The organism is Bradyrhizobium sp. SZCCHNPS1003 (assembly GCF_032381555.1).
Taxonomy (GTDB): domain Bacteria; phylum Pseudomonadota; class Alphaproteobacteria; order Rhizobiales; family Xanthobacteraceae; genus Bradyrhizobium.
Genome location: NZ_JAUHIU010000004.1, coordinates 1 through 112336 on the forward strand (window position 1 = coordinate 1; position 112336 = coordinate 112336).

Genomic DNA, 112336 nt, shown 5'->3' on the forward strand with positions numbered 1-112336 from the left:
GCGCCTATAACCCGTTCAAACCGTCGCGCAGGGAAGGCCGGATATTGGGCTGAACCTGTGGTTCTGCCGCGTGCTTTCTGCTGCACGCGGACCGCGGGTATCAGCCGATACCCGGTCTTCCCTGCGCCTCTTCTTCGAGGAGAAGAGGACCAAAGGACGCAAAGCCCGGGTGCCATCCGCCGCGGGAGCGCGACGTCATGGCCTCGCTGTTCGACCTGTTCGGAACATGCGCGTTTGCCGGCAAGCCCGTCATCACGACGCCGCGCGGGAGCAAGGAGGTTGCAGCCATTCCGCTTGGGTGTTCGGACGGCGTCGTCTCACCCCATCGTGGCCAGCCGAACCGCCAGCGCACACGCCCGGTCGTATTCGTCCAGGTTGATCCATTCGTCGATCGTGTGCGGCTCGTTCTGGCCGGTGCCGAAGGTCACGGTGGGGATGCCGTGGCGGACCATCCAGTTGGCGTCGAGGCCGCCATTGCCGGCGCGCAGGGTCGGCGCGGCGCCGATGTCGGAAACGGCAGCCATGGCGCGCTTGACGACGGGAAGGGTCTCCTTCATCCGGAACGGATGATAGTCGGTCTCGGCCTTGAACTTGACGCGGCCGGACTTGCCCTCGCTGTTGGTGACCTGCTTGGCCGCCTTCTCGAAAGCGGCCTTGTAGGCCTTGGTGATCTCGCGGATGAATTTGGCATCGTGGCTGCGACATTCGCCGCGGACGTGGACGTAGTCGGTGACGACGTTGGTGGCGTCGCCCGCGGGGCGGCCTTCGCCGCCGGTGACCGGGCCGACATTGCTGGTGCCAAGCCTCGCGTCCTTGCCCTTGCCCTTCACCACCTTGCCGAACCAGCCGCCGGCTTTGACCTCGGCGAGCGCGAGCGCCAGGATCATGGTGGCGCTGATGCCGCGTTCCGGCGCGACGCCGGCATGCGAGGCACGGCCGAAGATCTCGACCTCCCAGCGGTCGGCGCCGACGGCACCGATGGTGACGCTGGAGGCCGAGCTGCCGTCGAAATTGAAGGCCATCTCGGGCGCGCCGAGGTCATCCGTGTTGACGTGGCGCGCGCCATGGAGCCCGCTCTCCTCGCGCACGCAGAACAGCAGGGTGATCGGCGGATGATCGAGCTTTTGCCTGACAAGCTCGGCGGCGAGCGTGACGAGGATGCCGCAGCCGCAGCGATTGTCGCCGCCGAGCGCGGTCTTGGCCTGGTTGACGATCTTGCGACCAGCGATCTTCGGCTGCGCGCCGGCGCACAGCGGCACCGTGTCCATATGGGTCATGAACATGATCCGCGGCTGATTGTGCTGGCTGCCGCGGCCGGGCAGCTCGACGATCAGGTTGCCGGTCTCGGTCGGCAGCGGAATGCGCGTATTGGCATCGTCGAGCCGCATCGCCTTGGCAGGCACGCCGGCCTGCTTCAGCGCCGCCATGATCTCGCGTCCGATCGCCTTCTCCTGTCCGGTCACGCCCTGGACGGCCAGAAAACGCATCAGACGATCGGTGGCGGCGGCGGTGTCGACGGACATGAAGCGATTCCCATGATGAACGATGTGCCCGGAGCATCCAGCCCAGCGCTCCGTTGCGCAAGGGGGGCACCGGTGGTTTCGCCGCCTGACTCTTTTCCGATGCCTCGATCGTCTTCATGTCATCTCGACATTGGAGCATCATCATGAGCCTGAAAGACAAGACGATCGTCGTGACCGGCGGAAGCCGCGGCCTTGGCCTGGGAGTCGTGGAGGCCCTCGTCGATCGCGGCGCCAAGGTGACCGTCGTCGCGCGCGGAACCGAGGCGCTGAACGCGATTGCTGCGCGCCTGGGTGTGGCCACGATCGCGGCCGACGTCACCGACGAGGCCGCTGCGCATCGCATCGTCGGCGATATCAGCCCCGACATCCTGATCTTGAACGCCGGCACAACGCCGCTCATGGGCCGGCTGGATCGGCTGACCTGGAGGGATTTCTCGGCTGCCTGGGAAACGGACGTCAAGGCGGGCTTGTACTGGATCCAGGCGGCGCTCAAGCTCCCGCTCAAGCCAGGAAGCCGCGTGCTGGTCGGATCGAGCGGCGCGGCGGTGGGTGGTTCACAGATGTCAGGCGGCTACGGCGGCGCCAAGCGCATGCTCTGGTTCATGGCGAAATATGCCAACGGCGTGTCGCAGGACGACAGACTCGGCATCCGCTTCCAGGCGATCGTGCCGCGCATGATGATCCTCGGCACGGGAGTGGGGGATACGGCCGCGGGCGCTTATGCCGGGTCCATGGGCATCACGCCGGAAGCGTTCGTCGCCCGTTTCGGCGCGCCGATGCCGCCGCGCGCGTTCGGCGATCGCGTCGCCTCCGTGCTGGAGGACCCGCGATTCGCCGATGGTGTCGTGTTCGGTCTGAATGGCGACGACGGTGTGACGGTGATGGAAGGAGCGGCAGCTTGAGTGACGGACCACAGGATCAGCAAGACGCGCGCAGGGCCGAGCTCATGGCCCTGGCAGAGAAGTTGCGGCCCGAGCTGCATCGCTATTGCGCACGGCTGATGGGGTCGGTGATCGACGGCGAGGACGTCGTGCAGGACACCCTGACGAAGGCGCTCGTCGCCGTGGGCGAGATGCGGGACCTCGCGATGCTGCGCGCCTGGCTGTTCCGGGTCGCGCATAACCGGGCGCTGGACCTGCTGCGCAGCCGTGCGATCCGGGCGGTCGAACCGATCGAGGCCGCTGACGACGTCGCCGATGACGCCGCACCGGATGCCGTGGAGGTGATGATGCGCGACGAGGCGATCAGGACGGCGGTGTCACGCTTCACGGAGCTTCCGATCCCTCAGCGGAGCGTGCTCATCCTCAAGGACGTGCTCGACGAGCCGCTCGCCGACATCGCGGCGTTGCTCGGCCTGACGTTGGACTCGGTGAAGGCGCATCTCGCCCGCGCCCGCGCGCGGCTCTCCGAGATCAACGCCGTGGCCGAGGCCCGGCCGGCGGCGAGACCGGCGTCCGATGCGGTGGCGCGCTATGCGAGCCTGTTCAACCGGCGTGATTGGGACGGCCTGCGCGCGCTGCTGGCGCACGACGTCAAGCTGCACCAGTCCACTCATCCCGTCCGTGTCGGCTCGGCCGATGTCGGGATGTTCTTCAGCATCTACGCCGGGATGGACGGCGTCTGGCTGGCGCCCGCCTGGCTCGAGGGCCGGGAAGTGATCGCCGTGTTCGAACGCCATGGCGATCCGCAGCCCAGCTACTTCATGTGGCTGAGCTGGCGCGACGGCAAGATCAGCTTCATCCGCGACTACCGCTACGTCCGCTATGTCATCGCCGATGCAGAGCTGGCACTCGTCCCGCTAGTCTGAGCACCCAGGCCGGCAAGGGCTTGATCCACGTCAACGAGGGACGGTCGCGTCAGGACCATATTCTGAAGAGAGAGGTCCGAGATGCAGCTCTTCAACTCGACGCGAAGCTACGGCGCAATTCCACAGACGTTGCATTGGTTGACGGTCGTGCTCGTGGCCGTCGCCTGGGCGCTTGGTGTCTTCGGTGACGTGCTGCCCAAGGGCGCACCGCGCGAATCCGGCCTGTTCATCCACGTGACGGCTGGGATCGCGATCCTCGCGCTTCTGGCCGTGCGCCTGGCTTGGCGGCTGGCCGATCCATCTCCGCCGCCCGAGACGACCGAATTCGCCACATGGATGGGAAAGTGGCAGGATCCGGCCGCGCGTTTCGCGCACTACGCCCTCTATGCGCTGCTCCTTGCCGTCCCTGTCGTTGGAATCGTGTTGCAGTTTGCACGCGGTGATGCCTTGCCGCTGTTTGGCATCGCCGAGATCGCGTCGCCCTGGCCCAAGGACCGCGCGTTTGCTCACAACGTCAAGGAAGTGCACGAAATTCTCGCCCACGCCCTCGTCATCGTGGCCGCAATGCATGCGGCCGCCGCGCTGATCCATCACTGGATCTTCCGGGATCGGACGCTCCTGCGCATGCTGCCTCATTCGGACGACTAGGGGAGGCGACAGGCCTGTCGGGAATGACGGATTGCGTCGTCGCTTCAGGCGCCGTGACCGAACGGTCGCGATCCGATCGATCACTCCGCTCATGGTTCGGATTGCCAATCCCCCAGGAAACACGGCCGGGAGACTCGCCAATGCTGGAGTATCGCGTCAACGCCCGACGGATCGATGCGCATGAAAGCGTCGCAGACTGCAAGGATGCGACCGTGGTGCTCGATACCGACGTCAAGGGACGGCGGGATGCATTCAACCCGGCCGAGCTTCTTCTCGCCGCGGTTGCCGCCTGCATGATCAAGGGAATCGAACGCGTGACGCCGATGCTCAAGTTCCATGTTCGTGGCGTCGAGGTGCGACTGATCGGCGTCCGTCAGGACAGCCCGCCGATGATGGCGTCGATCGATTACGAGCTGATCGTCGACACCGATGAAGATGACCGCCGGCTCGAGCTGCTTCATCAGAATGTCAGGAAGTATGGAACGATTTCCAACACCGTGGCCGCCGCGACGAGGTTGCAAGGCGTGATCAGGAGAAAGACATGAGCCGTCTTCACGTCCACCCTGAAAGCCACCTGGTGGCGCGGATCGGATGGCTCAGGGCGGCCGTTCTGGGAGCCAATGACGGCATCATTTCGACTGCAAGTCTGATCGTCGGTGTTGCTGCGGCAGCAGCGACACGAAACGACGTCCTGATCGCGGGTGTCGCGGGATTGGTCGCGGGAGCGATGTCGATGGCCGCCGGTGAATATGTCTCCGTCAGTTCGCAGTCGGATACGGAGCAGGCCGACCTTGCACGGGAGCGCAAGGAGCTGAGCGACAACCCCGCATTTGAACGCGACGAGCTTGCCGATATCTACGTCAAGCGAGGTGTGGATCAATCCCTTGCGCGGCAGGTGGCCGAGCAGTTGATGGCGAAAGACGCGTTGACGGCTCATGCGCGCGACGAATTGGGAATCTCGGAGATCACCGCAGCGCGGCCCATCCAGGCCGCCGTGACCTCGGCCATGATGTTTTCGGTGGGAGCCGCCATGCCCTTGCTGATGGTCGTCGTGTCGCCCGCCAATTTGCTGGTCCCGATCGTCTCCGCGGCTTCTCTCGCCTTTCTCGCGGTGCTGGGAGCGATCGGCGCAAAGGCAGGCGGGGCCAACATTCCGCGCGCCACCTTTCGCGTGACGTTCTGGGGGGCCTTCGCCCTGGGTCTCACCGCAGGCATCGGAAAGTTGTTTGGGGCCGTCGTTTGAAGCGCGGGCAAAGCTTGCGTGACGATCAACGGCGTTACCGCCGTCTCGTGTCGAGGTTGCGGCGGTGTCGCGGTGTCGTCGACGCCGGCATTGTTTCGAGAAATTGAAGACCCAATTCGGTCCAGGCGCCATTATCAACCGGCCCGCGAGCCGCCACATCGGCGTCACGAGCATTCGATGGGCGCGACCTTCACGTCACGAGGACGCCGCCGAGGCGGCAATGCGCCCGATGCCGTGGTCGTGAGGAGCGAGCGGTGGACGGACAGCAAGCGCCGGGCGGATCCCGGCTGACGATTCTGCATGAGGAGCGTCCCCCGGCGGACCCGCGCGCCACATCCAGGGCGTCCGTGGGACGTGCGCTGTGGTCGCTCGTCGGGCTCGGCCTGATGATCGGAATGCTCGTCGCGCTGCCATGGATGGTCGAGTATGTGACCGTCGGCCAATATCTCGTCCACACCGATGATGCCTATGTCAGGATGAACGAAGTCCCGGTCAGGTCGGCGGTGTCCGGCCTGGTCAGGGACCTGCTCGTGACCGACAATCAGGAGATTGTTGCGGGACAGGTTCTGGCGCGGATCGAGCACCGGGACGAGCGCGCCGCGACGGTCGCGCTGAACGACGTCATCGCTCCCGTCGCCGGCGTCGTGGCCGCAAGCGGTCTCCATGTCGGGGACGCCGTGACGGCAGATCGGTCGTTGATGGCGGTGGTCACGCCGGGCGAGTCCCACGTCATCGCTGCCCTCGCGGTCTCCGAGATCACCTATGTCGCGATCGGACAGGCGGTCACGATCGACGTGCCCGGTCTGCCCTCCGTCCGGCTCTATGGGCATGTCGCGGATGCCGAATTGATCGGCGCGGCGTCCGGCTCGCCAGACGGCGAAAGCCGGATTGCGCTGAAGATCAGCCTGCTGAAGGCGGCCATGCCCGCCGGATTGCGATCCGGCATGGCTGTCGGCGCGACGATCCTGACCGGCCTGACCGGGACGGAGCGGATGGTCTCGCAGATCCTGCAGAAGAGGGCGCAGAGGACCTGCCGCTGCGAGCAGGATCTCCAACCCGCGTCGGTGCAGCGGCGCATCTGACCACGGCATCCCCACGCGACGCGCGGCGCCCGCGATCAGCCGCGGCTGAGCTCCTGCACGCCGTCGTGAACCTGGTAGACGACCTTGCCCTCGCGCCAGGCGAACGCGCCGCCGGGCTCGCGGCAGACGATGCCGGCTTCCGGAATCAGCTTGTCGCAGAGCATGACGATGACGTCCTCCAGCGGTGCGCTGGTGTCGTTCTCCTCGGTCATCCGGTCGATCGAGATCTCGCCGCCCTCGACGCCGTCGTCGATGTGGACGATGAAGATCTCCTCATGGCCATGGATGCCATGCGCCGTCACCCGAAACACTTCCCCCTTGTACTCGAATTCCCGAACCATCGCGTCCGCCCATATGAGTTTGTTGATTGCCGTTTCAAGCGGGGACGGAAACTAAGAGCGTGCCGCGCGAGGGTCAAGAAAAGTCGGTGTCGGGAATCCGACAAAATACAACGGGTGCGAACGCATGCTACGGGTGTGCGCGCATGTTCGCTGCACGACGGCAATCCGTGCATGCCGCTCATGCGCGAACTGCCCGTGGAGCCGATTTGTCGTAAACTAATCAATTGCACTCGGCAAATCACCGTCACATTTCCGCGCATCCGGCTCGCCGAAGAGGGACGTTTCGCGATCGTCACGAGCGTCCGGCCGGGATCGCGAGCCCATGTGTGAGGCCATGTGTGCCGTCTGATAGTCGAGCGAAGGAGTCGCGGTGCTGCGGGACGATGCGGGCTCAGGCGCCCGCATCATGCGCTTTGATGACCGCCACGAATGCCTCGCCGTAGCGCGCGAGCTTGACCGTACCGGCGCCGGGGATGCTCGCAAGCTCCGCGACGGAGCGCGGATGGCGGGCCGCCATTTCGGCCAGCGTCTTGTCGTGGAAGATGACGTAGGGCGGCACGTTCTGGGCCTTGGCGAGCTCCATCCGCCGGACGCGCAGCTTCTCGAACAAGTCGCGGTCGAGGTCAGGAAATGTCGTCGTGGTCTGCCGCTCCCGAGCCTTGCGGTCGCGCCTGGTCTTCTTCAGCACGCGCAGGCTGAGTTGCGGCTTGTCGCGTAGGAACTGGCGGCCCTCGGGCGAGATCGACAGGCCGCCATGGCCGGCGATGTCGACGCTGACCAGCCCATGCGCGACGAGCTGGCGGACGATGGAGCGCCAGGCGTTGCGGTCGTGCTCCTTGCCGATGCCGAAGGTGGAGAGCTTGTCATGGCCGAGCCGTTCGATGCGCTCGTCCGTCTCGCCGAGCAGCACCGCGACGACGTGGGCCTGGCCGAAGCGCTCGCCGGTGCGGTGGATGCAGGACAGCAGCTTCTGCGCGGCGATGGTGCCGTCGAAGGTCTCGGGCGGGTCGAGGCAGATGTCGCAATTGCCGCACGGCGCGCAATCGTCGCCGAAATAGCGCAGCAGCACCTGGCGCCGGCATTGGCAGGTCTCGGCGAAGCCGAGCAGCGCATCGAGCTTGCGGCGCTCGGTGCGCTTGCGCGCATCGGGCGCGTCCGACTCATCGATGAAGCGGCGGCGCAGCGCGATGTCCTCGGCGCCGTACAGCATCAGGGTTTCCGATGGCAGGCCGTCGCGGCCGGCGCGGCCGGTCTCCTGATAGTAGGCCTCGATGCTGGACGGCAGATCGGCATGCAGCACGAAGCGCACGTCGGGCTTGTCGATGCCCATGCCGAAAGCGATGGTGGCGACCATGATCAGCCCCTGCTCGAGCTGGAAGCGACGCTGGTTCTTCTCCCGCGCCTTCATCTCCATGCCGGCATGATAGGGCAGCGCCGGAAAGCCGTGGTCGCTGAGCGAGGCGGCGACCTCCTCGGTCTTGCGCTTGGACAGGCAATAGACGATGCCGCTCTCGCCCTCGCGGGATTTCAGGAAGGCGAGCATCTGCTGCATCGTGCTGGTCTTCTCCGCCGCGCCGTAGCGGATGTTCGGCCGGTCGAAGCCGGCGATGAAGCTGTTGCCGTCGCCGATCGAGAGATGCTCGACGATCTCGGCCCGCGTCGGCGCATCGGCGGTGGCGGTGAGCGCGATGCGCGGGATCGTCGGGAACAGCCCGGCGAGACAGTCGAGGGCGCGGTATTCGGGCCGGAAATCATGGCCCCATTGCGAGACGCAGTGCGCCTCGTCGATGGCGATCAGCGACAGTTGCGCGGCCTTGAGACGCTCCAGGTTCTCCGGCCTGAGCAGCGTCTCGGGCGCCATGTAGAGCAGGTCGAGCTCGCCGCGTTCGATGTCCTGCCACAGCAGGTCCTTCTCGGCGCCCCAGAGCCGCGAGTTCAGCGCCGCGGCCTTCACGCCGGCCTGCCGGAGCGCGGTGACCTGGTCCTCCATCAGCGCGATCAGCGGCGAGATGATCAGCCCGAGGCCGGGACGCGCCAGCGCCGGGATCTGGTAGCACAGCGATTTGCCGCCGCCGGTCGGCATCAGCACGAAGGCATTGTGTCCGGCGATCACGTGCTCGACGATGTCGCGCTGCCGCCCGCGAAAGCTGTCATAGCCGAACACGGCCTTGAGGATCGAGAGCGGATCGGCGGTCATGGGAACGCACTTCTTCGGCAGACGGAGGGACTGGATAAGTCCCGTTGCGGGACGCCGCCGTCAAGCGAAAGCTGCCCGGTGACGCGCATTTCAGCGGCGCGGAGAAGCATGGCGGGGACAGTGGCAGGGGCGCGTTGGACAAGCCGACGAGTTATGGCAGAATCGACTTGCATCGCATTATGTTCCGATCCTGATACGAGCATGGGCTGCCGGGGCGAGCTGGGTGCCTTGGCACCTCGCCGGGCGCAAGGTGGTGCTGGTCGATGCCGATCCGCAGTGGTCGGTGGTGCGGCTCGCCGAGCGGCAGCGTGCGCTCGCCATGCAAAGCTCGGGCGCGTGGCGCCGCGAGATCGCGAAACATGTTGAACCGTTGGAATTCGCTTCGACGTCGCCGTGTCGTATACGGTGGCGGTCGGTCGAGGCCGGTCCGCAAAGAGACGCGCGCGCAGAGTTGGTGACGAGGGTGCTTGCAGATCTGTTTGAAGGCCCGGTCGTGGTCGTGGCCTCCAGCCTCTCGCTGGCGGACGACGAGCTGTTTGCCGAGGAGCGCGCTCATATTCAAGCCGCGGTCGCCAAGCGGCGGGCCGAGTTCGCGACCGCGCGGGTCCTGGCGCGCAGGGCGCTGGCCGCGCTCGGAGCTCCGCCGGTGGCGCTCGTCCCGGCGCCGGATCGCGCGCCGGTGTGGCCGCCGGGCTATGTGGGAAGCATCTCACATTGTGCCGATCATTGCGCCGTGGCCGTAGCCCGAAGCAGGGATGTCTCGTCGCTCGGACTGGATGTCGAGGACCTGCGCGAGCTCGATCCGTCGATGCGCGACCTGGTGCTTACGCCGGCCGAGCGGCGATGGCTTCGCGCGCAGCCGGACGCCTTGCAGCCGATGCTGCCGATCGTGATCTTCAGCGCGAAGGAAGCCTACTACAAATGCCAATATCCGATCACGCACGGCTTCCTGGATTTCCAGGACGTCGAGCTCACGATCGCATGGGCGGCAGGCACGTTCGAGGCGCGCGTCGTGAGAGAGGGATGGCCGGCTGCCATTGCTCGCCTCGCCGGACGCTTCCTCATCGCTGACGGCCGGGTCAGTTGCGGCGTGACGTTGGCGAAGGGCTGATCGCGCGGATGCAGCCTGGAGTTGGGCCGAGCCTGCGTCCTGGCGGCTGCGCCGGAGAGCCGCGCCATCGCCATCCCGGCAAACCTCCGGACGACGAGCAGCTTACCGCAGTCGCTAAACATGATGCGCTGCAAACGTCGCGAAAACGCGCTTGACATGTTTAGTCATTCACAATCTACTAAACAAAATACTTAACTCGGACGGATGATCCGGGGCCATGGGGAAACGCTTGCGGCTCGCGCTGTCGTTGTGACGGCGCCGCTCGCCGCAGGCCATGCATCGCCGTCACCCACGCGAAGCGGGGACGGCGCCAACAGGGAGGGAGTGCCAGATGAAGTTGCTGCAGACATTTGCACTGACGGCGACGGTCGCCGCTGCGACCGTGCTCGGCGCATCCGCGCCGGCACGCGCCGAAGGAAAGACCATCACCTTGTGCTGGGCCGCCTGGGACCCGGCCAATGCGCTGGTCGAGCTGTCCAAGGACTTCACCGCCAAGACCGGCGTCAGCATGAAGTTCGAGTTCGTGCCGTGGCCGAACTTCGCCGACCGCATGCTCAACGAGCTGAACTCCAAGGGCAAGCTGTGCGACCTGATGATCGGCGACTCCCAGTGGATCGGCGGCGCCGCCGAGAACGGTCAATATGTCAAGCTCAACGAGTTCTTCGATAAGGAAGGCATCAAGATCTCCGACTTCATGCCCGCCACCGTGGCCGGCTACGCCGAATGGCCGAAGGGCACGCCGAACTACTGGGCGCTGCCGGCGATGGGCGACGCCAACGGCTGGACCTATCGCAAGGACTGGTTCTCACGGTCCGAAATCCGCGAGGAGTTCAAGAAGAAGTTCGGCCGCGAGCTCGACGTGCCCAAGACGCAAGCCGAGCTGAAGGACATCGCCGAGTTCTTCCAGAAGCGGGTGATCGACGGCAAGACCGTCTACGGCGCGGCGATCTTCACCGAGCGCGGCTCGGAAGGCATCACCATGGGCGTCACCAACGCGCTCTATCCGTTCGGCTTCAAGTATCAGAACCCGAAGAAGCCGTATGACATGCAGGGCTTTGTCAATTCCGACGACGCCGTGAAGGGCCTCGAATTCTACAAGGCGCTGTACAAGTGCTGCACGCCGCCCGGCTATTCGAATGGCTACATGCAGGAAGGGCTCGACGCCTTCAAGTCCGGCCAGGTCGCGCTGCAGATGAACTGGTTCGCCTTTTTCCCGGGCCTCTACAAGGACCCCAATGTCGGCGGCGACAAGATCGGCTTCTTCGTCAACCCGGCGCAGAAGGAGAAGGGCTCGCAGCTCGGCGGGCAGGGCATCTCGGTGGTGGCCTATTCGCCGAACCGTGCCGAGGCGCTGGCCTACATCAAATGGTTTGCCTCGCTCGACACCCAGAAGAAATGGTGGGCGCTCGGCGGCTATAGCTGCCACAAGGGCGTGCTCAACGACCCCAACTTCAAAAACACCGCGCCGTTCGCCGCCGACTTTCTGGTGGCGATGGACCAGGTGGTCGATTTCTGGGCCGAGCCGTCCTACGCGCAGCTCCTGCTCGCCATGCAGAAGCGCGTCCACGACTATGTCGTCGCCGACCAGGGCACCGCCAAGGGCGCGCTCGACGGGCTGATCGCCGACTGGACCAAGGTCTTCAAGGAGGACGGCAAGCTCTGATGGCCGCGGCACCTCGCGCACACGCGGGATTCGCCACGACAATCCCTCCGGCGAGCTTCGGCTTGCCGGGCGGACCAACCAGTCTCACCGCCAGCCAGAAGCAGCCAGTGAAGCAGTCCCTCGCATGACCGACCAAACCGGACTGAGCAGCCTCGTCGACCGCGCCGCCCTCGTGACGCCGCCGGTCGTGGCGGGGCGCGTGCGCGGCCTGTCCGAGCGCGCCATCGCCTGGCTGTTCATCACGCCGACCATGCTGCTGCTGCTCGCGATCAACATCTTCCCGTTGATCTGGACCATCCGGCTGTCCTTCACCAATTATCGCGCGAACCGTCCGAACGCCACCGTGCTCGATGTCGGGCTCGCCAACTACCAGTCGATCCTGACCGATCCGGACGTCTGGGCGGCGATGACGGTGACCGCGCGCTTCGTGTTCTGGACCATCCTGATCCAGACCGTGCTGGGCTTCACCCTGGCCTGGCTGATCGACAAGAAATTCCGTGGCCACGGCCTTTGGACCACGTTGATCCTGCTGCCGATGATGCTGTCGCCGGCCGTGGTCGGCAATTTCTGGACCTTCCTGTACCAGCCGCAGATCGGCCTGTTCAATTACGTCATCGCCGCCGTGACCGGCATGCCGGCGTCGTCGTTCCAGATGCTGGCGCAGGTGCCGCTGGCGCCTTGGGCCATCGTCGTCGTCGACACCTGGATGTGGACGCCCTATGTGATGCTGATCTGCCTCGCAGGCCTGCGCTCGATTCCCGACTACATCTATGAGGCGGCCGAGGTCGACCGCGCCTCGCCGTGGCGGCAGTTCTGGTCGATCACGCTGCCGATGGCGCTGCCCTTCATCATGCTCGCGGTGTTGTTCCGCGGCATCGAGAACTTCAAGATGTTCGACATGGTCAACCTGCTGACCGGCGGCGGTCCAGGCTCGACGACCGAGGTCGCCTCGATCACCTTGAAGCGCGAGGCGTTCGAAAAGTGGCGCACCGGCTATTCCTCGGCGTTCGCCATCATCCTGTTCGTCACCGTGTTCGGTCTCGCCAACATCTACGTCAAGGCGCTCAACCGGGTGAAAAGCCGATGACCGGTCTCGCAACCGCCCATTCCGTCGTTGATCCGTCGCCGCTGACCAAGCGGATCGCGGCAACCGTGGTGATCGCCTATGCCCTGATCACTTTGGTGCCGCTGCTGTGGATCTTCATGACCGGATTCAAGTCGCCATCGGACGCGATCGCCTATCCGCCGAAGCTGGTCGCCGAGCCGAGCCTGGAGGGTTACTGCAACCTGTTCACGACCCGGACCCGGCAGGCCCCGGAGTACATGGCCAAGCTGCCGCCGGCCGCCAGCCTCTGCGACAGCATTTCGCGCGGCCGCAACATGGTGGTCGCGGGTCCATCGAACTACATCCCACGCTACGTCAATTCACTGGTGATCGCGTTCGGCTCGACCGCGCTGTCGGTCGTGCTCGGCACGCTTGCGGCCTACGCCTTCTCGCGCTTCAAGGTGCCGCTGAAGGATGACCTCTTGTTCTTCATCCTGTCGACCCGGATGATGCCGCCGATTGCGGTCGCGATCCCGATCTACCTGATGTATCGCGAGCTCGGCCTGTCCGACACGCGGCTCGGCATGATCCTGCTCTATACGTCCGTCAACATCTCGCTCGCGGTCTGGCTGCTCAAGGGCTTCATGGACGAAATCCCGCGCGAATACGAGGAGGCGGCGATGGTCGACGGCTACACCCGGCTGCAAGCCTTCTTCAAGGTCGTGTTGCCGCAGGCCACCACCGGCATCGTCGCCACCGCGATCTTCTGCCTGATTTTCGCCTGGAACGAATATGCCTTTGCGGTGCTTCTGACCTCGGGCACGGCGCAGACCGCGCCGCCCTTCATTCCGATTATCATCGGCGAGGGCGGCCAGGACTGGCCGGCGGTTGCGGCGGGCACCACGCTGTTCCTGATCCCGATCGTCGTGTTCACGGTGCTGCTGAGGAAACACCTGTTGCGCGGCATCACCTTCGGAGCGGTGCGCAAATGAGCGAGTCGATCCGGAACATGCCTGCCGATGTGGCCACCACGCGCTGGCCACGGGCGCTGCGGCGCGGCCCGATGGAGACGCTGGCGACGATCCTCATTGCGGCGGGCGTGCTGATGCTGCTGCAGCCGTTCGCGCTGGTGCTCTACACCTATTCCTTCATCACCACGCTCGCTGGTGTCGTGATGTTCACCATCGTCTCCAAGTTCCCGGACTGACGCCATGGCCGAGATCCGGATCGAGAACCTGTTCAAGGAGTTCGGCGGCTTTGCCGCCGTGCGCGGCACCAGCTTCACGATCGCCGACGGCGAGTTCTTCTGCCTGCTCGGTCCTTCCGGCTGCGGCAAGACCACCACGTTGCGCATGATTGCAGGCCTGGAGCTGCCGACGTCGGGGACCATCAACCTCGGCGGCGAGGACGTCACCTTCCGGCGCGCGCGTGAGCGCGACATCGCCATGGTGTTCCAGCTGTTCGCGCTCTACCCGCACATGAACGTACGCAGGAACATCGCCTTTCCCCTGGTCTCGATGGGGGTGCCCAAGGCGGAGATCAGGCGGCGGGTCGAGGAAGCGGCGCGCATCCTGCGCATCGACCATCTGGTGGACCGTCCGGTGAGCGGGTTGTCGAGCGGCGATCGCCAGCGCGTCGCACTCGGCCGCGCCATTGTCCGCGAGCCCAAAGCGTTCTTGATGGACGAGCCGCTGGGCGCGCTCGATGCCGAGTTCCGTCACATCATGTGCGGCGAGCTGCGCGCGCTGCACGACCGGCTCAAGGCGACCACTGTGTTCGTGACTCACGACCAGCTCGAGGCGATGTCGATGGCCGACACGATCGCGGTGATGAATCGCGGTGTCGTGGAGCAGCTCGGAACGCCCCAGGAGATCTACGACCGTCCCGCCACCATGTTCGTCGCAGACTTCATCGGCTCGCCGGCGATGAACTTCATCCGCTTCGCGGGCAGGCTTGGTGCCGGCACGAACTGCGTGCGCATCGACGGCGCCGAGATCGGCGTGCCCGAGCTGCGCGAGGATGCCGAGAGCGACGAGCTGGTTCTCGGCGTGCGGCCGGAGCAGGTGGCGCTCAGCGCGGAAGGCGGGCTGCGCGGCGAGGTGTTTGGCACCGAATATCTCGGCACCACCCAGATCATCACCGTCACGACGGCTCGCGGCACCGTCAAGGCGCGCGCGCCCGCGGCGGTCCGGATTGAGCGCGCCGAGCCGGTCGGACTCAGCTTCCGCGCCGACCGGCTTTCGCTGTTCAACGCCGCCACGGGCCGTGCAATCCGCACGGCGCTGTATGAGCAGCCGGTGAGAGGAGGGCGCCATCATGGCTGAGACGCGTCTCAACGCCGTCAGCAAGTCGTTCGGATCCAAGCCGGCGGTTCGGGATTTGTCGCTGATCATCCGCGATGGCGAGCTCGTGGTGCTGCTCGGGCCGACCGGCGCCGGCAAGACCACGACCTTGCGCCTGGTGGCAGGCCTCGACATGCCGGATGGCGGCAGCATCACCATCGGCGGCGTCGATCAGACGAAAGCGACGCCGGCCGCGCGCGACGTCACGTTCGTGTTTCAGCAATATTCGCTCTATCCGCATCTGTCGGTGTACGACAATCTCGCCTTTCCGCTGCGCTCGCCGGTGCGCAAGATTCCGGAGGCTGAGATCAAGCGCATCGTCGGTGACGTCGCGGGGATGCTGCGGATCGAGGACAAGCTCGGCAACCGCGCTACTCAGCTCTCGGGCGGTCAGATGCAGCGCGTGGCGATCGGCCGTGCGCTCGTGCGCAGACCTGCGATCGCGTTGCTCGACGAGCCGCTGTCCTCGCTCGACGCCAAGCTGCGTTCCGAGCTGCGCATCGAGCTCAAGCGCATCCAGCAGGATCTCGGCGCCACCATGCTCTATGTCACCCACGACCAGATCGAGGCGATGACACTTGCCAACCGCATCGGTGTGATCGAGCAGGGCCGGCTGGTGCAGGTCGGCAGCCCGCGGGAGGTCTATGAGGATCCGGCCAATGCCTATGTGGCGACCCGGCTCGGCAGTCCCGGCATCAATCTGCTGCCGCGTGGGCTGTTCCCGGATCTCGCGGTGCCGGGCGACGTCGCGACGATCGGCGCGCGCACCGAGCACATGACGGTCCGGCGCGCCGAGACCCGTGCGGACGCACGGGTGAAATGGATCGAGCATCTCGGCGATCAGAATCATCTGCATATCACGCTGCAGGACCAGACCATCGTCAGCCTGGTCGAGCCGGATACGGAATTGAAAGTCGGCGACGCCGTCGCTATCGAGTTCACCCGGCCGCTGCTGTTCGACCGGGCGGGCCAGCGGGTGAGATAGACAATGGACCATGCGTTCAAGCGCAGGCTGATCATGGCGATGGCCGATGCCATCATCGCGCATGCCGAGGAACTGACCGCGCTCGATTCGGCGATCGGCGACGGCGATCACGGACTCAACATGAAGCGCGGCTTCGAGGCCGTTCTCGCCGACGTAGAGAACATTTCAGCCAAGCCTCTTCCCGAGGCGCTGAAGGCGGTCGGCATGGCGCTGGTGATGAAGGTCGGCGGTGCGTCCGGTCCGCTCTACGGCACGCTGGCGATGGGACTTGGCAAGGTGCTGCCATCAGAGCCATCTGCCGCTGAAGCGGCGGCGGCGCTCGGGCGTGCCATTGCGGACGTGAAAGCCCGCGGCAAGTCGGAAGCAGGCCAGAAGACCATGCTCGACGTCTTGATCCCGGTGCAGGCAGCTTTTGCGGCCGGCGGCGACGATCTCGCCGCCCGGCTGCCCGCGATCGCTGCCGAAGCTGCCGACGCGACCGTGCCGATGCTGGCGATCCGCGGCCGTGCTTCGTTTCTCGGCGAGCGTTCGATCGGACACATGGATCCCGGCGCGCGCTCCTCCAGCCTGCTCGTGCAGGCGATCTGCAGCGTATTCAATGAGGCCTGATCATGAGTGAGCAGAAGAATGTCGGCATCGTCATCGTGTCGCATTCCGCCAAGGTGGCGGAAGGCGCGGCCGACATGGTCAGGCAGATGGTCGGCGACAGCGTGCCGCTCGCGGCGGTCGGCGGCAATGCCGATGGCGGACTCGGCACCGACGTTGGCGCCATCATGGGCGCGATCGACAAGGCGTGGTCGGAGTCAGGTGTTGCGATTCTGGTCGATCTCGGCGGCGCTGAGACCAACAGCGAGATGGCGGTGGAGATGATGCCGGAGGAGCGGCGCGAGCGCATCGTGATCTGTAACGCGCCGCTGGTCGAAGGCGCGGTGATGGCGGCGACGGAAGCCTCCGGCGGCTCGCCGCTCGATGCGGTGCGCGCAACCGCCGAAGAGCTGATGGGCGGATGAGCAGGAACGAGAATGGCTGACGGTGGAGAGATCGGCATGCAGGAAGCGAAGGCGCATGCGCTGCTGACCAACGAGGTCGGGCTGCATGCGCGGCCCTCGGTCAAGCTGACCCAGCTCGCCAAGCGCTTTGCGTCGACCATCGAAGTCGCGATCGCGGTCGACGGGCCCTGGACCGATGCCAAGAGCCCGGTGAAGATCATGCGCGTCAAGGCCGCCAAGGGCGAGACGCTGTTCATGCGCGCCAATGGAACCGATGCCGAGGCCGCCATCGCCTCGCTGGTCGATCTGGTGAACCGCAAGTTCGACGAGGAGTGACGATGGAGCGGCGCATCTTCGGGCGGGCGGCGTCGGACGGGCTGGCCATCGGGCCCGCGGCGATCCTGCATGCGCTGGAGGGCGCCAGCCGGACGAAAGGGGCGATCGCCGAGGAGCATGAAGCGCTCGCCGTAGCGGTCGCGCATGCGCGCGAGGCCGTGGCCGAGCTGATCGACAGGCTCGAGGGAGACGCCGCCGAGCTGATCGGCTTTCAGCTCGCGCTGCTCGAAGACGATGCGCTGACCGAGGCGGCTTACGTCCAGATCGAGGGCGGCGTCGCTGCGGATGCGGCCTGGCGCGCGGCGATGGCGGAGGAGATGGCGGGGTATGAGTCCGCCGAGGACGAATATTTCCGCGCCCGCGCCGGCGACCTCGCCGACATCCGGGATCGCGTGCTGCGACACTTGTTCGGCTTGCAGCAGAACGGCAAGTTGCCGAAGGGGGCGATCGTCGTTGCGCGTGATCTGGCGCCATCCGCTTTCCTCGCCATCGAGTGGACGAATGGAGGGGGCATCGCGCTCGGCGAGGGCAGCCCGACCAGCCATGTCGCGATGTTGGCGCGCAGCCGCGGCGTGCCGATGGTGGTTGGGCTCGGTCACGATTGGGACAAGCTGACAGGGGATTTGCTGGTCGATGGCGGTCGCGGTGTCGTCATCGCCGATCCCAGCGCGCACTCTGTCGCCGCCGCGCGGGCGGAGGACGAGACGGTCTCGCGCCGCAGGGCGGAGGCAAGGGCGCGGCAGCACGAACCGGCACTGACGCGCGACGGCACCTTCGTTTCCGTGCTCGTCAACATCTCCGGTCCTGGTGATATGACGGCGCTGCCAGCCGCAGCGTGCGATGGCGTCGGTCTGGCGCGCACGGAGTTTCTCACCGGCAACCTGCTTCACGATGAGGAGGCGCAATATCACGCCTATGCCGAGCTCGTGCGCTGGGCCGAAGGCCGGCCGGTCACGATCCGCACGCTCGATGCGGGCGGCGACAAGCCGATTCCGGGCTACACGATCGATGGTGAGAGCAACCCGTTTCTTGGCCTGCGTGGCCTCCGTCTGTCGTTGCGTCATCCCGAGATCTTCCGTGTTCAACTGCGCGCGCTGGCTCGCGCCGCTGCGCTCGGACCGCTCAAGGTGATGCTGCCGATGGTGACCAATGCAGCGGAGCTGGACGTCGCGCGCCGCCATCTCCGCGCCGTGCTCGCCGAATTGGCCGCCGGCAACGTCGCGTTCGCCGCGCCGGCCTTCGGAATGATGGTCGAGGTGCCGGCTGCTGCGTTGGCAGCGCATGACTTCGCTGCGGACTTCTTCTCGATCGGCACCAATGACCTGACCCAATACGCGACCGCTGCTTCGCGTGACGGCGCCGAGGTCGCCGACTATGCCGACGTGCTGCATCCCGGGGTGTTGGCGATGATTGCCCATGTGGTGCGCGCTGGTCGCGCGCGGGGCGTGGAAGTCTCGATCTGCGGCGACGCCGCCGGGGATGTCAGAGCCATTCCGGCGCTGCTTGGGGTCGGCGTGCGCGCGCTGTCGGTCGCGCCGGGCCTGCTGCCGCTGGTGAAGTCGGTGATCCGCGAGCTTGACCTCGCCAAGGGCGCGGAAAAGGCCGCGGGAGAGGGCGCATGAGTGACCAGGATGCATCGGGGGGCGCAAGCCCGCTCGCCGAATACAAGGCGATCCTGCGCGCGGTGATCGACAGCCGTCCCTCCGGCACACGGCAGCGGTTGGCGGAGGCGATCGGCAAGAATCGCAGCTTCATCTCGCAGATCGTCAATCCGGCCTATGCGACGCCGATCCCGCTGCAGCATCTCGAGACCATCTTCCACATCTGTCACTTCTCGCCGCATGAGCAGCAGGCGTTTCTGACCGCCTACCGCGCCGCGCATCCGGGCCGGCTGGACGAGGCCGAGGCGCAGCGGCCGATGCGGCGACTCGTGGTCGAGTTGCCGGACTTCGGCGACTCCGCGCTCAACGCCCATGCCGACCGCATCATCACTGGCGTCGCGCGCGGCATCACCGCGCTGATCTCAGCCAATGAAAACAACGACGACGCCGAACCGGGAGGGAAGCCATGAAGAAGCTGATCAACGCCGTTTCCGACGTGCTGACCGAGAGCCTGCAGGGTTTTGCCGCCGTGCATGGCGACATCGTCACGCTGGGCGAGGACAACAAGTTCGTTCGCCGCACGAGCCTCAAACCGGGGAAGATCGCGCTGATCTCCGGCGGCGGCTCCGGCCATGAGCCGCTCCATGCCGGCTTCGTCGGGCCGGGCATGCTCGATGCCGCCTGTCCGGGCCAGGTGTTTACATCGCCAACGCCGGACCAGATGCTCGCGGCCGCGCAGGCCGTGGACACAGGCGCGGGCGCGCTGCTCATCGTCAAGAACTACGAAGGCGACGTGATGAATTTTGCGATGGCCGCGGAGATGATGGAGGGCAAGGTCGCGACCGTCATCACCGACGACGACGTCGCCGTCGAGACCTCGACCTATTCGACCGGCCGCCGCGGCGTTGCCGGCACGCTGGTCGTGGAGAAGATGCTTGGCGCCGCGGCGGAGCAGGGGCGCGATCTCGATGCGCTCAAGGCGCTCGGCGACAACGTCAACAGGCGCACGCGGTCGATGGGCGTGGCGCTGACCTCTTGCACCGTGCCGGCCGCCGGCAAGCCGACCTTCACGCTCGGCGAGGACGAGATGGAGATGGGCGTCGGCATCCATGGCGAGCCCGGCCGCCGCCGGGTCAAGCTGGCCTCCGCGGACGCCATCGCCGAGGAGATGATGGGCGCGATCCTGGCCGATCTTGCAGCGAAGCCCGGAACTCCATGCCTGCTGCTGGTCAACGGCTTCGGGGCCACGCCAGCGATGGAGTTGTACGTGATGGCCAATGCGGCGCGGCGCATCCTGGAAGGGCGCGGGCTCGCCATCGCGCGCGGGCTGGTCGGCTCCTACGTCACCTCGCTCGACATGGCCGGCTGCTCGCTCACGGTCACCGCGCTCGATGAGTCGACGATGGCGCTGTGGGACGCGCCGGTGCACACGGCCGCCCTGCGCTGGGGCTGCTGAACCGAGGTCCGCTCAGCGGATCTCGTTGGAGTAGTAGTGCTGCGCCGTCGTGGCGCGGTGCTGGCTGAGGATCGCCAGCGCGCCGGTCTGGTCATAGGCTTCCTCGTCGATGACGAGCACGGCGGCCGGCGCGGAGAGGCCGAGCAGCTTGCGGTCCTCCTTGGTGGCGACCTCGGCCGTCACCTTCTCGCGCACCGCGGCGATCCGGATGCCATAGGCCTCGAGCAGATGGCGGTAGATCAGGGCAGGGACCTTCTTCGGCTCGCGCGGAAATCCCGCCACGCGGCTCGCGACCATCGAGATCCGCGAATGCAGCACCGGCGCGCCGGCGACGCGGCGGATGCGATGAAGATGCAGCAGCGGCTCGCCGTCGGCCACGCCGAACAGCGCTGCTTCGGCCGGCTCGGCGGTGCGGGTCGTCACCGACAGCACCTCGGCTTGCGACTGCAGCAGGCTGCCGTCCGCGCCGAGCAGGCGGAAGTACTGGAAGAAGAAGCTGAGCCCATGCTGCGACGCGCGGCCCGTCACCACCGTGCCGGTCTTGCGCCGCCGCATCAGCATGCCGCCAGCTGTGAGGTCGGCCAGCGCCCGGCGGATGGTGCCGACGGCGACGCCATATTGGTTGGCGAGCGCGACCTCGCCGGGCAGCACCGTGCCCGGCGGCATGTCGCCGATCAGGATCGCCTCGGCGATCTGCCGCTTGACATGCTCGTAGAGCGGCACCGGCAGCGCGCCCGGACCCGCACCGACTCCGTCTGCCGCTTTGCTGGCCACAGCTGCCTTTTTCATGGAATTGACAAATGCCGCGTCGTGAATTCTATTTCTATATAGAATATAGGATTGAGCAGACGGCAAATGATTTCTCAGGGCATTCCAGTAGATCGGAGCCAGCCCGGCCTGGCCGGCGCCTTCGCTGCGATCGACGGCATGGCCGAGACTGCCGTCGTGGACCTGCGGAAGCTGGTGGCGGTCGATACCAGCTTTCCGCCGGGCGCCGGCTACGATGCCTTTGCCGACGTGATGGAGCAGCTCGCTAGGCCGCTGGCGCTGGATTGCGAGCGCGTGATTGTCCCGGAGGATCTATGGCGCGCACCGGGCGCGCGCGGACCGCGTACGAATCTGATCGCACGGCGCCGCTCCGGCAGACCGGTGCTCGGGCTCTATTTCCATGTGGACACAGTACCGGCGGCGCCCGGCTGGGCGACCGATCCGCTGCAACTGAGCCGCGACGGTGACCGTCTGACCGGACTCGGCGCAGCCGACATGAAGGGATCCGTCGCGGCAGCGCTGCTCGCGCTCCGCGCCGCGCAGCAGACTGGATTGTCGCTGGCCTATGATCCGATGCTGCTGCTGTGCACGGACGAGGAGGCGGGGCTTTATCCCGGAGTGCGCTACCTTGCCGAACAGGGGCGCCTCGAAGGGCATATTCTGAATTTCAACGGCAGCGCCATGCCGCGGATCTGGGCCGGCTGCTTCGGCCTGTTCACGCTCACGGTGCGCGTTCACGGCACGGCGGCCCATGCCGGCGAGCAGCGCCGTGCCGGCGCCAACGCGATCGAGGCGGCCCTGCCGATCCTCAATGCGCTCGCCGCTTTGAAGCCGCTCGTCGCGCAGCGGACATCGACGTTGCCGCCACCTCCGCAGACGGCTGGACCGCTCACCGCGAGCCTCGACATCTCGGCTATTCATGGCGGCCAATGCGGCGGACAGATCCCCTCGCTGGTCGAGATTCTCCTGTGCCGCCGCTATGCGCCCGAGGAGGACTTCGCCGCCGCGCGCCGCGAGATCGAAACGGCGATCCGGCAGGCGGCCGGCATGCTCGACGTCGAGATCATCCTCACCGGTCATCTGATGCCGACATCCGATCCCGGCGGGCCGCATTGGCCGCGCTGGCAGCAGGCGCTGTCGGCCGGTTTCGGCTACGCGGCCGAGGACTTCGCCCGATGGGGGGCGTCCGGCTGCTCCGATTTCGGCTGGGTGCAGCAGGCCACGGGCCTGCAGGAGGTGCTGCTCACGGGTCTCGGCAGGCCCGATAGCCGCATCCATGCGCCGGGCGAATCGACGACGTTCACCGACATCGTCGCATTGGCGAAGTCGGTGCTCGCCTATCTTGCGGCCGAGTTCTGTCCCGAGCTCTCTCCCGAAGCCATCACGCCCGAAAAGGACTTCGCCCGATGCCGTCCGTGACTCGTCGTCATTTCCTTGCCGGCTCCGCGCTCGCGCTTGGTGCCCTGCCGCAAGTCTCTCTCTCCGCCGAGGCGCCCAAGCGCGGCGGCGTGTTGCGGATCTCGGTCGATCAGGGTGCGGCCGTCATTCACCCGCTGCTCGCGCGCGTCAATCCGGAATACCTTATTACCGAGCTGCTCTATTCCAACTTGACCCGGTTGAAGCCGGACATGTCGGTCGAGCCGGACCTCGCGTTGTCGTGGCAGGCCGGCGCGGGGCTCACCGAGTGGACGTTCAAGCTGCGGCCCAATCTCAGCTTCCACGACGGCTCGCCGCTGACGGCGGAGGATGTCGTCGCGACCTTCAAGGCGATCCTCGATCCGAAGACCGCGTCACCGGCGCGTACCAATGTCGGCCCGATCAAGGATGTCGCCGCCGTAGATGCGTCGACCGTGCGGTTCACGTTATCGGTTGCCTTCGCCGATTTTCCGGTCGCGCTCGCCTACAACAATGCGCGCATCGTGCCTGCGAAAGTCGTTGCCGCCGATCTCGCCAGCCTCGCCACAAAGGCGAATGGTTCAGGGCCGTTCAAGCTCGTGTCCTATGAGCCGGACCGCAAGATCGTCGTCGAGCGCAACCCGGTCTATTACGATCCCGCGCGGCCTTCACTCGATCGCGTCGAGATCCTCGTCTATCCCGACCGCACCGCCGAGGCATCGGCTCTGATTTCGGGCGACATCGATCTCATGTTGTCGACCACGCCCGGCGAATATGAGCGGCTCGGCAAGGCCAGCGGCGTCAAGGCGGTGCGGATCCCCTCGGGGCAGTTTCTGAACGTCAACATGGGCTGCGACCAGAAGCCGTTCAACGACGTTCGCGTGCGCCAGGCGCTGGCGCTGACCATCGATCGCGAGGCCATGGCCGGCTTCGTGGCCGGCGGCTATGGCACGCCCGGCAGCGACACGCCGCTGAGCCCCGCCTACCGCTTCTATCAGGACAGCAAACTGAAGAAGCCCGACATGGCCAGAGCCAGGCAATTGCTTGCCGATGCCGGCTATCCCTCCGGCATCGACCTGACGATGGTGGCATCCGACAAGCCGGACACGCGCACGCAGCTTGGCGTTGCGATCCGTGAGATGGCGGCGCCCGCCGGCTTCCGCATCAACGTTCAGACGATGCCGCACGCAACCTATCTCGATCAGGTCTGGAAGAAAGGCAATTTCTACGTCGGCTTCTACAACATGCAGTCGACCGCCGACGCGATCTTCAAGCTGCTCTATACCTCGGATGCGGCCTGGAACGAGACGCGCTGGAACAATGCGCGCTTCGACGAGATCGTCAATGCGGCGCGTAGCGAGACCGACGATGCCAATCGTGCCGCGCTCTATGCGCGGGCCCAGACGATGATGAGCGAGGAGGTGCCGTCGGTCATTCCGGTCTTCTTCGACATCCTGGCGGCGCAGCGCGCGTATGTGGAAGGCTACCAGCTGCATCCGCGTGGGTCGGTGTTCCGGCTCGATCTCGTCTCGCTCGGCGCCGGCGCGCCCAAGCGCAGCTGAGGCAGGATCCGAGCGGTGTCATTCGCTTGGCTGCTACGGCGGCTGCTCCTGATGGTCTACACGGTCGTCATCGTCAGCGTGCTGGTGTTCGCCATCACGCAGGCGCTGCCGGCTGATGCCGCGCAGACGCTGCTTGGCGAGAACGCCTCGCCAGAGGCGCTGGCAGCCGTTCGCAGCCGGCTCGGGCTCGACGATCCGGTCTGGCAGCAATTCGCGCATTGGGTCGCGCACGCGGCCACGGGCAATTTCGGCGTCTCCATGCGCACCGGCCTGTCGGTCGCGCCGGAGATGCTGACGGCGCTGTCGCGCTCTCTGCTGCTGGCAGCTGGCGCGCTCGTCGTCACTCTTCTGATCGCAGTCCCGCTCGGAATCTTCGCGGCGCTCCGCAAGGGCCGGCCGACGGATACGACGACCAGCGTGATCGCCTATCTCGGGGTCTCGCTGCCGGAATTCGTCACCGCAACCGTGCTGGCGCTGCTGCTGACCGACATCCTGCCATGGCTGCCGGCGACCGGCTACGTGTCGCCGCTGGAGGATGCCGGGCTGGCGCTACGCCATCTGATCCTTCCGGTCCTGACGGTCTCGGTGATTCTCGTCGCGCATGTCATGCGCATGATGCGCTCGGAGACGCTGGACGTGCTGCAGTCCGACTACGTTCGCGCGGCGCGGCTGAAGGGCCTGCCTGAGCGGACGGTGCTGGTGCGGCACGTGATGCGCAACGCGCTGCTGCCGGTTATCACCATCGTCGCGCTCGACGTCGGCTATCTCTTGGGCGGCATCATCGTCATCGAGGAGATTTTCGCCATCCCCGGCATCGGCCGCGCATTGATGATCGCCATCACCACCCGCGATCTGCCGTCGATCCAGGCCGGCGCGATGATCATGGCGGTCACCTACGCGATCACCAACACGCTGGCGGATGTCGTCTACGCGCTGCTCGACAAACGGATCAGCTATGACTGAGCTGTTCGGCAGGATGATCCGCAAGCCGCAGGGGGCGATCAGCGTGATGCTGCTCGTTGCCCTCGCCATCGTCTGCATCCTCGGCCCGTGGCTCGCGCCCTATGGGCCGGAGAAGATGGATTTTCTCGGCCGTTTCCGCCCGCCGGGATGGCAGAACTGGCTGGGCGCCGACCAGTTCGGCCGCGACGTGCTGAGCCGCCTGCTGTCCGGCGCGCGCGCCACCGTTCCGATGGCGCTCGCGGCGACGCTCGCCGGCAGCGCGATGGGCGCCGTGATAGGCGTCGCATCGGCCTATCTCGGCGGCAAGGCCGACGAATTCATCATGCGCACCAACGATGCTGTGATGGCCATTCCCGGTCTCCTCACGGCGCTGCTGCTGGTCAGCACGCTCGGCAATGGGGCTGTCAACGCGGTGATCGCGATTGGCTTTGCGTTTGCGCCTGGCATGGCGCGGGTCACGCGCTCCGTAGCCCTTGCGGTGCGCAATCAGGACTACGTCAAGGCCGCCATCGCGCGCGGCGAGGCGGCATCGCAGATCATCTTTCGCGAAATGCTTCCCAACGTGATGGGCCCGATCATCATCGAGGCCACGATCCGGGTGTCGTTTGCGGTGATGCTGTTCGCTACGCTGAGCTTCCTTGGCCTGGGAGCGCAGCCGCCAGCATCCGAATGGGGGCTGATGGTGGCCGATGCGCGGCAATACATGCACCAGGCGCCGTGGATCCTGATCGCGCCCTCGGCGGCGATCGCGCTGTCGGCGATCGCCTTCAATCTCGTCGGCGATGCGCTGCGCGACGCGCTGCATCCGCGGGACGATCGATGAAGCCGGCGCTCGCCATCACCAATTACGGGCTGGACTACGTCACATCGGCGGGCGCCGTCGAGGTGCTGCGCGACGTGTCACTCGAGATCGCGCCGGGCGAGGTGCTCGGCCTCGTCGGCGAATCCGGCTCCGGCAAGAGTTCGCTGGCCTGGGCGCTGATGCGGCATCTGCCGGCCAATGCCCGCGAGATCTCGGGATCGCTGCGCCTCGGCGATATCGACCTGCGGTCTCTGAGCCCGAAGCAACTCACCGAGGTGCGGGGGCGCCGGATCGGCATGGTGTTCCAGGACCCGTCGACCGCGTTGAATCCGACACTGACCATCGGCCATCAGATCACCGAGACGCTGATGCGTCATCGCGGTCTGAACGCGCGGGCCGCCAGGGATCTCGCGGTCGAGCTGCTCGGCCATGTCGAGCTGCGTGACCCCGCGGCGGTGCTGCGGCGCTATCCGCACGAGATCTCCGGCGGCGAGAAGCAGCGGGTGATCATCGCGACGGCCTTCGGCTGCCGGCCCGATGTCATCCTGTTCGATGAGCCCACGACAGCGCTCGATGTCATCACCGGTGCCCGTATCATCGAGCTGTTCGCGCGCCTGCGCGCGGAAACGGGCGTCGCTGCGCTCTACATCTCGCACGATCTCGCGATGATGACCCGCGTCGCCGATCGCGTCGCGGTGATCCGGCACGGCCGCGTCGTCGAGCAGGCGGGGGCATCTGATATATTTCGGACGCCGGAGCACGACTATACCAAGGCACTCATCGCCGCGGTGCCGCGTCCGGAGCGGCGGCTCGTGAATGATCAGCCGGGCGCTGCCGTGGTGCTTGAGGCGCGTGGCATCGAGGTGCATTACGGCCGGGCCAGCCTGTTCCGCGCGTCGCCACCACCGGCAACCAAGGCCGTCGATGTCGACATCCGCGCAGGCGAAATCGTCGGCCTCGTCGGCGAATCCGGCTCGGGGAAATCGTCCATGGCGCGCGCCCTGACCGGGCTCGCCCGCTTCGACGGTACCATCAGTTTCGACGGCCGGATGCTGCGCGGGGCCCGCGACATGAATTCCGCCTATCGTCGCGATGTTCAGATCGTGTTCCAGCACCCGGATTCCTCGCTCAATCCGCGTCACCGCATCGGCGAGATCCTGTCGCGTCCCTTGAGGCTCTACGGCGGTGATGTCGCCTCAGTGCCGCGCCTTCTCGATCAGGTCCGGCTGCCAGCGTCCTATGCGATGCGCTGGCCGCACCAGCTATCCGGCGGCGAGAAGCAGCGCGTCGCAATCGCGCGGGCCTTTGCCGCGCGGCCGCGACTGGTGATCTGCGACGAGATCACGGCGCCTCTCGATGTCTCCGTCCAGGCCCAGATCATCGAGCTGCTGCTGGCTTTGCGCGCCGAGACCGGCGCGGCCTATCTCTTCATCACCCACGATCTCAACCTGATCAGGCAGATCGCGCACCGCATCGTCGTGATGCGCCACGGCCGGCTGGTCGACAGCCGTGCCGTCGATGCCTTCGGCGCAGACGACGTTCACCCTTACACCCGCGAGCTGATGGCGGCCTCGCCAGCGCCCGTTGGCTGACCGCAAGGATTGCCCCCATGGATCGCAACGACCTGCTCGCCCGTATCTCCGTCCCGGAGTCGCTCGCGCTGCTGTCGCGCATGGTACAGCACAAGAGCTATTCGAAGACCGAGGGCGAGAAGCAGCTCGCGACGTTCATGGCCGAGCAGATGAGCGCGATCGGCCTGGATGCGCTCGTCGCGCCGTTCGGTGCCGAAGGCCGCGTCAACGCCGTCGGCCGCTGGAACGGCACCGGCGGCGGCAAGAGCCTGCTCTTCAACGGCCATGTCGATACCAATCCGGTGACGGAAGGCTGGACCGTCGACCCCTGGGCAGGGAAGGTGGACGACGATTTCGTCTACGGAATCGGCGTGTCAAACATGAAGGCCGGCGACGCCGCCTATTTCTGCGCGGTCAAGACGCTGATCGAGGCCGGCGTCAAGCTGAGGGGCGACGTCATCCTGACCTATGTGGTCGGCGAGCTGCAGGGCGGGGTCGGCACCTACTCGTTGCTGGAGCAGGGGCTGCGCGCGGACTATTTCATCAATTCTGAGCCAACCGACCTCAAGGCGATGACGATGCATGCCGCGGCATTCATGTTCATCATCGAGCTCGTCGGCAACACGCGGCATCTGTCGAAGCGGGAGGAGGCGGTTGACGCCATCACTGCCGCCTGTGATCTCATTCCGCGTCTCAATGCGATGCGATTCTCCGGCGCGCGTTCGCCGGCACATGAGGCCATCAACCGCGTTCATGTCGGCGTCGTGCACGGCGCGCTCGGTCGCGAGCTGCACGAGTGGCGGACGCCGCAGGTCGCGGATTTCGTCCGTATCAAGGGCTCCGGCCGCTACGCGCCGGGCCAGACCGAGCAGGGCGCATTGGCGGACATGCGGCGCGAGCTCGATGCGCTGGAGGCGCGTTTTCCCGGCCTGAAGGCTCATCTGATGTCGGAGGATCGCGCCGGCGTACCGACCATGCCGCCGTTCGAGGTCGCGCCCGAGAGCGCGATCGTCCGTGCCGTCAACAATGCCTATCGCGTCGTGCGCGGCGCCGCCCAGCCGACGGGCCCGGTGGCGCCCAGCTGCTTCTATGGCACCGATGCCGGCCATCTTTATACCTATGGCGGCATGGAGGGCATCGTCTGCGGACCGGGCGGCCGCTACAACACGATGCCTGACGAGCGCGTCGACATTCCCGACTATCTCGACATGATCCGCATCTACATGCTGGCGATTCTCGACATCTGTGGCTGATGCCGCGTCAGGCGGCGGCTGTCGCGTGTTCCTGGAACTGTTCGAAGGCCGCGATCGCATCGGCGGCATACATGAGCGACGGTCCGCCGCCCATGTAGATGGCCATGCCGAGCGTTTCCTCGACCTCCTGGCGGGTCGCGCCGAGACGCACAAGCGCGTCGGCATGGAAGCCGATGCAGCCGTCGCAGCGGACGGCAACGCCGATCGCCAGCGCGATCAGCTCCTTGGTCTTCTTGTCGAGGGCGCCGTCGCGACTCGCGGCCTGAGCCAGTGCAGAGAAGCCCTGCATGACCTCAGGGATGTCCTTGCGCAGCGTTCGCAGATTGCCGGAAATGTCCTTGCAGAGCTCGGGGTAGTTCTTGTCCATCATCATCTCCTAGGACATCTTCGTGGTGGGTTTGCCGGGCTCGCGCAGCGCGATGTAGATCGCGGGGATCACGAGCACGGTGAGCAGGGTGGATGAGGCCAGGCCGAACAGCAGCGAGATCGCCAGCCCCTGGAAGATCGGGTCGAGCAGGATCGTCGCCGCACCGATCATCGCCGCGAGCGCCGTCAGCAGGATCGGCTTGAAGCGCACGGCGCCGGCCTCCAGCACGACGTCGCGCAACGTCTTGCCCTCGTTGCCGCTGTGGCGGATGAAGTCGACCAGCAGGATCGAGTTGCGGACGATGATGCCGGCCAGCGCGATGAAGCCGATCATCGACGTCGCCGTGAACGGCGCGCCCAGCAACCAGTGGCCGAGCAGGATGCCGATCAGGGTCAGCGGGATCGGCGTGAGGATCACGAGCGGCAGCCGGAAGCTCTTGAACTGCGCCACGACCAGAACGTAGATGCCGAGGATGGCGGCGCCGAATGCGGCGCCCATGTCGCGGAAGGTCACGTAGGTGATCTCCCATTCGCCATCCCACAGCAGCGTCGGACGGGACTCGTCCTTGGGCTGGCCGTGGAAGCCGATCACGGGCTTCGGCAGCTTGCCCCAGTCATGGGCGTCGATCCGGTCGGCGACCGCGAGCATGCCGTAGAGCGGAGCCTCGAAGCGGCCGGCGAGTTCGGCCATCACCATGTCGGCAAAGCGGCCGTCACGGCGGAAGATCGTCGGCGACCCCTCTTCCATGGTGGCCTTCACGACCTGGCCGAGTTCGACGACGGTCTTGCTGCCAGGCACCGTGTTGGCGGGCACCGGCGTCGATGCCAGGGCCTGGCTCCAGCTCTTGTCGTGCTTCGGCAGACGCACGGCGATCTCGATCGGATTGCGGTCTTCGCCGCGATGCGAGTAGCCGACCGAGACGCCGCCGAACAGCGTCTGGATCGTGTCGTAGACGTCGCGCTGCTCGACACCGAAGAATTCGAGACTGTCCTGATCGATCGACAGTCGCAGCCGCGGCCGTCGCTGACCGATGGAATCGTCGATATCGACGATGAAGGGAACGTCGGCGAAGACCTTCTTGAGTTCGGTGGTGACGGCGCGCCGAGTCGCCGCGTCCGGACCGTAGATTTCCGCCAGCAGGGTGGCGAGCACCGGAGGCCCGGGCGGCACTTCGACCACCTTGATGCTGGTGCCGGCCGGCACAGGGATGCTCTTCAGCCGCTGGCGCAGCTCGAGCGCGATGTCGTGGCTCGCGCGCTTGCGGTCGCCGCGCGCGGCGAGATTGACCTGGAGCTCGCCGAGCTCGGGCCGCTCCCGCAGATAGTAGTGCCTCACGAGACCGTTGAAGTTGAACGGCGCCGCCGTGCCGGCATAGCTCTGCACGGTCGTGATCTCCGGCAGCCCATGCGCGATGTCGGCGGCCGCGAACAGCGTGCGCTCGGTATCCTCAAGGCTCGCGCCTTCGGGCAGATCGACCATCACGGCGATCTCCGACTTGTTGTCGAACGGCAGCAGCTTGACGGTGACGGACTTGGTGGCGAACAGCGTCATCGACAGCAAGGTGGCGATACCGACGCCGAGCAGGAAGATCCAGGCGGAGCGCTTGCTGGCGACGATCGGGCGCGCGACGCTTCGGTAGATGCGTCCGAGACGGCCTTCGCCATGCGCGTCATGAGAGCCTGCCGAGGCGCTGGTCGACCTCGGCGCCAGCCGCAGCATCAGCCACGGCGCCACCACCATGGCGACGAAGAACGAGAACAGCATCGCCGCCGAGGCGTTGGCCGGGATCGGCGCCATGTAGGGGCCCATCAGTCCCGACACGAACAGCATCGGCAGCAGGGCGGCGACCACGGTCAAGGTCGCGACAACGGTGGGGTTGCCGACTTCGGCGACCGCCTCGATGGTGGCCTGCAGGCGCGGCCGGCCGTCATGCATGCCCCAATGGCGCGCGATATTCTCGACCACGACGATGGCGTCATCGACCAGAATGCCGATCGAGAAGATCAGGGCAAACAGGCTGACCCGGTTGATCGTGTAGCCCATCAGATTGGCGGCGAACATCGTCAGCAGGATCGTGGTCGGAATCACCACGAAGGTGACGAGGGCTTCGCGCCAGCCAATGGCGACCGCAATCAGCACGACGATCGAGATCGTGGCGAGGCCGAGATGGAACAGCAGCTCGTTGGCCTTCTCGTTGGCGGTCTCGCCGTAGTCGCGCGTCACCGTGACCGCGACGTCGCTCGGAATGAGACTGGCCTTCAGCCCTTCGAGGCGCTGCGCGATGTCGTGAGACACCACCACGGCATTGGCGCCGGCGCGCTTGGCGAGCGCGAGGCTCACCGCCGGCACCCGGTGCCAATCGCCCTTGTCGTTGCGGGCGTCATCCCAGACGCGATGCTCTGCGAGGTTGGGGCCGATGACGACGGTGGCGACGTCGCGCACATAGACGGGACGGCCGTCGCGCGTCGAGATCAGCAGCAGGCCGATGTCCGGGATACCGGTGAGCGTCTGGCCCGCGGCGACATTGCGCACGATGCCGCCGTCGCGAACGTCTCCGGCCATGAACGATCGGTTCGCGTCCTTTACCTTGGCGACGAGCTGCTGCAGGGTCACGCCGAACAGCGACAGTTTTTCCGGATCGGGCTCGACCCGGATCTGCTGGGCGCCGCCGCCGGAGATATAGGTCAGACCGATATTGTCGACCTTGGTCAGCTCCGCCCGCAGCTTGTCGGCGAGCTCGTAGAGGTCCTTGTCGGACCAGCGCCCGGCGGCTTCAGGCTTCGGCGACAGCGTCAGCACGGTGACGGCGACGTCATTGATGCCGCGGCCGACGATCAGCGGCTCGGGAATGCCGACGGGGATGCGGTCGAGGTTGGCGCGTAGCTTCTCGTGGACGCGCAGGATCGCGTCCTCGAACTTGGTCCCCACCAGGAACCGCGCGGTGACCATGACACGGTCGTCCTCGGTCTGGCTGTAGACGTGCTCGACGCCATCGATCGCCTTGACGATGGTCTCCAGCGGCTTGGTTACGAGCTCGACGCCGTCGGGCGCACGCAGGCCGTCGGCGTTGACCCGGATGTCGACCATCGGCACGCTGATCTGCGGCTCTTCCTCGCGCGGGATCACGACGACGGCGATGAGGCCGACCACGAGCGCCGCGAGCAGAAACAGCGGCGTCAGCGGCGAGGCGATGGTCGCCTGGGTAAGCTTGCCTGAGAGTCCGAGTTTCACGGCTGCACCAACTGGTCGCCGGCGCGCAGGCCGGACAGGATTTCGAGTCCATCGGGGAGATCGGCGCTCGGCAGAGCGCGGCCGCGCTGCACCGGAACGCTCACCTTCTGCGCCCCTTGCTGCAACTGGACATAGTCGATGCCGAACCGTGTTGTGACGTAGCGCTGCGGGATCACGTAGGCATCGCGTTGGCCGCCGGAGATCCAGACCCGGAGCCGGTCGCCGACGAAATACTGGCCGAGACCGGAGACGATCGCGTCGGCCACGACACGGCCTTCCTCGATCTGCGGATAGACCAGGTCGATCACCCCCCATTTGTTGGCGCTGTCACCGAACTCGGCGCCGTCGACCCGCACCCTGTCGCCCGCCTTGAGAAAGAGAGCGTGCCGCTCGGGCACGCGCAGTCGCAGCTTGAAGTTCTGCTGCGCCACGGTCACCACGGGATCGCCCGGCAGAACGACCGATCCGACGGCAACGAGCTTTTTCAGCACGCGGCCGTCGTCGGGCGCCAGCACTTGGCCTTCGCTCATCTGCTGGTTGACCACGGCACGCTCGGCGGTCTTGGCCCGCAGCCCGTTCTCGGCGACGTTGAGCGCCGTGCGCGTCTCGTCGAGCTTGATGCGGGGCAGGGTGCCGCGCTCGACGAGGCCCTCGGTACGCGTGAAGTCGATCTGCGCCTGGTTCGCTTGCGCCTGCAGCGCTTCGATCTGGGCGTCGAGCGATTTGATCTGCAGGGCCAGCTTTTCATCGCCGATCAAGGCGATGGGCTGGCCGCGCTTGACCGGGTCGCCTTCGCGCACCGAAAGCTGCACGATGGTGCCGCCGATGCGGCCGCGGGCAGGGACCACGCTGATGCTCTCCACCGTCGCGAACACCGCCTTCTCGTCGGCGACCTGCCGTGGCGCCACCGTCAGCGTCTCCGCAAGGGCCGGCGCCGCCTGCCACGCCATCGCGGCGACCAAGCTCAGGACCGATAATCTGCGCATCAGCCTATTCCTGTCTCTTCTATTGACCTAAATCGGGTAAAGCGAAACATCCGTGGGCGGTACAGACATCCCACCGGGATGCGGGTTCCCACTTGATGCTAGTCAAGTCGGCGGGATCGCGCCGTCATAGTCTCGGCGCAGGTTTCGGCGGCCGCGTTGCGCAATAGACCTGATAGAGGGTCTTCAGGACCTCGCGAGCCGGCTCGCTGGTGATCGAATAGTAGATCGTCTGCCCCTCGCGCCGCGCGGTGACCAGGCCGTCCTTGCGCAGCAGTGCGAGGTGCTGCGAGACGGTCGAGTCACGCAGGCCGAGGAATGCAGCAAGCTCGCCGACAGACCGTTCGTTGTCGACCAGCTGGCAGATGATCAGGAGCCGGTGCCGGTTCGACAGCGCCTTCAAGAGGTCACTGGCCTGGTCGGCCGCCGCTTCCATGATGTCAGCATTAAATTTCATAGTTGCGTATATACAGATATTCGAATATATAGTCAAGGCCAGCTCGTAAGGTCGCGGCTGGGCGAAACAATAACGAAGCAAGGCGATGGAGGACCCAATGGCGGATGTTGTCGTGATCGGAGCGGGGCTGAGCGGCTCCCTGATGGCTTATGAATTGTTGCCCCAGCTGAGAAAGGAGGATCGCGTGACCGTCATCTCGCAGGGGTCCTCCTATCATTTCGTGCCGTCCAACCCGTGGGTCGCCGTCGGTTGGCGCAAGCGCGACGAGATCGAGATCGATCTGGTCGACGTCATGCAGCGCAAGGGCATCCGGCTGTTGACGCAGGGCGCCAAGAGGGTGCACGCCGCCGAGAACCAGGTCGAGCTCACGGACGGCGCCATGGTGGCTTACGACTATCTCGTCGTCGCGACCGGTCCCGAACTCGCCTTCGATGAGATTCCAGGGCTCGGACCGGATGGACATACGCAGTCCGTGTGCCATGTTGACCACGCCGCCCATGCCAAGGCGGCATTCGACAGGCTGGCCGAGAAGCCTGGCCCGGTGATCGTCGGCGCGGTGCAGGGCGCGTCCTGCTTCGGACCGGCCTACGAATTCCTGTTCATCCTGGAGACCGAGCTGCGCCGCCGCAAGCTGCGCGACCAGGTGCCGATGACCTTCGTGACATCCGAACCCTATATCGGTCATCTCGGCCTCGACGGTGTCGGTGACACCAAAGGCTTGCTGGAGAGCGAGATGCGCGAGAAGCACATCAAGTGGATCACCAGCGCGCGCGTCACCAAGGTCGAGGACGGCCGCATGTTCGTGGAGGAGATCGCCGACGACGGCTCCGTCCGCAAGACGCATGAGCTGCCGTTCGCCTATTCGATGATGCTGCCGGCATTCCGCGGCGTCGGCGCCGTCAGAGGCATCGACAAGCTGACCAATCCGCGCGGCTTCATCGTCGTCGACAAGCATCAGCGCAATCCGACCTTCCCCAACGTGTTTGCCATCGGCGTCTGCGTTGCGATCCCGCCGATCGGGCCGACGCCGGTGCCGGTCGGGGTGCCCAAGACGGGTTTCATGATCGAATCGATGGTGACGGCGACGGCCTTGAACATCGGGGCGCTGCTGCGCGGCGAGGAGCCAAAAGCCGAGCCGACCTGGAACGCGATCTGTCTTGCCGATTTCGGCGATTCCGGCGTCGCCTTCCTGGCTCAGCCGCAGATCCCGCCGCGCAACGTCAACTGGTCGTCGAAGGGGGAGTGGGTGCACTACGCCAAGGTCGCCTTCGAGAAGTACTTCCTGCGCAAGATGAGGCGCGGGACGCCCGAGCCGTTCTACGAGAAGTTCCTGCTCGACCGGCTCAACATCGCCAAGATCAAGGAAGTCAGGACCGGGACATGAGCAACGGCTTGCAGATCGTGTGCGGCCATTGCGGGCAGATCAACCGTCTGCCCGCGGACCGGGCGCCGGCGCAGGGGAAATGCGGCAAATGTCATACGCCGCTGTTCAGCGGCCATCCGATCGAGGTCGACCAGCCCGCGTTCGAGCGTCATGTCGCGCATAGCAGTTTGCCGCTGCTCGTCGACGTCTGGGCGCCGTGGTGCGGCCCATGCCGTGCGATGGCGCCAATGTTCGCACGTGCGGCCCAGGAGCTGGAGCCGCGTGTGCAACTCCTTAAGCTGAACTCGGACGAGGCGCCGGAAGTTTCGGCACGGCTCGGCATCTCCGGAATTCCGACCATGCTGCTGCTGCAGCAGGGTCGGGAGCTGGCGCGGATTTCGGGTGCGATGGACTCGCAACGAATCGTCGCCTGGACACTGTCCGGCCTGCGGCAATAGCCGTACGGCCGGACCGGCACTTGCTTGATTACGCTCAAATGCAACCATGAGGGAGTATGTCATGAACGTCGACAAAGCAGTTCTCACCTTCGCAGGGATCGTCGTCCTGCTCAGTCTGGCCCTGGGCTGGTACGTCAGTCCCTACTGGTTCTTGCTGGCGGCCTTTGCTGGCGTGAACATGATCCAGGCCTCGTTCACGGGCTTCTGTCCGGCAGCGATCGTCTTCAAGAAGCTGGGGCTCAAGAGCGGCAACGCGTTCTCCTGAATCGGTCGGAAGGACGGCAAGATGAAGCGAGGATATCATGGCTGACTCGGACGAAACCTATATCGTCGGGCCGCTCTACAAGGCGCGCGAAAAGGTCTATCCGGCGGCCGTGCACGGCCGCTTCCGGCGCATCAAGTGGACGATCCTGTGCATCACGCTCGGCATCTACTACCTGCTGCCCTTCGTCCGCTGGGATCGCGGTCCCGGCATGCCGAACCAGGCGGTGCTGGTCGACTTCCCGCATCGCCGGTTCTACTTCTTCTTCATCGAGTTGTGGCCGCAGGAGGTCTACTACTTCACGGGGCTGTTGATCATCGCGGCGGTCGCCCTGTTCCTGATGAATGCAGTGGCCGGCCGTCTGTGGTGCGGCTACCTCTGTCCGCAGACGGTGTGGACCGACCTGTTCTACGCCGTCGAGCGCTGGGCCGAGGGCGACCGCCGTGAGCGCATGCTCAGCGACAAGCGCGGCTGGACCTTCACCCATATTCGCCAGGCCGCGCTCAAGCACTTCCTCTGGATCATGATCGGCTGGTGGACCGGCGGCGCCTGGGTGCTGTATTTCGACGATGCGCCTACGCTGGTGAAGGATCTGGCCACCTTCCAGGCGCCGTTCATCGCCTATCTCTGGATCGGCATCCTGACGGCGACGACCTACGTGTTCGCTGGCCACGCCCGCGAGCAGGTCTGCATCTACATGTGCCCGTGGCCGCGCATTCAGGCCGCGCTGACCGACGAATGGGCGCTCAACGTCACCTACAAGGGCGACCGCGGCGAGCCGCGCATGTCGGTCAAGAAGGCGGAAGCCGCACGGCTGCAGGGCGCTCCCGCCGGCGACTGCATCGACTGCCACCAATGCGTCAACGTCTGCCCGACCGGCGTCGACATCCGCCACGGCATCCAGCTCGGCTGCATCCAGTGCAGCCTATGCATCGACGCCTGCGACAGCGTGATGACCCAGATCGGCCGTCCGACCGGCCTGATCGGGTACGACACCGACATCAACGTGCAGCGCCGCAAGGAAGGTAAGCCCGAGATCTACCGGATCATCCGGCCGCGCACGGTCATCTATGCGAGCTTCATCGCGATCGTCGGCGGGATCATGCTGTACTCGCTGGCGACGCGCGGCACGATGGGCATCAACGTGCTGCATGAACGTAACCCGCTGTTCGTGCAGTTGTCGGATGGCGGCGTCCGTAACGACTACACAGTCCGTCTGCTCAACAAGCGCGGCGCGCGCGACTTCGTGCTGGACGTCGTGGGGCTTCCGAACGCCAAGGTGACGGTGGCCGGCGAGACGCGCGAGCAGGACGGTCGCATGGTGATCGATGTCGGCCAGGACCAGACCCGCGAGATCCGCATGTCGATCGAGGCCAAGGGAGCCGACCTTCCCTCCGCGCCGGTGGACATCGAGATCAAGATCACGGATCCGGCGACTGGTACTTCGGTCAGCAAGCGAGATCACTTCGTTCCAGCGACACGATAGAGCCGTGTCGTTCGATCGCCGATCATGAGGCGTCCGCGGCATTCCGTGGGCTTATCGGGACTGATCGAGGGAGGAGCAGTCGCTCCTCCCTCGATTGCTGAGTCCGGTTGTTCCAAATCAATGCCGGCTCGAAGTCGCAGGCAGAGCATTCTCGCGTCAAGGGATCGAAAGCTTTCCTACTGGCGGAGAAAGACAGATGTTCAAGGTCGCAATTCTCATCTGGGTCATGCTGGGCACCGTGCTTGCAGGCAGTGCGGTTACGGTATTGTTGACGGTGCAGGGGCTGGTTGCGAGCCCGATGAAGGACCTCCCGTTGGCGGCGTTGGTCGGATTCGTCGTCGCCATGCCGCTATCCTATCTCGTCGCCGCGAAGATCAGCCGCAATGGTGGGCGTAGCCGAACGGCGTGAGGGCCGCAGCCGGCAGGCATGTGCAGTATCCTCGGAGAGCCTGCTCAAGATCGCCGCCGACGACGGGCCGGATCATCGTGCTGTTCCGGCCTGATCGTCGTGCACGAGCCGCGGGAGCGCCAGTCTGGCGCCGTCCATGAAGAGGTCGATCGCATCACGCACGGTTTGCTCGAGGTCGGATGGAACGGGTGTCTCGTAGATGAACTTTCGGATCGCGAGATAGAAGATGCGTCCGTGCAGTCCCCAGAACATCTCCGTCTCGCGGCTGCCGAGAGGGCAGGTGGCGGCGTCTGGGAGCTGCAATTCATGCCGCAGCTCGATCGCGGCAGGCTCGATGATCTCGCGTCGGACGAGGTCGAGATAGCGACCGGTGATGCCGAACGACTTCATGCCCGAGAACACGAAGATCCGCACCCAATTATATTCGAACACGCGCGCCACATAGTCGAGATAGAAGCCGGTTAGCCGTGCCTTCAGCGGATGGCTGCGATCGCGGATCAGCGGGCCCCAATCCTGCGACCAGCGGCTCAGATAGACCTCCTGATAGACGCGCTCGATGAGGGCTTCCTTGCTGGGGAAGTGCCGGTAGATCACCGAATGCGCGATACCCATGCGCTTCGCGAGTTCCCGCGTCTGGCCTTCGAAGCCGCGCTCGGCGAAAAAGCGGATGGCTTCATCCACGATCACGCGCTCGCGGTCGGCGGCGCGCATGTTGCGGCGCCTCGCGCGAGGGCGGCCGTCGGTTCTCCGCTGGCCTCCACCAACGCGGCCGTTTGTCTCAGCGTTCGCTGTCTTCGAGGTCTTAGCCATGGTCTCATCGATTGCGGCGACAGCCTGCTTGATACCCGAAAGCAGATTTGTGACCAATCGTTCGTTTCTGGTTGACCGCGCTGCCGCCGCGTGCAACTCTTTTAAGACCAGATGGTCACAAATCTGGGACTCCGGGCTGGCGAGCCCTGGCGGCGAGGAACGGATGAAAGCGAGGGCTTTCAGCTATTTTCGTGCACACACGATCGGCGAGGCGCTCGAAGCTCATGCGGGCGCCGGCGACGATGCACGCTTCATTGCCGGTGGCCAGAGTCTGGTTCCGGCGCTGGCGTTGCGTCTTCAGGCGCCGCGTATTCTGATCGATATCAATCACATTGCAGAGCTGCGCGGCGTCACGCGGGACGGCGAGTGGTTGCGGATCGGCGCCTTGACCCGGCACTGCGAGATGCTGACCGATCCGCTGATCGCTGAGTTTGCGCCGCTGTTGCGCGCCGCAGCGCCGTTCGTTGCGCACCCTGCCATCCGCAATCGCGGGACCTTGGGCGGCAGTGTCGCGCTGGCCGACCCGGCCTCCGAATTTCCGGCGATGGTGTTGGCGCTCGACGCCGAGATCGAGATTGCCGGTGCGTCCGGCCGGCGCCGCGTCAAAGCCGATGACTTCTTCACCGACCTTTTTGAGACGGCGATCGCGTCAGGCGAGCTCCTCGTCGCAGTTCATGTTCCTCTCTTCAAAGCCGGCCAGCGCATTGCGTTCGATGAGCTGGCCCGCCGGCGCGGCGACTATGCATTGGTCGGTTGCGGCCTGCTCGCGACCTGTCAGAGCGATCTGATCGAGCGCATCCGCATTGCGTTCTTCTCGGTCGGCAATGTCCCGACCCGTGCTAGACATGCGGAGGAAGCGCTGACGGGCGGCCGGATCGATGCCGGACGGATTGCGGCTGCCCAGGCTGCGCTTGATGACGATCTCGCGCCTGCTGACAGCGACGATGTTCCGGCGGCGATGCGCCTGCATCTCGCACGCGTTCTGCTCGGCCGGCTGCTGGGACGGATCGGAGATGCCGCATGAGCGCGCCGGTCGACATCGAGGCCGACGAGCAGGTCCGCATTCGCCTCATCGTCAACGGCCGCAAGGTGGCTTGTGACGTCGCGCCTCGCGACACGCTGGTGGATTGTCTTCGCCAGCAGCTCGAATTGACCGGCACGCATGCCGGTTGCGAAATGGGCGCCTGCGGCGCCTGTCTGGTTCAGCTCGACGGCGCTGCTGTGCATGGCTGCCTGATGTTTGCCGTGCAGGCCGATGGCGCGCGGATCGATACGATCGAGGGGCTCTCGGAGAGCGGCGTGATCGCCGACCTGCAGGCCGAGTTTCATCGGCGCAATGCGCTGCAATGCGGGTTCTGCACGCCGGGCATGCTGATCACCGCTCATGAGCTGCTGACCCGTGCTGCACGGCCGAGTCGCGAGACCATCCGCGACGCGCTTTCGGGGAATTTTTGCCGCTGCACCGGATATGAAGCGATCGTCGACGCCATCGCCGCGGTGGCTGCGGCGCGGTCGGCAACGGCATCGCAGGACGCGGAGGGCTCGTCACAATGAGCGCGCCGCTGACCTCGCTGGACCGTCCGAATTCCTATATCGGCCGCTCCGTGCCGCGACCGAATGCGAAGCGGCTGCTCGCCGGACGCGGGCGCTACGTGACCGACATTCGCCTGCCTCGCATGCTGTACGCAGGCTTCCTGCGCAGCCCGTATGCTCATGCACGGATCACCCGCATCGAGGTCGATGCAGCGCGGGCGCTTTCGGGCGTGCATCTGGTCGCGACCGGCGCTGATCTTGCGAAGATCTGCACACCTTGGACCGGGACGCTCGATCATTTCAAGGGCATGACGTCCGAGCCGCAGCTGCCGTTGCCGGCGGATCGCGTCGTCTGGGCCGGGCAGGCCGTGATTGCCGTGGTCGCCGAGAGCAGGGCGATCGCCGAGGATGCGCTGGAGCTGATCTCGGTCGACTACGAGGAGCTGCCGGCGGTGGTCGATCTCGACGCCGCGCGCCGGCCGGGGATGCCGCTGGTCAATCCGGTTGCGGCGTCCAACATCTGTTTCCGCACGCAGCTCGACAGCGGCGGCGTCGATGAGGCCTTCGCGTCGGCCGCGCATGTGATCGAGGAAGAATTCAGCTTCGGCCGTCATACCCCGGTCACGCTGGAGCCGCGGGCCATCGTCGCGGATTATGATCCCGAGAGCGGCGCGCTGACGGTGCACCACGCCACGCAGACGCCCTACCAGTTCCAGGATCTGTACGCTCGCCACTACGGCATCCCGGAAGCCAGCGTGCGCGTGATCGCGCCCGATATCGGCGGCTCGTTCGGCATGAAGCTGCACGTCTACCACGAGGACATGGCGGTTGTCGGGTTGTCGATCCTGCTCGGGCGCCCGGTCAAATACGTCGCCGATCGCATCGAGTCCTTCGTGTCGGATATTCATGCCCGCGATCACCATGTCCGCGCGCGCATGGCCGTCGACGCCGACGGCCAGATCCTTGCCATGGACGTCCACGATGCCACGGCGATCGGCGCGTTCTCGACCTATCCGCGCACCAGCGTCGTCGAAGGCAATCAGGTCATCCGCCTGATCGGTGCGCCGTATGACTTCAAGTCCTATCGTGCCGCGCTCGAGGTCGTGTTCCAGAACAAGGTGCAGACCAGCCAGTACCGCGCGGTCGGACATCCCATCGCCTGCGCGGTTACCGAGCGCATGGTGGATCTCGCCGCAAGCCGCGTCGGGATCGATCCGTTTTCCATGCGCGCCAGGAATGTGATCGCCGACAATGCCTATCCGACGGCCTCGCCGAGCGGCTACAGGTTCGAGGCGCTGTCGCACGAGGTCTGCCTGCGGCGGCTGCGCGAGATCATGGACTACGACGCGCTGCGCGCCGAGCAGACCGAGCTGCATCGGCGCGGCATCTATCGCGGCATCGGCATTGCGACCTTCGTCGAGATCACCAACCCGAGCCCTGCGTTCTACGGCGTCGGCGGCGCGCGCATCTCCTCGCAGGATGGCGCGACCGTCAGCCTGACGCCGTCGGGCGAGGTGCGCTGTGCGATCTCCGTGACCGAGCAGGGACAGGGCACCGAGGCGATCATCAGCCAGATCGTCGCCGACCAGCTCGGCCTCGCCCAGGAGCACGTCAAGATCATCACCGGCGATACCGAGGTCACGCCGCATGGTGGTGCGACCTGGGCCTGCCGCGGCGCGGGCATCGGTGGCGAGACGGCACTGCAGGCCGCGCGAAAGCTCAAGGCGAACATTCTGGAGATTGCCGCGCTGGTGCTGCAGGAGCAGCCCGCCGCGCTCGACGTCGTCGACGGCCAGATCGTCAGTGTCGCGACGGGGCAGACGCGTCTGCCGGTCGCCGAGATCGCGCGCATCGCCTATTTCCGGTCCGACACCTTGCCACCGGGCACTCAGGCGCAACTGACCGTCAGTCATCATTTCGCGCCCCAGGGCTATCCCTTTGCCTTCACCAATGGCATTCAAGGCTGCTACCTCGAAGTCGATGTCGAAACCGGCTTCATCAGGCTGCTGAAGCACTATGTCGTCGAGGATTGCGGCCGGATCATCAACCCGATGCTGGTCGACGAGCAGTTGCGCGGTGGTGTCGTGCAGGGTCTTGGCGCTGCGCTGTTCGAGGAGTGCCGTTACGGTGAGACCGGCCAGTTGCTCAACGGGTCGATGGCCGACTATCTGGTGCCGATGGCGATGGAGATGCCGGACATTACCATCGATCACGTCGAGACGCCGACGGCGGACACCATTCTCGGCGCAAAGGGCTGCGGCGAGGCCGGCACCGCGGCCGCGTCGGCCTGTGTGCTAAATGCGGTCAACGATGCGCTGATGCCCTTCGGCGCCTCCATCAACACCATTCCCATCACGCCTGCGCGCGTGCTCAAGGCGCTCAACCGGTTCTAAGAAATACGAATGAGGGAGGAGATCATGCCAAACTACGAGACGAGGCTGCGACGCACAGGAATATCCCGCCGTACGGCGCTGATGGGGATGTCGGCAGGTGTCGCCACGCTCGCGATGCCGCGCCTGGGACGCGCCGCCGATGACACCATCCGCATCGGCTTTCCGACGCCGCTGACCGGCCCGTTCGCAGCCGAGGCCCGCGACCAGGTCAAATGCGCCGAGCTTGCGGTCAAGCTGGTCAACGACAAGGGCGGGATCGCCGGCCGCAAGGTCGAGCTCCTGGTGCGTGACGACAAGCTCAATGCCGGCGAAGCGGCGACGCGGACGCTCGAGCTGATCGAGAAGGACAAGGTCCACGCCATCGTCGGGGCGCTCTCCAGCGCCGTCCAGCTCGCCGTCAACGAGGTGACGCGGGCGCGCGGCGTGATCTACGTCTCGATCAGCCAGTCCGACACCATCAACGAAGCCAAGGATTTCAGCAAATACACCTTCCACGAGGCGCTGAACCCGCACATGACCACAGCGGCCGTGGCCCGCCAGACCATCAAGAAGGGCATGAAGGTCGCCCATCTCGTGGCCGACTATGCCTATGGCCATGAGATGCTGCGCGGCTTCAAGCGGGCGCAGACCGCGATTGGTGCCGAGAGCGTCGGCGAGATCCTGCATCCGTTCGGTGCGGCCGACTATTCGACCTTCATGCCGCGCCTGATGTCGCTGCGGCCGGACGTGCTGTGCATCAGCAATTTCGGTCGCGACCAGGCCAATGCGATCAAGCAGGCGGTCGATTTCGGCATCAAGCAGCAGATGAAGATCGTGGTGCCGGTGATCCTGCACAACCAGCGCCTCGCCGTCGGTCCCGACGTGTTCGAGGGCGTCGTCGGCGGCGCCAACTATTATTGGGGTCTCGAGACACAGAACAAGACCGCGGCCGAGTTCAACAAGGCGTTCCGGGCCGCCAATGGCGGTGCGATCCCGACCGACTACGGCGCCTATGGCTACTCCGGCGTCGGCTCGCTGTTGCAGGCGATGCAGGCCGCCGGCGGCACCGAGACCGATAAGGTCGTCGCGGCGCTGGAGGGACTGCAATACGATCTGACCAAGGGCCCGCAGCATTACCGCAAATGCGACCACCAGTCGGTGCAGTCGGTGCTGGTGCTGGAATCCAAGAAGAAGTCGGCGATGGCGAACGAGAACGACCTGTTCGCGATCGTGGCCAGCGATCCAGGGGCGGACGAGATGCTGCGAAGCTGCAGCGAACTCGGCCACCCGACTTGATCCTGATCGCATGGACCTCTCGCTGATCATCATGCAGCTGTTTTCCGGCATCGCCCTTGGGGCGGTGCTGGTGATCACTGCGCTCGGCCTCACCATCGTGTTCGGCATGCTCGGCGTGGTCAATTTCGCCCATGGGGCGCTGTTCATGATCGGGGCCTATGCCGGTCTGTATCTGGCATCGCTGACCGGTAGCTTCTGGTGGGGCTTGCTACTCGCGCCAATTCTGGTCGGCGCGTTCGGCATGCTGATCGAATTCGTCCTGGTCCGACGTCTGTATGGCCGCTCGATCGATGATCCATTGCTGCTCACCTTCGGCCTCAGCTACATCCTGGTCGAGGGCGTGCGCATCGTGTTCGGCAGCGACGGCATTCCGTTTCCAACGCCGTCCCAATTGATCGGCGTCGTCGATCTCGGCGTCGGCTTCTTTCCCAAATATCGTCTGTTCGTGATCGCGCTCGTGGCCGTCGTGCTGCTGGTGCTCTGGTTGATGCTGGAGAAGACCCGCGTCGGCCTGATTGTTCGTGCCGGTGCCCGTGATCCCCTGATCATGCGTGTGCTCGGGGTCGACATCGGCAAGGTGTGGCTCGCGATCTTCGGCCTCGGCGTCGGCCTCGCCGCGCTCGGCGGGGTGCTGGCGGGACCCATGCGCAGCGTCAATCCCGAGATGGGAACGCTGGTGCTGGCGGAAGCCTTCGTCGTCACCGTGATCGGCGGCCTCGGCTCGATCGTCGGTGCCGTGGTCGCGGGACTGATGGTGGGGATCTGCATCAGCATGGTCGCGCTGTTCGCGCCCGAGATGGCGACGATCGTGATGTTCGCGCTCATGGCCGCGGTCCTGCTGATCCGGCCGCAGGGCCTGTTCGGCCTCAGGGGGAGAGCGTGATGACGGTGCAGTCGACCGACGAAGCACCGCCGCTCCATCAGGCGCAGCGCCTCTTCGCTTTCCTCGCGGATCATCGCGTGCTGGTCTCGCTGGTCGCGCTGGCGCTGCTGCCCTGGCTGCTGCCGTCGAAGGCGCTCGCCGTGAACGTCCTGATCTACGGTGTCGTGGTGATGGGCTACAATCTCCTGTTCGGCTACACCGGTCTGCTGTCGTTCGGTCACGCCGCATTCTTCGGCACCGGCGCGTATCTGACCGGCATCGCCATCGGTCGCTGGGGCCTGCCGTGGTTTGCCGCGGTGCCGGTGGCGATCGCGGCGAGCACGGCGCTTGCCGCATTGATCGGAACCATCTCGACGCGAACCCGCGGCATCTATTTCTCCATGGTCACGCTCGCGCTGGCGCAACTTGTCTACTACGTGGCATTGCAGGCCTCCTCCTTCACGGGCGGCGAGAACGGACTGCGCGGCTTCACGGTCGACCACATCGGTCTGTTCGGTGCACAGATCAACTTCCTCGATCCCGTGAACAAGTATTACGTGCTGATGGTGCTCGCGGCGATCGCGATCTGGGTGCAGTCGCGCATCCTCAACTCGCCATTTGGCGCGGTCATCGAGGCGATCAGGGAGAACGAGCAGCGCGCGCGGGCCTGCGGCTACGACGTCGAGCGCTGCAAGCTGATCGTGTTCATGCTGTCGGGCGCGATCTCCGCCGTCGGCGGCTGCATGTCTGCGCTGCATCTGTCGATCGTGCCGCTCGACATCCTGCACTACCAGACCTCCGGCATGATCGTGATGATGGTGCTGCTCGGTGGCGCCCGCAGCTTTTTCGGGCCGTTCGTCGGGGCTGCGGTCTTCCTGATCCTGGAGGACGTCGTGTCATTGTGGACGCCGCACTGGCAGATCGTGGTCGGCGCCATCTTTGTCGTGTTCGTGCTGTTCCTGCCCAAGGGCATCTGGGGCACGTTCCTGGACGCGCTGCCGATCGCGAGGGAGCGGCGATGAGCACCGAGCTGTTGCGCGCGGACGGGATCGGCCGTCGCTTCGGCGGCTTCGTCGCGCTCGAAGGCATCTCCGTCGCGTTCGCGGCCGGCGAGCTGACGTCGATCATCGGCCCGAACGGGGCCGGCAAGAGCACCTTCTTCAACATTCTCTCGGGCTCGCTGTCGCCGAGCAGCGGCACCTTGCGCTTCAAGGGCCGCGAGCTGAACGGTCTGCCACAGCATCGCTTCGTACATCAGGGCATCTCGCGGTCGTACCAGATCACCAACATCTTTCCCGACCTGTCGGTCCACGAGAATGTCCGGGTCGCCGCCCAGGCGATGCGGGTGAGCTACGACATCTGGCGCAAGCGCGCGGATCTTGCCGAGCTCGGCGAACGCGCTGATGCGGCGCTCTCTGCCGTCGGCCTGATCGGCAGGCGCGGCGAGCTTGCGAAGTATCTGGCCCACGGCCAGCAGCGCGCGCTGGAAATCGCGATTGCGCTGGTGTCCGAGCCGGAGCTGCTGCTGCTGGACGAGCCGACGGCGGGCATGGGTCCGGAAGAGACCAAGGAGATGGTGGCGCTGCTGGAGCGGCTGGCGGAGAAGCGCACGGTGCTGCTGGTCGAGCACAAGATGAAGATGGTGCTGGGCCTGAGCCAGCGAGTGCTGGTGCTGCATCACGGCCGGCTGCTTGCCGATGGCAAGCCTGAGGACATCCGATCCAACCCCGACGTGCGCCGGGTCTATCTGGGACAGAGTGAAGGCTATGGCTGAGACCGCGTTGCTCGAGCTCGACGGCGTTCAGGCCTGGTATGGCGCCAGCCACGTCCTGCACGGCATCTCGCTGCGCGTGAACGAGGGCGAGGTGGTCGCGCTGGTCGGCCGCAACGGCGCCGGCAAGACCACGACATTGCGCACCGTCATGGGGCTGATGCCGAAGGCCGCGGGCCGCGTGCGCTTCGCGGGGCAGGATCTGCTGCCGTTGCCAGCGCATTGCCGCTTCCATCTCGGCCTGGCTTATGTGCCGGAGGAGCGCCGCATCGTGCCGGGGCTTTCGGTGCGCGAGAACCTGCGGCTCGGGCTCGTCGCCGCCAGCGCCGACATCGAGGAGCGCGCGGCGTTCGCCGAGGTTGCGGAGACCTTTCCACGATTGAACGAGCGGCTGGATCAGGAGGGCGTCACGCTGTCGGGCGGCGAGCAGCAGATGCTGGCGATCGCGCGGGCCTTGATCGCGCGGCCGCGGATGGTTCTGCTCGACGAGCCGTCGGAAGGCATCATGCCGGTGCTCGTCGAAGAGATGGGCGTGCTGTTCCGGCGGCTGCGCGATCAGGGCAAGACGCTGCTCCTGGTCGAGCAAAATGTCGAATGGGCGCTGCGGCTCGCCGACCGCGCCGTCATCATCGACCAGGGCGAGGTCGTGCATGAGAGCAGTGCTGCGGCGCTGCTGGCCGACAAGGATATCCAGGACCGCTATTGCGCGGTGTGATGCTTCGGACTGCGCCGGCATCATGACGCGCCATCTCCATCCGGCGCCGGCAACTGCGGCAGCCGGGCGAGGCTGACGCCGGCAGCCTGGTGACGGAACATGCGTTCGAGCAGCTCGGCGGCTTGTCTCGCCGCATCCGCCGGTGCGAGCCCGCTTTGGCGGACATTGGAGATGCAGTTGCGCTCGGAATCGACGCGGCCGCGGCGTGGCATCCAGGTCAGATAGAGGCCGAGCGAGTCGGCGGCGCTCAGACCCGGGCGCTCGCCGATCAGGATGATCGAGGCTGACGCACCGAATAGCTCGCCAACATGATCGGCGAGCGCGACGCGGCCCTGCGAAGCGACGATCACCGGCGACAGCCGTCGGCCGGTTGCAGCCAGGCGCGGCATCAGCGCATCGAGCACGGGGAGGGCGTTGACCTGCACCGCGCGGCTGCTCAGGCCATCGGCGACCACCAGCACGATGTCGGCCGGCGCGCGCGGCTCCGACAGCAGCGCTTCCGACGTGGGCGAGAGCAGGCGGCCTGCGTCGGGGCGCTGCAGATAGGTCGCGCGATCGGCGGCGCGGCTGTGCACGGCAAGCGCCGGCCAGCCATGCGCGGTGACCTCGGCCGCAAAGCGCTCGGCATCGAATGGCTTCAGCACGGCATCGCGCGCTTCGGCATGGGCAGCCTGGAAGGCGAGATGTGCCGACGTCGGCAGGCCAGGACCGCAGCGTCCCAACGCAATCCGTGCCTCGGTGTAGCGTGACAGCCAGCGCCAATCGTCCGATGACGACGTTGCCGGCGAGTCGCTCTTGTCGGTGCCGCCCATCACTTGGCCTCCAGCAGCGGCAGCGCCGGCATCAGCCGCGCCGGCTCGAAGCGCAGCTCGCCTCTGGAATCGCTGAGGCCGGTGGCCGCGAGCCAGGCCTCGAACTCCGGCGCCGCGCGCTTGCCGAGCACCTTGCGCACATAGAGCGCGTCATGGAACGAGGTGCTCTGATAGTTCAGCATGATGTCGTCGGCGCCCGGCACACCCATGATGTAGGTGCAGCCGGCGACGCCCAGCAGGGTCAGCAGCGCATCCATGTCGTCCTGGTCGGCTTCTGCGTGGTTGGTGTAGCAGACGTCGCAGCCCATCGGCAGCCCCAGCAGCTTGCCGCAGAAATGATCCTCCAGGCCCGCGCGCATGATCTGCTTCCCGTCGTAGAGATATTCCGGACCGATGAAGCCGACCACGGTGTTCACGAGCAGCGGCCGATAGCGCCGCGCGACCGCGTAGCAGCGAGCTTCCAAGGTCTGCTGGTCGACGCCGCAATGGCCGCCGGAGGAGAGCTCGCTGCCCTGTCCGGTCTCGAAATACATCACGTTGCCACCGACGGGACAGCGCTGCAGGCCTTCGGCCGCGGCGAGCGCCTCGTCGAGCAGCGACAGCGTGATGCCGAAGCCGCGATTGGCCTCCTCGCTGCCGGCCAGCGACTGGAACACGAGATCGACCGGCGCGCGGCGCTCGATCGCCTTCAGCGCGGTCGTAACATGGGCCAGCACGCAGGACTGGATCGGTGCATGCGAGGCAAGCCGCAAGGTCTCGATCAAGTCGAGCAGCCGTACCATCGTGTCGACGTCGTCGCTTGCCGGGTTGATGCCGATCGTTGCATCGCCGACCCCGTACATTAGCCCGTCGAGGATCGAGGCCGCGACGCCCTTGAGATCGTCGAGCGGGTGGTTGGGCTGCAGCCGCGTCGACATCCGGCCCGGCAGGCCGATGGTGCAGCGGAAGCGCGTCACGACCTCGCATTTCGCCGCGACCGTCACCAGGTCCTGCAGCCGCATGATCTTGCAGACCGCAGCAACCATCTCCGGCGTCAGCCCCGGCGATACGCCGCTGAGCGCATCTGCGTCGGCCGCATCCGACAGCAGCCATTCGCGGAAAGCGCCGACCGTGAGGCTTGCGATAGGGGAGAACGCCTTGCCGTCATGCTGGTCGACGATCAGCCGCGTGACCTCGTCGCTCTCGTAGGGGATGACGGCTTCGTTGAGGAAATGGCGCAGCGGCAGCTCGGCGAGCGCCATCCGTGCCGCGACGCGTTCGGCGGCATCCTGCGCGGCGAGGCCTGCCAGGACGTCGCCCGAGCGCAACGGCGTTGCCTTCGCAAGCAAGGTTCTGAGGTCGTCGAACCGATAGCGCGTGCCGCCCAGCGTGTGTGAAAAACCCATCGGTGCTCTCCTCAGCGGCTGCCGCGATCAGTCTCGGCGGCCCGGTCGATCACAGGGGATCGTCGGGACGGGAGAGCGGAAGAGGACGTCATATCGAGGACCTTTCTCAGCATCGCGCAGAGTGACATCATGCACGATATGTGTCCGCATCCGATGACCATTTTGCCGCGTGTCGCCGTCGATTTCGTGCGGGTTGCGTCGGCGGCGGCGTCGGCTAAGGTCGCGCGCCAAGCGACAACGCAACCCGAGAGGAACCTGACATGACGCGGATCCGCTGCATCACCGAGATGGGCATGGGCGTCGACGTCCATGGCCGCGACGCCACCAAGGCCGCCAGGCGCGCGGTGTCGGACGCGATCCGCCATTCCAGCCTCGGCTTCTTCCGCATGGTAGGCAAGACGCCGCAGGACATGCTCGTCGACGTCACCATCGGCGTTCCCAATCCGGAGGCTGTCGACACCGCCGCGGTCGCCAAGGAGCTGCCCTATGGCACGGTGACCGTGACCGCCGTCAAAGGTGGGCTGGAGATTCCGGCCGAGGCCGGCAGCGACGCCATCATCATCGCCAACGCGGCGGTGCTGGTCCATCTCGACGACGGCAAGTGACGCTCTCGCGCAGGGGTCATGCGCGTGGCGTTCTGATATGAATGTCAAACAGCATGTCATCGCGATCCCGCGGCGCGTTGCGCGCCCGGGTGATGATCGTACGGTGTCCCTCTTTGAACAGAGGGCGCAGGGAAGGCCGGGTATCCGCTGATACCCGCGGCCCCCGTGCGTGAAGAAGTGCACGGGGCAGGAACCACAGGCTCAGCCGGACGATCCCGGCCTTCCCTGCGCAACGGTTTTCCGGCTTATACGTGCTCTCCTCGGGGACCGGGCTTTGTTGCCCCCGTCGCCTGCTGATCATCTCAGCCGGCTTGACCTCAGCATCGGGAGGCCAGGACCACACGATTTCGCCGGCGCGTCCTGCCGTTCGTCCGCACGGCAACACCATGCTGCGGCAGAGCTGCGCCCATCGCATCCCGCCTCCACGTTCGTGACGATCGCGAAGCGCCCCTCATGGCGAGGCGGGACAGGCCCACTGTTTCATGAATTCCGAAAAAGCGAAAGAGGAATCTTGCCGGCTCATGACTGGCGCCGGCGAACGCATTGAGAGCGTTGGCGGAAAAGGTCTTTGCGTGAGTCCGCACGAGGCTGCTCCGACGTCGCGGCTGCGGCTGGTCGCCGCAAGTCCGGGCCTGTGAGTCGCCCGACGGGCAGCGCTGAGCTTCGCCTTGATGAAGGACCGCACCGCTCTCCGGTGACCACCGCGCGGCGTGTGATTGCAGTGATGGCGCTCAAAGCCGCGGGTCGATCGGCTCGCTCTCCAGCGCCAGCACCGCGAACACGCATTCATGCACGCGCCGCAGCGGCTCGCGGGCGACGAAGCGCGTGAGCGCCTCGTGGCCGAGGGCGAACTCGCGCAAGGCCAGCTTGCGCTTGCCGTCGAGCCTGCGCTGGCGCAGCCGGACGATGTGCTCCGGCGCATCATATTCCGGGCCGTAGATGATGCGCAGATATTCTGATCCGCGCACCTTCAGCGCCGGCTGGATCAGGCCCTTCGGGCCGCGTGCGACGAAGCTGCGCGGTTTCACCACCATGCCTTCGCCGCCGCCTTCGGTGAGTTGCTCCCACCAGGCGATGGCGTCGGCGACGGCCTGGTCGTCCGCCAGCGCCACTGTCCGCCATTGCGTGCGGGTGACGACGGATGTCGACACGGCCGCCAGCCGGTCGGCGAGGCCCATGTGCCAGACATGGTCCTGGTCGAACCAGACCCGGCCTTCGCTGGCCAGCAGGTGAAACGGCGCGACCTTGAGATCATCGACGCCCGAGACCGGCCAGATGTAGGGCGCCCAGGCCCGGCCATAGCGTATGGCACGTTGCACCCGGTCGCGGACGTGATCGCCGAGCGCTGCGACATCGAGGCCACGCGCGGCGGCGCGATCCAGCGCATCCGCCGCCGCCGAGAGGCCGGCGACCGAGGACGCCGCGACCGGGGCATACTGGCTCTCGATCAGGCTGCCGGCCTTGGCTGACCACGGCATGATCTCGGCATCGAGCAGAGCCCAGTCGGACTGCAGCTCCTGCCACAAGCCGGATTCGTCGAAGGCCAGCCGCAGCCGCGCCAGCAGCGCCTCGGCCATCGCGGCGTCGTTGAAGAAGGCGCGTCCGGTGCGGGTCCAGATCGCGCCGCGCTCGTCGCCGCCAACACCGAAGCGCGCTCTGGCCACCTCGGCGCTCCTGCACAGCGCGATCACCGCGCGCGAGCCCATGTGCTTCTCCTCGCACACGACCTCGCCGACGCCACGGTCGCGGAAATGCGCGAACGCTTCCTCGGGCCGCTCCAGCCAGCCCTCGCGCGCGCTGGTCTCGGACGGCGACATGGTCGGCGGCAGATAGGCCAGCCATTGCGGTGCCAGCGCGAACCGGCTCATCACCTCCAGCGCGGCCGCGGCGTTCTCCTCGGCCACGACCACGCGGTTCAACAAGGTGGTATCGATCCAGCGCCGGCCGCTGACGTCGGCGATATCGAGCAACTGGTCGGCCTCGGCCTGGGCCGAAGCGCTGCCGGCACGGGCGGCGAGCGGACGCACCGGCTCGCACCAGACGCGCTCGGCCTCGACATCGACGATCTCGCGCTCAGGCCAGCGCAGCGCGGTCAAGCGTCCGCCGAACACGCAGCCGGTGTCGAGGCAGAGCGTGTTGTTGACCCATTCCGCGTTGAGCACCGGCGTGTGGCCATGGACCACGCTGGTCGTCCCGCGATAGTTCGCGGCCCAGTCGGCGCGCACGGGCAGGCCGAATTCGTCGATCTCGCCGGTGGTCTCGCCATAGAGCGCGAACTCGCGCACCGCGCCGGAGCCGCGGCCGATCATCTCCTCCTTCAGCCCGGCATGCGCGACCGCGAGCCGGCCGCCGTCGAGCCAGACATGGCTGCGCAGGCCGTCGAGGAACGATGGCAGCGCGTCGCGGAAGCTGCGGTCTTCCTTCGCAAGCTGATCGATCGTGGCCTGCAGGCCGTGCGCGATCGTGATCTTGCGGCCGGCGAGCCAGCGCTGGAATTTGCGGTCGTGATTGCCCTGCACGACATAGGCGCTGCCCGCGGCCGTCATGCTCATGACGATGCGCAGCACATCCGGCGAGCGCGGGCCGCGATCGACGAGATCGCCGACGAAGACGGCCTTGCGGCCGGCCGGCGGCGTCACGGTGACCGCGCGATCGCCCCCGGCCTCGGTCCATGTGACCTGATAGCCGAGCTTCGCCAGCAGCGCCTGCAACTCATCGGCGCAGCCATGGACGTCGCCGATGATGTCGAACGGCCCGCCGTCGTGGCGCTTGTCGGTCCACAGCGGCTGCCGCGTGAGGGTGGCGGCCTCGATCCGCTCGACGCTGTCGAGCTTCCACACCTGGCGAAAGCCCTCGCGCTGCAGGCCGCCGAGGCCGCGGCGGATCTCCGACACCATGCGCTGCACGACTGGCCCGCCGAAAGTGCGCTCCGGCCGTGTCCGGTTTCTGTCGATGCAGATGTCGATGCCGGGATCGAACACGATCGCGACCGGCAGCGCATGCCATTTGCGCGCCAGCTCGATCCAGCCCTTGCGGTCCGCGGGGCGCACATTGGTGGCGTCGATCACCGCGAGCCGGCGATGCTTGAGGCGCCGGCCTGCGATCTCGCGCACGATGTCGAAGGCATCGGCGGAGACGCTCTGATCGGTCTCGTCGTCGGCGACCAGCGCGCGGCAGTGATCCGAGGAGATCACCTCGGTCGGCAGGAAATGCCTGGCGGCGAAGGTCGACTTGCCGGAGCCGGTCGAGCCGATCAGCACGACCAGCGAGAAGTCGGGGATGTCGATGTTCATGGAATTGCTCAGCGGGTGAAGACGGCCATCTGGGTCGGCGCGCCGAAGGTGTCGTCATGGTGGCCGATACCGGAGAAGGCGACCTGATAGGTGAAGGCTGCGCAGATGCGCTCGGCCCAGGCGGCGAACTCGACACGGCTCCATTCGAAGCGATGGTCGCGGTGGCGGAACTGGCCTGCGGGCAGGCTCGAAAACAGCGCATTGTAGTCGGCGTTCGGCGTGGTCACGATCACGGCGCGCGGACGCGCTGCGCCGAACACGACGCGCTCGACCAGCGGCAGCCGGTCGGGATCGAGATGCTCGATCACCTCGACCAATGCAGCAGCATCGACGCCGGCCCAGCGGTCGTCGCGATAGGTCAGCGAGCCGTGGAGAAGCGTGACGCGGCCCTCGGGCGGGCCGCCTGGCCATCCCAGCTTCAGTCGCCTGGACGCGCGCTCCAACTCATGCGCGGCAGGATCGAGCCCGATCAGCCGGGTCACCCAGCGCTCGCGCACGAGGAGCTGCAGCAGCTTGCCTTCGCCGCAGCCGAGGTCGGCAATGGCCTTGGCGCCGCTCGTGCGCAGCGCGTCGACGACCGCTTCCATCCGCAGGTCGTTGAGCCGGATCGGCCGTTCCAGCGTGTCCTCGGACTCGCTGCGCGCCTCCGGCTCCAGCGCGTCGTCCTGCGTCTCGGGCGCAAGGCGTTCCAAAGCCGCGCGTGCGAGTACGCCGCGGTGGCGCAGATAGCGGCGCACGATCAGCTCCCTCGCAGGATGCGTGTCGAGCCAGCCTTCGCCGCGCTTGAGCAGCTTGTCGATCTCCTCGTCGCCGACCCAATAGTGCTTGGCGTCGTCCATCACGGGGATCAGCACGTAGAGATGATTGAGGAGCGCGCTGAGCCGCGCGGTGCCGCGCAGCGTGAGCCGGACGTAGCGGCTCGACGCGTCGCCCTGCGGCCCCGGGATCGTGGTGAGATCGACCTGCCAGCCGAGCGGCTCGAACAAATGCCGCAGCACGGCTTCGCCGCCGCGCAGGGGCAGGGGTGTCACAACCGCTTCGAGTGAAATGGCGCTGTCGGCGAGCTCCTGGCGCGCGCTGCTGACGCCGTTCATCGCGGTCCGGAACGCCTTGTTCAGCGCGACCGACAGGAACGACGACGCGGCATAGGGCCTGTCGTTGACATATTGGTCGAGCAGCCCGTCGCTCTGGCCTTTGCCGCGGACGAGGCCGATCGGGTCGACGTCGAGCACCAGCGCCGCCTCACAGCGGCTCTCGCTGGCCTCGGGATAGAAGATCAGCGCCTTGCCATAGGTGAGCGCGAGCTCATGCCGCCTGTCGGGATGCTTGTTGAGCAGGTAGCCGAGATCGGTGGCGGGCTGGTGGGTGGTGGCGATGGACAGAAACATGAGGTCAGATACCGGATGAGGAAACAACGATCCAGTGCTTCGAAGCCAAAGTTTGGCGGTGGCCGTTCTCGCATTCGCTTTCGCATCGGCTCTGGGAGCGCTGGACAACAGGTGCGCCATCTCCGCAGGACAACTCTTTCGGGGAACGAGGGCAGGGACGCAATTCGGCTCGAATCGTCATGGAATTGACATCGCATGAGCAGGGTCCTGAAAATCGCCGGGCTGCTGGTGCTGATCTGCGCCGGCTTCATGTTCTTCAACAACGCCAATCTGCAGGTGACAAAGGAGGCTGGGCGGCTGCATCTCCTGGCTCATCGCGGTTTGTCGCAGCAATTCGATCGCACCGGCCTGGCTTCTGACACCTGCACTGCGGCGCGCATGCTGCCGCCGACGCATGAGTATCTCGAGAACACCATCGCCTCCATGCGCGCCAGCTTTCTGGCCGGCGCCGATATCGTGGAATTCGATGTGCATCCGACCACCGACGGCCAGTTTGCGGTGTTTCATGACTGGACGCTCGATTGCCGCACCGATGGCAAGGGAGTTACGCGCGCGCATGCGATGACGGCGTTGCGGCAGCTCGACATCGGCTATGGCTACACTGCCGATGGTGGGCGCACGTTTCCATTCCGCGGCAAGGGCGTCGGCCTGATGCCGTCGCTGGACGACGTGCTCGCGACCTTTCCGGACAAGTCGTTCCTGATCAACGTCAAGAGCAATGATCCGGCGGAAGGCCGGCTGCTTGCCGCGGCACTTGCGCCGATCGACGCTGCGCAACGCGGGCGGCTGATGGTGTATGGTGGCGATGCGCCGATCGCGGCGCTCAGGGCGGCGCAGCCGGAGCTGAAGGTGATGTCGCGCGGCATGCTGAAGAGCTGCCTGCTGCGATATATCGGATATGGCTGGACGGGGCTGGTGCCGTCCGCATGCCGGAACATGATGGTGCTGGTCCCGGTCAATGTCGCGCCGTGGCTCTGGGGCTGGCCAGACCGTTTCCTCGAGCGCATGGCACAAGGAGGAAGCAGCGCCTTCGTGGTTGGTGCCTATCATGGCGAGACATTCTCCACCGGACTGGATTCGCCGGACGACATCGCCCGGTTGCCCAAGAACTTCGCTGGGGGCGTGATGACGGACGAGATCGAAACGGTGGCGCCGCTCCTGAAGCGCGCTCCGCAAGGAGATCAATCGAGCCGGCCGTAACCGCGCAGCATGGGAAGGAGACCCGGGCGCGTCTGTGACGTGTCCGGGTCCGTTGTCGTCAGTGCAGGGTGGCGCCTCGCAGCGTCTCCTCCTGCGCCGCGATCCAGGCGATCACGGCCTCGGAGAAGCCGTCGACCCGCGTCCAGGGTCCGTAACCGACCCCGTGCTGGTACGACGCCACGTTGACCATGGTCCCGCGCGCCTTGGGCGACGGCACCGCATCGTGGCTCTGCTCGTCGGTGAAGACGATCAGGCGGTCTCCCTTGCGGTCGATCTCGCCGACCGCACGGCCGAGATAGGTCCCGGAATGCGGCTGCGACCCGAGGATCGCATCGCGCAGCGCAAAGCCACGGCGCGGCGGCACCTTCACGATCTTGTCGCTGAACGTGAAGATCTCCACCTCGTCGCAGACCTCGCGGGCGAGGATCGCGAGCCCGCACGCAGCCTCCGCGCGCGTCATCTCTGACTGCGCGGACAGCTTCGCGAACATCGATCCCGAGACGTCGATCAGGAGCCGCGTGCGACCTGGCAGCCGCGCGTAGCCCTTGATCGCGCCCAGCATCGCCTGCTCGAGCTCGGGCTCGAAGTCCGGCGCATGCCGCGCCGCCGTGATGAACCGATACGGCAGGATCCTGTCCGTCCGCATCGTCTCGATCGCGGCCGCGATGGTTGCCCGCGGCACCCCGACCTCTCGCATCAGGCGCAGGTTGCGCAACAGCGCCAGCGCTCCGAGCCGCTTCTCGGCGAGCAGCCGCTCGAAGCTTGCGCGCTTGTCCGCGCCCTTCGACAGCGCGACCTCCCAGGTGTCGGGCGAGGGCAGCTCGCTTGCGGCGAGCTGCTTCCACACCGCCTCCTGGGCGGCATCCCTGGGCTTGGCGTGCACCAGGAACAGGACGTCGCGGAGCCGCACCGGTCCTTCGCGGTCATACTTCGCGAGCTGATAGGCGTCGAACTTCGTGAACGCCTTCGCCAGCCCCTTCTTGACCTGCGCCGACACCGGCTGCCGCCTGCGCTGCTGCTGCGGACCCAGCGAGTCCGCCCAGTAGATCGCGAGCAGCTCGGTCATCTCGTCCGGCCGCTGGATGATGCGCGCCAGCGTCTCGGCGACCAGCGCACGGTGCTCCGGCAGCCGCGCCATCTCGCGGGCGACGAGCAGCGGCGCGTGCCGCAGCTTCATCTCCTCGCGCGCGCGGACCGCGAGCTGCGCCGCCTCGCGCGGCGCGACCTGCGGCACCAGCGCCTTGATGCGCTCGGCGACCGACACACCGTCCTCGTAGAACTGGTCCTCCCACAGCAGGCAGCTCAGCAGCGTACGCTGCAGTGCCTGCTCGGGCGCGAGCTGCCGGGACGGCGCACCCTCATGGGTGAAGGCGCGCAGGAACTTGTTGAGCCTGACCATGATGGCCTCCTCTCTGGGTTGATCTTGGTTGATGACGGGTGGAAGGAACGTCACGCGTGATCTCGTGCGGAGACCACGCGTCACAGATGACCACGCGCCAGGAACGGGCGAATGCTGAGCTCCGCTCCACCGGCGTGGAGCGGATAGTGCTCTGCCACTGAGCTACCGGCGCATGGAACGCCGGATGGGACTCGAACCCACGACCTCTCGATCCGCAATCGAAGTATCAGCACTCTTCACCACGGCGCGTGGAAGAAGGTGGCGCAGCAGACGTCTGCGCCGCAACGATCTGACCGCCTGTTCGAAGACGATCAGTTGAGATGGATCACGAGCCGGGAACAGGCGACGGCTGAGACCCGGTCGCTGATGGACCGGACAGCGCTCTGACCTCTGAGCTACCGGCATGGCGCCGGGCGGGAGTCGAACCCGCGACCTCTGGCGTGCAAGGCGAAGTAACAGTCGTCTTCACCACGGCTCGTGGATACGTTCGGCGGGGAATAGGCGATGCTGTTGCTGCCCCAATGGGGCGCTCGGTTTCAACGAAGTAACAGACATCTTCACCACCGCCTTGGCCGCCCGGCGGTCGCCGAGTGGCGTTGATGGCATGCTGGGGAACAGGCGGTCTCGGCGATCAATGACGCCAACGCAGGTCATCCGAAAGAAGAACAACCGAAACCCGCGACTCGACGGCCCTCGCATGGCCGCCTCCACGGTACGTGACGCCATAGGCGGGATTCGAACCCGCATCACCAATGGTACGAAGGAGCCGACACCTTCACCACCAGCATCTCCCGGCCGCGAACGACCGGGAATTCAAATAGCTTGTTGGCGGCGCTGCCCTGCGCCGCGTGTTGCGAGCTCCATGGAGCCCGCTCTGTCATCGGTGTCCGGCGCGCGCGCCTTCGTTCCCTCCGACAGGCCCCGCGCGCTCGGGCACGCGCATCACCTGCGCGAGCCCCGGGATCCGGGTCTCCCGTTCCGGCTGACAGCCGGGACTTCCGTTGGTTTCGCCGTGCAGGCCGCTCGCGTGAGGGCAACAAAAAACCCTCCGGAGCGGCTGGCTCGGGAGGGTCCGTGTGATGCGGACTGTTGATCTTGCCTCAGGCAAGACCGCTCCCCCGAGCATGGCGTGCGCCATCCACCGGCATGACGCCGTTGGACGTGCGGATGAAGTGTTCGTAGCCGAAGGACATCGTCTCGCTCATGTTTGTCGCGGGCGCAGTCGCTCGCGAGGCCGCGGGACATACGCCGCTTTGTTGGGGCTGTCAACAGCGTGTCTTCGAACTTTTTTGCCGGCTGCGGCGGCCTTGATCTGCAACAACGCGCCGATGCGATGCCGGCGTATTGTCATCTTTAGCTCGATTGCAGCGGAAAATGCAGGCGTGGTTGCTATGAACCGACGGACGGTATTGTTAGGAACGGGGAGCGCGATTGCTGCCGCCTCGCTCGGCGCGGCATCCTGGCGCGCGATCACGGGGACGATGCACGACTATGAGACGTATAGCGCCCGACTGCGCGCGCCGCTGTCGCCCGATATCACTTCGGTGATCCGCTACGCGACGCTTGCAGCCAACAGCCACAACACGCAGCCCTGGCGCTTTCGCGTAGCGCAGGATGCGATCGAGATCATGCCCGATCCGTCACGCCGCACGCCGATGGTCGATCCGGACGACCATCATCTGTTCGTCAGCCTGGGCTGCGCGGCCGCCAATCTCGCGATCGCCGCGGATGCGAGCGGCCGTCCGGGCGAGCTCAGCAGCGACGGCCGGACGGTGCGGTACAGCTTCACGAACGGCACGGCGCATGACGACGCGCGGCTTGCGGCAATCGTCCGCAGACAGTCGACGCGCGCGGAGTATGACGGACGACCGGTGCCGCCAGGCGATCTCGCCGCGCTGCAGGCCGCGTCAACCATGCCAGGCGTCGATCTCGCGATCATCACGGCTCCCGCCGCGATCGCCGCCATCCGCGATCTCGTCGTCGCCGGCAATGATGCGCAGATGCGCGATGCGGCGTTCATGCGCGAACTGAAGAGCTGGCTGCGGTTCAATCCGCGCAGCGCGATCGAGACCGGCGACGGGCTGTTCGCGGCTGCCAGCGGCAACCCGTCATTGCCGACCGCGCTCGGTGGCCTCGCCTTCGATCGGCTCTTCAATGCAGCATCGGAGAACGACAAATACGCGCGGCAGATTCGCTCATCGGCCGGTGTCGCCGTATTCACCGCCGAGCAGGCCGATGCCTCGCATTGGATCAGGGCCGGGCAGGCGTGCCAGCGCTTCGCGCTCGAAGCGACGCGGCTGGGCCTGAAGCTTGCCTTCATCAACCAGCCGGTCGAAGTGGCCGCGTTGCGGCCAGAGCTGGCGCGCGTGGTCGGAACGACACGGCGGCCGGATCTCGTGCTGCGCTTCGGCTACGGGCCGGCGCTGCCCTTCTCGCCGCGGCGACGCGTTGCCGATGTGCTGAGTTCATGAGTCGTTCCTGTCAATCTTGACGGATTTGCGACTCGGTGCATTGCTTCGCTGCATGTTCGAGAACACCCGATTTGCACGCATGAGCGACGGGCATTATTGCCTGGTGCGCGACCTTGGCCTGGTCAAGGGCGGCAAGGGCATGCGCCATCATGAGGTGGTGGTCGATTTCAGCTATCGCGGCATGAAGGTGTTTGCCAAGCAGGGCGCGTCGTCGCTGATGCGCCGGGTCGCGGCGAAGCTCGCGCAGCATGACGCCACGTCGAAGCTTCCGGCGCTGCTGCGCGTGCGTCTGCGCGAGCCGCAGTAGCGTCAGCGCTTCCGCCGAAGCTTACCTCTCTGCGGCGTCGCGATCGGTCGTTTCGGGTCGTAGGGGCTGTTCGGATTGACGTCGAGCTCGACGTCGGTGACGCAGTATTGCGGCTGGCGGTGGCTGCGCCCCGAATGCCAGCGCCCCTGGCGCAGCTCGACCTCGCTGATGTCAGCGACATCGAAGCACTTCCATTGGCCGCCCGGCGGCAGGCCGCTGCTCGCGCCGCCCGCGAACTGGAACGCGAGCACGCGCTCGCGGCCGGCGGTGTGGCCGAGGATGATCGGGCAGATCGCGCGGGCGAAGCCGCCATACATGCACAGCACCTGCTGGCGTGTGATCATCGCCTGCATGATCAACTGGTAGGTCGGGCTCGGCATGCTGGCTTTCTGCACGATGCAGCAACATAAGACCGTCGGCCGCATGCGGTTCCGCATCGAACCTTGCAGCGGCGGCTCACGGGCTTAGATTGAGGCCTCAGCGACAAAGCGAGCAAGAGCCACGATGTCCGATCTCTCCAGCTTTCCGATCACCACGCGCTGGCCGGCGCAGCATCCCGACCGCATCCAGCTCTATTCACTGCCGACCCCGAACGGCGTGAAGGTCTCGATCATGCTGGAGGAGACCGGCCTGGCCTACGAGCCGCACACGATCGATTTCGGCAAGGACGACCAGAAGACCCCGGAATTCCTCTCGCTCAGTCCGAACGGCAAGATTCCCGCGATCATCGATCCCGACGGTCCCGGCGGCCAGCCGCTCGGCCTGTTCGAATCCGGCGCAATCCTGCAGTACCTTGCCGAGAAGACCGGACAATTCCTGCCGAACGATCCGGCGCGGCGCTGGCAGACGATCCAGTGGGTGCATTTCCAGATGGGCGGCATCGGTCCGATGTTCGGGCAGCTCGGCTTCTTCCACAAATTCGCCGGCCGCGAGTACGAGGACAAGCGGCCGTTGCAGCGCTATGTCGCGGAGAGCAGGCGGCTGCTCGGCGTACTCGACGACAGGCTTGATGGCCGGCAGTGGATCATGGACGCCGACTACACCATCGCCGACATCGCGACGCTCGGCTGGGTGCGCAACCTGATCGGCTTCTACGGCGCGCGCGAGCTCACAGCCTTCGATGAGCTCGCGCATGTTCCGGCCTGGCTCGAGCGCGGGCTGGCGCGGCCGGCGGTACAGCGCGGGCTGGAGATCCCGCAGCGGCCGTGATCGTCAGCGAGGCCGATTTCGAACGTTGCATGGCCGAGCTGCTGTCCGCGCCGGCCACGCCGGGCGACGCCGTGCTGCCGTCCGACAGCGCGATGTGGCGCGTGCATCGCGAGGCCGCGCTGTTTCTCGGCGCAGGCCGCGCGCTGCTGTTGCAGCTCGCCCATCCCTGGGTGGCGGCGGGCGTTGCCGAGCAGTCGAAGGTGTTCGCCGATCCGCTCGGCCGTTTCCACCGCACCTTCGGCATCGTCTACACCATGGTGTTCGGCACGCGCGCGCAGGCGGTTGCCGTGGCGCGGCGGTTGTATCGGCGTCACGCCGCGGTCGACGGCGTCATGCCTGAGACGGTCGGACCGTTCGTGGCCGGCTCGCACTATCGCGCCAACGACGTCGACGCGCTGCGCTGGGTCCATGCCACCCTGGTCGAGACTGCGATGATGTCCTACGGCCTGTTGTGTCCGCCGCTTGGCGATGACGAGCGCGAGCAATATTGGCGTGAGGCGATGCGCTTCGCCGGTCTGTTCGGGATTCCGCATGAGGTGCTGCCGCCGGACTGGGGGGCTTTCAAGGCCTATGCGGCCGACATGATGGAATCGGAGACGCTGACGGTCAGCACGGCCGCGCGCGACATCGCGCAGCGCATCTTCTCGGGCGAGGCGACCTGGATCGCACCGCCGCGTTGGTTCACGGCGCTGACGGCCGAGATGTTGCCGGAGCGGCTGCGGCTTGCGTTCGGGCTGCCTTATGGCGAGCGCGAACGCCGCAGCGCCGCGCGAGCTCGAGTCTGGTTGCCGCGCGCCTATGCGGTGCTGCCGGAGAGATTGCGCACCGTCGGCCCTTATCAGGAGGCGATGGCGCGCATCGAGGGGACGACGTGTCCGCCGTTCACGCGGCTGCTCAACCGCGTCTGGATCGGACAGCCCAGCATGGCGAGCCCGTTCGAACAGCGCGCAGAACGTGCGCGGAGCGGGACGGTCTGAGCCCGGCGCGCTTGCGGCGCAGACGACGGATCATGGCCGTGGAGCGAGCTTGAGCGTGACGCCGCGAACCTCCTGCGGCGTCGGCGCGCGGCTGCCGCCGGGTTGGCTGATGCTGAGACGGATCGACAGCCGCCCGCCCTTGATCGCCTCCTTCGGCACCGGAAGCGCGTAGGTCCCGGCCTCCGCACCAGTGCGAAGGCCGAATGGCGAGATGGTCCCGAGCGGCATCCCAGACGCCGTCGTCACCGTCACCTCCTGGCCTCGCCCCAGTGCGCCCAGGCTGATCTCGACGACTGGAGCGTCGCTCGCATCCAATGGCCGCGGCAGGACCAGATCGATGGCTCTGAACGGCTCCGCCGCCAAGGACGAGGCCGGCCGCAGCACGGCACATAACAGCACGGCGCAGGCCCGCAGCGCGGCGCGCCTCCCGTTCATGGGCGCAGCGGTCCGACCGAGAGCGCTTTCAGCGTCGGCGCAGTGCCGACGCCGCCCGAGGGCACGACGCGGATGCTCAGGGGCTGGTTGGGCGCGGCCCGCAGGGCGGAGAAGGCCTCCCGCTTGGTCGGCAGCGGCACCGCGAAGGTCGCATCCATGGTCATGGCCATGCCCGGCATCATCGACCCGAAGAAGGCGATGGTGCCTGCATAATACGGGCTGTCAGCCGTGACCTTGGTGACGTTGGCGGGTGCGTTGACCAGGACGTCGAATTCGCGCACGGTCGAATAGCCGCTCGGGCGGGGCAGCGTGATCTGCGCCATCAGCGGCTGCGGCCGCGCTGCCGCCAGATGCGCTTCGAGCGCATCGCCGGGGATCCTCACCGTGCCCACATTGGCCTTGACCGAGCCCTGCTGCGGCTTGGCCTGCGGCGCCGAGGCGACCGCGGGCGGATTGACGATGTCCTCGCCGAAGCCCGGCGCATAGTCGTAGTCGAAGCGATCGGTCGAGATGTAGTCGCCGGCCTTGCTGGGGCCGACATAGCCGCCCTTGCCGTCGGCATAGAACAGGAAGGGCTCGTCGGAGAACGTCTTCAGGTCGGCGCCCTGCGGCAGGTAGGGAAGCTTGAGCCGCTGCTGCTTGCGCGTCCAGACATCCCAGAGCCGGTCCAATGCTCATCTGAAATGAATCCTGGTTGGAAAGATCTCATGATGCGGTCCCACGATTGCAATCTCAAGTGGCAATTCCGTTTGGCGGCCGTATGATGCCACCTGAGAGGTTGCCGATGAACGCGCTGACGCTGCTGATCATCCGTCATGCCGAGAAGCCTGACGGCGACGCGACAGGTCCGGGCCTGACCCACGAGGGCAAGCCGGATTCGAAGTCGCTGGTCATCTTCGGCTGGGAGCGGGCAGGGGCCTGGACGGCGCTGTTCGGCAGCGGCTTGGGCGGCGCGTCCTATCCGACGCCGCAGGCGATCTACGCCGCCGATCCCGACAGCAGCAAGGACGGCTCCGACCCGAGCCGCCGGCCCTATGAGACGGTACTCGAATTGGCTGCGCGCGTCGGTCTCGCCAAGCCGGATACGTCGTTCGCGAAGGGAGAGGAGGCTGGGCTGGTCGAAGCCTTGCTGGCGCTGTCCGGCACCGCGCTGGTGGCGTGGGAGCACAAGGCAATCATCTCCGATATCCTGCCGCGTCTGCCGGTGAGCAACGCCGGGCAATTGCCGCCCCATTGGTCGGGCAAGCGGTTCGACGTCGTGCTGCGCTTCGATCGCGCCGCCGGCGAGGCAGATTTCAAGTTCACGGAATTGTACCCCTGCCTGATGCTAGGCGATTCCAACAAGCCGCTGCAGAGCGACCCGAAGGACGAGTGAGCCACTGAGCGCCTCGCCGGAGATATCCCCAGGCTAGAAGGGGCGGCGCGATGCTGCCGCCCGGATCATGGTACATCGATCCGTGGGACGCGCGATCGCGTGCGTCAGGTCTCCATGCAATGCCGCTTCCTTTCAAAAAGCCCCAGGCCATCCGCTCCTTCTTCAGCCATGCTGCCTTTCAGAAGGCGGAGCACCTGCAGCTTCGCGGAGGCGTTCTCGATCTCGAGATCAGCGAGGACGGCCGGGAGCTGGCGGCCTCGGTGCAGGGATCGCAATCCTGGCCGTACGAGGTCGAGATCGAGCTGGCCCGGGATAAGCACGGTCGTTTGGATGTCTCCGGGAGATGTACCTGCCCGATGCAGCACAACTGCAAGCACGTCGCGGCGGTGCTGCTGGAAGCGATCGAGCCGTCCCTCGAGGACGACGTGGACCTGAGGACACCGGCAAAGACGGCGAGGAAGGCGAGCCCGCTGGTGCTGCCGCCGGAGATCGCCGCCTGGCTGGACAAGATCGGCACGGTCAGCCGTGGCGACACCTATCCTCCCGAGGTGAGGCAGAGGTTGATCTATGGCGTGCAGCCCCATTCCGAGTCCGGAGGCGCTGCCTATCCGGTCGTCCGGCTGTGGTCGGTCCGGCTGCGCAAGGACGACAGCTTCGCCGACGTGTTCTCGAAAGTCGATCAAGTGCGGGGAGGCGCCGGGCGGGCGCCGGCATTCTACCGCGACAGCGATATCGACATCACAGCGCGGCTCGGACATCAAGTCTTTCTCGACGGAGCGTCGGCCTTCCGGATCGGCTCTGCCGCGCTGCTGAAGCGCATCGTCGAGACCGGGCGGGCGTATTGGCGCGATCATGCCGGGCCGCTGCTGCGCTGGGGCGACAAGCGCGATGGCCGCATCGAATGGCAGCCGGTCGGCCTGAAAGGCATCGGCGCAAGGCTCGTGGTCGACGGCGTGCTTGCTCTGCATGCCGAGCCGCCTGTCTATGCCGAGGAGACACGCGGCATCGTCGGGGAGGTCGATCCGGGGATCGAGCCGCGAACGGCGTACCAATTGCTGAGTGCGCCAACGCTGCCGAAGGCGCTGATCGGCGAGGTCTCCCGACATCTCAGCCAGCGGCTGCCCTCGCTGGATAGCGCCCTTCTGCCGTCGCGGCCGACCGAGGTCGTCGAGATCGAGGCCAAGCCGACGCCCATCCTGCATCTGCGCCGCGGACCCTATCCGGGCTATGGCTTTCGCGGCGTCCACACCAGCGGGCTTCCACTCGGCGTGGTCCGCGCGGGCTTCCGTTACGGTCCGATCGAGATCGAGCCCGACAGCGGTGGCAACGAGGTGGAGGCGTTCCAAGACGGCCGGGTGCATCTCGTCACCCGCGCCAAGGCGGACGAACGAAAGTCGTCCAAACGGCTGAGCGAGCTCGGCCTGGTTCCACTCAGAAAGGTCCAGACCTACAGCTTCGGCGGTCACGCGGACGATCTGACCTTCGAGGACGAAGGCCGCTGGCTGCAATTCGTGCATCTCGAGCTCGATGCGTTGCGCGAGCAGGGGTTCGAGATCCGCATCGATGACGACTTTCCGTACCGGCTGGCGGAGTCCTCCGGTCTCGTCGACATGGAGATCGAGGGCTCCGGAATCGACTGGTTCGAGTTTGGCTTCAAGATCGACATCGATGGCCGGCCGCATGACTTGGCCGAGCTGCTGGCGCGGCTGCTCGCGCAGCCCGGCATTCTCGATGCGCTGTCCGAAGCCGATGCCGAAGCCAAGCACATGTATGTGCCGCTGCCCGACGGACGGCACCTGGCGCTGGCGGCCGGCCGCTTCCTGCCGGTTCTGCTGGCGCTGCAGACGATGCGGCTGAGCGGCGGCGGCTTGGATGCGTCGGGCAAGCTCAAGCTGTCTCGTGCGCAGCTCGTGCCGCTGCTGGCGCACGATCCGGGCGCATTCAAGGGCCCCGATGATCTGCGCCGGCTCGCGGATCTGGTGCGGCAGCATCGGCCGGATGAATTGAAGCTGCCGGCCGGCTTCACCGCCACGTTGCGCCCCTATCAGCGGCAGGGCGTCGCCTGGCTCGATCTCCTGCGGCAGGCCAACCTCGGCGGCGTGCTGGCCGATGACATGGGCCTCGGCAAGACCGTCCAGGTGCTGGCCCTGCTCGCGCTCGAGAAGGCGCGCGGCGCGCTGGCGAGGCCCGTGCTCATCGTCGCGCCGACCAGCCTGATGACGAACTGGTTCAACGAGGCAAGCAAGTTCGTTCCTGACCTGAAGGTCCTGGTGTTCCACGGCGCCGCTCGCAAGGAGCTGATCGCGCAGATTTCGGAGCACGACGTCGTGCTCACCACCTATCCGCTGATCGCGCGCGACCATGAGCTCATCCTGGGACGGGACTGGCACATGGCCATTCTCGACGAGGCGCAGACCATCAAGAATCCCAATGCCGCCACGACGCGCTGGCTCAATGCGATCAAGGCCAGCCACCGCTTCTGCCTGACGGGCACTCCGATGGAGAACCATCTCGGCGAGCTCTGGTCGATCATGAGCTTCGTCAACCCCGGCTATCTCGGCGACAAGACCGCGTTCACGCGCAACTGGCGCACGCCCATCGAGAAAGAAGGCAATGCGATGCGGGCGGCGGCGCTGACCCGCCGCGTCAAGCCGTTCCTGCTGCGGCGGACCAAGGAGGAGGTTGCGTCCGAGCTGCCGGCCAAGGTCGACATCGTGGAGACCGTCGCGATCGACGGCAAGCAGCGCGATCTCTATGATTCGATCCGCGCGGCGATGGCGAAGAAGGTGCGCAAAGCCCTTGACGAACGTGGTCTCGCGCGCAGCCACATCGTCGTGCTCGAAGCGCTGCTGCGGCTGCGCCAGGTCTGCTGCGACCCGCGGCTGGTGAAGCTCGACGACAAGGTCGAGCGCCCCTCGGCCAAGTTGGACCGGCTGATTGAGATGGTCGAGGAACTGCTCAGCGAGGGGCGCAAGATCATCATCTTCTCGCAGTTCACCTCGATGCTCTCCCTGATCGAGGAGCGTTTCGAGGCGGCTGACATCGCCTACGAGCTGCTCACGGGCGACACCCGCGATCGCAAGCGGCCGATCGAGGCGTTTCAGAGGGGAGACAGCCCGGTGTTCCTGATCAGCCTGAAGGCCGGCGGAGTCGGCCTCAACCTGACGGCAGCCGATACCGTCATCATCTACGATCCCTGGTGGAATCCTGCCGTCGAGGCGCAGGCGATCGACCGGGCGCATCGCATCGGCCAGGACAAGAAGGTCTTCGTCTATCGCCTGGTGACGGCCGGGACGATCGAGGAGAAGATCGGTGAGCTCAAGCTGCGCAAGCAGGCGCTGGCTGATTCACTGTTCGATCGCGAGGGCAATATCGGCAAGGCGCTGACGGAGGAGGATATCGCTGCTCTGCTGTCTTGATGTCGGGTGGAGATGCGTGGCGGCCAGCATCCGTCAACTTGAGTGCGGTCAAGCCAGCGCGATACGCTCGCGCGACTCCTCGACCCAGGCATGGGCGGCGAACCATTCATGGTAGATGCGGCAGTGCGGGCAGTAGGCACGCGAGAAGAACACGGGCATGCGCTGAAAGCGCGCGGCGTCCATTTCCATCCCTGTCTCGATGCTACGGCCGGTCTGCGGACAACGTACCATGATCTTGCCCATTCGCGGTCTCCTGTTCGTGGGCCAGATACGCCGGGGATGCGAAGAAAATGTAATGCTCAGCCGACAGTTTCGTGGCAAAGGTCGGAGTGAATTCCGACCGCGGAACGAGTGGCGTCCGCCGCATCAAAAGCGGGTGAATCGCACGGCAAAATGCACGGCCGATTGTCGCAACGTGGGACATCCGCCGCGGTCGGACACGATTGTTTGAGGACGCGTGGCATGAGCATCACGATCTACGGAATCAAGAACTGCGACACGATGAAGAAGGCGCGCGCCTGGCTCGACGATCACGGCGTCGCTTACCAATTCCACGACTACAAGACCGCCGGAATCGACAAGGCTAAACTCAAGGCATGGAGCGACGAGCTCGGCTGGGAGGTGCTGCTCAATCGCGCCGGCACGACGTTCAAGAAATTGCCCGACGCGGACAAGGACGGACTCACCGAGAGCAAGGCGATCGCGCTCATGCTGGCGCAGCCTTCGATGATCAAACGCCCGGTTCTCGATCTCGGCGGCCGCCGCGTGGTGGGCTTCAAGCCGGATCTCTATGCAAAGGACGTGAAGGCCGCGAAGTAGTTGGAGACGATCATCGCTGCGCCGTCTCGCGGGCCGCGCCGCCGCCTTGGCAGCGCGCGCGTGCAGGAAAATGCCGGTGGTATGATTTTCTATGTCAGCGGGAAATCGTAGCTGATTTCAACGCAAGGTGCGTCGGCCGCCTTGCGACGTCGTTGCCCAGCTTTCCGCCTTGCCTAACTCCCTCGATTGACGGCATATTCCGGCGCGAAGCGGTCGCGGGTGGCGGCGAGGAATCGTCCAGTCGTCCGGCAGAGCCGCCGTACAGGAAGAAGCGAGGGCCAGGCGCTGAAGGCGCCGGCTTGGGGGGAATCTTTGGCTGACGAGTTCATTCTCGAGACCCACGGATTGACGAAGGAATTCGCGGGATTTTTTGCCGTTCGCGATGTTTCGCTCAAGATCCGCCGGGGCACCATTCATGCGCTGATTGGCCCGAACGGAGCCGGCAAGACGACGTGCTTCAACCTTCTGACCAAGTTCCTGCGGCCGTCGGCCGGCAAGATTCTCTATAAGGGTCAGGATATTACGGCGACGGCGCCGGCCGACGTGGCGCGTCTTGGCCTGGTCCGCTCGTTCCAGATCTCGGCGGTGTTTCCGCATATGACCGCGCTGGAGAACGTCCGCGTCGCCCTGCAGCGCCAGCATGGCTCGTCGTTCGATTTCTGGCGCTCCAAGAGCGTTCTGAACCGCTTCAACAATCGGGCGCTTGAGCTTCTCAACGACGTGGGCTTGAGCGAATTCGCCAACATTCCGGCGGTCGAGATGCCGTATGGGCGCAAGCGTGCGTTGGAGATCGCGACCACGCTGGCGCTCGATCCGGAGATGATGCTGCTGGACGAGCCGATGGCCGGCATGGGCCACGAGGACATCGACAAGATCGCCGCGCTGATCAAGCGCATCTCCGCCAAATACACGATCCTGATGGTCGAGCATAATCTCAGCGTCGTCGCCAACCTCTCCGACACCATCACCGTGCTGACGCGCGGCCAGGTGCTGACGGAAGGGCCGTATTCGGAGCTCGCCAAGGACGAGCGCGTCAAGGAAGCCTATCTGGGGGCCGGACATGCCTGAGGTGATGACGGCCAAGACGCCCACCGCTGACGCTGTGACCAGCACCATTCTCGATGTCAAGAATCTCGAGAGCTGGTACGGCGAATCCCACATTCTCCACGGCATGAACTTCAACGTGAATGCCGGCGAGGTCGTCACCCTGCTCGGGCGCAACGGTGCCGGCAAGACCACGACCCTGAAGTCGATCATGGGAATCATCGGCAAGCGCACCGGCTCGGTCCAGTTCAACGGGCGCGAGCTGATCCGCATGACCTCCGACAAGATCGCGCGGCTCGGCATCGCGCTGTGTCCGGAGGAGCGCGGCATCTTCGCCAGCCTCGACGTGCGCGAGAACCTGCTGCTGCCGCCGGTGGTGCGGCCGGGCGGGCTCACGCTCGACCAGATCTTCGAGCTGTTCCCGAACCTGAGGGAGCGGCTGAAGAGCCAGGGCACCAAGCTGTCGGGCGGCGAGCAGCAGATGCTGGCGATCGCGCGCATTCTGCGCACCGGCGCCAGCTTCCTGATGCTGGACGAGCCGACCGAGGGTCTCGCGCCAGTCATCATCCAGCAGATCGGCCACACCATCGCGCGGCTGAAGAAGGAAGGCTTCACGATCCTCCTGGTCGAGCAGAACTTCCGTTTCGCCTCGACGGTCGCCGACCGCTACTACGTGGTCGAGCACGGCAAGGTCATCGACGGTTTCGCCAATGCCGATCTGTCGGCCAACATGGATAAGCTGCATACTTATCTCGGCGTCTGATCGGCGACGTTGACGTTGACTTGGCAGTTTCCTCCCGCGGTTTTCTCTACGGTTTTCTTGGCAGTCTTCTTGGAAGGTTCTGGAAGTTGGAAATGAAGAGCAAATTCATCGCGTCATTGCTGCTGGGAACGGCACTCACTCTCGCCGCTGGCAGCGTCGCTTCTGCCGGCGACAAGACCGTCAAGATCGGCGCGCTGTCCGATCAGTCGGGTCTTTATGCCGATCTCGGCGGCCCCGGCTCGACGCTCGCCGCGCAGATGGCGATCGAGGATTCCGGCCTCGCCGCCAAGGGTTGGAAGATCGACGTGATCTCCGGCGATCACCAGAACAAGCCGGATATCGGCACCGCGATCGCGCGGCAGTGGTTCGATGTCGAGAAGGTCGACGTCATCGTCGACGTGCCGAATTCCGGCGTCGCGCTGGCCGTCAACAACGTCGTCAAGGAGAAGAACGGCGTCTACATCAACTCGGGCGCTGCGACCTCGGATCTCACCAATGCGCAGTGCTCGCCGAACACGGTGCACTGGACCTACGACACCTACATGCTGGCGCACACCACCGGCCAGGCGCTGGTCAAGGCGGGCGGCTCGACCTGGTTCTTCCTGACGGCCGACTACGCCTTCGGCGCCGCGCTGGAGCGCGATACCACGGCGGTCGTCACCGCCAATGGCGGCAAGGTGATCGGCGGCGTCAAGCATCCGCTCAACACCTCCGACTTCTCGTCCTTCCTGCTGCAGGCCCAGTCGTCGAACGCCAAGGTCATCGGCCTCGCCAATGCCGGCGGCGATACCACCAATACGATCAAGCAGGCGGCCGAGTTCGGCATCAATAAGGGCGGCCAGAAGCTTGCCGCGCTGTTGCTGTTCCTGACCGACGTCAAGTCGATCGGGCTCGACATCGCGCAGGGCCTCAACTTCACCGAGACTTTCTACTGGGACATGAACGACCAGACCCGCGCCTTCTCCGAGCGGTTCGCCAAGCGGATGAAGAACGGCGCGCCGCCGACCATGGTCCAGGCCGGCGTCTATGCCGGTCTCGCGCATTACTTCAAGGCGCTGGACGCGCTGGGCGAGAACCCGCACGACGGCACCAAGATCGTCGACAAGATGAAGTCGATCCCGACCGAGGATACGCTGTTCGGCAAGGGCGAGATCCAGCCCAACGGCCGCACCATCCACACCGCCTATCTGTTCGAGGTCAAGAAGCCCTCGGAGTCCAAGGGCCCGTGGGATCTCTACAAGCTGGTCGGCTCGGTGCCGGGCGACCAGGCCTTCACGCCGCTCGACAAGAGCGCGTGCGCCTTGTTGAAGAAATGAACCGCTGTGGCTCCGGCGGCTGACGTCGCCGGGGCCGCCATCTTCTGGGAAACGCCGAGAGAAAACAGAACAAGACGATGCAGGCCCTCTACGCACAGCTCCTGGTCGGACTGATCAACGGCTCGTTCTACGCGCTGCTCAGTCTCGGGCTTGCCGTCATCTTCGGCATGCTCAACATCATCAATTTCGCCCATGGCGCGCTCTACATGATGGGCGCGTTCTGCGCCTATTTCCTGCTCAACCTCGGCGGCATCAATTACTGGTGGGCGCTGCTGCTGGCGCCGATCATCGTCGGCGTCTTCGGCATGATCCTCGAGCGCACCATGCTGCAATGGATCGCCGGGCTCGACCATCTCTACGGACTGCTTCTGACGTTCGGACTGGCGCTGATCATCCAGGGCGTGTTCCAGAACTTCTTCGGCTCGTCCGGCCTGCCTTATGCGATCCCGGATCAGCTCCGTGGCGGCATGAATCTCGGCTTCATGTATCTGCCGGTCTATCGCGGCTGGGTCGTCATATTCTCCCTGGTCGTCTGTCTGGCGACCTGGTTCCTGATCGAGCGCACCCGGCTCGGCGCCTACCTGCGCGCCGCCACCGAGAATCCGACATTGGTGCGGGCGTTCGGCATCAACGTGCCGCGCATGATCACGCTGACCTACGGCCTCGGCGTCGGGCTCGCGGCCCTCGCCGGCGTGCTGTCGGCGCCGATCAACCAGGTGCGGCCCCTGATGGGCGAGCACATCATCATCGTGGTGTTCGCGGTGGTCGTGATCGGCGGCATGGGCTCGATCATGGGCTCGATCATCACCGGCTTCCTGCTCGGTGTGATCGAGGGACTGACCAAATATTTCTATCCCGAGGCTTCCAACACCGTGGTCTTCGTTCTGATGGTCCTGGTGCTGCTGGTGAAGCCGACGGGTCTGACCGGACGGGCGGCCTGACATGACATCCATCACCGACACGACCCTGCCGATCACCCCGCGCGCGATGCGCGACGAGATGATCGTGTTCGTCATCATGGCGGCGCTGCTGGCGATCGTACCGTGGACCGGGCTGTACCCGTTCTTCGTCATGCAGGCGCTGTGCTTCGCGCTGCTCGCCTGCGCCTTCAACCTCTTGATCGGCTATGGCGGCCTGCTGTCGTTCGGCCACGCGATGTTCCTGGGAACGGCCGGCTACTGCAGCGCCCACGCGCTGAAGGTGTGGGGGCTGCCGCCCGAGCTCGGCATCCTCACAGGCGTCGCCGGATCGTTCGTCCTGTCGGTGATCACCGGCTACATCTCGATCCGCCGCCAGGGCATCTATTTCGCGATGATCACGCTGGCGCTGTCGCAGCTGCTGTATTTCATCTATCTGCAGGCGCCGTTCACCCATGGCGAGGACGGCATCCAGGGCATTCCCCAGGGGCGGATGTTCGGCATCCTCGACCTGTCCAGGCCGACGGTGCTCTATTACGTCGTGCTGGTCGGCTTCCTCGCCGGTTTCCTGCTGATCTTCCGCACCATCAACTCGCCGTTCGGCGAAGTGCTGAAATCGATCCGTGAGAACGAGCAGCGGGCGATCTCGCTGGGTTACAAGACCGACCATTACAAGCTGCTCGCCTTCATTCTGTCCGGGACGCTGGCCGGCTTGGCTGGCGCGTTGAAGGTGTTCGTCGCCCAGAACGCCTCGCTGACCGACGTCGAGGTGGCGATGTCGGGGCAGATCGTGCTCATGACCCTGGTCGGAGGGCTCGGCACCGTGTTCGGCCCCGTCGTCGGCGCGTTCGTGATCGTCGGCATGCAGCAATATCTGTCCGGCTTCGGCCAGTGGGTGACGGTGATCCAGGGCGTGATCTTCGTCGCCTGCGTGCTCACCTTCCGCCGCGGCGTGGTCGGCGAAATCGCCCATCTGTTCAAACGATCCCTTTAAGCCGTTGATCTGAAAAGAGATCGTCGAAAGGGCAGAAAGCGGTGGATGAACCGGCCACCGCTTCTGCTGGTGCGCGATCCGGAGTATGACAGTTCTGTGACGGGCCGGCCCTGGCCCGTTTCGGAATGGATGGATCTCGTCCCATGCTGCACTGGTTTCGCGCCGTCCTCCCGCGGGAGGAGCGGTTTTTCGATTTGTTCGCCCGCCACAACAAGGTGGTGATTCAGGGCGCCCATGCGCTGCAGGACATGCTGCAGGGCGGTGACGACATCCTCGCCCACTGCCAGCGCGTCAGCCAGTTCGAGAACGAGGCCGACAACATCACCCGCGAAGTGCTGACCGCGGTCCGCCGCACCTTCATCACCCCGTTCGACCGCGGCGACATCAAGAACCTGATCACCTCGATGGACGATGCCATCGACCAGATGCAGCAGACCGCCAAGGCCGTGGTGCTGTTCGAGGTCAAAGAGTTCGAGCCGACCATGCGCGAGATGGGCACCTTGCTGGTCGATTGCGCCAATCTGATCGGCCGCGCGCTGCCGTTGCTGCAGGCGATCGGCCAGAACGTGCCGATGATCACCGCGATCACCGAGGAGATGACCAAGCTCGAGGGCCGGGTCGACGACCTCCACGACATCGGGCTGAAGGAGCTGTTCCTCAAGCACCGCAAGGCCAATACCATGGACTTCATCGTCGGCGCCGAGATCTACGACCATCTGGAGAAGGTCGCCGACCGCTTCGACGACGTCGCCAACGAGATCAATTCGATCATGATCGAACAGGTCTAGGGTAGGGCCGCGCCGTGGACGCTCAACTCGGCCTTCCGATCCTGGTCGGCCTCATCGCCGTTGCGCTCGCCTTCGATTTCCTGAACGGCCTGCACGACGCCGCCAACTCGATCGCGACCATCGTTTCGACCCGCGTGCTCCGGCCGCAATATGCGGTGTTCTGGGCCGCATTCTTTAATTTCGTCGCGTTCGCGGTGTTCGGCCTCCACGTCGCGCAGACCATCGGTACAGGGATCATCGATCCCGCCATCGTCGACGCCCAGGTGATCTTCGCGGCCCTGGTCGGCGCCATCGTCTGGAACCTCGTCACCTGGGCGGCCGGCATTCCCTCGTCGAGCTCACACGCGCTGATCGGCGGCCTGGTCGGGGCAGGGGTCGCCAAGGCCGGCATCTCGGCCGCCGTCTGGAGCGGCCTGTCGAAGACCGTGCTCGCGATCGTGCTGTCGCCGCTGGTCGGGCTGGTGCTGGCGATGGTCCTGGTCGCGATCGTGTCCTGGGCCTCGGTGCGCTCGACGCCGTTCGCGGTCGACCGCGCCTTCCGCATCCTGCAATTCGCCTCAGCCTCGCTGTATTCGCTCGGCCATGGCGGCAACGACGCGCAGAAGACGATGGGCATCATCGCCGTGCTGCTGTATTCGCAGGGCCATCTCGGCAACGAGTTCACGGTGCCGTTCTGGGTCGTGCTGTCGTGCCAGGCGGCGATGGCGCTGGGCACCCTGATGGGCGGCTGGCGCATCGTCCGCACCATGGGCCTGCGCATCACCAAGCTGAACCCGATGCAGGGTTTCTGCGCCGAGACCGGCGGCGCGATCACGCTGTTCCTGGCGACCTTCCTCGGCGTGCCCGTCTCGACCACCCACACCATCACCGGGGCCATCGTCGGCGTCGGCGCCGCCCGCCGTGCCTCCGCGGTGCGCTGGAACGTGGCCGGATCGATCGTCTATGCCTGGGTCTTCACGATTCCGGCCTCGGCGATCGTCGCGGCGCTGACGTTTTGGCTGGTGTCGGTGCTCCGGCACTGATCCGGATCGGCCCGGCCGGGCTCAACTCGCCGGTTGGAGTTGCGGTGCAAAACGCCTATATGGAAGGCGCGCGGCGGCCGAGATCCCGCGCCTTTCCCGTAAATCGCCCGCTCTCTGGCCTGAAACGACGCTTGCCGCCTCATGTCCGATACCGCCGTCACGACCGAACAGCCTGTCCGCACCGCCTTGTCCGACGAGGTGGCGCGCCGGCGCACCTTTGCCATCATCTCGCATCCGGACGCCGGCAAGACCACCTTGACCGAGAAGCTGCTGCTGTTCGGCGGCGCCATCAACCTCGCCGGCCAGGTCAAGGCCAAGGGCGAGCGCCGCAACACCCGCTCGGACTGGATGAAGATCGAGCGCGAGCGCGGCATCTCCGTCGTCACCTCGGTCATGACCTTCGAGTTCGAGGGGCTGGTCTTCAACCTCCTGGACACGCCGGGCCACGAGGATTTTTCCGAGGACACCTACCGCACGCTGACCGCGGTCGACTCCGCGGTGATGGTGATCGACGCCGCCAAGGGCATCGAGGCGCGCACGCGAAAACTGTTCGAGGTCTGCCGCCTGCGCGACATCCCGATCATCACCTTCATCAACAAGATGGACCGCGAGAGCCGCGACACCTTCGATCTGCTGGACGAGATCGAGAAGACGCTGGCGCTCGACACCACGCCGATGACCTGGCCCGTGGGCCGCGGCCGCGACTTCATCGGCACCTATGACATCCGCGACGGCGGCGTGCGCCTGCTCGAAGGCGGCGGTGCCAAGACCGGCGCCGCGCAGCAGATCGCGATTTCGGAGCTCGGCAAGTTCAACGCCAATCTCGACATGAGCCAGATCACCGACGAGCTCGAGCTGGTCAAGGAAGCCTGCAAGCCGTTCGACCTCGAGGCATTTCGCGAGGGCCACCTGACGCCGGTCTATTTCGGCAGCGCCTTGCGCAATTTCGGCGTCGGCGACCTGCTGGAAGGCCTCGGCCGTTACGCGCCGTCGCCGCGCGCGCAGGAGTCCAACTTGCGCAAGGTCGACGCCGCCGAGCCGCGCATGAGCGCCTTCGTGTTCAAGATCCAGGCGAACATGGACCCCAACCACCGCGACCGCATCGCGTTCGCGCGGCTGTGCTCGGGCAAGCTCAATCGCGGCATGAAGGCGAAGCTGGTGCGCACGGGCAAGACCATGCCGCTGTCGAGTCCGCAATTCTTCTTCGCCCAGGACCGCTCGGTCGCGGACGAAGCCTTTGCGGGCGACGTCGTCGGCATTCCCAACCACGGCTCGCTTCGCATCGGCGACACGCTGACCGAGGGCGAGGACCTCACCTTCGTCGGCGTGCCGAGCTTCGCCCCGGAAATCGTCCGCCGCGTCCGTCTCACCGATGCGATGAAGGCCAAGAAGCTCAAGGAAGCCTTGCAGCAGATGTCGGAGGAGGGCGTCGTGCAGGTGTTCCGCCCGCGCGACGGTGCGCCGGCGCTGGTCGGCGTGGTCGGCCCGCTGCAGCTCGACGTGCTCAAGGCGCGGCTCGATGCCGAGTATTCGCTGCCCGTCGAATTCGAAATCTCCGAGTTCTCGCTGGCGCGCTGGATCTCCTCCGACGACAAGAAGAAGCTCGAGGCGTTCATCGCCGCCAACAATTCCGGCGTCGCCGACGACGTCGACGGCGATCCGGTGTTCCTGGCCAAGAACGAGTTCTATCTCGGCTACACCAAGGAGCGCGCCGAAGGCATCGTGTTCTCCAACGTCAAGGACGTGAAGAAGAAGGCGTAAGCATCGCTGTCTCGTCATTCCCGGGCAACGCGCAGCGATGAGCCCAGAAATCCATTTTCCCTCTCGTTCTAAAGCCCGATGGCTTCCGGGCTTGCCCTGCGGGCGCCCCGGAATGACGAGCGGAAAGACATGCTCTGCCTCATCGTGAGCCTCGCTCCCGCTGTGGGATGATATCCGTGGCGCCGCGTACTTTGCGTCGGGTGATCGGCGCGCTAGTCTTCCTCTCATCAACAGGCGAGGGAGATGGACATGCCGGCGGGATCGATTGGCCGTCTTGTGCGGCGACAGATGATTGCACTGTTCGCTGTGTGTGGACTTGCGTCGGCGACGATCGCAACGGCTGATGCGGCCGAGGTCGTCGCGCTCGGCGCCAGCAACACCTACGGCAAGGGCGTCAATCGCGGCGAGGACTTTCCGGCCCAGCTCGAGGCCATGCTCCACGGCAAGGGCGTTCGGGTGAGCGTCGCCAACGCCGGCATCAACGGTGATACGACCGTCGGGATGCTGTCCCGCTTCGACAGCGCGGTCGATGGATCAACCCGCGTGCTGGTGCTGCAGCCCGGCGGCAACGACGCCCGCAAAGGTGCCGGCGACCAGCGCGCCGGCAGCATCAGCGCCATCATGGCCAAGGCCGCGCAGCGCCGCATCAAGGTCGTGATGGTCGAGAACGGCATGTTCCGTGGCCTGCCGCATCAGGTCGACGGTGTGCATCTGACCCCCGAGGGCTATCGCATGCTGGCCGCATCGCTGCTGCCGCGCGTGATGAGCGGCTTGCGGAAGTAGCTCGCCGCGAGGTCGTGAAGCGCGCCGCGCCGGCCTGCGGTCTCACAGCTCGATGATCCCCCGCCTTGCCGCATGCGCGACCGCATCGGTGCGGCCGGTGGCGTCGAGCTTGTCGAGCAGCGAGCCGACGTGGAATTTGGCGGTGTGCACGGAGATGCCGAGGCTGCGCGCGATCTCCTTGTTGGAGCAGCCCTCGGCCATCAGCACCAGCACGTCGCGCTCGCGCGCGGTGAGCTGAAAATCATCGATCGCCTGGCCGTCGATCCTGTCGTCGCCGCTGCGAGCCTCATCACTGCCACGCAACGGCGCGACGGCGACGTCGGCGCTCTCGCCGGGCGCGACCAGCGTCAGGCCCGTGACATCGCCGAGCAGCGCCGCCAGCCGGTCGGCCAGTTCGGCATCGTCGACCGCGATCGCGATCCTGATCGGCGCGCGCGCCTCCTCGCTCACGCCGGCCTCTCGCCGATGGTCAGGGCGAACTGCACCGGCTCGCCGGCACGCAGCGCTGCGACCTCGACGACGGCGCCGACGCTGTCCGGACCGAGTTCGCGCATCATCGCGCGCATGCCCCTGAACGGCTCCTTGTTGAGAGCGGTGATGACGTCACCCTGGCGCAGGCCGGCGGCCGCGGCCGGGCCGCTCTTGTCGAGGCTCATGATCATCGCACCGAGTCCGTCATCGAGCCGGACCGGCTGCAGGCCGGCGCCGAGATAGCCGCGAGCGATGCGACCATGCGTCTCGAGCTTGCTGGCGACCCGTTCGATCGTGGCCGCGGGAATGACGAGCGTGCGGCGCGGGCCCCGCACCGCCATGCCGATCGCATGACCGTCGGCGTTGAGCACCAGGCCGCCTTCGGCGCTGTGCCGCAGCCTGGTGTCGAGCTCGATGCGCGCATCGATGTCGCCGCCGCGCAGGCTGCGCCAGGGACCGGCGGATTTCGACACCATCGCGAGCGCGGCCGTTGGCGTGCCGTGCTCGGCAGCGGCGATGACCGCGAGCGAGCCGAGCGCGGGCATCTCGCCGGAGAGTTGGGCCGGTCCCGCAGTGCCGCCATCGAAGCGGAGCAGGGCGATGTCGGTGGTGTGGTCGCGGCCCGCCACCGTGGCCGGCCTTTGCGTGCCATCGGCAAAGACGAGCACGATTTCGCCTTCGTCCGCCAGCGCCTCGTCGGCGGTGACGACAAGGCCCGGCTTCCAGACGAAGCCCGTGGCGCGGCTGCGGTGCGAGGAGACGGTGAGGACCACAGGCGCGGCTTGCGCGACGGCGGTCGTCAATGCCGACGATAGCGAGACGAGGGCGGACGGATCGGACATGGGACGCTCCAGAATGGGTCTGGTCCCAATTTGGCGTCTCCGAAGCGGTTTCGAAACTACCCGATCAGGTAGTCGACCGGCTTCAGAGCGTCGTCCGCACCTTCGGCAGTGGGAAGGCGAGATCGCCGTGCTTCGAGGTCTTCAGCCCGAGCCCGACCAGCGCCTCGGCAAAGCGCACCGCGGCGGCGACGCCGTCGATCACGGGAATGCCGAGCTCGGTGGAGAGGTCGTGCGCGAGATCGGCCATGCCGGCGCAGCCGAGCACGATGGCGCCGATACCGTCCTCGCGCAGCGCCGCCCGGCATTCGCCGAGCAGCGTGCCGCGGACATTGGCCTCGGGCTTGTCGAGATCGAGCACGGCAACGTCGACCGCGCGCACCCTGCGGCAATGCTGCTCCATGCCGTAATTGCGCACGAGGTGCTCGGCGATCACCTTGGTGCGCGACAGCGTGGTCACGATGCTGAAATGGGTGGCGACGAAGCTCGCCGCATGCATCGCCGCTTCAGCGATGCCGAGCACCGGCACAGCCGATAATTCGCGCGCGGCAAGCAGGCCGGGATCACCGAAGCAGGCGATTACATGGGCGTGGCAACCTTCTGCGTCTCCGGCCTCGACCTCCTTGAGCATGCCGACCGCGGCAATCGCCTCGTCGTAATGGCCTTCGATCGAGGCGGCGCCGAACCGCGCGGTGCGGCCGACGATCCGCGTCGACGGGCTTGCGCTGGCCTGGGCCGCTTTGGCGATCAACTCGGTCATCGTCACCGTCATGTTCGGGTTGATGACGTTGATCACGGTCTCGCTGTGGCTCATCGTCGCGTCCGTTTGTTGTCGCATCCTGCCGTGTTCTAGCCGAGTTCCGCTGTTACGGTCGAGGGCCGTTCGCGATGCGGGAACGCGCAGACGTGAACGGGATTGAGCTTGCGAGTTCTGCGATCGGGATCCAACTTGGATTTCATCCCACTCCGAGAGTCCCATGCTCCGTGTCGTCGTGCTCCTCCTGCTGATGGTGGCCGCTCCGGCCGCCGCCGACGCGCGCCGCCAGCAGATCAATCCGGTGCCGTTCGCGCACACGCCGTGCAGCGTGCTCGACGAGCAGCCGTGCACGCCGTCGTTCTGCAGCGTCTTCGGGCCGTGGCCCTGTATTCCCGAGATGAACTATCCCTATGGCCAGAACCTGCAACTCACGATCGAGAGCCGGCCCGCCAAGGATCAGGAAGCCAAATATCAGAAGCCGGATCACGATCTCGACACGATCGGCGATCTGTTCGCAGCGCTGCGCGCGTGCTGGACGCCGCCGCCGGAGGACAGCGCCCGCGCGGGGATGCAGGTGACGGTGCGCTTCAGCTTCAAGCGGACCGGCGAGATGATCTCACCGCCGCGCGTGACCTTCGTGACCTCAGGCGCGCCGGCCGACGCGCGCGCGACCTATCTGAAGGCGATCAATGCCTCGCTCGACGGCTGCCTGCCGCTGAAGTTCACAAAAGGCCTCGGCGGCGCGCTGGCGGGGCGGCCGATCGCGATCCGCTATGTCGACAACCGGGATTTGAAGAACACGTCGGAGCGGCAATAGCGTCCCGCCGCGCCGTCTCGCACGGCGCGAACCCCACCCACCGATCATTCGGGACGGACGCAACGCGTGCGAACCTCAGCTGGGCGATTGCGCAGCGGGGAATCTCGATATGGTTGCGAAGAACGCAAACCAATCTCGGGGTTCCGGGTTCGACGCTGACGCGTCGCCCCGGAATGACGATGTGTGATGGCGAATCGGCAGCGTGCGGCTTGCAGACGGTCTCCGCGCCACGTTGCGAGGCCGCCCCCGGAAATGATACCGATGCCCACGCACAAGTCGCGTGCAAGCAAAGGGGGACGCCGTGGGACTTCTGGTGATGGTGGTGGGGCTGGTGCTGTTTCTCGGCGCCCATGTGTTCACGACCCGGCGCGGGGCGCGCGCGCAGGTCATCGCGCGGCTGGGTGAGAGCACCTACAAGCTCGTCTACACCGTCGTGGCGCTCGCCGGCCTCGCCCTGATTGTCTGGGGCTTTGCCGAGTACCGCCATGGCGGCGGCTGGATCCAGGTGTGGACGCCGCCGAAGGCGCTCAAGCACATCAATCTCGCCCTGATGCTGCCGGCGATGATCATGATCGTCGCCGCCTATATCCGCGGCCGCATCTACACCGTGCTGAAGCACCCGATGCTGGCGGGCGTGAAGCTGTGGGCGTTCGGCCACCTGCTCAGCAATGGCGACCTCGGCGGCATCATCCTGTTCGGCTCGATCCTGGCCTGGGCCGTGTTCGACCGCATCTCGCTGAAGCGCCGCGCTGATGCCGGCGGACCGCCGATTCCGGTCGGCGGCATCGGCAACGACGTCATCGCGGTGGTGGTCGGCATCATCGTCTATGCCGCGCTGGCCTTCGCGTTCCATCCTGTCGTGCTCGGCATTCCTGTCATCGGAGGTTAGCGATGTCGGTGCAGTCGACCGTCCGCCGCAAGACGGCTCCCGAGATCCGCGCCCGCAAGGGCGGCGAGCCGATCGTGATGCTGACGTCCTACCACGCCCATACCGCGGCGCTGGTGGATCGCCATTGCGATGTGATCCTGGTCGGCGATTCCCTCGGGAATGTGATGCACGGTTTCGAGACCACCGTGCCGGTGACCCTGGAAATGATGATCCTGCAGGGCTGCGCCGTGATGCGCGGCTCGCGCCAGGCGCTGGTGGTGGTCGACATGCCGTTCGGCTCCTACGAGGCCACGAAGGAGCAGGCATTTCATGCAGCGGTGCGGATCCTGAAGGAGACGCAATGCGGCGCGGTCAAGCTCGAGGGCGGCGCGCGGATGGCCGAGACGGTGGCCTTCCTCAGCGAGCGCGGCATTCCGGTGATGGGCCATATCGGCCTGACGCCGCAATCGATCAATACGCTCGGCTCGTTCCGTGCCCAGGGCCGCGATGAGGCGGATTGGGCTGCGATCGAGAACGACGCTGCGGCGATCGCACAAGCCGGCGCGTTCTCGGTGGTGATCGAGGCCGTGGCCGAGCCGCTGGCGCGCAAGATCACGCAGCAGATCGCGATCCCCACCATCGGCATCGGCGCCAGCGTCGCCTGCGACGGCCAGGTGCTGGTTTTGGAGGACATGCTCGGCCTGTCGCCGCGGGCGCCGAAATTCGTCCGCCGCTACGGCAATCTCGGTCCGGCGATCGACGAGGCGATCGAACGCTACGCGGCCGACGTGCGTACCCGTGCGTTTCCGGCGGCGGAACATGTCTACGGAATGAGGTCAAAGACCTGATGGGCGCCTCTCGCTTGGTCGTCCCGTTGGCGCCGTGGTGCGCGCGGCGTCACGGGATGAATCTCCGGCGCTGGCGGAGATAGCCAAGCGCGTCATCCCTTGGTTATGTTTCAGGCTGGTCCGCATCGCGGCGAACAACGACAAGAAGCCAAGCTCGGGGAAACTCCATGGACTGGTCGACCTATGTAACGCCGCCGATGCGGCGCGAAGCCCGTTTCGGCGATCGCGTGGTTCCGTTGTTCACGGAGCGGCCCGCGAACATCTGGGCCATGGTCGAAGAAGCGGTGGAGCGCAACGGCGACGGCGAGGCGCTGGTCTGCGGGGCCGTGCGGCTGTCGTGGCACGAGGTCGGCGAGACCGCCGCGCGGATCGCCGGCGGGCTGCAGGCGAGGGGATTGCAGAAGGGCGACCGGCTCGCGGTGCTGCTCGGCAATCGCATGGAATTCGTGCTCACGCTTTTTGCTGCGGCCAAGCTCGGGCTGATCACGGTGCTGCTGTCGACCCGGCAGCAGACCCCGGAAATCGCCTATGTGCTGAACGATTGCGGCGCCCGGCTGCTGCTGCACGAGGCGGCGTTGGCGGACCGGTTGCCGGCCGCTGCGGAAACGCCGGAGCTGGCGGGGCGCATTGCCGTCGACGATCGTCCGGCGCGGTCGGATTTTGCAGCGCTGGCCGATCATGCCGCGCACGAAAATCACGTCGAGGTGACTGAAGATGACACTGCGATGATCCTCTACACCTCCGGCACCACTGGCCGGCCGAAAGGCGCGATGCTCGCCCATTGCAACATCGTGCACTCCTCGATGATCTACGAGGCGTGCCTGGGGCTGACGCCCGCCGACCGCTCGATCGCCGCCGTGCCGCTCGGCCATGTCACCGGTGTCGTCGCCAACATCACCAGCATGGCGCGCTGCGCCGGCACCTTGATCATCATGCCGGAGTTCAAGGCCGGCGAGTATCTGAAGCTCGCGGCGCGCGAGCGCGTGACCTACACGGTCATGGTCCCGGCGATGTACAATCTCTGCCTGCTGCAGCGCGACTTCGACAGTCATGACCTGTCGTCGTGGCGCATCGGCGGCTTCGGCGGCGCGCCGATGCCGGTCGCGACCATCGAGAAGCTCGCAGCCAAGGTCCCCGGCCTGCGGCTGGTCAACGCCTATGGCTCGACCGAGACTACCTCGCCGGCGACCCTGATGCCGCCTGATCTCACCGCCCGTCAGATCGACAGCGTCGGGCTGCCGTGTCCGGGCGCCAGCATCCTGGTGATGGACGGGCAGGGGCGAGAGCTGCCACGTGGCGAGATCGGCGAGATCTGGATCGGCGGCGGCCAGGTCATCAAGGGTTACTGGAACAATCCCAGGGCCACCGCCGAGAGCTTCACTGCCGGCTATTGGCACTCGGGCGACCTCGGCTCGATCGATGCCGACAATTTCGTCCGGGTGTTCGACCGGCAGAAGGACATGATCAACCGCGGTGGGTTGAAGATCTACTCGGCCGAGGTCGAATCGGTGCTGGCGAGCCACCCGGCGGTGGTCGAGAGCGCGATCATCGCCCGGCCATGTCCGGTGCTCGGCGAGCGGGTGCACGCGGTGGTCGTGACCCGCGAGCCGATGAGCGCCGAAGCGCTGCGCAGCTGGTGCGCCGAGCGGGTCTCGGATTACAAGGTCCCGGAAACCCTGACCGTGACCGCGGACCCTTTGCCGCGCAACGCCAACGGCAAGGTGATGAAACGGCAGTTGCGCGAAGCCTTGACGGCGTGATAGCCGCGTTCGGACCTTGTGGCAGAACCGGGGAGTAACGCCTTGATTCGGCTGGACTCGCCTTGCCACCGCCATGCCGATGCGGTATCGGCGCCGGCGCGCGGGCAACGGGCCGCTCGCGCGGCACTTCAAACCCATGCGCGCGCGCTCGCAGCGAACCTGACGGGATGTCCTTAGGTGTCTGAATTCATTGATGAAGTAGACGAGGAGGTCCGTCGGGAACAGCTCAAGAAGCTGTGGGACCGCTACTCGATCTTGATCATCGCCATTGCCGTGCTGATCATCGCCGGCGTCGGCGGCTGGCGCGGCTACCAGTATCTCGAGGGTCAGAAGGCGGCCGAAGCGGGCTCGGCCTTCAACAAGGCCCTCGAACTCTCCGAGCAGAACAAGCATGCCGAGGCGGAGAAGGCCTTTGCGGATGTCGCGGCCACGGCCCCATCGGGATACCGCATGCTGGCCCGCTTCCACCAGGCCGCCGAGGCCGCGATGCGCGACAAGGCGGCTGCCGTGAAGCTCTATGACGAACTCGCCGCCGACCGCAGCATCGGGGCCGAGCAGCAGTCGATGGCGCGGCTGCGCGCGGCCGGCCTGCTGGCCGATACGGCGCCTTACGCCGACCTCAAGCAGCGCCTCGAAGGCGAAACGGCGCCTGGCGCGCCGTTCCGCCACGCCGCCCGCGAATTGCTGGCGCTGTCGGCGTGGAAGGCCAATGATGCCGCGGCGGCCCGTCAATGGCTCGACATGATTGCGCTGGATGGTGAGACCCCGCCGGGCCTGCGCTCGCGCGCCGAAGCGCTGCAGGCGCTGTTGCCTGCAGTCGCCAAGAGCTGATCGCGGACCTCGCGACGGCGAAACCGAGTTGATTGGAACGACGATCATGCGCCGCCCCCAACGTGCCATTGCCCTGACGGTCCTCATTGCGCTTTCCGGCGTGCTGGGCGGCTGCGCGAGCGGGGGAAGTTTCGACCCCTCGGACATGCTCGACTTCCTGGACACCAAGAAGAAGCTGCCGGGTGACCGCAAGCCGGTGTTCCCGGAGGGCGTGCCGGGTCTCGAGCAGGGCGTGCCGAAGGAACTCTACAAGGGTGCCCAGCAGCAGCCGATGACCGACCCGGGCGCTCAGGCGGCTACGCCGCCGGCGCCTCCGGTGGAGGAGCCCAAGGGCAGAAAGGGCCGGCGGCAGGCGGCCGTGACCAACCCGACGACGGCCGATCCGCAGGATGGCGAGGCTGCCGCGGTCGAGGAGGGCGCTGCCGCCGTTCCGCCGGCACCGAAGCCCAAGAAGATCGTGCGCCGCCGCACCACGGCACCACCGCCGGATGATGCTGCCCCGGCGCAGCAGCCGACGGCCCAGCGATCCGGCGGCGGCTTCCCGGCGCCGATGCCGAGCGGCTCCTTCAGCCGTTAATCTCACCTGCGAATCGGCGGATCGCCCGTTCGGTTTTGCGGCCGAATGCGCTAAAGCTGCGCGCTCACGCGCACGGATCATCATGCCCTTCACCATCGCCATCATCGGCCGGCCCAATGTCGGCAAGTCGACCCTGTTCAACCGTCTGGTCGGGCAGAAGCTGGCGCTCGTCGACGACATGCCGGGCGTCACGCGCGACCGCCGCGAGGGCGAAGCTAAGCTGTTCGATCTCAACTTCACGATCATCGACACCGCCGGCCTCGACGAGGGGCCGAAGGGCTCGCTGACCGCGCGCATGCAGGAGCAGACGGAGACCGCGATCGCGCTCGCCGACGCGCTGTTCTTCGTGATCGATGCCCGCATCGGCCTGACGCCCGCCGACCGCGCCTTCGCCGATTTCGCCCGCCGCGCCGACAAGCCGGTGCTGTTGCTCGCCAACAAGAGCGAGGGCAAGCATGGCGAGCTCGGCGCCATGGAGTCGTATGCGTTGGGACTTGGCGATCCCATCCAGATCTCGGCCGAGCACGGCGAGGGCATGGGCGAGCTCTATGACGCCGTCAGCAAGCTCGTGCCGCCCACGGACGATGAGGAGGACGAGCACGAGGAGACCGACGAGGAGCGCGCCAACAGGCCGATCCGGGTCGCGATCGTCGGCCGTCCCAACGCCGGCAAGTCGACCCTGATCAACCATCTGCTCGGCGAGGAGCGGCTGCTCACGAGTCCCGAGGCCGGTACGACGCGCGATTCGATCGCGGTCGAAATCGAGTGGAAGGGCCGCGGCTTCCGCATCTTCGACACCGCAGGTCTGCGCCGGCGCTCGCGCATCGAGGAGAAGCTGGAGAAGCTGTCGGTGGCCGATGCGCTGCGTGCGGTGCGCTTCGCCGAGGTGGTGGTGCTGATGATGGATGCGCAGAACCGCTTCGAGGAGCAGGATCTGCGCATCGCCGATCTGATCGAGCGCGAGGGGCGTGCGCTGGTCATCGCCGTCAACAAATGGGACCTGATGGACGGCAACCCAGGCCAGATCTCGATGCTGCGCCGCGATGCCGACCACTGGCTGCCGCAGGTCGCGGGCGCACCGATCGTGGCGGTGTCGGGCCTGATGGGCGAGGGCATCGACCGGCTGATGCAGGCGATCGTCGAAGCCTACGCGATCTGGAACCGGCGCGTGCCGACCGCGGCGCTGAACCGCTGGTTCGAGCAGGCGATCGCCGACAACCCGCCGCCGGCGGTGTCGGGCCGCCGGCTCAAGCTGAACTACATCACCCAGACCAAGGCGCGACCGCCGAGTTTCGTGCTGTTCTGCTCGCGGGCCGACGCGATCCCGCAATCGTACCTGCGCTATCTCACCAACTCGATGCGCGAGACCTTCGAGCTGCCGGGCACGCCGGTGCGCATCACCCTGCGCGAGAAGGCCAACCCGTTCGCGCACAAGCGCAAGCGGCCGAACTGATCAGTTGCGTCAGCGGAAGCGGTCCGGCCATGGAAGCAAGCCCGCCGAGCGTCGCGACAGAAGATGCGCCGGCCCCACGCCGCGGCGCCGTCGCCTTCATCTTCGTCACCATCCTGCTCGACATGCTCGCGCTCGGGCTGATCATGCCGATCCTGCCGAAGCTGATCGAGAGCTTCGTGGGCAACGACACTGCGCAGGCGGCGCGCATCTTCGGCCTGTTCGGCACCGCCTGGGCGCTGATGCAGTTCGTGTTCTCGCCGGTGCTCGGCAGCCTGTCCGACCGCTTCGGCCGGCGGCCGGTGATCCTGCTGTCGAACTTCGGCTTGGCCGCGGACTACGTGCTGATGGCGCTGGCGCCGTCGCTCGCGTGGCTGTTCGTGGGGCGCCTGATCTCCGGAGTCACCTCGGCCAGCATCTCGACGGCTTTCGCCTACATCTCCGACCTGACGCCGCCCGACCGGCGTGCGGCGATCTTCGGGCGCATCGGCGCGGCGTTCGGCGCGGGATTCGTGCTGGGCCCCGCCACCGGCGGCCTGCTCGGCGACATCGACCCGCGGCTGCCGTTCTGGGCTGCAGCCGCGCTCAGCTTCGCCAACGCGCTGTACGGACTGCTGGTGCTGCCGGAATCGCTGCCGTCAAAGCGGCGCAGTCCGTTCCGATGGCGAGCCGCGAGCCCGCTCGGCGCGCTGCAATTGCTGCGCTCGGATCGCATCCTCGGCGGACTGTCGGTCGTCAACTTCATCACCCAGCTCGCTCATGTCGTGCTGCCGTCGACCTTCGTGCTCTACGCGACCTATCGCTATGGCTGGGATACGCGCACGGTCGGGCTGACGCTGGCGATGGTCGGCATCTGCGCCATGGTGGTGCAGGGCGGGGCGGTGGGGCTGATCGTCCGCCTGCTCGGCGAGCGCGGCGCGCTGATGCTCGGCCTGTCCGCGGGGACGGTGGGCTTCCTGATCTTTGGCCTTGCGCCGACCGGGCCGTTGAGCTGGCTCGGCATTCCCGTGATGGCGCTGTGGGGCGTCTCGGGCGCGGCCATGCAGGCTTTGATGACCCGCCTCGTCCCACCGGACAGGCAGGGCCAGCTACAGGGCGCGACGTCGAGCGTGCAGAGCGTGGCCCAGCTCGCAGGTCCCTTCCTGTTCACGCTGACCTTTGCCTATTTCATCGGAGCGGCCGCGCCGGCGCATCTACCCGGCGCGCCGTTCCTGCTGGCGTCGGCGTTGCTGATCGTCGCTCTCCTGATTGCGGTGCGGACGCTGTCCTCGGCAAAGAGCAGCTAGAGTAGCGCGCCGGCCTGAAGGTTCTCATCCCCTGACCCCACCGATGCAGCTTTCGCGCTCTCGCGGGACGGGGATTGCACACGCTTCAAAATAGGTCAATAGTGTTGACATAAATAGCCGGATCACGGGAGGAATATTGGTGAGCTGGAAGCCCGTCTACGCGCGCCGCGCGGATCGCATGAAGGCATCGGAGATCCGCGAGCTGCTCAAGGTGCTGGAGCGGCCCGGCATGATTTCGTTCGCCGGCGGCATCCCCGATCCCGCGCTGTTTCCTGTAGCAGCGGCGGCGCAGGTCTATGCCGATGCGCTGGCATCGCCCAACGCGGCTTCCGCTGCTCTGCAATATGCCGTCAGCGAGGGCTACGGTCCGCTTCGCCAGTGGATCGCCGAATACATGACCGCGCAGGGCATAGCGGCCTCGCCAGACAACATCCTCGTCACCGCGGGATCGCAACAGGCGCTCGATTTTCTCGGCAAGCTGCTGCTCACGCCCGGCGATACGGCGCTCGTCACCGTTCCCACCTATCTTGGCGCGCTGCAGGCCTTTTCGGCCTACGAGCCGCGTTACGATTCGATCGGTCCACGCGCTGCCAACCGCACCCCGGCCTCCTACGCGGACGAAGCCGCGAAAGAAGCTGCGGGGGCGCGCGTGAAGTTCGTCTATGTCGTGCCGGACTTTGCCAATCCGACCGGTGAGACGCTGTCGCGTCCGGCGCGCGCCGATGTCCTGGATCTCGCCGGCGAGCTGGACGTGCCGGTGTTGGAGGACAGCGCCTATTCTGCCTTGCGTTTCGACGGCGACGAGATGCCGTCGCTGCAGTCGTTGGACGTCCGTCGCCGCGGCTCGCTCGATGCTTCCCGCGTCATCCATCTCGGAACGTTCTCGAAGACGGTCGCGCCGGGCCTGCGCATCGGCTGGGTTTGTGCATCGCGCGCCATCATCAGCCGTCTCGTCCTCATCAAGCAGGCGAGCGACCTCAACGTGTCAGCGATCAATCAGATCGTGATGCACAGGCTCGTGAAAGACGGAGGGCATGCCGGGCTGATCGCACGGGCGCGCGCGCATTATCGGCTCAAGCGCGATGCGATGCTGAGGGCACTCGAGGCACAGATGCCGTCAGAAGCGAGGTGGACGCGCCCCGACGGCGGGTTCTTCGTCTGGCTCACCCTGCCGGACGGCGTGTCCGGTGCCGCCTTGCTCGACCGGGCCGTGAATCAGGCCCAGGTGGCGTTCGTTCCCGGGGCAGCCTTCTTCCACGACGGCAGCGGCACCAACACGATCCGCCTGTCCTATTCGCTGCCCGAGGAAGCCGTGATCGAGGAAGGCATCGGCCGCCTCGCGAGTCTGCTGCGCTGACGATGACGTGATTCTGCGCAGCGAATGTCGTATCGTCTGCGCAGCGGCACTGGCGGGACGCGATGCTAATCCACCGCATCCCGCATCGGAGCTATCGGCTTACTTCTTCACCAGCGGGCACTCGCTGGCCTCGAGCGGCTTGGCGGCATCCTCGGGCGCGATCTTGGCGATCAGCTTGTAGTAGTCCCACGGATATTTGGACTCTTCGGGCTTCTTGACCTCGAACAGATAGGCCGGGATCAGGCGGCGGCCGTCGGCGCGCAGCGGGCCCTTGCCGAACAGCGGATCGTCGGTCGGAATCTCCTTCATCTTGGCCACGACCTTGGCGCCGTCATGCGGATTGCCGCCGAGTGCCTCGAGCGTCTTCAGGTAGTGCAGCGCGCCGGCGTAGACGCCGGCCACCGTCATCGACGGCATCGTGCCCTTCGGTGACAGCTTCTGGAAGCGGTTGGACCAGGTGCGGGTCTGCTCGTTCAGGTCCCAGTAGAACGACTCGGTGAAGGTCAGGCCCTGCGCGACCTTGAGCCCGAGCGCATGCACGTCGTTGACGAACAACAACAGCGCGGCGAGCTTCTGGCCGCCCTGGACGATGCCGAATTCGGAAGCCTGCTTGATCGAGTTGGTGGTGTCGCCGCCGGCGTTGGCAAGGCCGATGACCTTGGCCTTCGACGATTGCGCCTGCAGCAGGAAGGACGAGAAGTCCGCGGTATTGAGCGGATGCTTGACCGAGCCGAGCACCTTGCCGCCACTGCTGGTCACGACTGCGGAGGTGTCGCGCTCCAGCGCATGGCCGAAGGCGTAGTCGGCGGTGAGGAAGAACCAGGTGTCGCCGCCGGCCTTGGTCAGCGCCTTGCCGGTGCCATTGGCGAGCATGTAGGTGTCGTAGGTGAAGGAGATGGTGTTGGCGTTGCAGGCCTTGCCGGTGAGGTCGGCAGTGGCCGCGCCGGAGTTCAGGAGGATCGAGTTCTTCTCCTTGACCAGATTGGAGACGGCCAGCGCCACGCCGGAGTTCGGCGTGTCCATGATCACGTCGACCTTCTGGGTGTCGATCCACTGCCGGCCGATGTTGACGCCGACGTCGGGCTTGTTCTGGTGGTCGCCGCTGATGACCTCGATGGTCCAGCCCTTGGCCTTCAGGCCTGAATCCTCGACCGCCATGTTGACGGCTGCGACCGAGTTGGGCCCGCCGATGTCGGCATACAGGCTGGACATGTCGTTGAGCACGCCGATCTTGACGACCTTGTCGTCGGCGAAGGCGGAGCCGGCAAAGCTGAGCGTGGTGGCAGCAAGCAACGCGGCCATCCGCCGCGTATGAGACGTTGTCATCGAAGTCCTCCCTGGTGTCGTGTCACGGCGGGGCTTCTTGGGCGCCCTTTGCCGTCGGTCTCCCTGGATAGCCGGTCTTGTGAGTTGCGGCAATGCGCCAAAAGGCGCGAGACGCGCGCAAGGTTTGTGCGTTTCGCTTGAGCGTTAACGCAGGGCGTCCGAGGTCAGCCGGAATTTCTGGATGCGCTTACCGGTGTCGACCTCGGCGGTATAAACGTTGCCCTGCCGGTCGACAGCCATCGCGTGCACCCAATGGAATTGGCCGGCATTGCGGCCATTGTGGCCGAAGCTGCCAACCACGCTGCCGTCATCCCGCCTGATGATGCGGATCTCGTTGTTCTCGCCATCGGCAGACAGCAGGTAGGTCTGCTTCGGATCCGGCCAGATCGCGATGTCCCACACCGCGCCATTGCCGAGCGTGTTCTTTTCGAAGAACCATTCGGTCACGAATGTCCCGTCCTTCCTGAACACCTGGATGCGGTCGTTGATGCGGTCGCAGACATAGACGAGACCATCGTCGGCGATCTTCACGCAGTGCACGGGATTGCCGAACTGCTGGGCGACCGGTGCCTTGGGATCATACGGTGGCTGCTTGGCATCATCAGGGACATGGCCGTAGGCTCCCCAATGCCGCTTGTAGGCGAGGGTGGTGGCATCGAACACGATGACGCGGCGGTTGCCGTAGCCGTCGGCGACGTAGATCTCGTTCGCCTCCTTGTCGATCGCTGTCTCCGCGGGCTTGCCGAGCTGGGTGGTGTCGTTGGAGCCCTTGCTCGGCGCCATCGTTCCGATCTGAGCGACGAACTTGCCATCGAGCGTGAACTTCAGGATGGCGTTGTCATTGTCGGCATTGCCGCCGATCCAGACGAAGCCGCGTTCGTCGACCTCGATGCCATGCTCGCGGCCGACCCATTCATAGCCCGGGCCCGGGCCGCCCCAGGCGCGCAAGAGATTGCCGTCGGTATCGAATTCGAGCACCGGGGGCGCCGGCATGCAGCATTTCGATCGCGGCGGATTGAGCGTGGCGCCTTTCTCGTCGTCGGTCAGCGAGCGCGGCCGGTGAATGACCCAGATGTGGCCCTGGTGATCAACCGTGATGCCGCCGACCTGGCCGAGGATCCAGTTGTTGGGGAGCTGCTTCGGCCAGGACGGCTCGACCGCGAACGCGGGCACCTCCGCTGCGGCGCTGGTGCTGCGAGAGAAGAGGACGTTGCCGGCCGCAACGGCGAACAGCAGAATGACCAGGGCAGGCCTTGTCGCGCGTCCGCGTCGTGCTCGCGTCATACCGTCCTCCCCGATATGTGCTGCCGTCATCCGCTTATGAGCGCAGTCAATCGCGAGCATGGCGGAGTGTCAATCGCGCGGGGGGACGCCGATCGGCAGGCTCAGACGGGCGCCTGCTCCACAGCTTCCTTTTTCGGCGGCGTCGGCAACGTGGGCGGCCGCAGAAAGCGCGTCAGCATGAGCCGCAGATGCTCACTGCTCTGCTTGATATCGACCGCCGGATTGCGGATCGGCAGCGCACGTGCACCGTCGACGATCACGAACAGGATGTTCGCGGTCGCCTCGGGATCGAGGCGGGGATCGACCTCGCCGCGGCCCTGTGCCTTGGTGAGGAAGTCGACCAGCAGCGCCCGCATCGCGCGCGCATGCGCGTGGACGATGGCGGCAAAGTCGGCATTGCGACAGGCCTCGGCCAAGGCCTCGGCGCTGAGGACCTGGGCCTGCGGCTGGTGAATGCTGGCGCTCTCGAGCTCTTGCACCAGGGCGTCGATCACGTCGGGCGAGGCCAGGATTGCCTGGAGGCGCGATGCAGCGTGGCTCAGATTCTGCTCGACCAGCGCCTGGATCATCGCCTCCTTGCTGGGAAAGTAATGATAGAGGTGGCCCGGGCTGATCTTCGCCGCAGCGCAGATGTCGGTGGTGCTGGCGCCGTGGAATCCGTTCCTGACGAAGCACGACAGGGCGGCCTGGAGAATCCCCTGGCGCTTCTGCTCGTGCTTGACCGGATCGACCTTTCTCATCGCGCGTCCCGTCGGGCCAACTCTCGCCACATTCGTCGTTTCCGCCAACTGCTTGTAATATAAAATAATATTTCTCGCCGCTCTAATCTAGAGAATTTGATCTAGTTTAGTTGGACAAGCGCTGCTGCTTGTGAGACTTAATTAGAGTGAGCTATCTATCAATGGGTCTCCCCGCTACGATGCGTCTCGCTCCGCTGAAGTCGACGGCCCTGATTTCCCTGGCGCTGGCAACGGCCGGCTGCGCCACTGCTCCGCTCGAGCGGGCCGGCTCGCTCAAGAATTACGATCGCCTCGCCGATGCCAACGGCCTGGTGACGCGCGCGCAGATCAAGGCCAACAAGAAGGAGCTGCTCGAGGCCAAGACGATCCGGATCGAGCCGACCGCGTTTCCGCCGCGTCCCGACATCGCCCTCGACGAGAACGAGCGCAAGCTGGTGGCCAACGTCATCAGCCGCGAAATGTGCCTGCGTCTCAGCGAGCGATTCCAGATCGTCGGACCCCGCGAGGAGGCGGATCTGACGGTCAAGGCGACCGTCACCCATGCCACGGCGACCAACGCGACCGCATCGGCAGCCTCGCAGGCGGCGTCCATCGCCAAGAGCGTCGCGCTGCCGGGCGTTCCCGTGCCGGTGCCCCGGCTGCCGGTCGGGCTCGGCACGCTGTCCGTCGAGGCCGAGGCGCGCGACTTTGCCGGCTTCCAGAAGGCCGCGATGGTGTGGGCGCGCGGCGCCAACTCGGTCTCCAATGCGCGGATGGCCAATGACGGCGACGCCTACGACCTCGCTTCCGAGTTCGGCGCCGACTTCGCCAAGCTGGTGTCGACCGGCGAGTCGCCGTTCTCAGGCGTCCCGTCGCTGGCCTCGCTGCCTTCGGTGTCGAGCGTGCCGGCCAAGCTGGGTGGCGCTCCCAAATATGCCGCATGTGAGCAGTACGGACGCTTCCCCGGCCTGAAGGGCTTTGTCGGTGCCGGTCTGGGCCTGCCGCCGGGCTGGACTGACAAGGGCGCCGACGAGGCCAGGCCCGACGCGCCGCAGCCGGAGATCGCAAGCGTGGAGCAGCAAGCGTCGCGATGAAGTCTGCCGCCTCGTTCCGCGCGCTTGTCCCGCGCATCCTGCTCGCGTTCGCCGCGTCGCTGCTGCTGGCGGCCTGCGCAGCCATCATGCCGCGCAACGCGCTGCCGGAAGCGGCTGCCGTCAGCGCCGACCCGGTCGGCTTCCGCAACGTCCGCTACTGGGGTGATGAGCCGGCGCCGCGCTTTGCCGAGGCCGCGATGTCGCGCGCGTCGGCCGAAATCCCGATCTCGCGTCCGCTGAATTTCCTCGCGATCTCCGGTGGTGCCGAGAACGGTGCGTTCGGCGCCGGGCTTCTGGCCGGCTGGGGCGAGGCCGGGAACCGGCCGTCGTTCGACATGGTGACGGGCGTCAGCTCCGGCGCGCTGATCGCGCCGTTCGTCTTCCTGGGGCGCGAGCACGACGACAAGCTGCGCGAGATATTCACCGCCTACGAGCGCAAGGACATTTTCACGGTCAACATTCCCGGCCTGCTCCAGGGCTCGGCGCTGGCCGACAACACGCCGCTGTCGCGGCTGATCGAGAAGTATGTCGATCGCGAGTTTCTCCGCGACGTCGCGCGCGAGAGCAGCAAGGGCCGGGTGCTGCTGGTCGGCACCACCAATCTCGATGCGCAGCGTCCGGTGCTGTGGGACATGGGCCGCATCGCAGCAGCCGATACGCCCGAGGCGATCGCCCTGTTCCGTCAGGTGCTGCTGGCCTCCGCGACCGTGCCGGGCGCCTTCGCCCCGGTTCGCATCAAGGTGCGGATCGGCGACAAGGACTACGACGAGCTGCATGTCGACGGCGGCGTCACCCGGCAGGTGTTCATCGGTCCCTCGGTGCTGCGCCTCGTCTCCGGCCGCGGCCCGCGCAGGAGCGTGAGCGGCGCACATCTCTACGTCATCCGTAACGCCCGCATCGATCCGCAATGGGACAGCGTCGGCGCCGACGTGCTCTCGGTGACGCAGCGCTCGCTGTCGACCCTGATCAAGAACCAGGGCATCGGCGACATCTACCGCATCTACTCGGTGGCGAAGTTCAACGGCATCGACTTCAACCTCGCCAGCGTGCCGGCCGATTTCCAGGTCAAGGCCGACGGCCCGTTCGATCGCACCTACATGACTGCGCTGTTCGATCGCGGCCACGACATGGGCCAGCGCGGCTATCCCTGGGTGAAGAGTCTGCCGGGCCTGCAGTCCAACGAGCATGGCATCACGGCGCAGGGGACCACGCGCACCATGGCCGCGGCCGCGCGATGAACTTCCGTCAGACCTGCTTGCCATTTGCGCGACACGTGACCTTGCGTTCGGCGCTGGGGAGTGCGTCGCTGTTGACGTCCGTGCTGCTCGGCGGCTGCGCGACCTCGGGCACGACGCCATCGTCCGACACGGCGCAGTACGGCAATACGTACAACTATCTCCCGGTGAACGACGTGCCGCATGACGACCAGCGCCCGGTGCTGACGCCGGAGCAGCAGGAGAAGCTGCGCAAGGAGCTGACGGCAGTGCGCGATCGTCAGGCGCCGGCTGCGGCGAAGGCGTCTGCGGACAAGGCTGCGGCGGCCAAGCCTTCCGCGGCGAACTCTGCTGCCGCCAATCCGACCGCAAGATAGTAGCGAGATTCCGGATTCAAGGCCTGCGGCCTTGCCCCGGAATGACGGTGGTTGCGCAGGGCTACGCCGGCGGCTGGAAGCTCTTCAGGGTGCGCGTCTTGTACTCGTAGAGCTTGCCGGTCTCGGTCCACGACGGCAGGCACATCGGCACGATGAACTCGGCGACCTGCTCGGGCGTTTCGAGCGTCATCGGATCTTCGCCGGGGAACACCGTGGCGCGCATGCGGGTCCGGATCGGGCCCGGGCTGAACAGGTTCACGCGCAGCGGCGTCCGCTCGGTCTCGTGCGCCCACACCCGTGCCAGCGTCTCCAGCGCGGCCTTGGTGACGGCGTAGGGGCCGAGATAGGCCTGGGCCTTGTGGGCGGCGCCTGACGTGAGAAACACCGCGCGGCCGGCGTCGGAGGCCTTCAGCAGCGGCTCCATGCAGCGGATCAGCTGGAAGTTGGCGGAGAGGTTGACGGCGACGACGTCGTTCCAGGGCTTCAGGTCGATATGGCCGAGCGGCGACGACGGGCCGGGCACGGCGGCATTGCCGACGAGAATGTCGAGCTTGCCGTGGCGCTCGTGCAGCGCGGCGCCGAGCCGAGCGATGCCGTCGCTGTCGGTCATGCTGAGCGGCACCAAGGTGGCGCCGTTGCCGGTCTCTTTCCGGATCTCGTCGTCGAGCTCCTCCAGCCCGCCCTGGGTGCGGGCGACGGCGACGACATGCGCGCCGGCGCGGGCGAGCGCGCGGGCGGTCGCATGGCCGATGCCGCGCGAGGCGCCGGTGACGAGGGCAATACGGTTGGCGAGGGGAAGGGTCATGGTCGCAGATCTCTGACGTCGTCGTCCCGGCGAAAGCCGGGACCCATACTCCGCGGCGGTTATGAGGGAGTTGGCTGTCTGTGGCTAGTCCTGCCCGCCAAGGACGGCTGCCGATGATGGATCCCGGTTTTGGCCGGGACGACAGCTCACGACGCATCGTCATTCCCGGGCGAGGCCGCAGGCCTCGAACCCGGAATCTGGAGATGATACGGGGATCAGCAAGCTCGGGATTCCGGGTTCGATGCTGCGCATCGCCCCGGAATGACTGCGTGTGGAAAGAACCTCAGCTCGCCTCGGCCAACAGCGACAGCTGATGCTGGGTCGACTCGACCATCGCCTGGTCCGTGAGGTGGGTGGGATAGCTCCCGGTGAAGCAGTGGTCGGAGTATTTCGGTGCGGCCGGATCACGGGCCGGCTCGCCCATGGCGCGGTACATGCCGTCGATCGACAGGAACGCCAGCGAATCCGCGCCGATCAGCTCGCGCATCTCCTCGAGCGAATGCGTCGCCGCCAAGAGGCCGCCACGGTCCGGCAGGTCGATGCCGTAATAGTCGGGGTAGAGGATCGGCGGCGAGGCGAGGCGGAAATGCACCTCCGTGGCGCCGGCGTCGCGCATCATGCGCACGATCTTGCGCGAAGTGGTGCCGCGCACCAGCGAGTCGTCGATCAGGATGATGCGCTTGCCCTCGATCGCGGCGCGGTTGGCCGAGTGCTTCATGCGCACGCCGGATTCGCGGATCGCCTGGGTCGGCTGGATGAAGGTGCGGCCGACATAGTGGTTGCGGATGATGCCGAGCTCGAACGGCACGCCGGAATGCTGGCTGTAGCCGATCGCCGCCGGCACGCCGGAATCCGGCACCGGCACCACGACGTCGACGTCGGGATGGCTCTCGCGCGCGAGCTGCGCGCCGAACGCCTTGCGCACCTCGTAGACCGAGCGGCCGCCGACCACGGAATCGGGCCGTGCGAAATAGATGTATTCGAACACGCACGGACGCGCCGGCTTCGGCGGGAACGGCTTGTGGCTGTGCGCGCCGGTCTCGTCGAAGATCACGACCTCGCCCGGCTCGATGTCGCGGATGTAGCGCGCGCCGATCATGTCGAGCGCGCAGGTCTCCGAGGCCAGGATCGGGCAGCCTTCGAGCTCGCCATAGACCAGCGGACGGATGCCGAGGGGATCGCGGGCGCCGATCAGCTTCTTGTTGGTCATGCAGACCAGCGAGTAGGCGCCTTCGAGCGCGCGTAGCGCCTCGATGAAGCGATCGATGAAGTTGGTGCGGCGGGAATGCGCGACGAGATGCAGGATCACCTCGGTGTCGGTGGTTGACTGCATGATGGCGCCGGCGCGCACCAGCTCGCGGCGCAGGGTGAGGCCGTTGGTGAGGTTGCCGTTGTGGCCGACCGCGAAGCCGCCGGCATTGAGCTCGGCGAACAGCGGCTGCACGTTGCGCAGGATGGTCGCGCCGGTCGTGGCGTAGCGGACGTGGCCGATCGCGGCATTGCCGGGCAGGCGCTCGATCACCTCGCGGCGGGAGAAGGTGTCGCCGACGAGACCCAGGCGGCGCTCGCTGTGGAAGCGCGCGCCATCGTAGGAGACGATGCCGGCTGCCTCCTGGCCGCGATGCTGGAGCGCATGCAGGCCGAGCGCGGTGATCGCGGCGGCGTCATTGTGCCCATAAATGCCGAACACGCCGCACTCTTCGCGCAGCGTGTCTCCGTCAAGGTCTGGGTCTCTGAGGTAGGCTTGAGGTCCGAAGTCCAGATCCGCGTGGGAGTCCATTTGGGCTTCGCCGGAAGAATCGTGGTGCTGGTCCATCGCGCCTCTCTTCTGGGCTAGGCTCACTTGGCCGCGGGTTTCTCGATCAGCTTCTTCAAGCTGTCGCGGGCAGGCTTGCTGTACCCATCGCCGCCCACTCCGGGCGACTCGGTGTCAGTCTGGTCGTCGTCCGGCTTGTTCTTCTTGAATTTCTTTAAAATGGTGTTCTCGGGATCATCAGGCAAGAGCGACATCAGCCAATCCCCGGTTCCCTGCAGGACCACGCGGGACTTGGCCCCGGTGACCCAGTCCGGACGCTGCTTGTCCGGCACCAGCCAGCTGAAGAACAGGAAGGCGACGACCACGATCAGGAGGCCACGGCCCAGTCCGAACAGGAATCCCAGGGTGCGGTCGAGCGCGCCGATGCGCGAATCGAGGATCATGTCGGAGATCTTGACCGTGATCACCGAGACGATGAGCAGGGTGCCCACGAAAGTACCGGCGACGACGACGACGCTGGCGACGGTATCGTTGTTGAAATAGGTCTTGGCGGTCGGCAGCAGCTTCGAGAATGAATAAAGCGTGACCAGGGCCGCCGCGCCCCACGCGGCGATCGACAGGATCTCGCGCATGAAGCCGCGGACCATCGCGAGCAGCCCCGACACCAGCATCACGCCGAGCAGGATGAGATCGAGGATCGTTATCGGCATCGGCTGCTCAGGTCCGCTTGTCAGGTCCAAGGTTCGCTTCGAATTGACGGAGAACCGCCCCTCCAGGCGGAGGAGAGCAGGGTTCCCCGGCAAGTCCGGACGCTGCACCATCCCGCGTGGGCGCCCGGTTGCGGCGTTGTATAGCGGCGAGTCACGCGAACGTCACGGTCCGGCTAGCCGTCCTGGCGGCGGAATCTCGCTGGTGTGGCATTTTTTTCGGCATGGCTGGGGCCACGGCGGCCCTGCTCACCCTCGTCCCGGCTGCCGTCGTGGCGGGCGCGGGGCGTACCGCGCGCGGCGATGTCGGCGACCAGGCTGGTCAATCCGCCGACGGTATTGAGGCTGAGCCCGGCATCGCCGCCGGCCTCGCCGCGGGCGCGCTCCGGCAGTACGACGCGGCCGAAGCCGAGCTTGGCGGCCTCCTTCAGCCGCGCCGAGGTCTGCGCCACCGGGCGGACCGCGCCCGACAGCGAAATCTCGCCGAAATAGACCGCATCGGGCGGCAGCGGCGCGTTGACCAGCGAGGAGACCAGAGCTGCGGCCGCGGCGAGATCCGCCGCCGGCTCGTTGATGCGCAGGCCGCCGGCGACGTTGAGATAGACGTCGTGGCCCGACAGCTTGACGCCGCAATGCGCCTCCAGCACCGCCAGCACCATCGACAGCCGGCTCGGATCCCAGCCGACGACGGCGCGGCGCGGCGTGCCGAGCGAGGTCGGCGCCACCAGGGCCTGGATTTCGACCAGCACGGGGCGGGTGCCCTCGATCCCGGCAAAGACCGCCGTGCCGGGGCTGCCGAGATCGCGCTCGGACAGGAACAGCTCGGAGGGGTTGGTGACCTCGCGCAGACCCAATCCGGTCATTTCGAACACGCCGATCTCGTCGGTCGGGCCGAACCGGTTCTTGACGGCGCGCAGGATGCGGAACTGCTGCGAGCCCTCGCCCTCGAACGACAGCACCGCGTCCACCATGTGCTCGACGACGCGGGGGCCGGCGATCTGGCCGTCCTTGGTGACGTGGCCGACCAGGATGATGGCGGCGCCGGATTTCTTGGCGAAGCGAATGAGCTTCTGCGCCGAGGCGCGCACCTGGGTCACCGTGCCCGGCGCCGATTCGACGGTGTCGGTCCACATCGTCTGGATCGAATCGATCACGATCAGTCGCGGCACGCCGCCTTCCGACAGGGTCGCGATGATGTCCTCGACCGAGGTCTCTGCCGCCAGTTGTACCGGCGCATCCGCAAGCCCGAGGCGCTCGGCGCGCAGCCGCACCTGGGCGATAGCTTCCTCGCCGGAAATGTAGACCGCGCGATGGCCGGCGCGCGCCAGCATCGAGGTCGCCTGGGTCAGAAGCGTCGATTTGCCGATGCCGGGATCGCCGCCGACCAGCAGCACCGAGCCGCGCACGAAGCCGCCGCCGGTGACGCGGTCGAGCTCGGTCATGCCCGACGACAGCCGCGGCGCGTCGATGGTCTTGCCGGTCAGCGATTCCAGCTGGAACGTGCGGCCCTTGCGCTTGGAGCGCAGCGACACCGGCGCGGAGGTCGCGCCCGTCGTGTCTTCCTCGGCCAGCGTGTTCCACTCGCCGCAGGCCTCGCATTTGCCCTGCCAGCGCGAATAGGCCGCGCCGCAGTTCTGGCAGACGAAGGAGAGCGTGGTCTTGGCCATGGAGGGAGAATCGATGTGCTCAGGAGTGGGTGGCGTTCCATAGCATAGTTAGGCCTGCGGCCAGCATGATGCCATCCATCACCAGCCGGAACATGTCGGGCTTCATGTGCAGCACGAAGCGCTTGGCGACGAAGGCGCCGGCCATCAGCGAGCCGCCGGCGATCAGCCCCTTCAGCAGAATGTCCGGCGTCAACGCGCCGAAGCGCTGGAAGGTGATGGATTTCGAGACATAGAGCCCGAGCGAGCTCGCAGCCTCGGTGGCGAGGAAGGCGCCCTTCGACAGCCCATAGAACAGGAACAGCGGCACGCTGAGCGGCCCGGTCGAGACCACGATGCCGGTGAGGAAACCGATGATCGCGCCGCCGAGTGCGAGATGCCAGAGGTTGGCCTTGAGGTCGTGCCGCGTCAGCCAATGCCGTACCGGCACCATCGCCATCAGGAACAGCCCGATCGTGATATCGACCGCCTGCGACGGCAGGATCAGCAAGGTGCGCGCGCCGAGTGCGGCGGCCGGAATGCCGGTGACCGAATAGGCCGCGCAGGCGCGCCAATCGACCTCGCGCCACCATGCCAGGATGCGCGACAGGTTCGCCATGACGGCGGCCACCGCCATGATCGGCACGGCCTCCTTCGGGCCGTACTCGTAGGCCAGCACCGGCATCAGCATGATCGACGAGCCGGTGCCGACGATGCCGGACAACGTGCCGGCAACGAGGCCTATCGCAAGCACGAACAGGAAGCCCAAGATTGTTGCCTCCAGCAGACGAGCTCTATCCCCACGTCATTGCGAGCGGAGCGGCGGAGCGAAGCCATCCCGACTGTCTCCGCGGAGGGATTCTGGATTGTTTCGCTCCGCGCGCAAATGACGGGGACAAGCTGCGCCGTGTGGTTAATCGGCGGTTCGTGCCGACTCGAAATCGGCGATGATTGTGCGTCCGCATCATTAAAAGTTGAAGCGTATTCGTCGCGTGTCCGCTGATGTTCTCGGACGATGACGATGAGCAAAACCCCGATGTCCTTGCAGATGCGGCCGTCCCTGACGGCAACCGCCGATGCGGAGTTCCCCTGGTTCACGGCCGCGATGCTGGCCATGGAAGCCGGCGAGGTCATCCGGCTGCGGCTGGAAAAGTTCGCGCGCGGCGAAGCCGATGCGGGCCAGGAGGCGGAGCTGATGGTCAGCGAAAAGATCGCCGCAGCCCTGGAGGCGACGGCGAAGCTGATGGCCGGCGCGAGCCCGGCCGCGGTCGTCGATCTCTATCGGGAATATGTCGCGGCCAACGCCGAGCGGCTGTCGGCGTAAGCACGCGCAGTCCGGCTGTCTTTGGGCTGGCTCGGGGCTGCGTGCCGCCGCAGACGAATGTCGAGCAACCCAGGGCGGACAACCTCGTCATAGCGCCGGCGACCGGGCCGCCTCGTGCCTTCACGTGCGGTGTTGCCAACGAAGAGAAGATCGGACACCCTATCGAAAACGCGATTGCTGATCACCTCGTTTTCACCGGACCGATCCAGTGCGACTGCTCTTACGCCTCATGCAACGCGTGCTGGTCGCCGGGCTCGGGATCTTCACGGTCTGGCTGATCGTGTTCGTGGTGTTCGAGACGGCGGACCGCAGGCTGCCCTGGATTGCCGCCGTCGGCGTCAGCTACGCAATCGCGGCCTATGTCGTTCTGCCACGCGTGATCCGATTGAGTCTCAGGATCCTTCAGAGTCGGAGGGTGCCCAGCTACACGATCACCGGCGATGGATTGCCCGGCGACCCCGTCAATCTCGCCCTGATCGGCACGCTTCGACAGCTCCGCGCGAGCTTTGCTGCGATCGGTTGGTGCGAGGCGGACCGATTGGGGCTGGCAAGCTCGTGGGCCATGGTCCGCGCCTTCGTCCTCGCCAGGCCGTACCCCACTGCTCCTTTCAGCACCCTCTATCTGTTCGGTCGCGGCCAGGATATCGGCTTTCAGAAAGCCATCGGCAATAGTCCGCGAAAGCGTCATCACGTCCGGTTCTGGGCCGTTGACCTCGCCCACGCCGAGAAGAGCTGGAACGCTGGCGATTTCTGGTTAACGACCGACACGCCTGCGGCCGATGAGTCCGTCCTCTGGGTCGGTGCCGGCACGAAGGATACGGGCCTGTCGCTCACCCGACTGACCTTTCAGATCACGCACGCCACCGATCCGGATGCCAACGCGGAGCGGGACTACATCATGGCCGAATTGATCAGAACACGATCGATCGAGACCGTCGAGCTCTATAAGGCCGGCCGGAGTCTGCCCGAGCGGGTCAATCACTACGTATCGGACGGCGACATCGCGTTGGCGAGCGTGGTGATCGCCGCCAATGCCGACGCGCATGAGGGGTCTTCGACGCCGGCCTAGTGGACTTGCTGACGAGCCGCGTTCGAGGTCGTTCCCTCTGCTCGAGGCCGGACCAGGAAGGCGGTGCCGAGCAGGACGACCATCGCAACGCTGACGACAGTCAGGAACGCCTGATCGAACGCGCGATGAGCGTGCGAGGCGACGATTGCAGCGAGCTCGGTCGGCAGCCGCTCGGCGGCGATCAGCGCCTCGTCGATGCTGTCGCGCGCAGCGGCGGGAATGCCGAGGCCGTCGGGCAGAACCATGAACGCCGTATAGACTCCGGACAGAATGCTTCCGAAAATGCTGATGCCGATTGTGCCGCCGAGCTCGAACGACACCTCCTCGATCGACGCGGCCATGCCTTCGCGGCCTTCAGGCGCGTGATTCATCACAGCGTTGGAGGCGGCGGCGATGGATGCTCCCAGCCCTAGACCATTGACCGCGATGCAGATCAGTTGCAGCGCCAGGCTGGCATTGTAGCAGAGCAGGTAGCCGGCCGCGCCGATGCCTGCGATCAACAGCGCGCCGGACATCGTGGTGGCGGCTCGGACGCGACGGAGCATCAGGCTCGCGAGCGGCCCGCCGATGAAGGCACCGAGCGGGGCCGGAAGGATGTACAATGCCGCCTGCAGCGGCGAATAGCCGAGGACGAGTTGCAGGCGCTGGCTGATCGCGAGCTCCGTCCCCGCAATGGCGAGTGAAGCCACGATCGCGGTGATCACGCTGAGCGTGAACTCGACGTTTCGGAACAGGGTGAAGTCGAGCAAAGGATCCTCGAGACGCAATTGACGGCGTACGAACACCGTCAACATGATGACCGTCGCGACAGCCGTGCCGGCAAGGACGACATAGGAAGACTGGCGACTGCCGAGCTCCTCGACGACGTAGGCGAAGCCGATCAGCCCGGCCATCACCTGCACTGAACCGAGGAGGTCCCAGTCGCGCTCAGCACGATCGGCCGGTGCAGGAATCAGCAGCAGGCCGGCGACCAGCGCCAGCACGACGAGCGGCACGTTGATCAGAAAGACCGAGCCCCACCAGAAATATTCCAGCAGGACACCGCCGACCAAGGGGCCGACGGCCGCCCCGCTGGACGCAACGGCTCCCCAGATCGCGATGGCGAGCGCCCGTTCGTGGTCATCGGAGAAGGTGATGCGAATGATCGACAGCGTCGCCGGCATCATCAGCGCGGCGCCGATTGCGAGCAGGACGCGTCCGCCGATCAGGGCCATGGCGGTCGGCGAATAGGCGGCCACGACCGAGGCCAGTCCGAAGACGATGAGGCCGACAACGAATGTCCTCTTGTGCCCGACGCGATCGCCGAGCGAGCCGAAGCCCGGAAGGAGACCGGCAACGACAAGCCCGTAGGCCATGACGATCCACAGTTTCTCCGAGGCCGTTGCAGCCAGCTCATGGGTCAGGCTCGGCAGCGCCGTATAGAGCACCGTCATGTCGATCACGACGAGCGCCAGCGCGCTGGAGACGGTCAGGAGGATGAGCCAGCGATTACGTTTCGACATCGGCGCGCTCGCCTGCGCAACCCGTTGTTCATTCGGCGCGTTCGTCGTCTCGAGCACGTTCACCGCTCCCGCTCAGATTCCACTACGATGCGTGATCCGGCCGTTCATCATCGTCAGCTGAATATTGACCTTGCCGATGTCGTGCGGCCCGACATCGAACAGATTGTTCTCGAGCACGATCAGATCGGCCAGCTTGCCGACCTTGATGGAGCCGATCTTGTCCTCCATGCGAAGCTGGTAGGCTCCGTTGATGGTGTAGCCTCGGATGAGGTCCGGCAGGCCCAGGCGTTCGGTCGCGGGCGGATGGACCAGGCCGTCGGGCTTGCCCGGCTCCTGACGTGTATGGCCGGCCTGCAACGCCTCGAGTGGCTTGACGACGACCTTCGAGCCGGTCGCCAGCGCATCCATGCCGAACGACACCGTGACGCCTTCGTCGATGAACGTCTTGAAGGTGTACATGCGGCTCCAGCGCTCGTCGCCGTAGATCTCGCGGACGCGACGCTGGCTGGCATCCGGCACGCCCCATTGGATCTGCGTATTCGCGATCACGCCGAGCTTTCTGAAGCGCGCAATGTCCGATGGCGCGGTGAGGAATGCGTGGCAGATGGTATGACGGCGGTTGCCGGGGCCGTTCTTGCCAAAGGCGGCTTCGTATCCATCCAGGCTCATGCGGACGGCGGCATCGCCGACGGCGTGAAGGTGCGTATCGATTCCCTCGGCATGGGCTTCGCGCAGTATCCGATTCAACACGGGCGATGGCAACAATGGTTCGCCGCGCCAATCCGGGCTTCCGGCATAGGGATCCAGCAGATAGGCGGTGCGGCTCAGCTCGGTGCCATCGACGATCAGCTTGAGCACCTCGGCCTTGACCAGCGGAGTGCGATAGCGCTTCCGGTAGGCCCGAATGATCGGCAGCGGATCGACGCTGGGATCATTGTGATACAGGCTGCCGATCACGCGCTGCAGCAGCTTGCCGCGCTTCTCGAGCTCGACCAGCATGTCGAAACCGTGATGCTGCTCGGTCGGCCAGGCGCTGAAGCCGGCATCGAAGAAGGTGGTGATGCCGGCGGCTGCCAGCCTGGGCTGCCATTCCTCGATCGCGGCGGCGGTCGACTTCAGGCCGAATGGTTCGATGCCGTGCTTTTCCAGCGCCTTGAGCACCGCGAACAGCGCAGGCACTTCCGAGATGAACCCGGTCGGCAGGCCATTGGGATCCTTTTCGTACCAGGAGGAGCCGGGCACGACGTCGCGCGGGGTATCCTTCGTAATGCCGGCCATCTCCAGCAGCTTGGAATTGACCCAGTAGCCGTGCAGATCGCAACTGACGAGCAGGACCGGTCGATCGGGGAAGATCTCGTCCAGCGGCTCCTTGCGCGGACCCGAGGCGGGAAACGCGCTAGCGATCCAGCCGAAGCCCAGAATGAACTTTTCGTCGGAATGCGTCTTCGCGTAATCGCGCAGGATCGCGTAGATGCGCTCCGGATCCTCCTCGTTGACCCAGGCGCCGCGGGCGAAGGCCAGCGTGCAAAGATGCCAATGCGCCTCGACGAAGCCCGGCATGAGCATCCGCCCCTTGAGGTCGATGACGTCAGCCCCGCGTCCGGCAAATTTCATCGCGCCTGCGTCGTCGCCGACGTAGACGATCGTGTCTCCCTTGACGACGACGGCCTGGGCCCAGGGCAGGGAGTCGTCCACCGCGTAGACGCGCCCGCCGCGAAAGATGGTCGTGCTGCTGGAGGCGGCCCAGGCCGGAGCCGAGGCAGCGGCGAACGCTGCGGCCGCAGCCGAGGTCGCGACCATCTGGCGACGGGTCAGTCCGCCGCGCTCCGACTTAGATGCCGCAAACAGCGAACCGATGGCGGAACCGCATGCAATGCACATTGTCCTGCTCCGAAGTCCTGCTCCGAAAATTCCGCGCTCCGGGTGAGCTGCACGATTGCCGAGTCAGACGCTGAAACTACTTCACTCAGCACCCGCCAAGATTGACAACGATCAAGTCAATCTCGGCGGCGTCGAGCGCCAGCACGCATACTGAAGTCTTCGTTTCCTGTTGATGGATAAACTTCAAATCGAATGCTTTCAGACAGAGAAAAGGAGGACCGCCGCAACGACTCATCGTCTATGCGTCGCCCGAGCGCGAGGGTGTCATTCATGCCGTGGAGGTCATCGATCCCACCGATGCCTGGTCCCGAGCACCGTCACTTCGGGAACAGGAAAGCCAGGCTGGCGCGAAACTGCCACCGCGATGCCAGGTCCGGCCTCAGCACATTGTAGTAGACACCGATCTCGGCGTTGACCGGCTGCTTGTCGACCATGAAGAGCTTGCCTATTCCCGCGCCGACCGGAACGTCAGCCGTCTGCCGGTACGCACCCGTGTTCGGCATGGCGATATTCTCCAGCCCGACGCTGATCGTATCCGCGATCGGGTTTTGCGCCGCCTTGGCGAGATCTTCGAGCGATGGCGTCCTCTGCTGTGCCGAGGCGCCGGCGCCTGGGTACAGCGCTGAGATCAGGAACAGGAGAACCGCTCGTCGAAAAATTCTCGGAGTCATGGCCGACCTCACTGTCGAAGCGCTGCTCTCGCATCCGTTGTCTCGCATCTGCACCGTTCCGGCCGCTATGGAGTCAGGCGAAGGTCGGAAATTGCCCGCCGGCGAACAGTGACGGCCGCAGGCGAGACCAGTTCGACGCGAACTGGAACGTGTCGAGATCGGTGTAGGTCTGGCCGATCACCTGCATGCCCGAGGGCATGCGGTCCTCGACCACGCCGAGCGGGACATCGACGACCGGATAGCGGTTGAGCAGATTCCAGTGCCACGTCAGCGCCAAGCCCAGACCGGTGCCCACCCACGGGTCGACCTTGTTTTCCTTGCTCTTGAACATGTCGGCCCCGACCAGAGGCGTTGCCATGGTCGGCATGAGCAGGATGCGGTAGCCCTTGCCGAACACGCGCTGCTGCACCTGGCGGTGCAGCCGCTGCAGCAGCTCTTCGGCTTCTTCGGCCTGGCGCGGTCCGACCGCGCCGACCTGGTCGAGCATTTCGGTCATGTAGGGCGACAGCTGATCGCGATGCGCATTCGAGATCTCGATCGCAGTGCCGATGGACGTCGACATCAGCCCACGGATGAAGACCATCTTGTGGGCCTTCGTGAAGCCGCAGTCGACCTCGTCCACAGTGCACCCCGCGGCGCGCAGCGCCTCGATTCCTCTCAGCATCGCAGCCTTCACGGACGGTATGACGTCCGCAATGCCGGCGCCCCAATCCACGGCGATGCGCCACCCGGAAAGGCGCGGATAACGGGTGGGGTAGTCGAGGCGAGGGCGCATCGCGGCCATCACCCGCTCGGACGGACCGACGATCGCGTTCTGGAGGCGGACGAGGTCGTCGAAGCGCCGCGCCATCGGGCCCGAGGTCGAGAACGGGATTTCCCCACCAGCCACGCGTCCGAACGGCGGCCTGAAGCCATAGAGACCACATTGTGAGGCGGGAATTCGGATCGAGCCGCCCATGTCCGAGCCCATGGCGAGCGTCGTGAAGCCTGCGGCCAGCGCCGCGCCCGATCCCGCCGACGACCCGCCCGGAGAGTATTCGAGATTCCACGGATTGCGTGTCGTGCCCCAGGCGCGGGTGGACGCGCCGAGGAAGAGGTAGAATTCCGGCACGGTCGTCTGGAACGGCATGACTGCGCCGGCGGCCTCGAGCAAGTCGGTGATGGCCGAGTTTTCCGTTGCCGGCGGCGAATCCTTGTAGATGAGCGATCCCTGTGTCGTCCGCCAGCCGGTCCTGGAGAATTCGTCCTTGATGGCCACCGTGATCCCTTCGAGCGGCCGCGGATTGCCGCGCCGATACCGGTCTTCGGACTGCTTGGCCTCCTTCATCGCCTGGTCGAAGTGCGCGTAGGTGATACAATTGACCTTCGGGTTGTAGGCTTCGATCCGCTTGATCTGCGCCTTCAAGAGATCGACCGGCGACGCCTTGCGGGCCCGGAACATGGCGATGAGATCGGCGACCGACGCATAGCAGAGCGGATCGGCGGACTCGGCGCGCGCGGCCGGCAAATCGAGTCCGGACGCGACCAACGCCGCTCCCGCGCCTTTGATGAGCGTTCTTCTGTCAATCATATACGCCTCCGTATTTCCGGGAATCGGTCTGAGTTTGTCGATGTGGCCCTGAAGGTGACGGTCCGAGAAGTCGCTGGATTCAGCTTCGCTGTTCGTGCCTGACCTGACCGTTCATGACGGTCATCAGCACCTTTGTGTTGTGGATGTCGTGCGGGGCGACTTCGAACAGGTTTCTTTCAAGCACGATCAGATCGGCGAGCTTGCCGACCTCGATCGAACCGATCTTCTGGTCGAGTCCGAGCTGATAGGCCGGTCCCATGGTGGCGGCGCGGATCGCCTCTTCGAGGCTGATCCGCTCGTCGAGCGGCACCAAGGCCGGCTGATCCGGCTTGTTCAACTCCCGCCGCGTGGTCGCGATCTCGATCGCATCCAGCGGCTTGTAGGTGCTGTAATAGCCGGCGGCCGGCCAATCGGTGCCGAGCGAGATGTTGGCGCCATGACGCAGGATCGAGCCGGTGCGAAACGCCTGCTCGGCGCGCGCGCCGACGCGCGGCCGCATCACGCCCTGCCAATAGGCGTCCGCCACCGACCATTGGGCGGAGAATTGCGCGGTGACGCCGAGCTTGGCGAAGCGCGGCAGATCGTCAGGTGAAACAAATATGAGATGCGCCAGCGTGTGCCGGCGATCGCGCGGCGGATTGACCTTGATCGCGGCTTCGAACGCGTCAAGCGACAGGCGGTTGGCGCGATCACCGTAGGAATGGATGTGAATGTTGAGGCCCGCCCTGTCGGCGCGGCGGATGATGTCCTTGAACTGGTCCGGCGGGACAAGCGTCTCGCCGCTCGTGCTCGGATCGTCGCTATAGGGGGCCAGCAATGCGGCGGTCCGTTGGGCTTCGCCGCCGTCGATGTTGAGCTTGAGAACGGGGGCCTGCACCAGTTCGGAATTGAAGCGTCGACGCAGGGCCTTCGCGATCGGCGCGGGGTCGATCGCCGGATTGTTGTGGTAGGTCGATCCGACCACACGGAACGGCAGTTTCCCTTTGCGCTCCAGGTCCTGATAGAGCTCGTAGCCGGTCTCCTCGGGGAGAACGAGCAGTCCGGCATCGAACACGCTGGTGATGCCGGCCGCCGACGCCTTCGGCAGCCACTGTGCGAGCGAGTCCGCAATATAGCCGGTCGTGAACGGCGAGACCGCGTTGAGGACCGGAAACATCGCCGGTGGCTCGACCAGATAGCCGGTCGGCTCTCCCTCGGCCGGGTCCCGCTCGAAGTAGCTGTAGCCGGGCAACGGATCCTTGGTCGCCTTGGTCACCTTGGCAATCGCCAGCGTCTTGGAATTGACCCAGGCTGAATGGCCATCGATCCCGACGAGAAAGACGGGCGTGTCCGGCCAGATCTGATCGAGATCCTCCTTGCGCGGGCCGGTCGGCGGAAAGGCGTTATAGCGCCAGCCGAAGCCGCGGACGATGCCGGCCTGGCCCAGCTTGGCGCGATAGGCCTTCAGGGCGTCGAGCATCTCCTCCCTTGTGTCGTATTGAAGATCGACACCCCGAGTCACGACAGCGCCCGCTATCGGATGGATGTGTCCTTCCACGAAACCGGGCAGCAGCATCCTGCCGGCGAGATCGACGACGCGGGTCTTGGGGCCGATGAAGGACCGGACGCCCGCGTCATCGCCGACATAGACGATGTGTTTTTGCATGACGGCGACCGTGCGGGCCCATTCCCGGCCGCCGTTCACGGTGTAGACCGGGCCGTTGCGAAACACGATGTCGGCCTTGCCGCCGCCGGTTCGCGCCTCGGCGTTCGTCGGAGCGGACACCGAGGCAACGCCGGCTGCGGCGAACGCCGCGCCTGTCTGCAGGAGCCTGCGTCGTGACGGCTCGGCCTCGTTGACGGAGCCAAAATCAAGCTTGAGCAAACCACGGAATCTTGCCCAGTTGCATGCGATGCACATGCATTCACCTTTGCACGCTCTGCGGGAAACCGCATTCTTCCCGATTCCGAGGATTGTATGAACTCGGGGGAACTACGTAGCCCTTTGCGTGCGAAGCGTTCGCATGAGCTGCTCGTGTTCGAGACGATTAGATTCGAATGACTGTCATTTCGGTGGACGCCGGCCTGAGCATCGACCAGTTTGCGATTGGGTCACGAACTCATCCGAGCTGCAGAGTTCAGTTGATGGCAGCGAAATCGATGTAACCTGCAAGTGCACGATTCTGGCCGTAATGCTCCAACCGAGGGGTAACGGCAGACCGACGGAGTGAAGAATGTTCACACTGGTACATGCAGGGACTTGGCTCGTCGTCGGCTTGATTGGCGGCGGCCTTGCCGGAATCCTGGTGAAGCGCCGCCGAGCAGGTTTCGGGCTTCTGACCAACATCGGATTGGGATGCGTCGGCGCCCTCATTGGTGGTGTCCTGTTCAACCTGTTTGGGCTGTTTCCAGGCATGGGCAGCATCGTCATTTCGCTGCGCGACGTCGTCGCGGCGTTCGTCGGCTCGCTCGTCCTGCTGGCGGCAATCTGGTTGTGGGGCGCGGCCCGCGAACGGAGTCCGCGCTGACCGCAGGCGGTGGTTAGCCGGAGTGACGCGCGGTCTCCGCCCGCCAGTCGCGCGGGCCGACGCCGAAGCCCATGAGCTGTGCTTCTCCGATCCGGCGCGGCTCGCGCACGCGATCATGGATGCGGGACGGGACTGACGGTGCGCGGCGTAACGCTCCCATTCGACGTCACATTCACCGGGAGGCGCGATCGGCCAGAGTGATCTCCGATGAACGCAGCTCGCGGGGCATCCTTCTCGACCTTCGGACTATTTCAGCACGATCCAGGCCGGCGCGTGATCGCTGGCGCCGTCCTCGCCGCGGATGGCGCGGTCGACGCCGGCTTTGGCAAGGCGCGGCGCGAGTTGCGGGCTCAGCAGCAGGTGATCGAGCCGCAGGCCGGCGTCGCGCGGCCAGCGGTTGCGCTTGTAGTCCCAGAAGGTGAACATCGGCGCGTCCGGATGCAGCGTGCGGATCGCATCGCACCAGCCTTGATCGACCAGCGCCTTGTAGGCGGCGCGGCTCTTCGGTTGGACCAGCGCATCCTTGTCCCATGACTTCGTCGGGTAGATGTCGAGCGTATCAGGCGCGACATTGTAGTCGCCGGCGAGCACGACCGGCAGGTCGTCCTTGATGAAATCAGCCGCGTGCTTGTGCAGCCGCTTGAACCAGGCGAGCTTGTGGTCGAATTTCGGCCCCGGCTGCGGATTGCCGTTCGGCAGATACAGGCAGCCGATGACGATGCCGCGCACCGCGGCCTCGATGTAGCGCGCCTCCTCGTCCTTCGGATCGCCCGGCAGGGCGGTGCGCGTCAGCACCGGCTCGGCCTTGCGCGCGAGAATCGCGACCCCGTTCCAGGTCTTCTGCCCCTGCCACACCGCGCCGTAGCCGGCCTTGGCGATCTCATCGACGGGGAAATCGGCCTGGGTGCATTTCAGCTCCTGCAGGCAGACGACGTCGGGCCTGGCCGCGCCCAGCCAGCGCAGCAGGTTCGGGAGACGCCGCCGGACATTGTTGATGTTGAAGGTCGCGATCTTCATGATGCCCGTTGCATTGAGGGGAAGGCCCGATGTCCAAGCTCGCAATCGCCATTTTGTTCACGCTGTTGCCGGGCCTTGCGGATGCGGCCCGCGCGCAGCTGCTGCCGACCGACGAGCAGCGCGCCACCTGTCAGGCCGACTACGCAAGGTTCTGCAGCGATGTGCTTCCCGGCGGCGGCCGCATCATCGCCTGCCTGACGCGCAACTATGCTCAGCTCGCCGACGCCTGCAAGAAGGTGCTCGACGCCGCGAAGAAGGGCTAGCCGCGGGGACGTCGCGCTTCCGCGCATCCCCCGGCCGACGCTGGCGAGCGAGGCGCGCGAGCCGAGTGCGGTTGTGTGGCTATTTCGGTCGTGACGTCACGAGCGCGCGGATCTTGTCCGCATCCGCCGGCGTCGCGGGATTGTAGATCACCATGGTGAGGTCGGGCCGGCCATCGACGGCGAAGCCCGAAAATTCCAGCGAGAGC

At 66.0% G+C, this 112336-nt stretch carries 108 protein-coding genes and 1 tRNA gene (1 of these 109 cut by a window edge); 72 read left to right on the forward strand and 37 right to left on the reverse strand.

Translation table 11 applies throughout. The annotated features are described in order from the left end of the window. Positions 1-317: 317 nt before the first annotated feature. A complete protein-coding gene (locus QX126_RS07980; RefSeq protein ID WP_315780326.1) occupies positions 318-1523 on the reverse strand; it encodes a M20/M25/M40 family metallo-hydrolase in 1206 nt (401 codons plus the stop codon). A 143-nt stretch (positions 1524-1666) separates the two neighbouring features. Between QX126_RS07980 and QX126_RS07985 the strand changes: the two genes are divergently transcribed. From QX126_RS07985 to QX126_RS08010, 6 genes are all read left to right on the forward strand, one after another. After that, the gene (locus tag QX126_RS07985) at positions 1667-2425 is read left to right on the forward strand and encodes an SDR family oxidoreductase (RefSeq protein ID WP_315777411.1); all 759 of its coding nucleotides are present in this window, start codon (positions 1667-1669) and stop codon (positions 2423-2425) included. Next, a complete protein-coding gene (locus tag QX126_RS07990) occupies positions 2422-3330 on the forward strand; it encodes a sigma-70 family RNA polymerase sigma factor (protein WP_315780327.1) in 909 nt (302 codons plus the stop codon). The genes QX126_RS07985 and QX126_RS07990 overlap by 4 nt, the downstream gene beginning before the upstream one ends. Before the next feature lie 81 nt (positions 3331-3411). Further along, positions 3412-3978 carry a cytochrome b gene (locus QX126_RS07995; RefSeq protein WP_315739273.1) on the forward strand — a complete coding sequence of 189 codons (567 nt, stop codon included), beginning with the start codon at positions 3412-3414 and terminating at the stop codon, positions 3976-3978. A 140-nt stretch (positions 3979-4118) separates the two neighbouring features. Beyond that, complete coding sequence (locus tag QX126_RS08000; protein WP_315739451.1) at positions 4119-4523, forward strand: OsmC family protein; 405 nt, start codon at positions 4119-4121, stop codon at positions 4521-4523. Further along, a complete protein-coding gene (locus tag QX126_RS08005) occupies positions 4520-5221 on the forward strand; it encodes a VIT family protein (protein WP_315739274.1) in 702 nt (233 codons plus the stop codon). Before QX126_RS08000 ends, QX126_RS08005 begins: the two co-directional genes overlap by 4 nt. Positions 5222-5568: 347 nt before the next feature. After that, the gene (locus tag QX126_RS08010) at positions 5569-6303 is read left to right on the forward strand and encodes an HlyD family efflux transporter periplasmic adaptor subunit (protein WP_315777413.1); all 735 of its coding nucleotides are present in this window, start codon (positions 5569-5571) and stop codon (positions 6301-6303) included. A 35-nt stretch (positions 6304-6338) separates the two neighbouring features. Here the strand turns inward: QX126_RS08010 and QX126_RS08015 are convergent, their stop codons facing one another. After that, the gene (locus tag QX126_RS08015; protein ID WP_315780329.1) at positions 6339-6644 is read right to left on the reverse strand and encodes a hypothetical protein; all 306 of its coding nucleotides are present in this window, start codon (positions 6642-6644) and stop codon (positions 6339-6341) included. A 391-nt stretch (positions 6645-7035) separates the two neighbouring features. Next, a complete protein-coding gene (gene recQ / locus QX126_RS08020; protein ID WP_315780331.1) occupies positions 7036-8841 on the reverse strand; it encodes a DNA helicase RecQ in 1806 nt (601 codons plus the stop codon). A gap of 223 nt (positions 8842-9064) precedes the next feature. Here recQ and QX126_RS08025 point away from each other — a divergent pair, with 223 nt between their 5' ends. The 13 genes from QX126_RS08025 (at position 9065) to dhaK (ending at position 20369) form a co-directional block, all read left to right on the forward strand. Further along, on the forward strand, positions 9065-9952 hold the full coding sequence (locus tag QX126_RS08025) for a 4'-phosphopantetheinyl transferase (protein ID WP_315739278.1): 888 nt from the start codon (positions 9065-9067) through the stop codon (positions 9950-9952). 331 nt (positions 9953-10283) lie between these two features. Next, positions 10284-11615 (forward strand): ABC transporter substrate-binding protein, encoded by a 1332-nt coding sequence (locus QX126_RS08030; protein WP_315770974.1) that lies wholly within the window; start codon positions 10284-10286, stop codon positions 11613-11615. 124 nt (positions 11616-11739) lie between these two features. After that, a complete protein-coding gene (locus tag QX126_RS08035; protein WP_315739280.1) occupies positions 11740-12702 on the forward strand; it encodes a sugar ABC transporter permease in 963 nt (320 codons plus the stop codon). Then, a complete protein-coding gene (locus QX126_RS08040; RefSeq protein ID WP_315757847.1) occupies positions 12699-13652 on the forward strand; it encodes a carbohydrate ABC transporter permease in 954 nt (317 codons plus the stop codon). The genes QX126_RS08035 and QX126_RS08040 overlap by 4 nt, the downstream gene beginning before the upstream one ends. 17 nt (positions 13653-13669) lie before the next feature. Continuing rightward, on the forward strand, positions 13670-13867 hold the full coding sequence (locus tag QX126_RS08045; protein ID WP_315739282.1) for a hypothetical protein: 198 nt from the start codon (positions 13670-13672) through the stop codon (positions 13865-13867). Between the two features lie 4 nt (positions 13868-13871). Continuing rightward, the gene (locus tag QX126_RS08050) at positions 13872-14984 is read left to right on the forward strand and encodes an ABC transporter ATP-binding protein (protein WP_315780333.1); all 1113 of its coding nucleotides are present in this window, start codon (positions 13872-13874) and stop codon (positions 14982-14984) included. Next, entirely contained in the window at positions 14977-15987 is a 1011-nt protein-coding gene (locus QX126_RS08055; protein ID WP_315780335.1) for an ABC transporter ATP-binding protein, read from the forward strand. The genes QX126_RS08050 and QX126_RS08055 overlap by 8 nt, the downstream gene beginning before the upstream one ends. A 3-nt stretch (positions 15988-15990) precedes the next feature. After that, positions 15991-16596: a dihydroxyacetone kinase subunit DhaL gene (dhaL, locus tag QX126_RS08060; protein ID WP_315780337.1), complete on the forward strand. Its 606-nt coding sequence runs from the start codon at positions 15991-15993 to the stop codon at positions 16594-16596. Between the two features lie 2 nt (positions 16597-16598). Next, entirely contained in the window at positions 16599-16997 is a 399-nt protein-coding gene (gene dhaM / locus QX126_RS08065; RefSeq protein ID WP_284416623.1) for a dihydroxyacetone kinase phosphoryl donor subunit DhaM, read from the forward strand. 12 nt (positions 16998-17009) lie between these two features. Next, entirely contained in the window at positions 17010-17312 is a 303-nt protein-coding gene (locus QX126_RS08070) for an HPr family phosphocarrier protein (protein WP_315780339.1), read from the forward strand. Positions 17313-17314: 2 nt separating this feature from the next. Continuing rightward, positions 17315-18934, forward strand: coding sequence for a phosphoenolpyruvate--protein phosphotransferase (ptsP, locus tag QX126_RS08075; protein ID WP_315780341.1), 1620 nt, complete (start codon positions 17315-17317; stop codon positions 18932-18934). Continuing rightward, positions 18931-19383 (forward strand): hypothetical protein, encoded by a 453-nt coding sequence (locus QX126_RS08080; protein WP_315777419.1) that lies wholly within the window; start codon positions 18931-18933, stop codon positions 19381-19383. Before ptsP ends, QX126_RS08080 begins: the two co-directional genes overlap by 4 nt. Then, on the forward strand, positions 19380-20369 hold the full coding sequence (dhaK, locus tag QX126_RS08085; protein WP_315780343.1) for a dihydroxyacetone kinase subunit DhaK: 990 nt from the start codon (positions 19380-19382) through the stop codon (positions 20367-20369). The genes QX126_RS08080 and dhaK overlap by 4 nt, the downstream gene beginning before the upstream one ends. 12 nt (positions 20370-20381) lie before the next feature. On the opposite strand, the gene QX126_RS08090 is transcribed toward dhaK, so the two are convergent. Further along, entirely contained in the window at positions 20382-21158 is a 777-nt protein-coding gene (locus QX126_RS08090) for a GntR family transcriptional regulator (protein ID WP_315780345.1), read from the reverse strand. Between the two features lie 66 nt (positions 21159-21224). Here QX126_RS08090 and QX126_RS08095 point away from each other — a divergent pair, with 66 nt between their 5' ends. Genes QX126_RS08095 through QX126_RS08120 form a run of 6 tightly spaced genes read left to right on the forward strand, consistent with a single transcriptional unit; the run spans position 21225 to position 28683 of the window. Next, the gene (locus QX126_RS08095; protein ID WP_315780347.1) at positions 21225-22556 is read left to right on the forward strand and encodes a M20 family metallopeptidase; all 1332 of its coding nucleotides are present in this window, start codon (positions 21225-21227) and stop codon (positions 22554-22556) included. Beyond that, a complete protein-coding gene (locus QX126_RS08100) occupies positions 22544-24094 on the forward strand; it encodes an ABC transporter substrate-binding protein (protein WP_315780348.1) in 1551 nt (516 codons plus the stop codon). Before QX126_RS08095 ends, QX126_RS08100 begins: the two co-directional genes overlap by 13 nt. A 15-nt stretch (positions 24095-24109) precedes the next feature. Continuing rightward, a complete protein-coding gene (locus QX126_RS08105; RefSeq protein WP_315780351.1) occupies positions 24110-25057 on the forward strand; it encodes an ABC transporter permease in 948 nt (315 codons plus the stop codon). Continuing rightward, positions 25050-25880 carry an ABC transporter permease gene (locus tag QX126_RS08110; protein ID WP_315739295.1) on the forward strand — a complete coding sequence of 277 codons (831 nt, stop codon included), beginning with the start codon at positions 25050-25052 and terminating at the stop codon, positions 25878-25880. The genes QX126_RS08105 and QX126_RS08110 overlap by 8 nt, the downstream gene beginning before the upstream one ends. After that, the gene (gene nikE, locus QX126_RS08115; RefSeq protein ID WP_315780353.1) at positions 25877-27451 is read left to right on the forward strand and encodes an ABC transporter ATP-binding protein; all 1575 of its coding nucleotides are present in this window, start codon (positions 25877-25879) and stop codon (positions 27449-27451) included. The genes QX126_RS08110 and nikE overlap by 4 nt, the downstream gene beginning before the upstream one ends. Positions 27452-27468: 17 nt before the next feature. After that, positions 27469-28683, forward strand: coding sequence for a M20 family metallopeptidase (locus QX126_RS08120; RefSeq protein ID WP_315780355.1), 1215 nt, complete (start codon positions 27469-27471; stop codon positions 28681-28683). 7 nt (positions 28684-28690) lie between these two features. On the opposite strand, the gene QX126_RS08125 is transcribed toward QX126_RS08120, so the two are convergent. From QX126_RS08125 to QX126_RS08140, 4 genes are all read right to left on the reverse strand, one after another. Beyond that, positions 28691-29050 (reverse strand): carboxymuconolactone decarboxylase family protein, encoded by a 360-nt coding sequence (locus tag QX126_RS08125; RefSeq protein ID WP_315780357.1) that lies wholly within the window; start codon positions 29048-29050, stop codon positions 28691-28693. Positions 29051-29059: 9 nt separating this feature from the next. Beyond that, positions 29060-32281 carry an efflux RND transporter permease subunit gene (locus QX126_RS08130; RefSeq protein ID WP_315780358.1) on the reverse strand — a complete coding sequence of 1074 codons (3222 nt, stop codon included), beginning with the start codon at positions 32279-32281 and terminating at the stop codon, positions 29060-29062. Next, positions 32278-33267, reverse strand: coding sequence for an efflux RND transporter periplasmic adaptor subunit (locus tag QX126_RS08135; RefSeq protein WP_315780360.1), 990 nt, complete (start codon positions 33265-33267; stop codon positions 32278-32280). Before QX126_RS08135 ends, QX126_RS08130 begins: the two co-directional genes overlap by 4 nt. Before the next feature lie 124 nt (positions 33268-33391). Then, positions 33392-33700, reverse strand: a complete 309-nt coding sequence (locus tag QX126_RS08140; protein ID WP_315780362.1) for a metalloregulator ArsR/SmtB family transcription factor — start codon at positions 33698-33700, stop codon at positions 33392-33394. A gap of 118 nt (positions 33701-33818) precedes the next feature. On the opposite strand from QX126_RS08140, the gene QX126_RS08145 reads away from it, so the two are divergent. From QX126_RS08145 to QX126_RS08165, 5 genes are all read left to right on the forward strand, one after another. Next, positions 33819-35105, forward strand: a complete 1287-nt coding sequence (locus QX126_RS08145) for an FAD/NAD(P)-binding oxidoreductase (RefSeq protein WP_315780363.1) — start codon at positions 33819-33821, stop codon at positions 35103-35105. Next, a complete protein-coding gene (gene trxC, locus QX126_RS08150; protein ID WP_315739304.1) occupies positions 35102-35542 on the forward strand; it encodes a thioredoxin TrxC in 441 nt (146 codons plus the stop codon). Before QX126_RS08145 ends, trxC begins: the two co-directional genes overlap by 4 nt. 61 nt (positions 35543-35603) lie before the next feature. After that, positions 35604-35807, forward strand: a complete 204-nt coding sequence (locus QX126_RS08155; RefSeq protein ID WP_315739305.1) for a DUF2892 domain-containing protein — start codon at positions 35604-35606, stop codon at positions 35805-35807. A 37-nt stretch (positions 35808-35844) separates the two neighbouring features. Further along, entirely contained in the window at positions 35845-37290 is a 1446-nt protein-coding gene (gene ccoG / locus QX126_RS08160; RefSeq protein ID WP_315780365.1) for a cytochrome c oxidase accessory protein CcoG, read from the forward strand. Positions 37291-37486: 196 nt separating this feature from the next. Beyond that, entirely contained in the window at positions 37487-37699 is a 213-nt protein-coding gene (locus QX126_RS08165) for a hypothetical protein (RefSeq protein WP_315780367.1), read from the forward strand. A gap of 72 nt (positions 37700-37771) precedes the next feature. On the opposite strand, the gene QX126_RS08170 is transcribed toward QX126_RS08165, so the two are convergent. Beyond that, complete coding sequence (locus tag QX126_RS08170) at positions 37772-38410, reverse strand: TetR/AcrR family transcriptional regulator (RefSeq protein WP_315739308.1); 639 nt, start codon at positions 38408-38410, stop codon at positions 37772-37774. 262 nt (positions 38411-38672) lie between these two features. On the opposite strand from QX126_RS08170, the gene QX126_RS08175 reads away from it, so the two are divergent. Genes QX126_RS08175 through QX126_RS08210 form a run of 8 tightly spaced genes read left to right on the forward strand, consistent with a single transcriptional unit; the run spans position 38673 to position 47058 of the window. Further along, positions 38673-39533 carry a xanthine dehydrogenase family protein subunit M gene (locus QX126_RS08175; RefSeq protein WP_315780634.1) on the forward strand — a complete coding sequence of 287 codons (861 nt, stop codon included), beginning with the start codon at positions 38673-38675 and terminating at the stop codon, positions 39531-39533. Further along, positions 39530-40063, forward strand: a complete 534-nt coding sequence (locus QX126_RS08180) for a (2Fe-2S)-binding protein (protein WP_315780369.1) — start codon at positions 39530-39532, stop codon at positions 40061-40063. Before QX126_RS08175 ends, QX126_RS08180 begins: the two co-directional genes overlap by 4 nt. Continuing rightward, positions 40060-42435 (forward strand): xanthine dehydrogenase family protein molybdopterin-binding subunit, encoded by a 2376-nt coding sequence (locus tag QX126_RS08185; protein WP_315780370.1) that lies wholly within the window; start codon positions 40060-40062, stop codon positions 42433-42435. Before QX126_RS08180 ends, QX126_RS08185 begins: the two co-directional genes overlap by 4 nt. Before the next feature lie 24 nt (positions 42436-42459). Beyond that, complete coding sequence (locus QX126_RS08190; protein WP_315780372.1) at positions 42460-43710, forward strand: ABC transporter substrate-binding protein; 1251 nt, start codon at positions 42460-42462, stop codon at positions 43708-43710. Positions 43711-43720: 10 nt separating this feature from the next. Beyond that, positions 43721-44593, forward strand: coding sequence for a branched-chain amino acid ABC transporter permease (locus QX126_RS08195; RefSeq protein WP_315780374.1), 873 nt, complete (start codon positions 43721-43723; stop codon positions 44591-44593). Continuing rightward, positions 44593-45594, forward strand: a complete 1002-nt coding sequence (locus tag QX126_RS08200; RefSeq protein ID WP_315780376.1) for a branched-chain amino acid ABC transporter permease — start codon at positions 44593-44595, stop codon at positions 45592-45594. The genes QX126_RS08195 and QX126_RS08200 overlap by 1 nt, the downstream gene beginning before the upstream one ends. Continuing rightward, positions 45591-46346, forward strand: a complete 756-nt coding sequence (locus tag QX126_RS08205; RefSeq protein ID WP_315777436.1) for an ABC transporter ATP-binding protein — start codon at positions 45591-45593, stop codon at positions 46344-46346. Before QX126_RS08200 ends, QX126_RS08205 begins: the two co-directional genes overlap by 4 nt. Beyond that, on the forward strand, positions 46339-47058 hold the full coding sequence (locus QX126_RS08210) for an ABC transporter ATP-binding protein (RefSeq protein ID WP_315780378.1): 720 nt from the start codon (positions 46339-46341) through the stop codon (positions 47056-47058). Before QX126_RS08205 ends, QX126_RS08210 begins: the two co-directional genes overlap by 8 nt. A gap of 20 nt (positions 47059-47078) precedes the next feature. Here the strand turns inward: QX126_RS08210 and eutC are convergent, their stop codons facing one another. Both eutC and QX126_RS08220 read right to left on the reverse strand, forming a co-directional pair. Further along, a complete protein-coding gene (gene eutC, locus QX126_RS08215) occupies positions 47079-47870 on the reverse strand; it encodes an ethanolamine ammonia-lyase subunit EutC (protein ID WP_315780380.1) in 792 nt (263 codons plus the stop codon). Beyond that, entirely contained in the window at positions 47870-49255 is a 1386-nt protein-coding gene (locus QX126_RS08220) for an ethanolamine ammonia-lyase subunit EutB (protein WP_315780382.1), read from the reverse strand. The genes eutC and QX126_RS08220 overlap by 1 nt, the downstream gene beginning before the upstream one ends. A gap of 260 nt (positions 49256-49515) precedes the next feature. Here QX126_RS08220 and QX126_RS08225 point away from each other — a divergent pair, with 260 nt between their 5' ends. Then, positions 49516-49860, forward strand: coding sequence for a Lin0512 family protein (locus QX126_RS08225; protein WP_315757820.1), 345 nt, complete (start codon positions 49516-49518; stop codon positions 49858-49860). A 731-nt stretch (positions 49861-50591) separates the two neighbouring features. Here the strand turns inward: QX126_RS08225 and QX126_RS08230 are convergent. Together QX126_RS08230 and QX126_RS08235 are read right to left on the reverse strand one after the other, a co-directional pair. After that, the gene (locus QX126_RS08230) at positions 50592-53153 is read right to left on the reverse strand and encodes a polynucleotide kinase-phosphatase (RefSeq protein ID WP_315780383.1); all 2562 of its coding nucleotides are present in this window, start codon (positions 53151-53153) and stop codon (positions 50592-50594) included. An 8-nt stretch (positions 53154-53161) separates the two neighbouring features. Continuing rightward, entirely contained in the window at positions 53162-54541 is a 1380-nt protein-coding gene (locus tag QX126_RS08235) for a 3' terminal RNA ribose 2'-O-methyltransferase Hen1 (RefSeq protein WP_315780385.1), read from the reverse strand. Between the two features lie 195 nt (positions 54542-54736). Between QX126_RS08235 and QX126_RS08240 the strand changes: the two genes are divergently transcribed. Continuing rightward, a complete protein-coding gene (locus QX126_RS08240) occupies positions 54737-55741 on the forward strand; it encodes a glycerophosphodiester phosphodiesterase family protein (RefSeq protein WP_315780387.1) in 1005 nt (334 codons plus the stop codon). A gap of 58 nt (positions 55742-55799) precedes the next feature. Here the strand turns inward: QX126_RS08240 and QX126_RS08245 are convergent, their stop codons facing one another. After that, complete coding sequence (locus QX126_RS08245) at positions 55800-57140, reverse strand: TROVE domain-containing protein (protein WP_315780389.1); 1341 nt, start codon at positions 57138-57140, stop codon at positions 55800-55802. Positions 57141-57313: 173 nt separating this feature from the next. Further along, positions 57314-57388 (reverse strand) — tRNA-OTHER (locus QX126_RS08250). Between the two features lie 1143 nt (positions 57389-58531). Between QX126_RS08250 and QX126_RS08255 the strand changes: the two genes are divergently transcribed. Further along, positions 58532-59611, forward strand: a complete 1080-nt coding sequence (locus QX126_RS08255) for an Acg family FMN-binding oxidoreductase (RefSeq protein ID WP_315780391.1) — start codon at positions 58532-58534, stop codon at positions 59609-59611. Positions 59612-59690: 79 nt separating this feature from the next. After that, on the forward strand, positions 59691-59918 hold the full coding sequence (locus QX126_RS08260) for a hypothetical protein (RefSeq protein WP_315739326.1): 228 nt from the start codon (positions 59691-59693) through the stop codon (positions 59916-59918). A 2-nt stretch (positions 59919-59920) separates the two neighbouring features. Here the strand turns inward: QX126_RS08260 and QX126_RS08265 are convergent, their stop codons facing one another. Further along, positions 59921-60298, reverse strand: coding sequence for a hypothetical protein (locus tag QX126_RS08265; RefSeq protein WP_315771009.1), 378 nt, complete (start codon positions 60296-60298; stop codon positions 59921-59923). Positions 60299-60422: 124 nt separating this feature from the next. Between QX126_RS08265 and QX126_RS08270 the strand changes: the two genes are divergently transcribed. After that, complete coding sequence (locus QX126_RS08270; RefSeq protein ID WP_315771011.1) at positions 60423-61127, forward strand: glutathione S-transferase N-terminal domain-containing protein; 705 nt, start codon at positions 60423-60425, stop codon at positions 61125-61127. Next, positions 61124-62104 (forward strand): oxygenase MpaB family protein, encoded by a 981-nt coding sequence (locus QX126_RS08275; protein WP_315780395.1) that lies wholly within the window; start codon positions 61124-61126, stop codon positions 62102-62104. Before QX126_RS08270 ends, QX126_RS08275 begins: the two co-directional genes overlap by 4 nt. Positions 62105-62134: 30 nt before the next feature. On the opposite strand, the gene QX126_RS08280 is transcribed toward QX126_RS08275, so the two are convergent. Both QX126_RS08280 and QX126_RS08285 read right to left on the reverse strand, forming a co-directional pair. Then, a complete protein-coding gene (locus QX126_RS08280) occupies positions 62135-62539 on the reverse strand; it encodes a hypothetical protein (RefSeq protein WP_315739330.1) in 405 nt (134 codons plus the stop codon). Continuing rightward, entirely contained in the window at positions 62536-63210 is a 675-nt protein-coding gene (locus QX126_RS08285; RefSeq protein ID WP_315777444.1) for a hypothetical protein, read from the reverse strand. The genes QX126_RS08280 and QX126_RS08285 overlap by 4 nt, the downstream gene beginning before the upstream one ends. A 113-nt stretch (positions 63211-63323) precedes the next feature. Between QX126_RS08285 and QX126_RS08290 the strand changes: the two genes are divergently transcribed. Both QX126_RS08290 and QX126_RS08295 read left to right on the forward strand, forming a co-directional pair. Next, positions 63324-63914, forward strand: a complete 591-nt coding sequence (locus QX126_RS08290; protein ID WP_315777445.1) for a histidine phosphatase family protein — start codon at positions 63324-63326, stop codon at positions 63912-63914. Positions 63915-64033: 119 nt separating this feature from the next. Then, entirely contained in the window at positions 64034-67333 is a 3300-nt protein-coding gene (locus QX126_RS08295; RefSeq protein WP_315739333.1) for a DEAD/DEAH box helicase, read from the forward strand. 48 nt (positions 67334-67381) lie between these two features. Here QX126_RS08295 and QX126_RS08300 read toward each other — a convergent pair whose 3' ends face one another. Beyond that, positions 67382-67576: a hypothetical protein gene (locus QX126_RS08300; protein WP_315780396.1), complete on the reverse strand. Its 195-nt coding sequence runs from the start codon at positions 67574-67576 to the stop codon at positions 67382-67384. A gap of 219 nt (positions 67577-67795) precedes the next feature. Here QX126_RS08300 and QX126_RS08305 point away from each other — a divergent pair, with 219 nt between their 5' ends. The 10 genes from QX126_RS08305 to QX126_RS08350 all read left to right on the forward strand — a co-directional run bounded on the left by QX126_RS08305 (position 67796) and on the right by QX126_RS08350 (position 77540). Continuing rightward, complete coding sequence (locus QX126_RS08305; protein WP_315777446.1) at positions 67796-68152, forward strand: ArsC family reductase; 357 nt, start codon at positions 67796-67798, stop codon at positions 68150-68152. 312 nt (positions 68153-68464) lie between these two features. After that, entirely contained in the window at positions 68465-69220 is a 756-nt protein-coding gene (locus QX126_RS08310) for an ABC transporter ATP-binding protein (RefSeq protein WP_315739336.1), read from the forward strand. Further along, positions 69213-69959: an ABC transporter ATP-binding protein gene (locus QX126_RS08315; protein WP_315780398.1), complete on the forward strand. Its 747-nt coding sequence runs from the start codon at positions 69213-69215 to the stop codon at positions 69957-69959. The genes QX126_RS08310 and QX126_RS08315 overlap by 8 nt, the downstream gene beginning before the upstream one ends. A gap of 92 nt (positions 69960-70051) precedes the next feature. After that, positions 70052-71275: an ABC transporter substrate-binding protein gene (locus tag QX126_RS08320; RefSeq protein ID WP_315780400.1), complete on the forward strand. Its 1224-nt coding sequence runs from the start codon at positions 70052-70054 to the stop codon at positions 71273-71275. 77 nt (positions 71276-71352) lie between these two features. After that, on the forward strand, positions 71353-72216 hold the full coding sequence (locus QX126_RS08325) for a branched-chain amino acid ABC transporter permease (protein ID WP_315739340.1): 864 nt from the start codon (positions 71353-71355) through the stop codon (positions 72214-72216). Position 72217: 1 nt separating this feature from the next. Next, positions 72218-73186 carry a branched-chain amino acid ABC transporter permease gene (locus tag QX126_RS08330; RefSeq protein ID WP_315739341.1) on the forward strand — a complete coding sequence of 323 codons (969 nt, stop codon included), beginning with the start codon at positions 72218-72220 and terminating at the stop codon, positions 73184-73186. A gap of 143 nt (positions 73187-73329) precedes the next feature. Beyond that, the gene (locus QX126_RS08335) at positions 73330-73974 is read left to right on the forward strand and encodes a DUF47 domain-containing protein (RefSeq protein ID WP_315739342.1); all 645 of its coding nucleotides are present in this window, start codon (positions 73330-73332) and stop codon (positions 73972-73974) included. Positions 73975-73988: 14 nt separating this feature from the next. Further along, on the forward strand, positions 73989-74996 hold the full coding sequence (locus tag QX126_RS08340; RefSeq protein WP_315739343.1) for an anion permease: 1008 nt from the start codon (positions 73989-73991) through the stop codon (positions 74994-74996). A gap of 141 nt (positions 74997-75137) precedes the next feature. Beyond that, positions 75138-76757, forward strand: a complete 1620-nt coding sequence (locus tag QX126_RS08345) for a peptide chain release factor 3 (RefSeq protein ID WP_315780402.1) — start codon at positions 75138-75140, stop codon at positions 76755-76757. A 249-nt stretch (positions 76758-77006) separates the two neighbouring features. Further along, entirely contained in the window at positions 77007-77540 is a 534-nt protein-coding gene (locus tag QX126_RS08350) for a GDSL-type esterase/lipase family protein (RefSeq protein ID WP_315780403.1), read from the forward strand. A 42-nt stretch (positions 77541-77582) separates the two neighbouring features. Here QX126_RS08350 and QX126_RS08355 read toward each other — a convergent pair whose 3' ends face one another. The 3 genes from QX126_RS08355 to QX126_RS08365 all read right to left on the reverse strand — a co-directional run bounded on the left by QX126_RS08355 (position 77583) and on the right by QX126_RS08365 (position 79664). Beyond that, positions 77583-77990, reverse strand: coding sequence for a response regulator transcription factor (locus tag QX126_RS08355; protein ID WP_315780405.1), 408 nt, complete (start codon positions 77988-77990; stop codon positions 77583-77585). After that, a complete protein-coding gene (locus QX126_RS08360) occupies positions 77987-78853 on the reverse strand; it encodes a S1C family serine protease (RefSeq protein ID WP_315780407.1) in 867 nt (288 codons plus the stop codon). The genes QX126_RS08355 and QX126_RS08360 overlap by 4 nt, the downstream gene beginning before the upstream one ends. An 82-nt stretch (positions 78854-78935) precedes the next feature. Further along, a complete protein-coding gene (locus QX126_RS08365; RefSeq protein WP_315780409.1) occupies positions 78936-79664 on the reverse strand; it encodes an aspartate/glutamate racemase family protein in 729 nt (242 codons plus the stop codon). A gap of 163 nt (positions 79665-79827) precedes the next feature. On the opposite strand from QX126_RS08365, the gene QX126_RS08370 reads away from it, so the two are divergent. The 9 genes from QX126_RS08370 to QX126_RS08410 all read left to right on the forward strand — a co-directional run bounded on the left by QX126_RS08370 (position 79828) and on the right by QX126_RS08410 (position 89401). After that, positions 79828-80424 carry a hypothetical protein gene (locus tag QX126_RS08370; protein ID WP_315780411.1) on the forward strand — a complete coding sequence of 199 codons (597 nt, stop codon included), beginning with the start codon at positions 79828-79830 and terminating at the stop codon, positions 80422-80424. A 301-nt stretch (positions 80425-80725) separates the two neighbouring features. Continuing rightward, a complete protein-coding gene (locus QX126_RS08375; RefSeq protein WP_315739353.1) occupies positions 80726-81313 on the forward strand; it encodes an NnrU family protein in 588 nt (195 codons plus the stop codon). A 2-nt stretch (positions 81314-81315) separates the two neighbouring features. Then, the gene (panB, locus tag QX126_RS08380; RefSeq protein WP_315780413.1) at positions 81316-82140 is read left to right on the forward strand and encodes a 3-methyl-2-oxobutanoate hydroxymethyltransferase; all 825 of its coding nucleotides are present in this window, start codon (positions 81316-81318) and stop codon (positions 82138-82140) included. Between the two features lie 167 nt (positions 82141-82307). Then, positions 82308-83900: a class I adenylate-forming enzyme family protein gene (locus QX126_RS08385; protein WP_315780415.1), complete on the forward strand. Its 1593-nt coding sequence runs from the start codon at positions 82308-82310 to the stop codon at positions 83898-83900. A 177-nt stretch (positions 83901-84077) separates the two neighbouring features. Beyond that, positions 84078-84731: a tetratricopeptide repeat protein gene (locus QX126_RS08390; RefSeq protein WP_315739356.1), complete on the forward strand. Its 654-nt coding sequence runs from the start codon at positions 84078-84080 to the stop codon at positions 84729-84731. Between the two features lie 46 nt (positions 84732-84777). Continuing rightward, entirely contained in the window at positions 84778-85308 is a 531-nt protein-coding gene (locus tag QX126_RS08395) for a hypothetical protein (protein WP_315780417.1), read from the forward strand. An 82-nt stretch (positions 85309-85390) separates the two neighbouring features. Beyond that, the gene (der, locus tag QX126_RS08400; RefSeq protein ID WP_315739359.1) at positions 85391-86761 is read left to right on the forward strand and encodes a ribosome biogenesis GTPase Der; all 1371 of its coding nucleotides are present in this window, start codon (positions 85391-85393) and stop codon (positions 86759-86761) included. 29 nt (positions 86762-86790) lie between these two features. After that, a complete protein-coding gene (locus QX126_RS08405; RefSeq protein ID WP_315780419.1) occupies positions 86791-88044 on the forward strand; it encodes a TCR/Tet family MFS transporter in 1254 nt (417 codons plus the stop codon). 136 nt (positions 88045-88180) lie between these two features. Then, positions 88181-89401 (forward strand): PLP-dependent aminotransferase family protein, encoded by a 1221-nt coding sequence (locus QX126_RS08410; RefSeq protein ID WP_315780421.1) that lies wholly within the window; start codon positions 88181-88183, stop codon positions 89399-89401. Positions 89402-89500: 99 nt separating this feature from the next. Here QX126_RS08410 and QX126_RS08415 read toward each other — a convergent pair whose 3' ends face one another. The 3 genes from QX126_RS08415 to QX126_RS08425 form a co-directional block, all read right to left on the reverse strand. Then, positions 89501-90727, reverse strand: coding sequence for an ABC transporter substrate-binding protein (locus tag QX126_RS08415; RefSeq protein WP_315739363.1), 1227 nt, complete (start codon positions 90725-90727; stop codon positions 89501-89503). 144 nt (positions 90728-90871) lie between these two features. Further along, positions 90872-92011 carry a hypothetical protein gene (locus QX126_RS08420; RefSeq protein WP_315739364.1) on the reverse strand — a complete coding sequence of 380 codons (1140 nt, stop codon included), beginning with the start codon at positions 92009-92011 and terminating at the stop codon, positions 90872-90874. 101 nt (positions 92012-92112) lie between these two features. Then, a complete protein-coding gene (locus QX126_RS08425) occupies positions 92113-92751 on the reverse strand; it encodes a TetR/AcrR family transcriptional regulator (RefSeq protein WP_315739365.1) in 639 nt (212 codons plus the stop codon). Positions 92752-92912: 161 nt separating this feature from the next. Between QX126_RS08425 and QX126_RS08430 the strand changes: the two genes are divergently transcribed. From QX126_RS08430 to QX126_RS08440, 3 genes are all read left to right on the forward strand, one after another. Beyond that, positions 92913-93824: a DUF3313 family protein gene (locus QX126_RS08430; RefSeq protein ID WP_315780423.1), complete on the forward strand. Its 912-nt coding sequence runs from the start codon at positions 92913-92915 to the stop codon at positions 93822-93824. After that, positions 93821-95062 carry a patatin-like phospholipase family protein gene (locus QX126_RS08435; protein ID WP_315755771.1) on the forward strand — a complete coding sequence of 414 codons (1242 nt, stop codon included), beginning with the start codon at positions 93821-93823 and terminating at the stop codon, positions 95060-95062. The genes QX126_RS08430 and QX126_RS08435 overlap by 4 nt, the downstream gene beginning before the upstream one ends. A gap of 80 nt (positions 95063-95142) precedes the next feature. Further along, on the forward strand, positions 95143-95415 hold the full coding sequence (locus tag QX126_RS08440) for a hypothetical protein (protein ID WP_315755824.1): 273 nt from the start codon (positions 95143-95145) through the stop codon (positions 95413-95415). Positions 95416-95476: 61 nt separating this feature from the next. Here QX126_RS08440 and QX126_RS08445 read toward each other — a convergent pair whose 3' ends face one another. The 5 genes from QX126_RS08445 to QX126_RS08465 all read right to left on the reverse strand — a co-directional run bounded on the left by QX126_RS08445 (position 95477) and on the right by QX126_RS08465 (position 101095). Then, positions 95477-96220 (reverse strand): SDR family NAD(P)-dependent oxidoreductase, encoded by a 744-nt coding sequence (locus QX126_RS08445; protein ID WP_315755770.1) that lies wholly within the window; start codon positions 96218-96220, stop codon positions 95477-95479. 283 nt (positions 96221-96503) lie between these two features. Continuing rightward, positions 96504-98000 carry an amidophosphoribosyltransferase gene (purF, locus tag QX126_RS08450; protein WP_315739370.1) on the reverse strand — a complete coding sequence of 499 codons (1497 nt, stop codon included), beginning with the start codon at positions 97998-98000 and terminating at the stop codon, positions 96504-96506. A 59-nt stretch (positions 98001-98059) separates the two neighbouring features. Further along, positions 98060-98686 (reverse strand): CvpA family protein, encoded by a 627-nt coding sequence (locus QX126_RS08455; protein WP_315739453.1) that lies wholly within the window; start codon positions 98684-98686, stop codon positions 98060-98062. Between the two features lie 173 nt (positions 98687-98859). Beyond that, complete coding sequence (gene radA / locus QX126_RS08460; RefSeq protein ID WP_315780425.1) at positions 98860-100350, reverse strand: DNA repair protein RadA; 1491 nt, start codon at positions 100348-100350, stop codon at positions 98860-98862. A 19-nt stretch (positions 100351-100369) separates the two neighbouring features. Next, positions 100370-101095, reverse strand: a complete 726-nt coding sequence (locus QX126_RS08465; protein WP_315780426.1) for a sulfite exporter TauE/SafE family protein — start codon at positions 101093-101095, stop codon at positions 100370-100372. Between the two features lie 252 nt (positions 101096-101347). On the opposite strand from QX126_RS08465, the gene QX126_RS08470 reads away from it, so the two are divergent. Continuing rightward, on the forward strand, positions 101348-101650 hold the full coding sequence (locus tag QX126_RS08470) for a hypothetical protein (protein ID WP_315780428.1): 303 nt from the start codon (positions 101348-101350) through the stop codon (positions 101648-101650). A gap of 208 nt (positions 101651-101858) precedes the next feature. After that, positions 101859-102719, forward strand: a complete 861-nt coding sequence (locus QX126_RS08475; RefSeq protein ID WP_315780430.1) for an LssY C-terminal domain-containing protein — start codon at positions 101859-101861, stop codon at positions 102717-102719. Here QX126_RS08475 and QX126_RS08480 read toward each other — a convergent pair. From QX126_RS08480 to QX126_RS08500, 5 genes are all read right to left on the reverse strand, one after another. After that, the gene (locus QX126_RS08480; protein ID WP_315780432.1) at positions 102716-104221 is read right to left on the reverse strand and encodes an MFS transporter; all 1506 of its coding nucleotides are present in this window, start codon (positions 104219-104221) and stop codon (positions 102716-102718) included. The genes QX126_RS08475 and QX126_RS08480 overlap by 4 nt on opposite strands. Positions 104222-104293: 72 nt before the next feature. Further along, positions 104294-106102, reverse strand: coding sequence for an amidohydrolase (locus QX126_RS08485; protein ID WP_315780434.1), 1809 nt, complete (start codon positions 106100-106102; stop codon positions 104294-104296). 317 nt (positions 106103-106419) lie between these two features. Continuing rightward, the gene (locus QX126_RS08490) at positions 106420-106773 is read right to left on the reverse strand and encodes a hypothetical protein (RefSeq protein ID WP_315739377.1); all 354 of its coding nucleotides are present in this window, start codon (positions 106771-106773) and stop codon (positions 106420-106422) included. Positions 106774-106846: 73 nt separating this feature from the next. Then, on the reverse strand, positions 106847-108343 hold the full coding sequence (locus QX126_RS08495) for an amidase (protein ID WP_315780436.1): 1497 nt from the start codon (positions 108341-108343) through the stop codon (positions 106847-106849). Between the two features lie 79 nt (positions 108344-108422). Further along, positions 108423-110207, reverse strand: coding sequence for an amidohydrolase (locus QX126_RS08500; RefSeq protein ID WP_315780438.1), 1785 nt, complete (start codon positions 110205-110207; stop codon positions 108423-108425). 349 nt (positions 110208-110556) lie between these two features. Between QX126_RS08500 and QX126_RS08505 the strand changes: the two genes are divergently transcribed. Beyond that, complete coding sequence (locus QX126_RS08505) at positions 110557-110850, forward strand: GlsB/YeaQ/YmgE family stress response membrane protein (protein WP_315739380.1); 294 nt, start codon at positions 110557-110559, stop codon at positions 110848-110850. Between the two features lie 246 nt (positions 110851-111096). Here QX126_RS08505 and xth read toward each other — a convergent pair whose 3' ends face one another. Beyond that, positions 111097-111867 carry an exodeoxyribonuclease III gene (gene xth, locus QX126_RS08510; RefSeq protein ID WP_315780440.1) on the reverse strand — a complete coding sequence of 257 codons (771 nt, stop codon included), beginning with the start codon at positions 111865-111867 and terminating at the stop codon, positions 111097-111099. A gap of 29 nt (positions 111868-111896) precedes the next feature. Here xth and QX126_RS08515 point away from each other — a divergent pair, with 29 nt between their 5' ends. Then, positions 111897-112130, forward strand: a complete 234-nt coding sequence (locus tag QX126_RS08515; RefSeq protein ID WP_315780442.1) for a cysteine rich repeat-containing protein — start codon at positions 111897-111899, stop codon at positions 112128-112130. A 79-nt stretch (positions 112131-112209) separates the two neighbouring features. Here the strand turns inward: QX126_RS08515 and QX126_RS08520 are convergent, their stop codons facing one another. Next, a protein-coding gene (locus QX126_RS08520) for a helix-turn-helix transcriptional regulator (RefSeq protein ID WP_315780445.1) crosses the window boundary here: on the reverse strand, positions 112210-112336 show its end. 701 nt of this gene lie beyond the right edge of the window; 127 of the gene's 828 nt are visible here — the last part of the coding sequence; its start codon lies beyond the right edge, outside the window; it ends in the stop codon at positions 112210-112212.

What these genes read in the sequence shown, in the direction of transcription:
- QX126_RS08095 (WP_315780347.1), top strand. Translation starts at nt 21,225, where the DNA reads ATGATTTCTCAGGGCATTCCAGTAGATCGGAGCCAGCCCGGCCTGGCC.
- xth (WP_315780440.1), bottom strand. Translation starts at nt 111,867, where the DNA reads ATGAAGATCGCGACCTTCAACATCAACAATGTCCGGCGGCGTCTCCCG.
- QX126_RS08120 (WP_315780355.1), top strand. Translation starts at nt 27,469, where the DNA reads ATGGATCGCAACGACCTGCTCGCCCGTATCTCCGTCCCGGAGTCGCTC.
- QX126_RS08360 (WP_315780407.1), bottom strand. Translation starts at nt 78,853, where the DNA reads ATGTCCGATCCGTCCGCCCTCGTCTCGCTATCGTCGGCATTGACGACC.
- QX126_RS08080 (WP_315777419.1), top strand. Translation starts at nt 18,931, where the DNA reads ATGAGTGACCAGGATGCATCGGGGGGCGCAAGCCCGCTCGCCGAATAC.
- QX126_RS08470 (WP_315780428.1), top strand. Translation starts at nt 101,348, where the DNA reads ATGAGCAAAACCCCGATGTCCTTGCAGATGCGGCCGTCCCTGACGGCA.
- QX126_RS08255 (WP_315780391.1), top strand. Translation starts at nt 58,532, where the DNA reads ATGAACCGACGGACGGTATTGTTAGGAACGGGGAGCGCGATTGCTGCC.
- QX126_RS08055 (WP_315780335.1), top strand. Translation starts at nt 14,977, where the DNA reads ATGGCTGAGACGCGTCTCAACGCCGTCAGCAAGTCGTTCGGATCCAAG.
- QX126_RS08155 (WP_315739305.1), top strand. Translation starts at nt 35,604, where the DNA reads ATGAACGTCGACAAAGCAGTTCTCACCTTCGCAGGGATCGTCGTCCTG.
- QX126_RS08305 (WP_315777446.1), top strand. Translation starts at nt 67,796, where the DNA reads ATGAGCATCACGATCTACGGAATCAAGAACTGCGACACGATGAAGAAG.
- QX126_RS08145 (WP_315780363.1), top strand. Translation starts at nt 33,819, where the DNA reads ATGGCGGATGTTGTCGTGATCGGAGCGGGGCTGAGCGGCTCCCTGATG.
- dhaL (WP_315780337.1), top strand. Translation starts at nt 15,991, where the DNA reads ATGGACCATGCGTTCAAGCGCAGGCTGATCATGGCGATGGCCGATGCC.
- dhaM (WP_284416623.1), top strand. Translation starts at nt 16,599, where the DNA reads ATGAGTGAGCAGAAGAATGTCGGCATCGTCATCGTGTCGCATTCCGCC.
- QX126_RS08365 (WP_315780409.1), bottom strand. Translation starts at nt 79,664, where the DNA reads ATGAGCCACAGCGAGACCGTGATCAACGTCATCAACCCGAACATGACG.
- QX126_RS08415 (WP_315739363.1), bottom strand. Translation starts at nt 90,727, where the DNA reads ATGACAACGTCTCATACGCGGCGGATGGCCGCGTTGCTTGCTGCCACC.
- QX126_RS08125 (WP_315780357.1), bottom strand. Translation starts at nt 29,050, where the DNA reads ATGGACAAGAACTACCCCGAGCTCTGCAAGGACATTTCCGGCAATCTG.
- QX126_RS08225 (WP_315757820.1), top strand. Translation starts at nt 49,516, where the DNA reads ATGACGCGGATCCGCTGCATCACCGAGATGGGCATGGGCGTCGACGTC.
- QX126_RS08220 (WP_315780382.1), bottom strand. Translation starts at nt 49,255, where the DNA reads ATGGGTTTTTCACACACGCTGGGCGGCACGCGCTATCGGTTCGACGAC.
- QX126_RS08350 (WP_315780403.1), top strand. Translation starts at nt 77,007, where the DNA reads ATGCCGGCGGGATCGATTGGCCGTCTTGTGCGGCGACAGATGATTGCA.
- QX126_RS08210 (WP_315780378.1), top strand. Translation starts at nt 46,339, where the DNA reads ATGGCTGAGACCGCGTTGCTCGAGCTCGACGGCGTTCAGGCCTGGTAT.
- QX126_RS08330 (WP_315739341.1), top strand. Translation starts at nt 72,218, where the DNA reads ATGACATCCATCACCGACACGACCCTGCCGATCACCCCGCGCGCGATG.
- QX126_RS08320 (WP_315780400.1), top strand. Translation starts at nt 70,052, where the DNA reads ATGAAGAGCAAATTCATCGCGTCATTGCTGCTGGGAACGGCACTCACT.
- QX126_RS08445 (WP_315755770.1), bottom strand. Translation starts at nt 96,220, where the DNA reads ATGACCCTTCCCCTCGCCAACCGTATTGCCCTCGTCACCGGCGCCTCG.
- QX126_RS08490 (WP_315739377.1), bottom strand. Translation starts at nt 106,773, where the DNA reads ATGACTCCGAGAATTTTTCGACGAGCGGTTCTCCTGTTCCTGATCTCA.
- QX126_RS08405 (WP_315780419.1), top strand. Translation starts at nt 86,791, where the DNA reads ATGGAAGCAAGCCCGCCGAGCGTCGCGACAGAAGATGCGCCGGCCCCA.
- QX126_RS08135 (WP_315780360.1), bottom strand. Translation starts at nt 33,267, where the DNA reads ATGCGCAGATTATCGGTCCTGAGCTTGGTCGCCGCGATGGCGTGGCAG.
- trxC (WP_315739304.1), top strand. Translation starts at nt 35,102, where the DNA reads ATGAGCAACGGCTTGCAGATCGTGTGCGGCCATTGCGGGCAGATCAAC.
- QX126_RS08290 (WP_315777445.1), top strand. Translation starts at nt 63,324, where the DNA reads ATGAACGCGCTGACGCTGCTGATCATCCGTCATGCCGAGAAGCCTGAC.
- QX126_RS08515 (WP_315780442.1), top strand. Translation starts at nt 111,897, where the DNA reads ATGTCCAAGCTCGCAATCGCCATTTTGTTCACGCTGTTGCCGGGCCTT.
- QX126_RS08345 (WP_315780402.1), top strand. Translation starts at nt 75,138, where the DNA reads ATGTCCGATACCGCCGTCACGACCGAACAGCCTGTCCGCACCGCCTTG.
- QX126_RS07995 (WP_315739273.1), top strand. Translation starts at nt 3,412, where the DNA reads ATGCAGCTCTTCAACTCGACGCGAAGCTACGGCGCAATTCCACAGACG.
- der (WP_315739359.1), top strand. Translation starts at nt 85,391, where the DNA reads ATGCCCTTCACCATCGCCATCATCGGCCGGCCCAATGTCGGCAAGTCG.
- ccoG (WP_315780365.1), top strand. Translation starts at nt 35,845, where the DNA reads ATGGCTGACTCGGACGAAACCTATATCGTCGGGCCGCTCTACAAGGCG.
- QX126_RS08030 (WP_315770974.1), top strand. Translation starts at nt 10,284, where the DNA reads ATGAAGTTGCTGCAGACATTTGCACTGACGGCGACGGTCGCCGCTGCG.
- QX126_RS08485 (WP_315780434.1), bottom strand. Translation starts at nt 106,102, where the DNA reads ATGTGCATTGCATGCGGTTCCGCCATCGGTTCGCTGTTTGCGGCATCT.
- recQ (WP_315780331.1), bottom strand. Translation starts at nt 8,841, where the DNA reads ATGACCGCCGATCCGCTCTCGATCCTCAAGGCCGTGTTCGGCTATGAC.
- QX126_RS08425 (WP_315739365.1), bottom strand. Translation starts at nt 92,751, where the DNA reads ATGAGAAAGGTCGATCCGGTCAAGCACGAGCAGAAGCGCCAGGGGATT.
- QX126_RS08300 (WP_315780396.1), bottom strand. Translation starts at nt 67,576, where the DNA reads ATGGGCAAGATCATGGTACGTTGTCCGCAGACCGGCCGTAGCATCGAG.
- QX126_RS08260 (WP_315739326.1), top strand. Translation starts at nt 59,691, where the DNA reads ATGAGCGACGGGCATTATTGCCTGGTGCGCGACCTTGGCCTGGTCAAG.
- QX126_RS08015 (WP_315780329.1), bottom strand. Translation starts at nt 6,644, where the DNA reads ATGGTTCGGGAATTCGAGTACAAGGGGGAAGTGTTTCGGGTGACGGCG.
- QX126_RS08200 (WP_315780376.1), top strand. Translation starts at nt 44,593, where the DNA reads ATGACGGTGCAGTCGACCGACGAAGCACCGCCGCTCCATCAGGCGCAG.
- purF (WP_315739370.1), bottom strand. Translation starts at nt 98,000, where the DNA reads ATGGACTCCCACGCGGATCTGGACTTCGGACCTCAAGCCTACCTCAGA.
- QX126_RS08040 (WP_315757847.1), top strand. Translation starts at nt 12,699, where the DNA reads ATGACCGGTCTCGCAACCGCCCATTCCGTCGTTGATCCGTCGCCGCTG.
- radA (WP_315780425.1), bottom strand. Translation starts at nt 100,350, where the DNA reads ATGGCCAAGACCACGCTCTCCTTCGTCTGCCAGAACTGCGGCGCGGCC.
- QX126_RS08420 (WP_315739364.1), bottom strand. Translation starts at nt 92,011, where the DNA reads ATGACGCGAGCACGACGCGGACGCGCGACAAGGCCTGCCCTGGTCATT.
- eutC (WP_315780380.1), bottom strand. Translation starts at nt 47,870, where the DNA reads ATGGGCGGCACCGACAAGAGCGACTCGCCGGCAACGTCGTCATCGGAC.
- QX126_RS08240 (WP_315780387.1), top strand. Translation starts at nt 54,737, where the DNA reads ATGAGCAGGGTCCTGAAAATCGCCGGGCTGCTGGTGCTGATCTGCGCC.
- QX126_RS08165 (WP_315780367.1), top strand. Translation starts at nt 37,487, where the DNA reads ATGTTCAAGGTCGCAATTCTCATCTGGGTCATGCTGGGCACCGTGCTT.
- QX126_RS08195 (WP_315780374.1), top strand. Translation starts at nt 43,721, where the DNA reads ATGGACCTCTCGCTGATCATCATGCAGCTGTTTTCCGGCATCGCCCTT.
- QX126_RS08140 (WP_315780362.1), bottom strand. Translation starts at nt 33,700, where the DNA reads ATGGAAGCGGCGGCCGACCAGGCCAGTGACCTCTTGAAGGCGCTGTCG.
- QX126_RS08175 (WP_315780634.1), top strand. Translation starts at nt 38,673, where the DNA reads ATGAAAGCGAGGGCTTTCAGCTATTTTCGTGCACACACGATCGGCGAG.
- nikE (WP_315780353.1), top strand. Translation starts at nt 25,877, where the DNA reads ATGAAGCCGGCGCTCGCCATCACCAATTACGGGCTGGACTACGTCACA.
- QX126_RS08385 (WP_315780415.1), top strand. Translation starts at nt 82,308, where the DNA reads ATGGACTGGTCGACCTATGTAACGCCGCCGATGCGGCGCGAAGCCCGT.
- QX126_RS08000 (WP_315739451.1), top strand. Translation starts at nt 4,119, where the DNA reads ATGCTGGAGTATCGCGTCAACGCCCGACGGATCGATGCGCATGAAAGC.
- QX126_RS08205 (WP_315777436.1), top strand. Translation starts at nt 45,591, where the DNA reads ATGAGCACCGAGCTGTTGCGCGCGGACGGGATCGGCCGTCGCTTCGGC.
- QX126_RS08395 (WP_315780417.1), top strand. Translation starts at nt 84,778, where the DNA reads ATGCGCCGCCCCCAACGTGCCATTGCCCTGACGGTCCTCATTGCGCTT.
- QX126_RS08180 (WP_315780369.1), top strand. Translation starts at nt 39,530, where the DNA reads ATGAGCGCGCCGGTCGACATCGAGGCCGACGAGCAGGTCCGCATTCGC.
- QX126_RS08035 (WP_315739280.1), top strand. Translation starts at nt 11,740, where the DNA reads ATGACCGACCAAACCGGACTGAGCAGCCTCGTCGACCGCGCCGCCCTC.
- QX126_RS08430 (WP_315780423.1), top strand. Translation starts at nt 92,913, where the DNA reads ATGGGTCTCCCCGCTACGATGCGTCTCGCTCCGCTGAAGTCGACGGCC.
- QX126_RS08265 (WP_315771009.1), bottom strand. Translation starts at nt 60,298, where the DNA reads ATGCCGAGCCCGACCTACCAGTTGATCATGCAGGCGATGATCACACGC.
- QX126_RS08315 (WP_315780398.1), top strand. Translation starts at nt 69,213, where the DNA reads ATGCCTGAGGTGATGACGGCCAAGACGCCCACCGCTGACGCTGTGACC.
- QX126_RS08325 (WP_315739340.1), top strand. Translation starts at nt 71,353, where the DNA reads ATGCAGGCCCTCTACGCACAGCTCCTGGTCGGACTGATCAACGGCTCG.
- QX126_RS08100 (WP_315780348.1), top strand. Translation starts at nt 22,544, where the DNA reads ATGCCGTCCGTGACTCGTCGTCATTTCCTTGCCGGCTCCGCGCTCGCG.
- QX126_RS08045 (WP_315739282.1), top strand. Translation starts at nt 13,670, where the DNA reads ATGCCTGCCGATGTGGCCACCACGCGCTGGCCACGGGCGCTGCGGCGC.
- QX126_RS08070 (WP_315780339.1), top strand. Translation starts at nt 17,010, where the DNA reads ATGGCTGACGGTGGAGAGATCGGCATGCAGGAAGCGAAGGCGCATGCG.
- QX126_RS08505 (WP_315739380.1), top strand. Translation starts at nt 110,557, where the DNA reads ATGTTCACACTGGTACATGCAGGGACTTGGCTCGTCGTCGGCTTGATT.
- QX126_RS07980 (WP_315780326.1), bottom strand. Translation starts at nt 1,523, where the DNA reads ATGTCCGTCGACACCGCCGCCGCCACCGATCGTCTGATGCGTTTTCTG.
- QX126_RS08480 (WP_315780432.1), bottom strand. Translation starts at nt 104,221, where the DNA reads ATGTCGAAACGTAATCGCTGGCTCATCCTCCTGACCGTCTCCAGCGCG.
- QX126_RS08435 (WP_315755771.1), top strand. Translation starts at nt 93,821, where the DNA reads ATGAAGTCTGCCGCCTCGTTCCGCGCGCTTGTCCCGCGCATCCTGCTC.
- QX126_RS08230 (WP_315780383.1), bottom strand. Translation starts at nt 53,153, where the DNA reads ATGAACATCGACATCCCCGACTTCTCGCTGGTCGTGCTGATCGGCTCG.
- QX126_RS08295 (WP_315739333.1), top strand. Translation starts at nt 64,034, where the DNA reads ATGCCGCTTCCTTTCAAAAAGCCCCAGGCCATCCGCTCCTTCTTCAGC.
- QX126_RS08280 (WP_315739330.1), bottom strand. Translation starts at nt 62,539, where the DNA reads ATGAACGGGAGGCGCGCCGCGCTGCGGGCCTGCGCCGTGCTGTTATGT.
- QX126_RS07985 (WP_315777411.1), top strand. Translation starts at nt 1,667, where the DNA reads ATGAGCCTGAAAGACAAGACGATCGTCGTGACCGGCGGAAGCCGCGGC.
- QX126_RS08050 (WP_315780333.1), top strand. Translation starts at nt 13,872, where the DNA reads ATGGCCGAGATCCGGATCGAGAACCTGTTCAAGGAGTTCGGCGGCTTT.
- QX126_RS08370 (WP_315780411.1), top strand. Translation starts at nt 79,828, where the DNA reads ATGCTCCGTGTCGTCGTGCTCCTCCTGCTGATGGTGGCCGCTCCGGCC.
- QX126_RS08245 (WP_315780389.1), bottom strand. Translation starts at nt 57,140, where the DNA reads ATGGTCAGGCTCAACAAGTTCCTGCGCGCCTTCACCCATGAGGGTGCG.
- QX126_RS08185 (WP_315780370.1), top strand. Translation starts at nt 40,060, where the DNA reads ATGAGCGCGCCGCTGACCTCGCTGGACCGTCCGAATTCCTATATCGGC.
- ptsP (WP_315780341.1), top strand. Translation starts at nt 17,315, where the DNA reads ATGGAGCGGCGCATCTTCGGGCGGGCGGCGTCGGACGGGCTGGCCATC.
- QX126_RS08090 (WP_315780345.1), bottom strand. Translation starts at nt 21,158, where the DNA reads ATGAAAAAGGCAGCTGTGGCCAGCAAAGCGGCAGACGGAGTCGGTGCG.
- QX126_RS08455 (WP_315739453.1), bottom strand. Translation starts at nt 98,686, where the DNA reads ATGCCGATAACGATCCTCGATCTCATCCTGCTCGGCGTGATGCTGGTG.
- QX126_RS08110 (WP_315739295.1), top strand. Translation starts at nt 25,050, where the DNA reads ATGACTGAGCTGTTCGGCAGGATGATCCGCAAGCCGCAGGGGGCGATC.
- QX126_RS08190 (WP_315780372.1), top strand. Translation starts at nt 42,460, where the DNA reads ATGCCAAACTACGAGACGAGGCTGCGACGCACAGGAATATCCCGCCGT.
- QX126_RS08270 (WP_315771011.1), top strand. Translation starts at nt 60,423, where the DNA reads ATGTCCGATCTCTCCAGCTTTCCGATCACCACGCGCTGGCCGGCGCAG.
- QX126_RS08005 (WP_315739274.1), top strand. Translation starts at nt 4,520, where the DNA reads ATGAGCCGTCTTCACGTCCACCCTGAAAGCCACCTGGTGGCGCGGATC.
- QX126_RS08495 (WP_315780436.1), bottom strand. Translation starts at nt 108,343, where the DNA reads ATGATTGACAGAAGAACGCTCATCAAAGGCGCGGGAGCGGCGTTGGTC.
- QX126_RS08235 (WP_315780385.1), bottom strand. Translation starts at nt 54,541, where the DNA reads ATGTTTCTGTCCATCGCCACCACCCACCAGCCCGCCACCGATCTCGGC.
- QX126_RS08170 (WP_315739308.1), bottom strand. Translation starts at nt 38,410, where the DNA reads ATGCGCGCCGCCGACCGCGAGCGCGTGATCGTGGATGAAGCCATCCGC.
- dhaK (WP_315780343.1), top strand. Translation starts at nt 19,380, where the DNA reads ATGAAGAAGCTGATCAACGCCGTTTCCGACGTGCTGACCGAGAGCCTG.
- panB (WP_315780413.1), top strand. Translation starts at nt 81,316, where the DNA reads ATGTCGGTGCAGTCGACCGTCCGCCGCAAGACGGCTCCCGAGATCCGC.
- QX126_RS08335 (WP_315739342.1), top strand. Translation starts at nt 73,330, where the DNA reads ATGCTGCACTGGTTTCGCGCCGTCCTCCCGCGGGAGGAGCGGTTTTTC.